Origin of the sequence: Schaalia sp. JY-X159 (genome assembly GCF_014525425.1) — a bacterium.
Classification (GTDB): Bacteria; Actinomycetota; Actinomycetes; order Actinomycetales; family Actinomycetaceae; genus Scrofimicrobium.
Genome location: NZ_JACEXI010000002.1, coordinates 230,687 through 346,029, shown reverse-complemented (window position 1 = coordinate 346,029; position 115,343 = coordinate 230,687). Strand labels below are relative to the sequence as shown.

The 115,343-nt window shown below is 58.8% G+C and carries 95 protein-coding genes, 5 tRNA genes and 1 riboswitch (2 of these 101 running past the window's edge); of the genes, 73 read left to right on the top strand and 27 right to left on the bottom strand.

Annotated features, from left to right (window positions below; translation table 11 throughout):
• The 4 genes in view from IDL90_RS04540 to IDL90_RS04525 are tightly spaced (at most 9 nt apart) and all read left to right on the top strand, a layout consistent with a single transcriptional unit that may run on beyond the window.
• On the top strand, positions 1 to 177 hold the 3' portion of the coding sequence (locus tag IDL90_RS04540; RefSeq protein WP_187994511.1) for an ATP-binding cassette domain-containing protein. 2,133 nt of this gene lie to the left of the window's left edge; the window shows 177 of its 2,310 coding nt (coding positions 2,134–2,310); its start codon lies beyond the left edge, outside the window; the stop codon is at positions 175 to 177.
• 4 nt (positions 178 to 181) lie between these two features.
• Complete coding sequence (locus tag IDL90_RS04535; protein ID WP_187994510.1) at positions 182 to 655, top strand: AAA family ATPase; 474 nt, start codon at positions 182 to 184, stop codon at positions 653 to 655.
• A gap of 9 nt (positions 656 to 664) precedes the next feature.
• On the top strand, positions 665 to 1,633 hold the full coding sequence (locus IDL90_RS04530; protein WP_187994509.1) for a TIGR01777 family oxidoreductase: 969 nt from the start codon (positions 665 to 667) through the stop codon (positions 1,631 to 1,633).
• Entirely contained in the window at positions 1,630 to 2,424 is a 795-nt protein-coding gene (locus tag IDL90_RS04525; protein WP_223175178.1) for a class I SAM-dependent methyltransferase, read from the top strand. Before IDL90_RS04530 ends, IDL90_RS04525 begins: the two co-directional genes overlap by 4 nt.
• Positions 2,425 to 2,770: 346 nt before the next feature.
• On the opposite strand, the gene IDL90_RS04520 is transcribed toward IDL90_RS04525, so the two are convergent.
• Genes IDL90_RS04520 through IDL90_RS04505 form a run of 4 tightly spaced genes read right to left on the bottom strand, consistent with a single transcriptional unit; the run spans position 2,771 to position 7,584 of the window.
• Positions 2,771 to 4,111 (bottom strand): ABC transporter substrate-binding protein, encoded by a 1,341-nt coding sequence (locus IDL90_RS04520; protein ID WP_187994508.1) that lies wholly within the window; start codon positions 4,109 to 4,111, stop codon positions 2,771 to 2,773.
• A 29-nt stretch (positions 4,112 to 4,140) separates the two neighbouring features.
• On the bottom strand, positions 4,141 to 5,907 hold the full coding sequence (locus IDL90_RS04515; RefSeq protein ID WP_187994507.1) for a glycoside hydrolase family 43 protein: 1,767 nt from the start codon (positions 5,905 to 5,907) through the stop codon (positions 4,141 to 4,143).
• Positions 5,907 to 6,704 carry a carbohydrate ABC transporter permease gene (locus IDL90_RS04510; RefSeq protein WP_187994506.1) on the bottom strand — a complete coding sequence of 266 codons (798 nt, stop codon included), beginning with the start codon at positions 6,702 to 6,704 and terminating at the stop codon, positions 5,907 to 5,909. Before IDL90_RS04510 ends, IDL90_RS04515 begins: the two co-directional genes overlap by 1 nt.
• 1 nt (position 6,705) lies before the next feature.
• On the bottom strand, positions 6,706 to 7,584 hold the full coding sequence (locus tag IDL90_RS04505) for a carbohydrate ABC transporter permease (protein ID WP_187994505.1): 879 nt from the start codon (positions 7,582 to 7,584) through the stop codon (positions 6,706 to 6,708).
• Positions 7,585 to 7,765: 181 nt separating this feature from the next.
• On the opposite strand from IDL90_RS04505, the gene IDL90_RS04500 reads away from it, so the two are divergent.
• Positions 7,766 to 8,821, top strand: a complete 1,056-nt coding sequence (locus IDL90_RS04500) for a LacI family DNA-binding transcriptional regulator (protein ID WP_187994504.1) — start codon at positions 7,766 to 7,768, stop codon at positions 8,819 to 8,821.
• 81 nt (positions 8,822 to 8,902) lie between these two features.
• On the opposite strand, the gene IDL90_RS04495 is transcribed toward IDL90_RS04500, so the two are convergent.
• A complete protein-coding gene (locus IDL90_RS04495; RefSeq protein WP_187994503.1) occupies positions 8,903 to 9,994 on the bottom strand; it encodes a Gfo/Idh/MocA family protein in 1,092 nt (363 codons plus the stop codon).
• A gap of 108 nt (positions 9,995 to 10,102) precedes the next feature.
• Here IDL90_RS04495 and IDL90_RS04490 point away from each other — a divergent pair, with 108 nt between their 5' ends.
• A complete protein-coding gene (locus IDL90_RS04490; RefSeq protein ID WP_187994502.1) occupies positions 10,103 to 11,800 on the top strand; it encodes an alpha/beta-hydrolase family protein in 1,698 nt (565 codons plus the stop codon).
• Between the two features lie 48 nt (positions 11,801 to 11,848).
• Here IDL90_RS04490 and IDL90_RS04485 read toward each other — a convergent pair whose 3' ends face one another.
• Positions 11,849 to 14,452, bottom strand: a complete 2,604-nt coding sequence (locus IDL90_RS04485) for a lysylphosphatidylglycerol synthase transmembrane domain-containing protein (protein ID WP_187994501.1) — start codon at positions 14,450 to 14,452, stop codon at positions 11,849 to 11,851.
• A 140-nt stretch (positions 14,453 to 14,592) separates the two neighbouring features.
• Here IDL90_RS04485 and IDL90_RS04480 point away from each other — a divergent pair, with 140 nt between their 5' ends.
• The 3 genes from IDL90_RS04480 to pheA are packed head-to-tail and all read left to right on the top strand — an operon-like array spanning position 14,593 to position 18,528.
• A complete protein-coding gene (locus IDL90_RS04480) occupies positions 14,593 to 15,417 on the top strand; it encodes a DedA family protein (RefSeq protein ID WP_187994500.1) in 825 nt (274 codons plus the stop codon).
• The gene (locus tag IDL90_RS04475) at positions 15,414 to 17,495 is read left to right on the top strand and encodes a DUF6541 family protein (RefSeq protein ID WP_187994499.1); all 2,082 of its coding nucleotides are present in this window, start codon (positions 15,414 to 15,416) and stop codon (positions 17,493 to 17,495) included. The genes IDL90_RS04480 and IDL90_RS04475 overlap by 4 nt, the downstream gene beginning before the upstream one ends.
• 37 nt (positions 17,496 to 17,532) lie before the next feature.
• Positions 17,533 to 18,528, top strand: a complete 996-nt coding sequence (gene pheA / locus IDL90_RS04470; protein ID WP_187994498.1) for a prephenate dehydratase — start codon at positions 17,533 to 17,535, stop codon at positions 18,526 to 18,528.
• A 2-nt stretch (positions 18,529 to 18,530) separates the two neighbouring features.
• On the opposite strand, the gene IDL90_RS04465 is transcribed toward pheA, so the two are convergent.
• Positions 18,531 to 19,886 (bottom strand): diacylglycerol kinase family protein, encoded by a 1,356-nt coding sequence (locus IDL90_RS04465; RefSeq protein ID WP_182141708.1) that lies wholly within the window; start codon positions 19,884 to 19,886, stop codon positions 18,531 to 18,533.
• 74 nt (positions 19,887 to 19,960) lie between these two features.
• Between IDL90_RS04465 and serS the strand changes: the two genes are divergently transcribed.
• The 13 genes from serS (at position 19,961) to IDL90_RS04400 (ending at position 33,771) form a co-directional block, all read left to right on the top strand.
• A complete protein-coding gene (gene serS, locus IDL90_RS04460; RefSeq protein WP_187994497.1) occupies positions 19,961 to 21,238 on the top strand; it encodes a serine--tRNA ligase in 1,278 nt (425 codons plus the stop codon).
• 7 nt (positions 21,239 to 21,245) lie between these two features.
• A complete protein-coding gene (locus IDL90_RS04455; RefSeq protein WP_187994496.1) occupies positions 21,246 to 22,154 on the top strand; it encodes an HAD family hydrolase in 909 nt (302 codons plus the stop codon).
• Positions 22,155 to 22,239: 85 nt separating this feature from the next.
• Positions 22,240 to 23,601 carry an AGE family epimerase/isomerase gene (locus IDL90_RS04450; RefSeq protein WP_187994495.1) on the top strand — a complete coding sequence of 454 codons (1,362 nt, stop codon included), beginning with the start codon at positions 22,240 to 22,242 and terminating at the stop codon, positions 23,599 to 23,601.
• Positions 23,602 to 23,687: 86 nt separating this feature from the next.
• Positions 23,688 to 23,777: transfer RNA gene (locus IDL90_RS04445), tRNA-Ser, on the top strand.
• Between the two features lie 647 nt (positions 23,778 to 24,424).
• Positions 24,425 to 25,936, top strand: coding sequence for a sugar ABC transporter ATP-binding protein (locus IDL90_RS04440; RefSeq protein ID WP_187994494.1), 1,512 nt, complete (start codon positions 24,425 to 24,427; stop codon positions 25,934 to 25,936).
• The gene (locus IDL90_RS04435; RefSeq protein WP_182141713.1) at positions 25,933 to 27,021 is read left to right on the top strand and encodes an ABC transporter permease; all 1,089 of its coding nucleotides are present in this window, start codon (positions 25,933 to 25,935) and stop codon (positions 27,019 to 27,021) included. The genes IDL90_RS04440 and IDL90_RS04435 overlap by 4 nt, the downstream gene beginning before the upstream one ends.
• The gene (locus tag IDL90_RS04430) at positions 27,018 to 28,052 is read left to right on the top strand and encodes an ABC transporter permease subunit (RefSeq protein WP_182141714.1); all 1,035 of its coding nucleotides are present in this window, start codon (positions 27,018 to 27,020) and stop codon (positions 28,050 to 28,052) included. The genes IDL90_RS04435 and IDL90_RS04430 overlap by 4 nt, the downstream gene beginning before the upstream one ends.
• A 50-nt stretch (positions 28,053 to 28,102) precedes the next feature.
• A complete protein-coding gene (gene lsrB, locus IDL90_RS04425) occupies positions 28,103 to 29,188 on the top strand; it encodes an autoinducer 2 ABC transporter substrate-binding protein LsrB (RefSeq protein ID WP_187994493.1) in 1,086 nt (361 codons plus the stop codon).
• Positions 29,189 to 29,285: 97 nt separating this feature from the next.
• The gene (locus tag IDL90_RS04420; RefSeq protein ID WP_187994492.1) at positions 29,286 to 30,278 is read left to right on the top strand and encodes a sugar-binding transcriptional regulator; all 993 of its coding nucleotides are present in this window, start codon (positions 29,286 to 29,288) and stop codon (positions 30,276 to 30,278) included.
• A 67-nt stretch (positions 30,279 to 30,345) separates the two neighbouring features.
• Positions 30,346 to 31,893, top strand: coding sequence for an autoinducer-2 kinase (gene lsrK, locus IDL90_RS04415; RefSeq protein ID WP_223175177.1), 1,548 nt, complete (start codon positions 30,346 to 30,348; stop codon positions 31,891 to 31,893).
• A 15-nt stretch (positions 31,894 to 31,908) separates the two neighbouring features.
• Positions 31,909 to 32,310 carry a cupin domain-containing protein gene (locus tag IDL90_RS04410; protein ID WP_182141718.1) on the top strand — a complete coding sequence of 134 codons (402 nt, stop codon included), beginning with the start codon at positions 31,909 to 31,911 and terminating at the stop codon, positions 32,308 to 32,310.
• Positions 32,311 to 32,318: 8 nt separating this feature from the next.
• Positions 32,319 to 33,203, top strand: coding sequence for a 3-hydroxy-5-phosphonooxypentane-2,4-dione thiolase (lsrF, locus tag IDL90_RS04405; protein ID WP_187994490.1), 885 nt, complete (start codon positions 32,319 to 32,321; stop codon positions 33,201 to 33,203).
• A gap of 19 nt (positions 33,204 to 33,222) precedes the next feature.
• Entirely contained in the window at positions 33,223 to 33,771 is a 549-nt protein-coding gene (locus IDL90_RS04400; protein ID WP_187994489.1) for a DJ-1/PfpI family protein, read from the top strand.
• Positions 33,772 to 33,838: 67 nt separating this feature from the next.
• Here IDL90_RS04400 and IDL90_RS04395 read toward each other — a convergent pair whose 3' ends face one another.
• Complete coding sequence (locus IDL90_RS04395; protein ID WP_187994488.1) at positions 33,839 to 34,849, bottom strand: hypothetical protein; 1,011 nt, start codon at positions 34,847 to 34,849, stop codon at positions 33,839 to 33,841.
• Between the two features lie 87 nt (positions 34,850 to 34,936).
• On the opposite strand from IDL90_RS04395, the gene IDL90_RS04390 reads away from it, so the two are divergent.
• Positions 34,937 to 35,028: transfer RNA gene (locus tag IDL90_RS04390), tRNA-Ser, on the top strand.
• 46 nt (positions 35,029 to 35,074) lie between these two features.
• Here the strand turns inward: IDL90_RS04390 and IDL90_RS04385 are convergent.
• Complete coding sequence (locus tag IDL90_RS04385) at positions 35,075 to 35,911, bottom strand: L-rhamnose isomerase (protein ID WP_187994487.1); 837 nt, start codon at positions 35,909 to 35,911, stop codon at positions 35,075 to 35,077.
• 166 nt (positions 35,912 to 36,077) lie between these two features.
• Here IDL90_RS04385 and IDL90_RS04380 point away from each other — a divergent pair.
• A tRNA-Arg gene (locus tag IDL90_RS04380) sits at positions 36,078 to 36,150 on the top strand.
• Positions 36,151 to 36,200: 50 nt separating this feature from the next.
• Here the strand turns inward: IDL90_RS04380 and IDL90_RS04375 are convergent.
• Positions 36,201 to 36,788, bottom strand: coding sequence for a TetR/AcrR family transcriptional regulator C-terminal domain-containing protein (locus tag IDL90_RS04375; protein ID WP_187994486.1), 588 nt, complete (start codon positions 36,786 to 36,788; stop codon positions 36,201 to 36,203).
• A gap of 224 nt (positions 36,789 to 37,012) precedes the next feature.
• On the opposite strand from IDL90_RS04375, the gene IDL90_RS04370 reads away from it, so the two are divergent.
• The 4 genes from IDL90_RS04370 to IDL90_RS04355 all read left to right on the top strand — a co-directional run bounded on the left by IDL90_RS04370 (position 37,013) and on the right by IDL90_RS04355 (position 41,688).
• Positions 37,013 to 37,996 carry a DUF5692 family protein gene (locus tag IDL90_RS04370; RefSeq protein ID WP_187994485.1) on the top strand — a complete coding sequence of 328 codons (984 nt, stop codon included), beginning with the start codon at positions 37,013 to 37,015 and terminating at the stop codon, positions 37,994 to 37,996.
• A gap of 292 nt (positions 37,997 to 38,288) precedes the next feature.
• On the top strand, positions 38,289 to 39,686 hold the full coding sequence (locus IDL90_RS04365; RefSeq protein ID WP_187994484.1) for an ABC transporter substrate-binding protein: 1,398 nt from the start codon (positions 38,289 to 38,291) through the stop codon (positions 39,684 to 39,686).
• Positions 39,687 to 39,790: 104 nt separating this feature from the next.
• A complete protein-coding gene (locus IDL90_RS04360; RefSeq protein ID WP_262509027.1) occupies positions 39,791 to 40,741 on the top strand; it encodes a carbohydrate ABC transporter permease in 951 nt (316 codons plus the stop codon).
• Positions 40,738 to 41,688, top strand: a complete 951-nt coding sequence (locus IDL90_RS04355; protein ID WP_187994483.1) for a carbohydrate ABC transporter permease — start codon at positions 40,738 to 40,740, stop codon at positions 41,686 to 41,688. Before IDL90_RS04360 ends, IDL90_RS04355 begins: the two co-directional genes overlap by 4 nt.
• 102 nt (positions 41,689 to 41,790) lie before the next feature.
• Here IDL90_RS04355 and IDL90_RS04350 read toward each other — a convergent pair whose 3' ends face one another.
• Both IDL90_RS04350 and gluQRS read right to left on the bottom strand, forming a co-directional pair.
• On the bottom strand, positions 41,791 to 42,465 hold the full coding sequence (locus tag IDL90_RS04350; RefSeq protein ID WP_187994482.1) for a TetR/AcrR family transcriptional regulator: 675 nt from the start codon (positions 42,463 to 42,465) through the stop codon (positions 41,791 to 41,793).
• Between the two features lie 216 nt (positions 42,466 to 42,681).
• A complete protein-coding gene (gene gluQRS / locus IDL90_RS04345; protein WP_187994481.1) occupies positions 42,682 to 43,608 on the bottom strand; it encodes a tRNA glutamyl-Q(34) synthetase GluQRS in 927 nt (308 codons plus the stop codon).
• A gap of 141 nt (positions 43,609 to 43,749) precedes the next feature.
• Positions 43,750 to 43,837: riboswitch (SAM riboswitch) on the top strand.
• A gap of 4 nt (positions 43,838 to 43,841) precedes the next feature.
• On the opposite strand from gluQRS, the gene IDL90_RS04340 reads away from it, so the two are divergent.
• The 3 genes from IDL90_RS04340 (at position 43,842) to IDL90_RS04330 (ending at position 46,554) form a co-directional block, all read left to right on the top strand.
• Complete coding sequence (locus IDL90_RS04340; protein ID WP_187994480.1) at positions 43,842 to 44,831, top strand: methionine ABC transporter ATP-binding protein; 990 nt, start codon at positions 43,842 to 43,844, stop codon at positions 44,829 to 44,831.
• Positions 44,832 to 44,833: 2 nt separating this feature from the next.
• Positions 44,834 to 45,568 (top strand): methionine ABC transporter permease, encoded by a 735-nt coding sequence (locus IDL90_RS04335; RefSeq protein ID WP_187994479.1) that lies wholly within the window; start codon positions 44,834 to 44,836, stop codon positions 45,566 to 45,568.
• 122 nt (positions 45,569 to 45,690) lie between these two features.
• Positions 45,691 to 46,554, top strand: coding sequence for a MetQ/NlpA family ABC transporter substrate-binding protein (locus IDL90_RS04330; RefSeq protein WP_187994478.1), 864 nt, complete (start codon positions 45,691 to 45,693; stop codon positions 46,552 to 46,554).
• 223 nt (positions 46,555 to 46,777) lie between these two features.
• On the opposite strand, the gene upp is transcribed toward IDL90_RS04330, so the two are convergent.
• Positions 46,778 to 47,416, bottom strand: coding sequence for a uracil phosphoribosyltransferase (gene upp / locus IDL90_RS04325; protein ID WP_187994477.1), 639 nt, complete (start codon positions 47,414 to 47,416; stop codon positions 46,778 to 46,780).
• 59 nt (positions 47,417 to 47,475) lie between these two features.
• On the opposite strand from upp, the gene tadA reads away from it, so the two are divergent.
• The 4 genes from tadA (at position 47,476) to IDL90_RS04305 (ending at position 50,821) form a co-directional block, all read left to right on the top strand.
• Positions 47,476 to 47,940 (top strand): tRNA adenosine(34) deaminase TadA, encoded by a 465-nt coding sequence (tadA, locus tag IDL90_RS04320; protein ID WP_223175176.1) that lies wholly within the window; start codon positions 47,476 to 47,478, stop codon positions 47,938 to 47,940.
• Between the two features lie 81 nt (positions 47,941 to 48,021).
• The gene (locus IDL90_RS04315; RefSeq protein ID WP_187994475.1) at positions 48,022 to 49,920 is read left to right on the top strand and encodes a potassium transporter Kup; all 1,899 of its coding nucleotides are present in this window, start codon (positions 48,022 to 48,024) and stop codon (positions 49,918 to 49,920) included.
• Positions 49,921 to 50,044: 124 nt separating this feature from the next.
• Positions 50,045 to 50,668: a superoxide dismutase gene (locus tag IDL90_RS04310; RefSeq protein WP_182141736.1), complete on the top strand. Its 624-nt coding sequence runs from the start codon at positions 50,045 to 50,047 to the stop codon at positions 50,666 to 50,668.
• A 64-nt stretch (positions 50,669 to 50,732) separates the two neighbouring features.
• A tRNA-Ser gene (locus IDL90_RS04305) sits at positions 50,733 to 50,821 on the top strand.
• Positions 50,822 to 50,904: 83 nt separating this feature from the next.
• On the opposite strand, the gene IDL90_RS04300 is transcribed toward IDL90_RS04305, so the two are convergent.
• From IDL90_RS04300 to IDL90_RS04290, 3 genes are read right to left on the bottom strand one after another with little or no spacing between them, the layout of a single operon-like run.
• Positions 50,905 to 53,205, bottom strand: a complete 2,301-nt coding sequence (locus IDL90_RS04300) for a hypothetical protein (RefSeq protein WP_187994474.1) — start codon at positions 53,203 to 53,205, stop codon at positions 50,905 to 50,907.
• Positions 53,206 to 53,210: 5 nt separating this feature from the next.
• Positions 53,211 to 54,356, bottom strand: coding sequence for a PLP-dependent aspartate aminotransferase family protein (locus IDL90_RS04295; protein WP_187994473.1), 1,146 nt, complete (start codon positions 54,354 to 54,356; stop codon positions 53,211 to 53,213).
• A 24-nt stretch (positions 54,357 to 54,380) separates the two neighbouring features.
• Complete coding sequence (locus IDL90_RS04290; RefSeq protein WP_187994472.1) at positions 54,381 to 54,740, bottom strand: DUF488 domain-containing protein; 360 nt, start codon at positions 54,738 to 54,740, stop codon at positions 54,381 to 54,383.
• 23 nt (positions 54,741 to 54,763) lie between these two features.
• Here IDL90_RS04290 and IDL90_RS04285 point away from each other — a divergent pair, with 23 nt between their 5' ends.
• From IDL90_RS04285 to IDL90_RS04230, 12 genes are all read left to right on the top strand, one after another.
• Positions 54,764 to 56,470 (top strand): class I SAM-dependent methyltransferase, encoded by a 1,707-nt coding sequence (locus IDL90_RS04285; RefSeq protein WP_262509026.1) that lies wholly within the window; start codon positions 54,764 to 54,766, stop codon positions 56,468 to 56,470.
• 131 nt (positions 56,471 to 56,601) lie between these two features.
• Positions 56,602 to 59,367 carry a type I DNA topoisomerase gene (gene topA, locus IDL90_RS04280; RefSeq protein ID WP_187994471.1) on the top strand — a complete coding sequence of 922 codons (2,766 nt, stop codon included), beginning with the start codon at positions 56,602 to 56,604 and terminating at the stop codon, positions 59,365 to 59,367.
• A gap of 2 nt (positions 59,368 to 59,369) precedes the next feature.
• Positions 59,370 to 60,035, top strand: a complete 666-nt coding sequence (gene tmk, locus IDL90_RS04275) for a dTMP kinase (RefSeq protein ID WP_182141741.1) — start codon at positions 59,370 to 59,372, stop codon at positions 60,033 to 60,035.
• Positions 60,032 to 61,228, top strand: coding sequence for a DNA polymerase III subunit delta' (locus IDL90_RS04270; RefSeq protein WP_182141742.1), 1,197 nt, complete (start codon positions 60,032 to 60,034; stop codon positions 61,226 to 61,228). Before tmk ends, IDL90_RS04270 begins: the two co-directional genes overlap by 4 nt.
• A gap of 120 nt (positions 61,229 to 61,348) precedes the next feature.
• The gene (locus tag IDL90_RS04265; protein WP_187994470.1) at positions 61,349 to 62,923 is read left to right on the top strand and encodes an alpha/beta hydrolase; all 1,575 of its coding nucleotides are present in this window, start codon (positions 61,349 to 61,351) and stop codon (positions 62,921 to 62,923) included.
• A gap of 16 nt (positions 62,924 to 62,939) precedes the next feature.
• Positions 62,940 to 63,887: a ribokinase gene (locus IDL90_RS04260; RefSeq protein ID WP_187994469.1), complete on the top strand. Its 948-nt coding sequence runs from the start codon at positions 62,940 to 62,942 to the stop codon at positions 63,885 to 63,887.
• Between the two features lie 157 nt (positions 63,888 to 64,044).
• Positions 64,045 to 64,120: transfer RNA gene (locus IDL90_RS04255), tRNA-Thr, on the top strand.
• Positions 64,121 to 64,459: 339 nt separating this feature from the next.
• On the top strand, positions 64,460 to 64,852 hold the full coding sequence (locus IDL90_RS04250) for an HsmA family protein (protein WP_187994468.1): 393 nt from the start codon (positions 64,460 to 64,462) through the stop codon (positions 64,850 to 64,852).
• Positions 64,853 to 64,963: 111 nt separating this feature from the next.
• On the top strand, positions 64,964 to 66,154 hold the full coding sequence (locus tag IDL90_RS04245) for a sensor histidine kinase (protein ID WP_187994467.1): 1,191 nt from the start codon (positions 64,964 to 64,966) through the stop codon (positions 66,152 to 66,154).
• Positions 66,151 to 66,786 carry a response regulator transcription factor gene (locus IDL90_RS04240; RefSeq protein WP_182141747.1) on the top strand — a complete coding sequence of 212 codons (636 nt, stop codon included), beginning with the start codon at positions 66,151 to 66,153 and terminating at the stop codon, positions 66,784 to 66,786. Before IDL90_RS04245 ends, IDL90_RS04240 begins: the two co-directional genes overlap by 4 nt.
• Positions 66,787 to 66,871: 85 nt before the next feature.
• Positions 66,872 to 67,306, top strand: a complete 435-nt coding sequence (locus tag IDL90_RS04235) for a DUF2871 domain-containing protein (protein ID WP_182141748.1) — start codon at positions 66,872 to 66,874, stop codon at positions 67,304 to 67,306.
• A gap of 112 nt (positions 67,307 to 67,418) precedes the next feature.
• A complete protein-coding gene (locus IDL90_RS04230; protein ID WP_187994466.1) occupies positions 67,419 to 68,060 on the top strand; it encodes a hypothetical protein in 642 nt (213 codons plus the stop codon).
• A 64-nt stretch (positions 68,061 to 68,124) separates the two neighbouring features.
• On the opposite strand, the gene IDL90_RS04225 is transcribed toward IDL90_RS04230, so the two are convergent.
• On the bottom strand, positions 68,125 to 69,816 hold the full coding sequence (locus IDL90_RS04225; RefSeq protein ID WP_182141750.1) for a phosphoenolpyruvate--protein phosphotransferase: 1,692 nt from the start codon (positions 69,814 to 69,816) through the stop codon (positions 68,125 to 68,127).
• A gap of 178 nt (positions 69,817 to 69,994) precedes the next feature.
• Between IDL90_RS04225 and IDL90_RS04220 the strand changes: the two genes are divergently transcribed.
• Entirely contained in the window at positions 69,995 to 70,252 is a 258-nt protein-coding gene (locus tag IDL90_RS04220; RefSeq protein ID WP_182141751.1) for an HPr family phosphocarrier protein, read from the top strand.
• 106 nt (positions 70,253 to 70,358) lie between these two features.
• Here the strand turns inward: IDL90_RS04220 and nagE are convergent, their stop codons facing one another.
• Both nagE and IDL90_RS04210 read right to left on the bottom strand, forming a co-directional pair.
• On the bottom strand, positions 70,359 to 72,296 hold the full coding sequence (gene nagE / locus IDL90_RS04215) for an N-acetylglucosamine-specific PTS transporter subunit IIBC (RefSeq protein WP_262509025.1): 1,938 nt from the start codon (positions 72,294 to 72,296) through the stop codon (positions 70,359 to 70,361).
• A gap of 420 nt (positions 72,297 to 72,716) precedes the next feature.
• Entirely contained in the window at positions 72,717 to 75,596 is a 2,880-nt protein-coding gene (locus IDL90_RS04210; RefSeq protein ID WP_187994465.1) for an FAD-binding and (Fe-S)-binding domain-containing protein, read from the bottom strand.
• A 94-nt stretch (positions 75,597 to 75,690) separates the two neighbouring features.
• Here IDL90_RS04210 and IDL90_RS04205 point away from each other — a divergent pair, with 94 nt between their 5' ends.
• Positions 75,691 to 76,644, top strand: coding sequence for an aldo/keto reductase (locus IDL90_RS04205; protein ID WP_187994464.1), 954 nt, complete (start codon positions 75,691 to 75,693; stop codon positions 76,642 to 76,644).
• 56 nt (positions 76,645 to 76,700) lie between these two features.
• On the opposite strand, the gene IDL90_RS04200 is transcribed toward IDL90_RS04205, so the two are convergent.
• On the bottom strand, positions 76,701 to 77,438 hold the full coding sequence (locus IDL90_RS04200) for a phosphoglyceromutase (protein ID WP_182141755.1): 738 nt from the start codon (positions 77,436 to 77,438) through the stop codon (positions 76,701 to 76,703).
• A 217-nt stretch (positions 77,439 to 77,655) separates the two neighbouring features.
• On the opposite strand from IDL90_RS04200, the gene IDL90_RS04195 reads away from it, so the two are divergent.
• The 3 genes from IDL90_RS04195 to IDL90_RS04185 are packed head-to-tail and all read left to right on the top strand — an operon-like array spanning position 77,656 to position 80,434.
• A complete protein-coding gene (locus IDL90_RS04195; protein WP_187994463.1) occupies positions 77,656 to 78,183 on the top strand; it encodes a CarD family transcriptional regulator in 528 nt (175 codons plus the stop codon).
• A 5-nt stretch (positions 78,184 to 78,188) separates the two neighbouring features.
• The gene (locus IDL90_RS04190) at positions 78,189 to 78,929 is read left to right on the top strand and encodes a 2-C-methyl-D-erythritol 4-phosphate cytidylyltransferase (protein WP_223175175.1); all 741 of its coding nucleotides are present in this window, start codon (positions 78,189 to 78,191) and stop codon (positions 78,927 to 78,929) included.
• Between the two features lie 53 nt (positions 78,930 to 78,982).
• Entirely contained in the window at positions 78,983 to 80,434 is a 1,452-nt protein-coding gene (locus IDL90_RS04185; protein WP_187994462.1) for an MFS transporter, read from the top strand.
• On the opposite strand, the gene ispF is transcribed toward IDL90_RS04185, so the two are convergent.
• Complete coding sequence (ispF, locus tag IDL90_RS04180; protein WP_187994461.1) at positions 80,431 to 80,916, bottom strand: 2-C-methyl-D-erythritol 2,4-cyclodiphosphate synthase; 486 nt, start codon at positions 80,914 to 80,916, stop codon at positions 80,431 to 80,433. The genes IDL90_RS04185 and ispF overlap by 4 nt on opposite strands.
• A gap of 36 nt (positions 80,917 to 80,952) precedes the next feature.
• Between ispF and cysS the strand changes: the two genes are divergently transcribed.
• The 14 genes from cysS (at position 80,953) to IDL90_RS04110 (ending at position 101,681) form a co-directional block, all read left to right on the top strand.
• Positions 80,953 to 82,383, top strand: coding sequence for a cysteine--tRNA ligase (gene cysS / locus IDL90_RS04175; protein WP_187994460.1), 1,431 nt, complete (start codon positions 80,953 to 80,955; stop codon positions 82,381 to 82,383).
• Between the two features lie 18 nt (positions 82,384 to 82,401).
• Complete coding sequence (gene rlmB / locus IDL90_RS04170) at positions 82,402 to 83,364, top strand: 23S rRNA (guanosine(2251)-2'-O)-methyltransferase RlmB (RefSeq protein WP_187994459.1); 963 nt, start codon at positions 82,402 to 82,404, stop codon at positions 83,362 to 83,364.
• A 59-nt stretch (positions 83,365 to 83,423) separates the two neighbouring features.
• The gene (locus tag IDL90_RS04165) at positions 83,424 to 87,005 is read left to right on the top strand and encodes a bifunctional proline dehydrogenase/L-glutamate gamma-semialdehyde dehydrogenase (protein WP_187994458.1); all 3,582 of its coding nucleotides are present in this window, start codon (positions 83,424 to 83,426) and stop codon (positions 87,003 to 87,005) included.
• Positions 87,006 to 87,100: 95 nt separating this feature from the next.
• Entirely contained in the window at positions 87,101 to 88,384 is a 1,284-nt protein-coding gene (locus IDL90_RS04160; RefSeq protein ID WP_187994457.1) for an adenylosuccinate synthase, read from the top strand.
• Between the two features lie 67 nt (positions 88,385 to 88,451).
• Positions 88,452 to 89,771: a dihydroorotase gene (locus IDL90_RS04155; RefSeq protein ID WP_187994456.1), complete on the top strand. Its 1,320-nt coding sequence runs from the start codon at positions 88,452 to 88,454 to the stop codon at positions 89,769 to 89,771.
• A 1-nt stretch (position 89,772) separates the two neighbouring features.
• Positions 89,773 to 90,513, top strand: coding sequence for a dihydroorotate dehydrogenase electron transfer subunit (locus IDL90_RS04150; RefSeq protein WP_187994455.1), 741 nt, complete (start codon positions 89,773 to 89,775; stop codon positions 90,511 to 90,513).
• Positions 90,507 to 91,427, top strand: coding sequence for a dihydroorotate dehydrogenase (locus IDL90_RS04145; protein WP_187994454.1), 921 nt, complete (start codon positions 90,507 to 90,509; stop codon positions 91,425 to 91,427). The genes IDL90_RS04150 and IDL90_RS04145 overlap by 7 nt, the downstream gene beginning before the upstream one ends.
• Positions 91,424 to 92,140 carry an orotidine-5'-phosphate decarboxylase gene (pyrF, locus tag IDL90_RS04140; RefSeq protein WP_187994453.1) on the top strand — a complete coding sequence of 239 codons (717 nt, stop codon included), beginning with the start codon at positions 91,424 to 91,426 and terminating at the stop codon, positions 92,138 to 92,140. Before IDL90_RS04145 ends, pyrF begins: the two co-directional genes overlap by 4 nt.
• Positions 92,133 to 92,792: an orotate phosphoribosyltransferase gene (pyrE, locus tag IDL90_RS04135; RefSeq protein WP_187994452.1), complete on the top strand. Its 660-nt coding sequence runs from the start codon at positions 92,133 to 92,135 to the stop codon at positions 92,790 to 92,792. The genes pyrF and pyrE overlap by 8 nt, the downstream gene beginning before the upstream one ends.
• Positions 92,793 to 92,794: 2 nt before the next feature.
• Positions 92,795 to 93,715, top strand: a complete 921-nt coding sequence (pyrB, locus tag IDL90_RS04130; RefSeq protein ID WP_187994451.1) for an aspartate carbamoyltransferase — start codon at positions 92,795 to 92,797, stop codon at positions 93,713 to 93,715.
• The gene (locus IDL90_RS04125; protein WP_182141769.1) at positions 93,715 to 94,140 is read left to right on the top strand and encodes an aspartate carbamoyltransferase regulatory subunit; all 426 of its coding nucleotides are present in this window, start codon (positions 93,715 to 93,717) and stop codon (positions 94,138 to 94,140) included. Before pyrB ends, IDL90_RS04125 begins: the two co-directional genes overlap by 1 nt.
• Before the next feature lie 83 nt (positions 94,141 to 94,223).
• A complete protein-coding gene (pulA, locus tag IDL90_RS04120) occupies positions 94,224 to 96,881 on the top strand; it encodes a pullulanase-type alpha-1,6-glucosidase (RefSeq protein WP_187994450.1) in 2,658 nt (885 codons plus the stop codon).
• 12 nt (positions 96,882 to 96,893) lie between these two features.
• Positions 96,894 to 100,085 (top strand): cell wall-binding repeat-containing protein, encoded by a 3,192-nt coding sequence (locus IDL90_RS04115; protein ID WP_187994449.1) that lies wholly within the window; start codon positions 96,894 to 96,896, stop codon positions 100,083 to 100,085.
• A gap of 600 nt (positions 100,086 to 100,685) precedes the next feature.
• Positions 100,686 to 101,681, top strand: a complete 996-nt coding sequence (locus IDL90_RS04110; protein ID WP_187994448.1) for a DNA cytosine methyltransferase — start codon at positions 100,686 to 100,688, stop codon at positions 101,679 to 101,681.
• On the opposite strand, the gene IDL90_RS04105 is transcribed toward IDL90_RS04110, so the two are convergent.
• Together IDL90_RS04105 and IDL90_RS04095 are read right to left on the bottom strand one after the other, a co-directional pair.
• A complete protein-coding gene (locus tag IDL90_RS04105; protein ID WP_223175174.1) occupies positions 101,678 to 103,114 on the bottom strand; it encodes a NaeI family type II restriction endonuclease in 1,437 nt (478 codons plus the stop codon). The two genes, IDL90_RS04110 and IDL90_RS04105, sit on opposite strands and share 4 nt — an antisense overlap.
• Positions 103,115 to 103,831: 717 nt before the next feature.
• Entirely contained in the window at positions 103,832 to 104,977 is a 1,146-nt protein-coding gene (locus IDL90_RS04095; protein WP_187994447.1) for an acyl-CoA dehydrogenase family protein, read from the bottom strand.
• Positions 104,978 to 105,085: 108 nt separating this feature from the next.
• Here IDL90_RS04095 and IDL90_RS04090 point away from each other — a divergent pair, with 108 nt between their 5' ends.
• The 5 genes from IDL90_RS04090 (at position 105,086) to galE (ending at position 110,121) form a co-directional block, all read left to right on the top strand.
• A complete protein-coding gene (locus IDL90_RS04090; protein WP_187994446.1) occupies positions 105,086 to 105,793 on the top strand; it encodes a heme-binding beta-barrel domain-containing protein in 708 nt (235 codons plus the stop codon).
• Positions 105,786 to 106,988, top strand: a complete 1,203-nt coding sequence (locus IDL90_RS04085; protein ID WP_187994445.1) for a folate-binding protein YgfZ — start codon at positions 105,786 to 105,788, stop codon at positions 106,986 to 106,988. The genes IDL90_RS04090 and IDL90_RS04085 overlap by 8 nt, the downstream gene beginning before the upstream one ends.
• 80 nt (positions 106,989 to 107,068) lie before the next feature.
• Positions 107,069 to 107,740, top strand: a complete 672-nt coding sequence (locus tag IDL90_RS04080; protein WP_187994444.1) for a response regulator transcription factor — start codon at positions 107,069 to 107,071, stop codon at positions 107,738 to 107,740.
• 46 nt (positions 107,741 to 107,786) lie between these two features.
• Positions 107,787 to 109,085: an ATP-binding protein gene (locus IDL90_RS04075; protein WP_316930278.1), complete on the top strand. Its 1,299-nt coding sequence runs from the start codon at positions 107,787 to 107,789 to the stop codon at positions 109,083 to 109,085.
• 43 nt (positions 109,086 to 109,128) lie between these two features.
• Positions 109,129 to 110,121 carry a UDP-glucose 4-epimerase GalE gene (gene galE / locus IDL90_RS04070; protein ID WP_187994442.1) on the top strand — a complete coding sequence of 331 codons (993 nt, stop codon included), beginning with the start codon at positions 109,129 to 109,131 and terminating at the stop codon, positions 110,119 to 110,121.
• A gap of 19 nt (positions 110,122 to 110,140) precedes the next feature.
• On the opposite strand, the gene IDL90_RS04065 is transcribed toward galE, so the two are convergent.
• The 4 genes from IDL90_RS04065 to IDL90_RS04050 all read right to left on the bottom strand — a co-directional run bounded on the left by IDL90_RS04065 (position 110,141) and on the right by IDL90_RS04050 (position 113,881).
• Positions 110,141 to 111,049, bottom strand: a complete 909-nt coding sequence (locus IDL90_RS04065; protein WP_262509058.1) for an LCP family protein — start codon at positions 111,047 to 111,049, stop codon at positions 110,141 to 110,143.
• A gap of 456 nt (positions 111,050 to 111,505) precedes the next feature.
• Positions 111,506 to 112,747, bottom strand: coding sequence for an LCP family protein (locus tag IDL90_RS04060; protein WP_187994440.1), 1,242 nt, complete (start codon positions 112,745 to 112,747; stop codon positions 111,506 to 111,508).
• 41 nt (positions 112,748 to 112,788) lie between these two features.
• Positions 112,789 to 113,190 (bottom strand): DUF2304 domain-containing protein, encoded by a 402-nt coding sequence (locus IDL90_RS04055; RefSeq protein ID WP_182141783.1) that lies wholly within the window; start codon positions 113,188 to 113,190, stop codon positions 112,789 to 112,791.
• 4 nt (positions 113,191 to 113,194) lie between these two features.
• Positions 113,195 to 113,881 carry a glycosyltransferase family 2 protein gene (locus tag IDL90_RS04050; RefSeq protein WP_182141784.1) on the bottom strand — a complete coding sequence of 229 codons (687 nt, stop codon included), beginning with the start codon at positions 113,879 to 113,881 and terminating at the stop codon, positions 113,195 to 113,197.
• A 194-nt stretch (positions 113,882 to 114,075) separates the two neighbouring features.
• Here IDL90_RS04050 and IDL90_RS04045 point away from each other — a divergent pair, with 194 nt between their 5' ends.
• Both IDL90_RS04045 and IDL90_RS04040 read left to right on the top strand, forming a co-directional pair.
• Positions 114,076 to 114,675, top strand: a complete 600-nt coding sequence (locus tag IDL90_RS04045) for an acyltransferase (RefSeq protein ID WP_182141785.1) — start codon at positions 114,076 to 114,078, stop codon at positions 114,673 to 114,675.
• Between the two features lie 72 nt (positions 114,676 to 114,747).
• On the top strand, positions 114,748 to 115,343 hold the 5' portion of the coding sequence (locus tag IDL90_RS04040; protein WP_187994439.1) for a DegT/DnrJ/EryC1/StrS aminotransferase family protein. It continues 520 nt past the right edge of the window; only the first 596 of its 1,116 coding nucleotides appear in the window; the start codon lies at positions 114,748 to 114,750; its stop codon lies beyond the right edge, outside the window.

Genomic DNA, 115,343 nt, shown 5'->3' with positions numbered 1-115,343 from the left:
CTGTCAGTGTCAATGGAAGCCCGGGGATTTGGGTCTGACATCCCACGCTCAAACGCCAGGGTGTCACGGTTGTCTAGGGCCGACGCGGTCATGGTTGCGGTCTGCGCCCTCGTTCCAGCCATCGCCCTCGGCGTCGCGGCAGCGGTGGGGACGTTCTCCCTCTTCGGGATCGGATGAGGCCATGGCAGATCAGCCCGCGCGGATCGTCATTGACGGACCTTCCGGAAGTGGCAAGACAACCCTCGCGAACAAGCTTGGCTCACTTCTGGATGTCAGGGTTCTCAGCGTCGAGGACTGGGTCCCCGGGTGGGACGGCCTCACCGAAGGAACGGCTGTGGCTGAGGAACTGCTGCGAGGTGAACGTGACAGTTACACGAGGTGGGACTGGGTTCGCGAAGGGTATGCCGAGGAGGTGGTGCTGGACCCGGCTGAGCCGTGGATCATCGAGGGGTGCGGCGCGCTCACCCCGACGACGGCTGCGAACGCAACCCTGAGTATTTGGGTCGAGGCCGACCCGCAGGAGGCTCGCGCTCGTGGACTGGCGCGAGACGGGGAACTCTACGCCCCGTTTTGGGAGCAGTGGAACCGCGCCGAACGTGAGCATTGGGTGCGCAACAGCCCGCGAACTCTAGCCGATTTGGTCATCAAAACCTAAGCTGTGGACATGAAGATTGCCATTGGTGGTGCCAGCGGGATGCTGGGGAGCCGCCTTGACGCCGCGCTAGTCGAGCGGGGGGACGAGGTCGTTCGCCTGGTCCGCAAGCCGGCCACCAGCGAGTCGGAAAGGCAGTGGGATCCGCAGGCCAACACAATTTCAGTGCCCGGACTCAGTGACGTGGACGCCGTGGTCAACCTGGCGGGCGCACCAATAGCGGGAAGCCGCTGGGCGGCAGAGTACAAGCGGGAAATCCTCTCCTCACGTGTGCTGTCGACGAGGACGGTCGTGCAAGCGCTTGCGGACGCGCGCGAAGAGGGATCGGACCGGTGCAAAACCTTCCTCTCTGCCAGCGCCGTGGGCATCTACGGTTTTGACTGTGGGGATCGTCTGCTTCCCGAGGACGCGCCGGTGGAAACCGGGTTCCTAGCTGATGTTTGTGAGAAGTGGGAAGATGCGGCGCTTCCTGCCGCAGACTTAGGGGTGCGGGTGGTGCGCCTGAGGACGGCCAACGTCCTCTCGCCTCGCGGAGGTTTCCTAGGTGCTCTGCGACCCCTGTTTAAGTTCGGTGTGGCGGGCCGAATTGGGGATGGTCGGCAGTGGCTGTCCTGGATCCACATCGACGATCATGTTGCCGCCATGGTCGCTCTGTTGGACGGCGAGGTGTCCGGGCCGGTGAACCTCACTGCGCCGAACCCTGTTCGTAATGCGTCCTTCACCAGGGAGTATGGCCGTGTCTTGAACAGGCCGACGTTCATTCCTTTCCCAAGTCCCGTGGCTCGGATCGCACTGACGCCAAACATGGTTGATGAGACGGTTGCTGCAGGGCAGAGGGCGGTGCCGGAGGCGTTGGCTCGCAGTGGATTCAAGTTTTCATATCCCGTGCTGGGGCAGGCGCTGCGAGACCTGGAGGGCCAGCGCAAGGAAACACCCCGTCGAAGCAAGAAGTCGAGGCGCGGAAAGCAGCCGAAAGTTTGACTGAGGGAAACTCTGGGTTCATCAACCCGTTCGCAGCCACGGTTGGGCGTGCGGAAGCCGTCGAGTATGAAGAGACTCGGCCCACCTATCCGGCAGGTGCCTACGACGCGGTGCTTGCGGCCTCGGCCCACGGGGTTGGGAGCGCCGTGGATGTGGGGGCGGGTACAGGCCAGTTCACGCGGGGTTTGGTTGAGCGTGGGGTGAGGACGGTCGCGGTTGAACCGTCCTCGGCAATGCGGGAGGTGCTGCAGGAAGGCTCTTGGGCTCAGGAGGCGAGGGCGGACTTGGTCGGAGGTGGCCCACTGCTGGAGGTTGTTGCGGGAACCGCCGAGGACACCGGGCTTGCGGCCGACTCATCTGACCTGGTGGTGTGGGCGCAGTGTTCCCACTGGCTTGACATTCCGCTTGCTGCTGCTGAGGCGGCGCGGATCTTGCGCCCCGGAGGCGCCCTCGCACTGGTCGCCAACCAGTTGGCGGTTGAGGTCCCCTGGGTGCACAGGCTGAGCCGCATCATGCGTTCCGGTGATGTGGTGCGGCGCGAACGCACCCCGGATTTGGGTCCGTTGTTTGAGCGTCCGCTGCTGACGGAGGTTGGCTGGGAGCAGAGCCTGACTGTGGAGCAGTGCTTGCGCCTTGCCCGCACCCGGTCGTCATACCTTGCGGCGAGCCCGGCTCGTCGCGCGAAGATGCAGGACAACCTGCGCTGGTATTTGTTGGAGCACCTGGGGTTTGACCCAATTGCCCCGTTCGCGTTGCCGTACACGACACTGGTGTGGACGGCGCGGGCCTAGCACAGCCGCCGCCCTCGGCCCGGCTCGGCCCGCCCTCGGCCCAGACCCCGGCCCCTCAGCCCAGGCCCCGCCCGCTCAGCCCAGGCCCCGCCCCCCGCTGAAATGTATATGTTGGGGCGAAATGTGCGCGTGGGGGGCCTACCCCCGGGCCACGTCGGTTCCCCACGTATACATTTCACGAAATGCCGCCGGGTGCGGGCTACAAGTGGAAACTCAGGAAGCGGCGTGGCCGGGATGTCAGAGCAAGATGCGGCTTGGAACGGAGAAGTGCCCTGGCCCCAACCTATGAGGTGGGAAACAGGGCACTTCTATTGGAGTTGCTGGGATACCTGTGGGTTTCTCAGCTCTACTTATTCAATGTTGCCAATGTGGCGGCGGGGTCAGCGCCACCAGCGATGTCTTGAAGTACGATGCCGAGGTCCTGCTCCAAGGAATCCCAGCCCGAGACGTTCAGTTTGCGAGGGAACCTGGATTCTGCCAGTGCGTCCTCAACCGTGCTCAGGCTCTCCTTGGCAATCTCTGGCTCGTCATCGGCAACCTCAACTTGGATGCCATCCGCAACGGGGAACCCCTGGAGGGTGTTAACCCACAGCTGCTGACCAGTTCCGACAGCCATGAACTCGACGAACTTTGCCGCAGCATCGAGCTTTGCCTCATCTATGTCTGAGGAAATTGCCAATGCAAAGTCGACTCCTGATGTGGCGCCCCCGTTATTGGGGCCAATCTGGGGGAATACTGCCATGCCAACTTCGTCGTCTTCGATGGCGCTACCGGGTTGCTCCTGATCTGGTCCGACTAGGGCCATTCCCACGTGCCAAGAGCCGGTCGGCAGGGCAAGTGCTCTACCAGCTAGGAAATAGTCGTCACGAGCAGCAGGGTAGGTGGTTGTAGTAAGAGCACCCTGTTGGAAGACGCCGTCTGTAAAGAGCTTCTGCCAGTCAGTAGCGGCTTGGACAAGAGATTCCGAGTCCCAGGGGATTTCTCCACCAGCAGCCTTATAAATGTCCCCGCCACTTCCATATTGATTGGAGAGCCATACGAAGAAGTCAGCGTCGTGCCACGCGTCTGCTGCGCCCATTGCAAAGGGGGTGTATCCGGCGCTGTTTGCGGCCTGAGACACTTTCACCAGCTCCTCATAGTTCGTCGGGAGATCAAGACCCAACTCGGTGAAGAGGTTCTGGTTGTATAGGTAGAATTGCATGCCTGCCGTCAAGATTGGGACTGCAGCCTCAACTCCATCCTGTGTTGTAGTTTCACTGCGAGGCTCTTCGCGTACGCCCTCGATCCAATCGGTCGCATACTCCTCAACGGGTAGGGCGTACTCGGCGTAGTCGTTGAACGATGCCCCAGCTTGGATACCAAATATGTCTGGAGTCTCCCCAGCGAGAATTTCATTGTCTAGGTTTGTGCGGAAAGCATCGTAGTCTTCGTCTCGCTGGAAGTCGATGCTGATGCCGGGGTTTTCGTCTTCAAACGCGGCGATAAGTTCAGGCCACTGAACCTGGGTCGGGAGCCAGGTACTGAAACTGAGTTCAACTTCTTCGCTGCCGGTGTCACTGTCTGCTCCACTGGTCGCTGTGTCGCCGCCTGTGCTTGAGGTGCCACCACTGGAGCAAGCAGTAAGGCTCAAGGCCATTGCTGCAATAATTCCAGCGGTTGCCACCCCAAATTTACGTGTGCTTCTCAAGGGTTTCTCCTTCTTTGGGTTTGTGTTTGTTACTGCGTTTTCTGAGTGCATTTGAGACCGCTCAGAGCGCTCCGTTTCAGATACATGACGATTTGATCCTGGTGGTTTGCCCTAAAGCGGACGGTTTGTCGTGCTCCTTCCTGGGCCATGATTTCAATCTGTCTCTCATCAGCAAATCCTGCGATCTGGACAATGGAGTCCTGGGCAGGGAGCCAGAAGTCCGCGACGATTGATAGGTCTTTTCCTCCCTCGTCCCGGAGTAGCGTTAGCTCTGCTGCCTCAGACCAGAGACCGTGCGCATTAGCCTGCGTGGGGGTGTCCGACTTGAGTACGGAGGCGATAGCGCCCCCTTGAGAGGCATCCCAGTCAAAGTGCTCGGTCAATCGAGAATGTCCGAGAGAAGTAGCCGTGTACTGGCTGATGACTGCGGCATTTGCTTTGGTTGTCCGCCAAGAGTGGTGCGCGCTAATGAGAATTTCGTTCCCTCGACGTAATGTCACATGGTCCAGTCCGCGTTCCAACTGCAGTGGCTGCCAAGACGAGAAGTCGAAGTCGCGAAGTTTCGCTTCGGCGATGTCGCTGCACACACCGTTGGTTGTTTGGCGCGCAGTCACTGTCTTAGTTCCCCGATCGAACCACAAGGCAAACTGGTTATCTGCTCCAAGGGTCATTGGGACAAGAGCAAACCGGGAACCAGAGTCGCCTGTCTGAGTGTGGACCCATACCTCTGAGATATGGGGACCAACAGACTGGGCAATGACGATTTCATCAGCCCTGCTACTACCTCTAGTGGTAATGGGGCCAGCGAGCTCGATCCCTGGCGGTGCTGGGGGCGCAATGCTAGAGGATGTAGGTCCGTCGGTCCATAAGACGTCGCCATCGAAATGGAGTCTGTCGAGCCGCATGACTCTTTGCTCGAGGTCGTGATCAAACTCCACGGCCGTACTACGGCCGTGGTAGACGATCCACAGGTCGACCAGGTTGGGGGCGACCACGACTGAATTGTGTCCGGTTCCTTCCACTTCTGCGCTACGGCACATCAGGGGGTCAAAGATGTGATCACTGGGCGCCTTGCTCCAAACGAGGTTCTCTAGTTTGGGTCCCAGCTGAGCCCTTGAGTATCCGATGAAGTAGTCGGGACGTACGTATGCGTTGCCTGAGTAAGTCATGAACGCAGTTCCGCGATGTGTGAAGAAGGTACTGCCCTCGATAGTGTGCCAGTCACGTCCATCCGTAAAACGGTCGTGTGCGAATACTTCTTGAGGCAACGTCGGAACGATCACAGGAACTGGTTCACCTTGCAGGGTCTCTAGGTCCTTCATGCGGTCAACGACCACGGAGGTTCCAGGCCTGTCAAGTGACAGACCTGTGAACTCGTTGCTTGCATAGAACATATACGGGGTGCCGTCCTCGTCGAACACAACGTCTGCGTCGATCGCAAAGCTCCCGTCGATCAGAGTATGTAGAGAGGTGAATGGACCGAGCGGAGACGGTGATGTCGCCACGCGGAGGCGCTGTTCGTGACTGTCTTCGGCTCTGCGTGGCCTGTCCGACACGTACATGTAGAACATGCCGTTTCGATAGATCACGCACGGGGCCCAGAAGGCTCTCCGCTTCGGGTCGGTGAAGGCAAAGCCGTGGTAGTTCCAGTTGATGAGGTCTAATGAAGAAGAGACTCTGACGCCTTCCTCATCCGTGGAATAGCAGAAGTAGGTGCCAAGATAACTCAAGATGAACGGGTCAGGATTGGTTAGCTCAGGGTCTTCAAACCTCGCTGGGTTCTCGAATTTCTGCATTAGCTCTTCACCGCTCCTGCCGTAACTCCGGCCTGTAGGTACTTCTGGCTAAATAGGTAGACCAGCAAAGTGGGGATGGTCATCAGGATTAGGCCTGCATAGAGGGTCGAAATGTCTTGCTGACTCATTCGATCGAACTGCAGAAGGGAGATAGCCCTTGTCACAGGGAACAGGTTTGGATCTCTTAGCAGCAGCAATGGAAGAAGATATTCATTCCAGGTGTAAACGAAGGAAAGCACGCCGACTGTTGCAACCGTTGGACCAGATAAGGGCATCAGGACACGCCAGTAAATTCGGAAGGATCCACACCCGTCCAACAGTGCCGCCTCGATCAGCTCGTCAGGTAGCGAATCGAAGTGCGTCTTCATGATCATCAGCATCATGAGGGAGTTGAATGCGACCATGGGAATGATCACGCCAATGTAGGTATCTCTCAGGTTCAGGCTGTTGATGGTCGAGAACAATGGAGTGACTACCGATGCAATGGAAACCGCGAGGCAGGCAAGGAGCATCGAATAGATCAATGAACGTCCGCGGAACTTCATCTTTGAGAAGGCGTATCCGCCAAGTGATGCGAAGACGATGATGATTAGGCTTGAACTGATAGCAAGCAGGAAGGAATTGCCAATGGCGGTCCAGTAGTTGAATGTGTCGTGGGTGAGCACGTCGCCGTAGTTGCTCCACCCACCGACCTCTACGGACTTCCAGATGGCGAGGGCAATGGGGTAAAGCCAGACGACGACAAGACCAATAAGAGCAATGTACTTAGCGACATTGGCAACCAGCCGACTATTCATTTCAGCTCCTCCTACTCTTGCGGTTCGACCACAGGGTTTGGGCAAGTGTTAGAACAAACGCAAGGATCAGGAGCACAGTGCCGATTGCACTTGCGTATCCGGCTTCGCGATTTGCGCGTTCCTGGTACAAGAAGGTGGTCAAGAACTGGGTGGATACTCCCGGCCCACCCCCGGTCGTGAGCCAGACGATGTCAAATGTCTTCAGCGATCCGACGATTCCAAGGATGATTAGGGTAGCTGTGACACCTCGCAGCGATGGGATAGTAACGCTGAACAGCCTTCTCCACCAGCCAGCACCATCTAGTTCAGCCGCTTCGTACAGGTCCTTTGGGATAGACATGATGCCGGCAAAGTAGATCATCATGGAGAAGCCCATCCACTGGAACACGTTGATAGCCACAATCGACCAAACGCCGAGGTCTGCGCCCAACCAGGTGATGACGTCGTTCTCCCCGAGGAGGCCAAGGGATCTCAGGCTTTCATTGAGCGTCCCGTAGTTGGCTTCGAGCATGTACTTGAATACCGTCGCAACGATGGCCGGAGCCATTGAAATGGGCAAGAAGAAGATCGCTTTGAAGATGTTTGAACCTGGGAGACGGTCAGCACAGAGGACCGCCACCAAGAGCCCAAGAACGGCTTGGATGAAGATTGTTGCAACCATGAAGACAAGGTTGTTACGTAGCGCAATCCAGAAGGTTCTGTCGTTCACCAGCTCCTTGTAGTTATCTAGGCCTATGAAGTTCATTCGATTGAGGCCGTTCCAGTCTGTGAGGCTGGCGAACACGGTGAAGCCAATGAAATAGTAGATCAGGAAGCCTGAAATGAGCACAACGGGTGCTATGTATAAGTACGGTTTGATGCCGCGTGCTAGCTGCTCCACCGCCGCCCCTCCTAACTTGCTGGGTCATGATTGGAATCCCAACATGCCACTTGTGGTTCAACGTTGAACTAACTTGCGAAACGCAAACCTGAGATATGTTGTCTGTTACGTTCAACGTTGAACTACGATGATGGCGAAACCCTAACATGAGAATCTGCGATACGGAAGGAGCTCTGCAAAAATGGTTAAAGTTCAGCGTTCACACAGAGTTACGCTACGTGATGTGGCTGCCAAAGTTGGCGTCAGCCCGAAGACCGTTTCCAATGTAGTTAACTCGCAGGGTTGGGTAAGCGAGCCTGTACGGAATGCAGTGCTTGCGGCGATTGAAGAGCTCGGCTATCACCCCAACTTTGCGGCTCGGCAATTGAGGAGCGGTACGTCGGGCATGATCGCCCTAGTCGTGCCAAACCTACGTGAACCGTACTTCGCGGAATTTGCGTCCAGCTTCGTGGCTGCTGCGCAATCTCGCGGGCTGACTGTCCTTGTCAGTCAGAGTGATGGGAATCGTGATCGCGAATGCGCGGCGATTGAAGGTCATTCACTTCCCGGTTTGGACGGCATTGTTTTATCGCCGCTTGAACTGACTGCAGCAGACCTCAGGGTACGCAGGTCGAACGCGCCTCTCGTCCTCATTGGCGAGTATGGTGAAGCGCTTCTGGGCGAAGGAGTGCCGCATGTTGGGATAGACAACGTTGCAGCAGCTAGGGCCGCAACTGCTCATCTCATCTCGAAAGGCTGCAGGCGTATCGCGGCCATCGGTTGCCAAATTGACCAGACGCAGGCGACCTCGAGGCTGCGACTCTCGGGCTACCGGGAAGCTCTAGATCAGGCTGGAATCGCTTTTGAACCGACGATGTTGGGGTTTGTGGAGCGTTTCAATCGGGCTGAAGGCTCACAGGCTGTCCGTAGACTGATCGACTCGGGAGTTCAGTTTGACGGCCTATTCTGCTTCAGCGACTCCATGGCCTTCGGCGCCATCCACACCCTTTCTACCTCGGGAATCTCTGTTCCGGATGACGTCTGTGTCATCGGCTTTGACAACATCGAAGAGGGGCAGTATTCGTATCCGGCATTTGACACCGTTGATCCGGCTGCAGATATTGCGTCGAACAAGATTCTCGACTTGCTTGCGAACGCCGGGTCACGAGGATCTCAGTCTCTTGAGACTTCGGATGGTAGTGGGAAGAGTTTGGAAGAAGGCCACATAGAGGTGCCGTACAGGGTCTTGGCTCGGTAGGCTCCCCGCCCACGCCAGCCTAGCCCGTACCGAAATATATACGTTGGGGCGGAATTGTGGCGACGGCACGGGCCTAGCCCGCTAGAACCGCGGGTACCGCACCCCAACCTGCGCCAGTGCGTCATCCATCATCTCTTGAACCTCGCGGGTCGCCGACCAGGGGACAACAGGGGACTCTAGATCTCCCGCCGTGATTCTGTGAGCAGCCTCTGCGGCCTCGTACTGAAATCCACCGGGAACGCATGCATCCCACTTCTGCTTGTGCACTGACACGGCTGCACCAGTGGCGGGGTCGAGGTCGAACACGGTCAACCTCACCTTCGTTGGCCCATAGAAGTTCTTGGCAAGTTCGATCGTCCCGGCCTCAAACGTGAGGATGGCGTGCATCGAGGTCGCGCCATCCATCTGGCATGTGGCCACAGACAGTCCGCCCTCGTGCTTCCCAATCACAACGTCACCCAGATCAACGCCCAGGTCAGAGAGGCGCCCCAGTGCGACCTGTTCGGTCGGCTTTCCCAGCGTCATCTGAACCAGTGAGATTGGGTAGACGCCGAGGTCTAACATGGCTCCACCTGCCAGGTTGGGGTCCGTCATCCGAGCGATGTGGGTTAGACGCTGCCCGTGGTCTGCAGAAACTCCAACCAGGCGTCCCAGACGCCCTGATGCAATTGCGGCGCGGATGAAGTGGTAGTGCGGCAGGTGTCGCGACCACATCCCCTCCATCGCAAAGAGGCCTTTGGCTTCGGAGGTATCAAACATTTCATTGACCTGGTCTATCGAAGTCGCAAATGCTTTTTCGACGAGGACGGGCTTGCCCGCATTCAACGCCAGGAGGGCATCGTCGCGGTGGCGCATGTGCGGCGTGGCGATGTAGATGACGTCGATGTCGTCTGCTTGCACCAGCTCTTCGTAGCGTCCGTAGGTGCCAACTTGCTGCAGTCCCATTTCGGTAGCGAACGCTTGGGCGCGTGAGAGCTCGCGGGAACCAATCGCGACGACCTGTTGGTTTGAGTATTTGGGGACATCCCGGGCAAAGGTGCGTGCAATACCACCGGCCCCAAGGATTCCCCACCGTAACGATGGTGCAGCAAACGGATCAGGAATGGCCAGGTTGGGCGCAACTTCCTGGAATAGTGGGGGCAGTGGGTCGGGGTGGGGCAGCCTGTTACTCATGTACTGATTTTGCCTCTAAATCACGCGGGGCGGTACCGTGATCTGGCAGGATCAGCGCGTTGTGTTCTGCACCGGGGTACACGACACGAACTGGGGGTGCTAGCAGACATGGCTGAGCCATCGCTTTTCGGCGTTCTGTTCACGATGGTCTTCTACGCAATCTCCGTGACCCCGTCCGTCCTGCCCCGCCGCTGGTGGTGGCATGCGTTTGTTTCCGGAATCCTCATGGGTTTGGGCTACGTTTTGGGATGGGCTCTCCAAGAGGGGGGCGCAGCTCTGCTGAGAGCACTGGATGTCTCTATTTCGGCGCCCGAAAGCGTCACCCAAACTGGAACCTATCTGCTGGTGGCCGCGGTGACGCTGTGGACAATGAGGTCGATTTGGCAGTCGTTCTGGGCCAGCAAGAAGGCGGCTGCGCTCCAGGAGATGAAGCAGGTCAACCTGGTGGAGTACCTGATTGGCCTGGCCGCGAGCTTCGTCATGTTTGCGGCGGTGCTGACCGTGGTCGGCCTGTTGCGGGGAATCTTCAACCTCATCGTCTCCTTCCTTGCCAACTGGATTTACCGCCCCTTTGCTCTTGCGATAGCGCTAGTGGCCGTGATTGCACTGGTCCTATTCATCTCCAACAGGGTTGTTTTCCGCTCCGTGATGGCGATCTTCGCACGCAAGGCGGCAGCGCTGAATACGACCAGTGCCGACGGATATGCCCGCCCCGAGGTCCCGGAAAGGTCAGGGTCTAAGCAATCCCTAGTCCCATGGGAGACAATCGGCGGCCAGGGGAGGAAGTTCATCGGCAAGGGCCCCAGTGCCGAAATGATCGAGGACGTCACAGGTCTTCCCGCGATGGAGCCGATCCGTATCTATGCGGGAATGCCTACCGCCGATACCAACCTAGATGAGCTTGCGGATCTTGCGGTAGCAGACCTTGAGCGTGCCGGTGGATTCAAACGCTCCCTAATCCTGGTCAACACGGCGACCGGATCCGGTTGGGTGGATGAGTGGCTGGTGCAGCCAATGGAGTACCTGACTCGCGGCAACTGCGCTGTGGTGACCATGCAGTACTCATACCTTTTCTCAGCTGCCCTGATGGTTTCAGACCTATCGGTGTGCGTGAAGGCCGGGACTTTGCTTTTTGAGAAGGTCGCGCAGCGGGTTGCGACACTACCGGAGGATGAGCGTCCACTGGTTATTGTCGGTGGAGAGTCCCTTGGCGCATACGGCTCACAAGACCTTTTCGCCGACGCCCATGACCTGACTGAGCGTGTTGACGGAGCGATCTGGACAGGTTCTCCCCAGGCCTCGAAACTATTGCGGCAGCTCACAAAATCCCGACACAAGGGGTCTCCGGAGGTTGCCCCGGTGTTTGAAAATGGATCTCATATTCGCTTCGTCAACAACCCGGAGCAGTTAACGCGGGACCGCTACGGTAGGGAGTTGGGGCCCTGGCTTTTCCCGAGAGCGGTGTTTGCGCAACACGCTTCAGACCCGGTTGTGTGGTTCTCTTCCGACCTGGTCTTCAAAGAGCCGGACTGGATTCGTGAGCGAGCGGGTTTGGATGTGCCAGACATGCACTTCACTCCGATTGCAACCTATCTTCAACTGGTTGCTGATCTTCCTGTTGCGGGTACGGCCCCTGCGGGTCACGGTCATACATACCATCGCGAGCTGGTTGACATTTGGATGAGCGTCCTCGGATTTGATGGTCCCGTCGCGCTGGGGCGGCTTGGGGAAACCGCGTGGGTCACAGAGCAGATGAAGATCGATATTGGCAATGCGATCGAGGTCGATGACCAGCGCGACCCGTGATGACAGGTTGGCGCGCCCCGTGTGTCGCCAACTACCCGCCTCAAACCTTCAGAGAAGCCCCTTCTTCTCCATATTGCGTAACGCGATCCAACCGAACGGAATACGCCCGTAGAAGGTAACCAGGCGGAAGAGGACTGCTGTTGACAGGGCGATAGCCGGTGGAATACCAGCAACTTGCAGTCCGGCGGTCAAAGCCATTTCGACCGGGCCGATACCACCGGGAGTTGGGATGACTGAACCGAGTGTGGACGACACCAGGTATGTCAGCGCCAGAGTTAGTGGGTCCAGATAGTATCCAAAGGCGGCCAGCGACAAGCCGAATGCACCGATGTATCCCAGGTTCATGAGGATGTTGCCGCCGATTGCAATCAGCAGTTGCCTTGGGTGACCCATAATCCACAGAAGCTGCGGGTAGACCTGGTCCCAAGACGGGCGCACCTTGTCCCAGATCCACTTCCTCACCTTCGGGAATGCAAGGACGGCTGCAAGTAATGTCCCAACGGCAGCGACCACCCAGACAATTGTCATGGTTGGAATGCTGAGGCTACTGACCGAACTGCCCGTGCTCACAACAACCAACAACAGCAGAATCACCGAGGTGACGAACTGTGAAATCTGCACCAGTGTCACGGTTGCAATAGCGACGGGGGTCGACAGTTTCTCGCGATTGAGGAAGCGCATGTTGAGCGCGGCCGGCCCTATGCCAGCAGGTGCGACCACGGTGACCATAGAGGCAGCCATTTGTGCGAGGGTCGCATTCCACAGCCGGATCTTCTTCGGTGCGAAAGCAACCAGGGGAATCGCAGCTCCCACCCAGGTCACTGAACCAACCACGAAGGCAATGAACAACCAAATGTAGTCGGCGTCACGCAGGGCTGTCTCAAGAGCCTCGAAGTTCAAACTACCCATGACGGCGACGAGGGCGACAACCAGAAGAAGCGCCATGATGACAGTGCGCGGGGAGAAACGCTGCAGCTTGATCGGCTCGGAAACCGGCGAGGCCGGGGTGATCTCTGAGAGGCGATCCCGCAGGCTGTCAATGATCTTGTCCTTGCGAGCTCTGGTTCGTAACCCGGCTGGCAGGACGACGGACTGAAGCACAAGCGCGGTGGCAAGTAACTCCGGGGTCCCAATCTCGCGTTGTGCGGATGCGATGGCGCGGTCTATTGAAGTTGCCAGAGCCAGGTGGACCAGCATTTGTGCGCAGTCAATCCGCTGAGAAATGTCATTGGAGCCCATGTCCGACTGGTTCCAGTTGAGCATCCACAGGTTGAAGTCCTGATCCAAGGTGAGCGCGTCAACATCCAGGTTGCGGTGGCAAATATCGCGGGCATGCGCCGCCTTGAGCTGGCTCCACGCTTGATCCAGAGTGTCGTCGCTGATGTCGTATCCCTCATCGCGCAGCCGTAACAGGGGGATGGTCGGGGGCAGTGGCTCCCAAAAAACCGCAACAGAGGTGCCCGCGTCGGACAGGGCGAGCGGCCTGGGCGTCCTCACCCCGGCATCCTTGACCATGCCGGCCGCCAGCATTTCCCTTTGAGCGTTGATCTTGATGGCGGGACTGATGAGACGTTCGGTGCCGCGCACACGAATGTTTGACCACAGGTCAGACGCTAGCGACAGAAGGCCCGCATCAGGGTCGAGGACGTGGACGTCCAGGATGCGTCCATCCTCGTCCCACATCTGGTATTGCCTGTCCGAATCGCGGGCGTACTGGGGGGTGACAATGAATTCGCCCTCGGACTCAGAGACCGGGGTTGTCACCAGTGGCGGATTGATCATGCCGAGGCGGTAGTCCGGGGTCTCATCACTTTCCGAAACTTCCCAAGTCTCCAGCGGTTGGTGGTCCGTGGGGACATCGATCCGCACGAATCTGGAGGGGTTGATCCCTACGGTGATTGCCGCATCCACCAGGTCGGCGGGCAGCGCGCGAGAGTCGTTGAATCCACCAATCCACCGGGTAAAACAACCGAAGGCTCGTCCAAGGAGAACGGTGACCAAAATGCCGGGAAGTGTTGCAGTTCCGCGAATCAGTGAGACAAGCAGTAGGACCCAGATGCCGATCCACGTGAAGCTGACGCTCTTGGACGCCGAGGTCGTTCCCGCAGTTGTCGCCATGGCAGTAATAACCATGAAAACAACGTTGACAGAATTGAGCGTACCGGTGGGTGTAGTGACGACCAGACTGGCGGTGATTGCTTCCGGCAGGTGGGGAAGGGCTAGGAGTATTCCCCACCCGCAGAGAGCGGATGCGATGCCGGTGAGGACGGTGTAGAGGATTGTCGTGTAGTCCCCGCGGCGCAGCAAATAAATGATGAGCGCGATGGGGACGGTAATGACAAAAATGCCTTCAAGCAGGCTGAGTGGAAGGAAGAGGATCTGGCGAATCACTTGGGCGAGGGCGGCGCGGACATCTTCTTCAACGCCCTGCGTTGTCGACTGTGCATAGACGCCCAGTAGTAGAACCAACCCAACTCCGGCCAGGGAGAGGATAGCTTCTAGTCCGTCCTCAAGGCGGCGTTGACGCCCGGGGATTGAGTCGGAGACAAAGACGGGATGGTCCAGCCGGGATTGGGCGATTCGTCCGTCGGAAACGTCTTGGACAGAGGTGGGCTCACCGCGAGCATCATCCACTTCCGATTCTTCCGACATGGGGTCAGTCTAACGAGGGGTCGCCGGAGGTTCGCGTAACCGTCCCGCAGAGAATTTGAGATTGGACGCACTTCATAGGTGGACTCCGCGACCTCCAATAGGATCGTTGTCTGTAGACCCCGTTCGAAAATGAGGTATTCATGGAGACCGCACTGGTCCAAGCTGTATCCACTGTCGATGCGCACGTTGTGCACGCGGCACTGCCGCTTCTCCCTTCCACAGGGGGCTCATGGCTCGACACTGTTGTGGGTTGGTTTAGCGATCCCACCTCCCTGCTGATTGCGATGGGGCCCTGGGTATTGCTGGGTGTCGCGGTGATCGTCTTCATTGAGTCGGGTGTGCTCTTTCCTGTGCTGCCCGGCGACTCTCTGATCTTCTCCGCAGGGCTCTTGCACTCCCAGTTGGGCATCAACATGTGGGTGATGATCGGGGTGATCCTTCTTGCGGCTTTCCTTGGCTCCCAGGTGGGCTACTTCCTTGGCAAGAAATTCGGTCGCGCCCTCTTTAAGGATGACGCACGCTTCCTGAAGACGGAGTATGTGGACCAGGCAGAGCATTTCTTCAACAAGTACGGGGGGCGCGCCCTCGTCATCGGACGTTTCGTTCCGTTCGTGCGGACGTTTGTGCCGCTGGTTGCGGGGATTGCCGAATACCCTTACCGCAAGTTCGTTGGCTACAACATGCTTGGCGCGCTCATTTGGGGTGTTGGCGTCACCTGGGCAGGTGCAGCACTGGGTGGCGTGCCGTTTGTGCATGAGAACCTTGAGGTCATTGTCATTCTGATCGTCCTCGTCTCAGTAATGCCGATGGTGGTTGAGATTGTCCTCAACAAACGTAAGGCCAAGATTGCTGCTGTAGCTAAAGCTGGCGAGGCCGTTGCCGACGCGGACGAGGACGAAGTAGTGGCCAGTGGCATTGTCGCAACCGAAGTTGTGACGACGCCGGGGGATGACACTTCCAAGTGACGCAGTTCCTTGCGTGGTTGCCGTGGATTGGTCTGGCGGCTGCAATGGTCGCGGTGTGGGTGGGGACCAGCTACTTCTGGTTGAGGCTTGCTCGCGTCCCTGCCGCTGCCGCATTTGCCGCGGCTCCGGCTGCTACTGCGGGGTTGATCCTCCCCATCTCGATCCTTTACGAGACTCTTGGCTGGTTCTGGTCTGGGGCAAGGGTCTTCCCGGTACTCGTGGTGATCGGGGCAGCGGGAGCCGGACTTTTCCTCACCAGAAGCAGAGTCATCAGCGTGGGACGTCCTCGCTACCGCATGCGGTTCTGGTCTGTCGGTTTTGTGGGTGCCGCAGCTGTGGGTTGGCTGCTAGCGGCCCTTCCCACAATGGTGGTGGCACCCCCGAGCAACCCGGTCCAGCAGTGGGATCCCTCATTTCACCTCAATGGTGTTTGGGGGATAACTAAGCTTGGTATTGGGGCGCCAGGTAACGGCTTGGCACACAACTACGGCGGGGAAACCAACTACGGCTATCCGATCGGGTGGCACGCCTTCACTTCGCTGTTTGCCACCCCTGAGACAACAGTTCAGACTGCCAACGCTTCAAGTCTTGCCTTGATGGCGGTGTGGGTTGTTGGTGCGGCCGTCTATACCTACACCCTCTATCCCAGTCGCCGCGCGGCACTGGCCGCCGCAGTTATTGCGGGCCTCCTCCCATCAATGCCTGCCGATGCTCTGACTGCCTACTCGCAGTGGCCTAACGCCATGTCGGTGGCACTCCTCCCAGGTGGGGCGACAGTTGTTGTCCTGTTGGGCAGATCGCTGATGGGTATCCTGCGCGTGCCGTCCTCCGCGGGGGACGTCCGGTCCGTTCTGCCCCTACGCAGCGAGTCCTGGTCCACATTTGGTTTACTCTTGGCCGTTTCTCTCCTGGCTATTCTTGGTGGCATCCAAGCCCACCAGGTCTACGCGTTCAACCTTCTGTTCCTGTTGCTTCCCGCACTTCTTGCTGGAGCTTGGCGCCTCATTGCGTGTGGGGTGCGGCAGCACCGTCCGGGCCTTATTCTGGGGAGCGTCGCTTCCGCAGTGTTAGGCGTGGTGGCCTTCGTGTGGGTGCAGTTGACGCCAGAGGTTGAGTCGATGCGCAACTACCCCCGCTATGGCGTCGATATTTCGAGAGGAATTTCCCAGGCGCTGGTTCCCAACCCACCGTTCAACCTGACATTTGGGTTGATGGCTTTCAACGTCGTCATCTCAGCACTGCTCGTTGCCGGGATACTCCGAGTCATGCTTGGACGCTACAGGCGGGCGGCCTGGGTGCCGTGGCCGGGAGGGTTGAAGCCGGTGGCATGGCCCGTCTGGTCCTACCTGCTTTTCGCCACTTTTGTTTTCTTTGCCTACGGTCCGGATTGGCCCATCCGTAAATGGATAGTCGGCCCCTGGTTTGTTGACGGTCGGCGCGTCATGGAGGCAATGTCTCTCGCCCTCGTCCCCCTGGTGGCGATAGGTTTCGGTTGGCTGGCCGTGTGGTGCGTCAACTGGTGGAATATGAGCATGGCGCGGGGGAGTGCCGCGCAAGAGCGGTGGATCTCGGTGGCTCTGGGCGGTGTGCTGGTCGTTGCCAGTGGGGTCGGGGCTATTGATGCGCGCATTGGCGCAGCACGCTCGGTGCTCGATGCGAGCAGCTTGGGTAGGTCGGGGATGGCCAATCAGGGCGTCCTCGACATGATGGCGGCACTTCCGGACTTACTACCCGAGGACGCGGTAGTTCTGGGTGACCCCCAGGCCGGCGCCATGTATTCGCAGGTGATAGGCCAGCGTTGGGCCTACTTCCCACAGTTGTCGCTGATGAACTCCGATGCTGAGACGCAAGAGATGATCACGGAGAACTTCGACAGAATAAACGAAGATCCCCAGGTGTGCGAGGCTGTGCGCGCCGCTGGAATTACCCACTTCATCTCTAACCCGGACGGTGCATACTACGGGACAATGCGGTCAGACCGCATGCCGGGACTGTACGGCGTGGACACTTCTGAGGGGTTTGAGTTGGTGGCCGAGGGCGGAGGCGCCCGGCTGTACAAGATCACGGCTTGCGACTGAGGGCGCGCAAGGCCGAACTAGGTAGTAAAGAGGACGTATGACTCAGCAGGCGACAACGGTGACGAACATTCCGGGTCCACCACCTCTTGGTGGACGCTTACGGATTGCCTTCCTGGGTCCTTTTGGCACATTCACCGAGCAGGCAGTGTGGCAGATAGCCCCGGCAGGAGCGGAGCTAATCCCAGCAGCTTCCGCCCCCCAGGCGCTTGAAGCGGTACGAAACGGGGTGGCGGACCGCGCGGTGGTCCCGATCGAAAACTCGATTGAAGGCGGCGTCAACGCAACAATCGACACCCTCTCTCGCGGCGAGGATCTGCACATTGTTGCCGAGATGATTGTCCCTGTTCGCTTTGTGCTTGCAGCGCTCCCAGGGACGCGGCTCGATGACGTTCGCAGTGTCGGCACCCACCCGCATGCGTGGGCTCAGTGCCGACGCTGGGCGGAAACAAACCTTCCCGAGGTCGTGCACGTTCCCACCACTTCCACTGCCGCGGCGGCTGAGCTGCTTGGGTCGTTCGCAAGCGAGGAAGCAGAACGCCCCTTTGATGCAGTCCTCTGCAATGCCCCGTCGGTAGAGAGGTACGGGCTGGTCCCACTTGTCAGCGATGTCGCGGACAACCCGGGCGCGGTAACCAGGTTCATCATGGCCGCCCGGTCTGGAAATGTCCCGCCCGCCACCGGCGCAGATAAGACAACGATCCAGGTCAGCCTTCCGTCAGACGAGGCCGGTGCGCTGCTGATGATGCTGGAACAGTTCAGTGTGCGCGGAGTCAACCTTTCCCGCATTGAGTCGCGTCCCGCTGGTGACGGCCTAGGTCACTACGCCTTTTCCATTGATATTGCTGGACATGTGCGTGAAGAGCGGGTCCAGGCAGCACTGGTTGGTTTGCACCGAACTTGCCCGAAGGTGCAGTTCCTTGGCTCCTATCCGCGGGTGGATGGTATTCGGGCAGAGATTCAGCGCGGAACCAAGGACTCGGACTTTGTGGAGGCTCGCAACTGGGTGGAGTCAATCGCGAGGCTGGGCGCTTAACCTCAGATCCGCCGATCCCACTCGGGGATCGCCCCCGGGGTACCCGAAGGGACGCGGACTAGCAGTGCATCCTTGTCGGAGCGGCTGGTAACCGTGCGGGCCGTCCCAACAGGATCACCATCCACCTGAACTGGGTACGGCTTGGAGATGTCAACACGCGCGGCAGGGGTTTGACGGAACTGAATCTTCGCAAGATCATTCTTGACGTTGATGGGGTGCAGCCCCGCCTGGTTGCCGAAGATCTTCACCGACAGGTACGCCCACCCCAGCAGGCCCACCTGGGTGTCAATGGCGATAACGTCCAGCTGTCCGTCATCGATCAGCGCCGATGGAGCCAACTGAGCGAATGGAAGCTCCCCGCAGTTGGCGAAGAGGACAGTTCTGGCACGGAGCGCCGTCATGTCAAACTCGCTCGTTGTGTCCGTGCCCGTTGAGGGCCCCGTGGGGGCTGCCAGAACGCTGGAAGCCCGCACAGCGTCCCGAACAGACTGGGGGATTGGAATCGCGTGGAACAGGTCCGGCGTGCCATTAATGGGGTCATCTTCTGTCCGCAGGACTGTGACTGTTGCCTTCATGCGTTCTATTCGCAGTGCAGACAAGGCAGTGAGAACGTATGCAGACCACCCCACCTTCTTCTTCAGCTCCGGGGTGGTATTGGCCATCGTCTCACCGTCAAACCCCACCCCTGCGATAACAAGGTAGGCGTATTCGGTTTCAGCTGGCTCGCGCACGCCCTCCGGAAGAGCGCGAACGTCCTCGGCCTGAGCCTGCTTCAACAGGCGACCTTCGGCTGGAAGTTCAGACTTCACCTGGACTCGGTCAACACTCAACCAAGCAAGATCAACGCGCCGACTGACCGGGGTCAGCGCAACACGGATTGCACCCTTGGGGGATAGTGGCAATCCCAGGTTCCGCGCCAGAAGGTTTCCCGTGCCGATCGGTAGCAGGGCCATCGGAACCCTAGAGTGAGCCATGCCCGCGGCGACCGCGCGTACCGTGCCGTCACCCCCCGCCGCGATCACAAGTGCGGGTTTGTGGCGCAATGCCTCAATGGTCTGCCCGGTTCCAGGGTCCTCAACCGTCGTTTCAATCCACCTGGCGGGCCTGCCTGTGGCCCGAACGACCTCGGCGTTAATTTGGATACGAAGTGCGTCATAGTCGGATGGTTTGGTCGGGTTCGCAACCACCCACACCTCACCCGTCGCGCCGGGATCAACCGGTAACAAACCGGTCTCGTCCTCGACCGTTATGTCACGTTGCTTACGGTGCGAAACCAGTACGAAGACAAGTGCGAGCACGGCGACAACAACAATTGCCCCAAGGGACAGTGAAGCCCACAAAATCTCGCTGCTCGACATGCATCCAAGAGTAGCCCAGGACGTGAACTTGGCCCGACAGTGGGCACTCGGCGTTGCACCGCTACGATGGGATCATGATTGATATGCGTTTGCTTCGTGAAGATCCAGACAGAGTCCGCGCATCCCAGGAAGCCCGTGGTGAAGACCCGGACCTGGTGGACGCGCTGATTGTCGCAGATGAGAAGCGCAGGGGTGCGCTCCAAGACCATGAGTCGCTGCGGGCTGAACACAAGACCGTATCTCGAAGTATTGGTAACGCGGCTCCCGAGGATCGGCAGGCGACCCTGGCAGCGGCGCGTGAGCTGTCGGCGAAAGTGGCGGAAGCCAAAGAGAAAGCAGACGAGGCCGATGCCGAGGTCACGCGGATCTCCATGCTCCTGTCAAACGTTGTGGAGCAAGAAGCACCCATTGGCGGTCCGGACGACTTTGTGGTTCTCCGTCACGAGGGTCCCACGCCAAGGGACTTTGAGAAGGATGGGTACGCCCCCAAAGACCACCTGGAACTTGGTGAGGGCCTTGGTGCGATTGACGTCAAGCGTGGCGCCAAAGTATCCGGGGCGCGCTTCTACTATCTCAGTGGTATCGGGGCTCGCCTTGAGTTGGCGCTCCTTTCAATGGCCGCAGACCAAGCAACCAAGGCCGGGTTCACCCTGCAGATAACACCCACCCTTGTGAAGCCCGAAATTATGCGTGGAACCGGGTTCCTCGGCGAGCATGCGGATGAGATCTACTATCTGCCTGCCGATGACCTCTACCTGGTGGGCACCTCCGAAGTTGCGCTTGCGGGCTACCACGAAGGGGAGATTCTTGACCTTAGCAACGGACCCCTGCGTTACGCCGGGTGGTCAACCTGCTACCGCAGAGAAGCAGGCGCAGCGGGACGTGACACCCGCGGCATCATTAGGGTCCACCAGTTTAACAAGGTTGAAATGTTCTCTTTCTGTGACCCGGCAGACGCTGCCGAGGAACACCAGAGGCTGCTCTCGATGGAAGAGGAGATGCTCGCAAAGGTAGAGCTTCCCTACAGGGTTATAGACACTGCCACGGGCGACCTCGGCTCATCTGCGGCTCGTAAGTTTGACTGTGAGGCGTGGCTTCCGACCCAGGAGCGGTGGATGGAAGTCACTTCGACCTCGAACTGCACCACCTTCCAGGCGCGCCGCCTCTCGGTGCGTCAGCGCACGGAGGACGGCATTGGCCCCGTTGCCACGCTGAATGGAACGCTTGCCACGACTCGTTGGCTGGTTGCAATGCTTGAGAATCACCAGAACGAGGACGGGTCGGTCAACGTACCCGCTGCCCTGCGTCCCTACCTGGGCGGCCTCGAAGTAATGACTCCCGGTCAAAGGTAAACGCCACTTGCAAACACTGATTACGCCGCCGCCTCACGATGCGCCCTCGCTTCCATATGAAGAACAGGTAGACCACGCGCGAGAGGCTCTGCCCGCGGACTTGCCCGATGACCCCTCCAAGGTGCTTGTGGCTCTTGACGTTGACGGGACGCTCGTGACGGCGAACGGCGCGTCTGAGAACGTGCGACGCACAGTTGCGAGCTCCATTGAGGCAGGCATCAACGTCGTCATCGCCACCGGACGCGGGGTTGCGGCAACACGCCCGGTCTTCCAGGAGCTGGAACTCCCCTCCGGTTTCTCCGTTTCTTCGAATGGTGCACAGATCGTCCGCTGGGAGAGGGCCCAGGACGGCCGCCACGTCTATGAGAAGTTGAGTGAGACGTACTTTGATCCCCGCGCTGCAGTTCAAGCGGTCCTCGGGGTGATTCCCGGGACCATCCTTGGCGCTGACGGTGGTGACGAGCGCATGCGTGTCAACCAGTACTTCCCGCCGGGGGAGTTAGCGTCGGTGGAAGACCTGCATGAGCTTGAGGAGCTGCTTTCCTTCCCCACATTGCGCATGGTGGTGCGCGCACCCTGGTTGACCAGGGTCGAGTTCGAGGACGCTCTCACTTCCGTTGATCTGTCCTCTGTTGAGTGTGCCATTGGGTGGACATCCTGGGCTGATCTCACAGCCCACGGAACAACAAAGGCGAAGGGGCTGGAAACGCTGGTTTCCGACCTCGGCATCGACCGGCGCGGAACAATCGCAATCGGGGATGGGACCAACGACATTGCAATGCTTGAGTGGGCTGCGCACGGTGTTGCCATGGGAACTGCAACTCCTGACATTATTGCCGCAGCGAACACAACCACCGGCGCAGTTGACCACGATGGTGCCGCCGCCGTCCTCGACGCCCTCCTAGAGAGGTATTAAGACTCAGGGGTAGACCGTCTGGGGCGATATGATGGGTCGGGCGCCTCAGGCGCTGCCTCGTTCTATGTAGCCAAAGGTGGAAAACATGGGTTGGTTAGAGTCGGTTGAGCACAATCGGTGGCTTTCCAGGCAACTTCAGGACCTCTTGGAAAGAGGGCGCGCAGCATGGGCGCCGACTGGATTTGGGTACTTCCGACCCGATGGGCACCTCGACCTCGACAAACCTATTGACCTTGCCATTACGGCGCGAATGACCTTCGCTTTTTCGCTGGGTGTCCTGATGGGAATCCCTGGGTGTCGTCGCTACGCTGACCACGGGGTACGCTGCCTGCAAACATACTTCCGCGACCGTGAGTATGGCGGGTGGTTTACCGCCATCGACCACGATCCGAACGAGGACGGACATGGTGTTCCCTGGTCTGACGCCGGTGACTCCAAGTGGCAGTATGCTCACGCGTTTCTGATTCTCGCGGCAGCAACAGCCACGAATGCCAACCGACCCGGGGCCCACGAGCTGCTGCAGGACGCCCTCGCCGACCAATTGCTCCACTGGTATGACGAAGAAAATGGGCTGGTAGCAGACCGTTACAGTCGGGATTGGTCAGTTTGTGAACCGTACCGGGGCATGAACTCTCTCATGCACACGGTGGAGGCGTACTTGGCTGCGTCCGAGGCCGTACAGGACATTGAGTGGATTCAACGCGCTGAGAGAATGTTGGGCTTCGCTTACCGGGAGGCCAGTCATTACTCGTGGCGCGTCCCGGAGCATCACGACGCCGACTGGCGGCCTCTCCTTGATTTCAACAAGGATGATCCAAATGTGCCGCACTACCCTTACGGATTTGTGATTGGTCACGGGATGGAGCTGGCGCGGCTCGGTGTGCAACTGCGCGGGGCGTTGCGAGAAGAGGGTCTGAAGGAGCCAGCCTACTTGGGTCAGGGCTCAATCGAACTGTTTGAGCGTGCGCGTAAGGACGGTTGGCGGCGTAATGGCAAACCGGGATTTGTGCACACGACAGACTTTGAAGGGAACCCGGTTCTTACCGAGCGTTTGCAGTGGGTCCTTTGTGAGGGGATATGCGCGACGGTGGCACTGCGGCGGGCAACCTTGGATGACGGGGGCCATGCGGGGCACGTTGAAGCCTATGAGCACTCCTACCACTCGTGGATTGACTACCTCAATGACTACATGATGTTGGAGCCGGGCGTGATCGCGCGTGCCCTCAATGAGGACAACGAGCCGATGGAGGGCACGATTTCAGCCCGCCCTGACATTTATCACACGATCCAGGCCTTCTTGATTGGCCGTGTTCCGATGTGGCCTCCGCTCGGGGCTGCGTTGTCGCGTGGGCTTTTGGATCATCCCGAGGGGGCGCCGCGGCGCCCGCAAAACAGGCGTGGCAAGGGCGGACGTGGGCAGAGGTCAATCTTCTCTTGGGGGGAGTAGGGTTCGAATCCCTTACTCTCCGCCAGTTCGACCCAGGCGGGCTCTCAGTTTTCACTTCTGGGCCCACCTAGTTACAATGAAGCGCTGGAGAGTTGACCGAGTGGCCGAAGGTGTTGGTCTTGAAAACCAATGTGTCAGCAATGGCACCAAGGGTTCGAATCCCTTACTCTCCGCCACTAGCGGTAAGGAGAACCCCGGAACTGTTGAAGTTCCGGGGTTTTTTGCTCCCGCCGCCCGCGATCCTGCTCTCCTGCCGCGCCCACGCCGCACATGGAGTCGTGTGCGGCGGCCAAATCCAAGAGCGCCGCAGGTGAGGGCGATCTAGGGCAAGACGGTAACGGTGCGAGTTATGCCGTACGGTGCGAGTTTGGTTCAGTTTCTCCTCGAATCACACCGTTATGCAAGCCAAACCCGCTCCGTAAGGCATAACCCGCACCGTTATGACACGGGGTAGCGCCGGCGCCAACCTCAACAGCAAGCAAACAACAACCCGTCGACGCCAAACAGTCGGTCAGCCAGCATCCGGGACTCTGCCGTGCTGCTGCCACGCTCTAGCCGTCGCCATTTCGCGAGATCGCTTAACTCCGCTAGATAACATCGTTATTGCGCCGAAACTGGCGGAGTTGAGCGATCTCGCGGGGCGTAGCGGGGCACCCCTGGATCGTCGAACACCGCAGGTGACACCTGTTGGTAACAAGACGGTAACGAAGCTGCGCCAAGCCGCCCCGGCCTTGACGAAGGAGCATCAGCTGTCCATACTGAACGTATGCGCAAAGCCTGCGCATACGTTCACGAAGCGGTGGATGGTGAAAGGAAAGCCTTCATGCTTGACAGTGTTGACCAACATGAAGAGACAGAATACTTGGCATCTGTCTCAGACGTTTGGAAGTCATATGGCGGAATACCCGTTCTCAAAGGTGTGTCACTAAACCTGCGCGCCGGCGAAATCCACGCCCTGGCCGGTGGCAACGGCGCCGGCAAATCGACTCTCATGAAGGTCCTAACCGGAGTGGTGACTCCAGACTCAGGTTCTGTTGTTATCAATGGAAAAGAGCTTAGGCGTCTCTCTCCACGGTCGGCTCACGAGAACGGCATCTACATGGTTCCCCAGGAACCGAAGCTGTTTCCGAGCCTCTCTGTCAAAGAGAACATTTCGCTATCGCTTACCGGCCTCAATGTGCCAACCAGTCGAATTCGTGAGGTTGTGAAGTCGCTTGCACCGCACATCAACCTCAATGCTCCCGCTGGTGACCTGTCTATTTCTGACCAGCAGCTAGTTGAGATTGTTCGTGGAATGCTCAGGGATGCCAGAGTGCTGATCGTTGATGAACCAACATCTTCCCTGACTGCTCGAGAGGTTGATTCGCTCTTCGAGCGTCTTCGCGCTCTCGCCGCTGACGGGGTTGGCATCTTCTACATCACGCACCGGATGAACGAGATCTTTGACCTATGTAACTGCGTCACCGTCTTGCGCGATGGGAACATGGTCTTCAACTCCCGGGTCTCAGATACTTCTGTGGCCGAAGTTGTGCAGGAAATGGTGCCTAATGCCGTACAGGTTGCTGCACGTACAAAGGGGGACAAGTCCTTTGAGGTCGAGGTCCCCACGCTGAAAGTAGACAAGCTAACCGGCCAGGGTTTCAACGACGTCTCATTTGAGGTTTACCCGGGTGAGATCGTCGGAATCGCGGGAGTTGTGGGTTCGGGAAGGACCGAGCTCGTCGAAACGGTCTACGGGATTCGCGATGGCAGCGGCAAGGTCCTGCTTGACGGTGTCGATTACTCGCACCGGTCTCCGGCGGCCTCAACAGGCATTGGAATCGCTTATGTTCCCGAGGACCGTCACGCCAACGGCGTGTTTCTTCTGGGGGACATCGTCCACAACACGACCTCGACTGTCTTGGGTAGCGTCAGCGCGAGCGGTTTCATCAAGTCCAAACTTGAACAGGACAAAGTCAAAGATCTCACGCAGCGCCTCGCCCTGCAGCAAGGATCCCTCTCCCGTGCGGTCGGCAAGCTGTCCGGTGGTAACCAGCAGAAGGTTTCTTTGGCCAAGGCACTGGCATCGGCGCCCAAGACCGTGATCCTTGATGAGCCGTCCCGCGGAGTCGATGTCGGAGCCCGCGCAGACCTTTACGTACTCATCAACGAACTGGCGTCCTCGGGCACCGCGGTACTCGTTATTTCCTCAGATTTCGAGGAAATCGTAGAGGTCGCGGACAGGATCCTTGTGATGCGCGACGGTGAACTTAAGGAAGAGCTAACCGGAGACAGAATCTGTCTTGAGACTGTCCGCGACTGCTGCTTCGACGTAACCAACGGAGGACAGAAATGAAAGAGCTTTTGAAGCGGCGTGAGATCCTCACAATTTCCGGGGTCCTACTTCTGCTGGTTGTCGTAGCCCTCTTTGACACTGCCTTTATCAGCCCACACAACCTCTCCCGCACGGCAAATTCCGCCGTCATCCTGATTCTCTTGGCCGCAGGTGTGACACCTGTGATCATCACCAAGAATATCGATGTCTCTGTTGGGGCAACCCTTGCCCTCTCGGGGATCCTCGGGGCCAAGCTCTTGGTTGCAGGTACCAACATGTGGCTCGTGATCCTCTTCATTGCAGTGTTGGGTGGTGTCCTCGGAGCGATCAACGGTGCAATTGTCACCTATGGCCATGTCCCATCCATCGTCGCGACCCTAGGAACGATGTCGGTGTACAGGGGCGTCTCCTTCCTAATCACAGGGGGATACTCGATTGAGAACATTCCTCGCTCGTTCTCGAGACTAGGTTCGCTGTCGCTCGCAGGAATTCCCGCCCTCGTAATTGCCGCAATACTGCTTGTCATCCTTCTTGCGGTTTTCTTGGGCCGAACTCGATGGGGACGGTACATCTACGCGACTGGCGGTAACGAAGAGGGCGCTCGACTAATCGGCATTCGCACAGACCTCATGACGGTTCTTGCCTTCTCAATCTCCGGTCTGTTTGCAGGTCTCGCAGCCGTTGTCTTCATCGCCCAGATCGGGTCTATCTCAAATCAGGCTGGGGTCGGCATGGAGATGAGTGCCATTGCTGCCGCGGTCATCGGCGGTGTGGCCCTGACCGGTGGTGTGGGAACCGTGATTGGGTCCCTGTTCGGTGGTCTGTTCATAACGGCTGCGACCTCGGCCATGCAGTTCATGGGTGTTCCTGGATTCTGGTCCAGCGCAGTCATTGGTGCGGTCCTTCTAATCGCACTGTTTGCGGATGCGATTGTTCGGCGCCGCATGGATCAACGCCGGATTGCTGAACGATACCGCCGAGACTTTGACCGCACGGATCAAGGTGGTCCCCCAGCGGTTGCGGATTTGGGACAGGGTTCTGAGGCGCTGAACCAACCCACCGATAAGCCAGAGATGTTGTCAGCAAGTGTTGGAGGAACCCGATGAGATTCTTGAAGTCGCTACCCAAATGGGAGACATCCCTAGCGTTGGTAATCATCGTTGAAATCCTCATCTTCGGGGCAATTAACCCGAGGTTCCTTGACCCGATTCGACTGCTCTCATCATCATCAGACTTTGTCGCGGCGGGCATGCTAGCTCTGCCGTTGGCGATGATCATGCTGTCGGGCGGCATCGATATTTCATTTGGATCGATTGTCTCGCTCGGAGCAATCACCACGGGTGTCGCGTACCTTCTCAGCGGTTCGATGGTCGTCGGAATGGTGGCTGGTCTCATTGCGGGTCTGGTTGCGGGCCTGATCAACGGGGGGCTGATCGTCTATACCGGGGCAGCGCCGATGGTGATCACACTGGGTACTCAATTTCTCTTTGCTGGACTTGCCCTCGGGGTTTCCGGTCTGGGTGGAGTCTCCGCATTTGAAGGGATCTCAAACCTCCCAGACTGGTTCAACGAAATCGGTATCGGGAAGTTGATCCCCGCGGTGCCCAACATGCTGGTGATCTTCTTGGTGTTGGCGGGGATTTTCTGGGTCCTCATCTCCAAGACCACGTTTGGTCGCCAGGTTCGCCTCTTGGGAATGAATCCCAACGCGGCTAAGTATGCAGGACTCAACATCACCAAGATCAACATGTTGATGTACTCAATCATGGGAGTCACCGCCGGCTTGGTGGGCATCCTGCTTACCTCCTACTTCGGCTCCTCACGACCGGACGTTGGAGTCACACTCCTCATGCCCGCCCTCACATTGGTGGTTATCGGTGGTGTGTCCATGTTCGGTGGGGAGGGAAGTGTCCTGGGCGTGGTGCTCGCAACCTTCGTAATCGGCTACCTGCAGCAGGGGCTCCGATTTGCTGGGTTGACGGAACATCAAGTCGGCGTCATCGTCGGCACCGTCCTTATTGTCGTCGCGTCGCTTCGCTGGTGGGCTGTCCGAGGGTCGGAGTCCTTTGCGAACCGTAAGGGACAACGGCGTGAACAGCGTGCTCAGAAAAAACTGGCCGCAAGTACTACCTCTTAGAAACAAAAACAGCGGGTCAGGATGTCTGATCCTCAACGAAAGGAAAGAGAATGAAACGTATCGCATTGGCGAGTTTCAGTGTCTTGGCTTCCCTAGCAGTTCTGGCTGGATGTTCATCCGGCGGTGGGGCCGAAACAGCACCCGAAAGCGGGACTGCAGGGGAATCTGGGGCAGCGGAAGGCTCTGGTGCCCAGGTCGCCTTCATCCCTAAACTGACAGGTGTTGGCTTCTTCGAGGCCGGTGGCGAAGGTGCCGTGGCCGAGGGCGAACGTCTGGGTCTTGACGTCAAGTACGTCGGATCTCCGGAAGCATCCGTCGCAGCGCAGACGGAAATCATCAACAACTACTTGGGCCAGGGCTTCCAGAGTCTGATCGTTTCATCAACGTCCCCCGATGGGCTCTGCACTCCACTCAAGCGAGCCATGGATGATGGCAATGTTGTTCTCACATGGGACTCGGACACCAATCCGGAGTGTCGCCAGTTCTACATCTCGCAGGGCACCCCGCAGCAGATGGGTGAACTGCTGGTCAGCATGGTTACCGACCAGATGCCTGCTGATGAGCCCGCAGAAGTAGCCTTCCACTACTCATCACCGACGGTTACCGACCAAAACCAGTGGACCGAAGTTGCCAAGTCAGTGATCGCAGAGGACACGAGCTGGGACATCGTAGACACCATCTACTCGGAGAACCAGACGGATCTTGCAGTGCAGCAGGCCGAAGCGCTGATCAACGCAAACCCGAACTTGAAGGCGATTCTTTGCCCTGATGCCAATGCTCTTCCGGGTACCGCTAAGGCCGTTGAAAACCTGGGGAAGACGGGTGAGATTATCGTTGTCGGGTTCTCGACCCCGAACGCAATGCGTGACTATGTTGACAGCGGTGTCGTCAACCAGTTCGCGCTGTGGGACGTGAAGATGCAGGGTGCCCTCTCCGTATTTGTTGCCAACGAACTGCTCAACGGTGCAGACCTGAAGGTAGGCGACAAGATCGACTACGAAGGCACGGAGCTGGAGATTCAGAACAACTCTGTCCAGGGCTACGACGAGTCCACCAACAACGAGAAGTCGGGCATCATCGTGCTCCCCGAGCGTGTTGTCTTCACAAAGGACAACATCGCCAACTACGACTTCTAAGCAAAGTTCATCGCGCGACAACGCGCTGAATAGGTGATCATCGAGTTGGGGGCCGACCCCGGCCCCCAACTCATTCAAAGAAAAGGCAGAAGGCGAAATGGGAACACCCGCTTCGAGTCGTAGGACCTCAGCAGTCAATGAGGACGACCTCTTGGACGTTTCTTGGTGGTACTACGTTGACGGGCTGACCCAGGACCAGATTGCCGAGAGACTCTCCGTTTCTCGGGCATCAGTTGCGAGGATGATCGACAAGGCACGCCTGGCTGGAATCGTCCAGTTCCGAATTGCTCCCAAGTTCCTTGCCAACTATGAGTCTGCACAGAACATCAAGCAAGCGTTCGGACTCAGAGACATCATGGTGGTTCCGGATATGGCATCCGAAGGCCAGTCGATGGTGGACGAAAATACCAGGTTGGGAACACTTGCTGCAAACGTCCTTCTGTCTGAGCTAAGAGAAGGTGGCACGCTTGGGCTTGGGTGGGGGCAGGCTGTCTCCACAGTTATGTCCATCCTTGACGATGAAGAACTTGAGGGCATTGATCTTGTTTCCTTGACGGGCGGGGTAAACGCCTATGCCAACGCGATTCGTCAGGTGCGCTCCAGGGGTGGAAACAACTCTCAATCAAACATTATTCCCACTCCCCTCTACGTATCCAACCCGGAACTTGCGTCGCAGCTGCGTAAGGAAGAAACGGTGAAGGGCGCGTTGGAGAATGCTCGCAAGGTTGATGTGGCACTGACTGGGATCGGTGGCATTGGGATGGAATCCTCACTGTGGCGTAGTGGCACCTCCTCGGAAGAGGACCTCCAGGAGGTACGGGAGTCCGGAGCTGTGGGTGACCTCCTCGCCGTCTTCTTCGACAAGGACGGCTCCCCGGTTCCACTGTCAAGGGATGCGTGTCGTATCGGTATCGGGATGGGCGCCCTCGAACAGATTCCAGTTGTTGTGGCAGTGGCAGCGGGACGCGCCAAGCATGAGGCGATACTGGCTGCTCTCAAGACCAAGTGCATCGACGTGTTGGTGACAGATACGGCAACGGTTGATTACCTCAGGGACGCGATTGGCCCACAGGTTTTGGCCGGATCCTAATCCAGCGCTCACTAAATGTAGAAATGCTCATTTTCAAACTATTCCTAGAGAGGTAAATATGTACTCGATGGCCATTGATGCCGGGACAGGCTCGGTTCGTGCGGTAATCTTCGACCTCGAAGGAAACGAGCTGGCGGCATATTCAAAGGACTGGGACCACGTTCCCGTCGAGGGCGTGCCGGGGTCAATGGACTTTGACACCGCGGGCGGATACCTAGCGATTCTTGAGGTTGCTGAAGGAGCGCTGGCTGAATCCGCCATCGACCGCAGCAAACTTGTGGGAGTTTCCGCAACGTCAATGCGTGAAGCGATTGTCTGTCTCGACTCAGCGGGTCGTGAAGTGTGGGCTTGCGCCAACGTTGACGCACGTGCCACGATAGAGGTGCGAGCCCTCCGCGAAGAGGAGGGGCTGGAAAGACGCATCTACGAAATCTCTGGACAGACCCTTGCGCTGGCTGCCCAACCGCGGTTGCTGTGGCTGAAACGAAACCTGCCCGCTGTTTACGCAGAGGTCACCACGGTCCTCATGCTTTCAGAATGGGTGCTCTACAAACTAAGTGGTGAATACGCTTGCGAGCCGTCGAATGCTTCCACTTCTGGGCTACTGAATCTCGCTACGCGTCAGCCGGATGACCTGCTTCTGACAATGTGCGACCTCAAGCCGAACCTGCTGCCAAAAGCAAGAGAGTCCGGAACTCGAATCGGTAGTGTTCGCCCGGAGATTGTGGAGAAGTTGGGTATCGAACCCGATGTGGCAGTTTCCCTTGGCGGCGGAGACACTCAGATGGCTGCTCTGGGAGCAGCCGTGGTTGATGCAGGTCAGGGCCTGATCGTCGGAGGGACGTTTTGGCAGGAGGCCGTGAACATTCCTGCCCCAACAACCGACCCGGAAATGCGCGTCCGCATCAACTGCGCTGCCGAACCCGGGATGTGGTGGGCAGAGGCAATCGCCTTCCACGTGGGGACTTCGCTGCGCTGGTTCCGTGACACTTTTGCTGGCCTGGAAGCGGTCGAGGCCGCACAGACCGGTGTGGATACGTTCCAACTGCTTGATGAGCGAGCCGCCCGAGTGCCGATCGGATCGTACGATATCGTTCCCATTTTCTCAGACACTATGAACTACAAGGCATGGAGACATGCAGCGCCCTCGTTCCTGAACCTTCCAATCCACCGCAGTGGAGATGAGGTGCGGGCCGGGATGTACCGGGCCCTTCTGGAGAACGCCGCAATAGTCTCTTCCCTCAACATGGAGATGGTTGCTGAGTTCTCGGGAGTAACTCTCGACTCGATCGTCCTTGCTGGCGGTGGCGCCAAGTCACCCGTGTGGGCGCAGATTGTTGCGGATGTCTCCGATCTGCGAGTGGATGTCCCAGTCGTGAAAGAGACGACTGCAGCCGGCGCAGCGCTGTGTGCGTTCGTGGGAGCAGGAGCCTTCACCTCGGTACGGGAGGCGGCGCGTGCTTGGAGTCGCATCGACTACCAAGCCCTGCCAAACAAAAGCAATCATGAGCAGTACAAAGACGTGACAGAGCGCTGGCAGAAGGCCTATGCGCCACAACTGGTCCTGGCTGACAACGGAACCACGGAGTCTCTGTGGCGCGCACCGGGCACATAAAACGAAAGGAACACAATGGAACACTGCACTTTTGATGAGGCGGAGTTTCGATTCGGGGAGTATGGCCCAGGCTATTTGATGCGTGGTCCTCGCACAGATGTGGGGATCGTCCGACTCACCCCGGGCACCGAGGCTGGCAATCACTACCACGCGCAGATCGAGGAGACGTTCTACGTCCTCAAAGGAACTGCAACGATGTGGCTGGATTGTAGGGAGAGCTTCGAACTCAAGCCCGGTGATGTCTACAGGGCAGACCCCGGGGAGATGCACTACTTCATCAATAACTCTGAAGAGGTATTTGAAGCCATCTTCATCAAGGCGCCTTACAGCCCCTCTGACGTAATCCCGGTCCCGTGGACCGTGGGTGAGGAGCTTCCGCCACTTATCAACCAAGACGGAATCAAGAAGAAGGATTAGAAAGAACAATGGCTGATCTCGAAGGCAACATCGACGCGAAGAACTTCAACACCGACGTTCCCGCATCGGAATTTGGATTCTATGTAAAAGGTGCAGGAAACCTGGATTACGGCATGAAGCGCCGTCTCTCCAGGATCTTCCGCCCGGACGGTCGCACCGTAATGCTCGCATTTGACCACGGGTACTTCCAGGGCCCGACGCGAGGTTTGGAGCGTCTAGACCTCAATATCGCCCCCCTGGCGAAGTATGCTGACGCTCTCATGGGAACACGCGGAGCTTTCCGCACCAGCTTCCCGGCAGACGGCACACAGTCACTGGTTGTCCGCGCTTCCGGCGGCCCCTCAATTCTCAAGGATCTTTCGGACGAGCGGATCGCCATGGACATGCAGGATGCAGCGCGCATCGATGCGTCCGCGGTGGCGATCCAGGTTTTCGTTGGAGGAGAGCAAGAGACGCAGTCGGTTCACAACATGACCCAGATGGTCGATGCTGGCCTGAACTACGGCATTCCCGTCCTCGGCGTCACGGCTGTTGGTCGTGACTTGGTGCGGAACTCGCGTTACCTTGGTCTTGCCACTCGCATCATTGCCGAGTTGGGTGCGCAGATGGTGAAGACGTACTACTGCGAAGAGGACTTCGAGGACGTCGTTTCCGGCTGCCCCGTGCCGATCATCGTTGCCGGAGGGAAGAAACTGGAGGCAAAGGACGCCCTCGACATGGCTTCCAAGTCAGTGGCGGCTGGAGCTGCCGGACTAGACATGGGCAGGAACATCTTCCAGAGGGTCAGTCCCGCCGCAATGATTCAGGCGGTTGGCGCAATCGTGCACGACGGCGCGACAACAGATTCCGCCTACGAGATGTACCTGGACCTGTCCGGTGGAGCAAACGACTGAGAATAAGGTACGGGTTGACGTGAAAAAGATTCTGTTGATCACGGGTGATGGTGGCGAGGAGCTGGAAGTCTACTATCCCTTAGAACGCATGCGCGAAGAGGGAATTCAGGTAGTCGTGGCATCGACACGACCGAAGAGACTGGCGCTCAAAGTCCATGAGGTCGTCAATGAGGAAGACACCTATTCGGAGAGCCCGGGGAGGAGCATCCAGGCCACGCTTGGGTTCGAGGACGTGGACGTCTCTGACTACGTTGGCGTCATCATTCCCGGGGGGCGTGCCCCCGAGTACTTACGGCGCAATCCTCAGGTCATAAGGATTGTTCAAGAGGCGCACGAGGATGGACTACCTATCGCAGCCGTGTGCCATGGGCCGATGATCCTGGCTGAGGCTGGTCTTCTAAAGAACCGCAGCTGCACCGCGGTGGAAGACATCATCCCCGAGGTCGAGGGCGCAGGTGGGCAGTGGGTCGCTGACAGAGTATCCAGTGATGGTCAGATCGTTACGGCCCAAACCTGGGAAGACTGTGGCCCCTGGATGGCAGAGTATGTTTCCCTGCTGAGAAAGTAGTAGGGGTAGAGACCAGTGGGGGCGAGTTTGAAGAAAGCTCGCTCCCACTGATTCAATTCAATAGGCCCTACGTTATGGGGCTGCGCCTTGACCCCCACAGGTACGTAATCAGCGCGACAACGAGAGTAAGAACCGAGACCATCAGCGCTATGCCAGCGACTTGTTGAAGGGACGCGATGAGGGGCGCGGTCAGCATTCCCCAAACTTGCTCGGATAGTGCTACCGCGTTCTCATCGGTAAGAACTCGAATGTGTTCGAGGCCGAATGCCGGTAGTTCCCACCACACGAACGCCGTGGTGACAAAGGCCATCAGCCCCGAGACCCCCACTATCAGTAGCCTCCGCGGTGCGAGCCCCACCGCGAGCACCAAAGAGGCGATTGCTACGGCCAGAATCCACGCGTCCGCATTTTCTGCCAGGGTGTAGTACCTCTGCAGGGTGGGCAAGTCGGTGAGCTCTACGATCGGTACTTCGGCCTCGATTTGAGGGATCAGTCTTGCCCACCATTGGCCCTGGTCTGTGAGTGTCTGCTTGAGGACTTCGGCGAGGGGGCCGATCTGAACTGTGAGGACAGCCTCGCCGGACTCCCCAAGGGCTGGTGGAACAGCCCCGGAAAGTGTGCCGACAAGTTCACTGTGGACTTCTCGTAGCCCCGTTTTCCACAGTGGTGGAAAGAGGTCAGACTGCAGGAACGTCCTCGTCTGTTCCTCCGTGATGGTGTAAACCTGCTGGTCCAGATTGGTGGTGAACTCTTCTACAGACTGGGAGAGGTTGGTGCCAAAAGGCAGCATGTCCAGGAAGCTCGCGGTCCCGCTGGCCAGCCCTTCCACTGTGGATACCGAGACGCTCTCACTAACCGCGGAAGAGACTTGGTCGGCAGCGCTCTGCGCAATCAGGGTGTGGAACTGCGGGCTTGCCGACAGGGGATGAAGAGTTTCCACAAACTCCGCAGTGTTGAGAACATCGTTCTTCATCCACGAAGCAGCAAGTAGGGCTGGCACACACATCGCAGCAATGGCCACGAAAAGAAGAGCTCCCACCCAACGAATGACACTGAGCCAAGTCCTTGTTTTCTCCATGCTGCTCCCTTGAAAGTTTGTGAACTACGCACAGATTGGGCCGCCAAGTGGTCCCAGTACAGTGTAAACAAGTATTATGGGATCGCTGGAGACGTCGCATAGCCAGGTCGAGTGCGCCTCCCTGCTAAGGAGGTAGGGGTTCACGCCCCTCGAGGGTTCAAATCCCTCCGTCTCCGCCAGCGTGAAGTCCCGGGTTATCGTTCAGTCGGTAGCCCGGGATCTTTGCTATCCGATCAAGCCCAGGGTACGGAAGGCCTTTGCCAGGCCGTCCTCGTCGATGTGGTCGGCAACAAGGTCTGCGTGGTCCTTGAGAACCTGCGCCCCATTTCCCATGGCAACCCCGGTCCCCACGTACTCGATAAGTTCGAGGTCGGGTTCCGCGTCCCCGAATGCAATCATCTGCTCCCTGCTGACCCCGCGATGCTGCGCGAGCGCATCGACGCCCACTGCCTTGTGGATTCCGATCTGACCGAACTCACCGAACTCCTGCTTCTTCCCGGAGGCAGTCCAAGTGGAGATCCGAGCATCTCCCTCAAACTGTTGGGCGAGGTCGTCGAGGTCGACTGGGTGAGACAGTGCAAAGCTGATCTTGTTGACGTCGTCGCGGCCCCGGCTGGTGCCATACACCGCGGCTGCCATGGCTTCCTCCCATAGCTCCCTCATGTTTGGGTTGTCGTCACCCACTGCGAGGACCGTCATGTCGGTGAGGTTGTCGGTGGCAAACAGTCCCGAGTTGCACTCAAGGTAGTACCCCAAGCCTTGCGCGTCCAACCACTCAATCGCGCGCTCAACCACTTCGGGGTCCATCACTTGACGGTGGATTACTTCGCCGTCGTCCTCGACGTAGGCACCATTGCCTAGAATCAAGCCATCAATGCCCAGGTCCCAGAGGAACTCGTAGATCTCTGCTTTCGCGCGTCCCGTACACAGGTAGATGCGGTGTCCGTTTGCCCGTGCCTGGGATATGGCGTCCGAGGCCGACTGGGGGATTTGCAGGTTGTAGTTGACGACAGTGCCATCAATATCCAGCAGAATTACGCTGGGTTCACGCAGTTCAGTCATGGGGTCTCTTTCAAGTGGGGTAGTGCCTCTTCGATCCTCTCACATTGACAGGCGGCCCTTGCGGACTGCCGAGAGGTGTGGAAAGTGTGATGTGAGAGGCGTCGTGACCAACAAAGTTGTGTTGGCGCGCCCTGTGTCCCTATACTTTCGGAGGTAACACAACCAAGCGCCTGTGGCTCAATGGATAGAGCATCTGACTACGGATCAGAAGGTTGGGGGTTCGAGTCCCTTCAGGCGCACAGTATCCCCGCCGGTGCGACCCACCGAGCGGGGATTCTTCTATGCCCACTCACTTTGGGACAACGTTGTGAGCCGTCGAGCCGCCCTCGGAAAATCTCTCCAGAGATTGCCGGACGGTTCCGTGGAGTATTTTCTCAATGTTTGCAACCAGGATTCTGGGATCCTCTTTCTGCCTCATCGAAACCCAGCGCAGAAAGTGTCCGAGGACGGTTGCGGCGTAGTGGTCGACAACGAACTGGCGGTCTTCAGGGGTGAGGACGAGGTCGCCCTCCAGCTCAGTGACGATGGCTTCCATCATGTTGCGGAACTGCTCCAGGAAGAATGCGTCCCTCTCCCGGTGTCCAAGGGAGTTCAGAACGGCTTTGGCCTGTTCGAAGTTGTCCTGCAGGTACTGAAGAAGTGTCCGGTAGCCTTTAGCCCACTCTGAGTAGGAGGCATGCTCCATGATGTGGTTGGCGACCTCTTGCTCAAACACCCACACTGCAAGGTCGTAGACATCCGCAAAGTGGTAATAGAACGTCTGCCGAGTTATACCTGCCTGAGCAGTGAGACTTGAGACAGTGACCTTGTCTAAAGGTGTGCTGCGCAGCTGGTCTTTGAGGGCTACGGAAAGTAGCTGCCTGGTCGTAGACGCCATTGCCACTCCCGTACTCCCGTTGCTTGCAACCTGTGGGACCCAAGTCCTCAACACTGCTGGCTGCTACCGGGCGGTTCCTGTCATTTCCTTGTAAACACGACACTTGTCGAGTTCTGTCTATACCTTCTGTGCTGGTACAGATTCTAGCCTGTTGAGAGTAAGCGACGGCGAGGCGGCCTGGCGGCAGATGCGCCGTGAACTTCTCAATTGGTAGGAGACCCAACGTGTTCTTGTATGAATCCATCCCTTGGTATTCGTGGGTGATGTGGTTTGTCGTCCTCGGAGCCCTTATTGGGCTCAATGAGGTGACCCGTCGCTGGAAGTGGGGCGGCATCTCATTCTTCATTATCCTTCCCATCATCCTCACCTTGTTTGTCTGGCCGACAACAGCGGGTGGAGATTCCTCAACCGGTACCTGGTTCCACTGGGTGAAGGTCTACTCGGCTCTAGCGGGATGCCTCGGTTTCATGGCGATCCGCTACTTCCCGAAGGTTGCCAAGATCAAGTGGGTGCTGATCTTTCCAGCCGCAATCCTGGCGATCAACATCTTGGAGGCTTGCATCCGTGACTTCCAGGTCGGAGCAATGGGTGCAGACGGCATTGTCGATGGCGTCTACATGCTTTCTGGTCCGTGGAACTGGATGAATGGTGTAGCGGGCCTTATCAACCTGATTACCATTTGTGGTTGGTTCGGCATCTTTGTTTCACGCGACAAGTCAAAGGACATGATTTGGCCAGACATGCTGTGGTTCTGGATCATCGCCTATGACCTGTGGAACTTCGCGTACGTTTACAACTGCGTTGGCGACCACTCGTTCTACGCCGGCGCTGCACTGCTGATTGGATGCACCATCCCTGCGTTCTTCATCAAGAAGGGTGCGTGGCTACAACACCGCGCTCACACCCTGGCGTTGTGGATGATGTTTACAATGGCGGTGCCGATGTTCGTTACGGACTCCATGTTCGCAGTGAACAGTTCACGCAGCGCAACGGCACTGTTCGCGGTTTCCGCCCTGGCGTTGGCGGCAAACGTGGCGGTTCTGGTGTTCCAGATCTACACGATCGCCAAGCGTCGCCTCAACCCGCTGACGGATCAGCTCTACACCTGGCTGCCGCAGTACAAGGCTGTCGTCGCTGCCAACATCAGCCCCGACGCTCAGGACAGCGACGTTCACGAGGAGGTAGTCGAGCTCAAAAAGCTCGCCTGACAGACATAAGTCTCGTCGCCGGTACAAACCCGGTCAACTCGCGAAATGCATACGTGGGGAGCAAGTGTGCTCCTGGGGTCCATACCCCAGGAAAACATCGGTTCCCCACGTATGCATTTCGTCACCATGATCAGTGGCCCCGTCGGCGGGTCTGGACGGCCCGTTGCCAAACCGCAACCTTAGGTTTTACGCAAATGGTTGCGCTCCCACGACAAGTTTGGTTTAGTGTTCCTCAGGTCACGCACAATTCTGAAGGCGATGGCTACCTGTACAACGAGGTAACGGAGGAACAATGAAAGTAACAAGTAAGCGCTTTGCAGGCGTTGCGGGAATCGCGGCAGCGTCAGCGCTGGTGCTCTCCGCGTGTAGTGGCGGCGGCGAAATCGGTGGTGACACCGGTGGAGACTCCGAGAGTGGGGATGCCGGTGGTGGGACAGCCGCAGAGGGTTGCGAAGATTTTGAGCAGTACGGAAGCTTCCCCGGAACAACCGTGAGCCTGTTCTCGTCAATTCGTGACTCTGAGGCTGACGACCTTCAGGCCACATTCGACAAGTTCACAGAATGCACGGGCATCACAGTTCAGCACAACGGTGTTGGCGAATTTGAGCAGCAGCTGGTGGTGCAGGTTGAAGGTAACAATGCCCCCGACCTCGCGATCATTCCGCAGCCTGGCCTCCTGAAGCGCATGGTTGCCACCGGCAAGGTGCAGCCCGCTGATGAAGCCACAACTGCCAAGGTTGACGAAGGTTGGTCGCCTGAATGGAAGACGTATGGCACCGTTGACGACACCTTCTACGCTGCTCCGATGCTCGCTTCCGTCAAGTCCTTCGTTTGGTACTCCCCGTCTGCATTTGAAGAGCACGGCTACGAGGTTCCTAAGACTCTCGATGAGATGATGGCGCTTACCGAAAAGATTGCTGCTGACACCGCTGGTGATGGCGCAACCAAGCCATGGTGCGCAGGTATTGAATCCGGTGGTGCTACGGGTTGGCCGGCAACTGACTGGATTGAGGACTTCGTCCTCCGCGTCGCAGGGCCGGATGCCTACGACCAGTGGGTTACCAATGAAATTCCATTCAATGCTCCCGAGATTCTCGAATCCACCAATGCTGTTGGTGACTACCTGCTCAACGACGCCTTCGTAAATGGCGGTATTGGTGACTCCCGCTCGATCGCTACGACCTCCTTCAACGATGGTGGCCTGCCGATCCTCGACAACCAGTGCTACATGTACCGCATGGCTTCCTTCTACGAAGCACAGTGGCCAGAAGGCACGACAGTTGCCCCTGACGGTGACGTGTTTGCCTTCTACCTACCTGCTGAGACCGCGGACGAAGCTCCTCTTCTGGTAGCCGGTGAGTTCGTCGCTCGCTTTGCTGACACCCCGGAAGCCGCAGCAGTTCAGGACTTCATGGCCTCTGGAACATTCGCTAACACCCGTGTTGAACTGGGTGGCGTGACTTCTGCAAACAAGTTCGTTGACCCGGCTTTGGCGTCCTCGGACATCCTGCGTCTTGCAATCGAACTGCTGCAGGATCCGAACTCAGTTGCACGTTTCGACGGTTCTGACATGATGCCTTCCGAGGTTGGCGCAGGTTCCTTCTGGACCGGCACCACCCAGTGGATTGACGGTCAGATCGATGCGGAAACGATGCTAACCAACATCCAGGATTCCTGGCCCAAGGGCTGATCTAGCGACAGTCTTGGTGAAGATAGCGCGGGGTCCGAAGCGGGCCCCGCGCTACAAATCTTAGGAATATGGTGAGCTGGTTACTACATACAAAGGTCGGCCAGATGGTTCTGGCCGTGATCGCGATCATCGCGATCGTTGCGATCCTGCTCCTGATGGCGTCCCTTGCGGATCGCCTCAAGGGTAAGAGCAGAAATGTCGCATCGGTTCTGGTGTTCGTGATCCCCGCATTTTTCCTCCTGGGGATGGGCCTCATTTGGCCCGCAGTCCTCACGACATACAACTCCTTCTTTGATAGAACTTCGACCACTTTCGTCGGCTTTGAAAACTACGGGTGGTTGTTCACAAACTCAGACTCTCAGCGCGCATTCATAAACACTGCGATCTGGGTCCTACTCGTTCCGGTCGTCTCGGTACTTGTCGGGCTGCTCTACGCGCTGCTGATCGATGGCAAGAAGTTTGAAAAGGTCATGAAGTCGCTGCTCTTCATGCCAATGGCAATATCTTTCGTGGGTGCTGGCATCATCTGGCGCTTCATGTACGACTATCGCAGTGCCGGGCAGAATCAGCGAGGACTACTCAATGCAATCATTGTTGCGTTTGGTGGGGAACCCGTGCGCTTCCTGCAGGACAGCCCCCTCAACACACTCTTCTTGATTGTCGTGCTGATTTGGGTCCAGGCTGGTTTCGCCATGGTGCTCCTATCAGCCGCTATCAAGGGCATCCCCATGGAGTTAATCGAAGCGGCGCGACTCGATGGCACGAATGCGTGGCAGATGTTGACCAAAATTACAGTCCCGACAATTCGGCCAACTCTGGTGGTTGTCTACACGACCATTACTATCGCGACACTGAAGGTCTTCGACATTACCCAGACCATGACCGGAGCAAAGTTCCAAACCCAAGTTCTTGCGAACCAAATGTATGACCAGTCATTCACCTTCGGAAATGCCGGTTTGGGCTCTTCGACAGCCGTGATCATCTTTGTCCTTGTTATCCCCATCGTGGTGTTTAACATCCGACAGATGCTGAAGAACAAGGAGGTTCGCGGATGAGCACCATCGCAGAAGTACTGCCGGATGACGATCAGGCACCAGCGAAGCGTCGCGGCAAGAAGACCGATACCGGACACGTAGGTGCCGTGACGTTGGCGAAGAAGTCGTTGAGTAATCGCTTTGCATCTTTGATTGCAGTTCTTATCGCGATCATGTGGACGGTTCCGACCTTAGGTTTGCTCATAACCTCGTTCCGCCCCGAAGCGGATATCAAGTCAACCGGCTGGTGGACATGGTTTGCCAATCCTTCGGTAACCTTGTCAAACTACGAGGCCGTCCTCTTTGGAACTTCGTCTCAGGGCAACCTGCTCAACTACTTGACCAACTCTTTGGTAATCACCATCCCGGCGACAATTGCGCCGCTGGCAATTGCTGTGATGGCTGCCTACGCCTTTTCCTTCATGAAATGGCGAGGGCGTGATTTGGTGTTTGTCATTGTATTTGCAATGCAGATTGTTCCACTCCAAATGGCACTGATTCCTTTGCTGCGGATCTTCAGTTCCACCTTTGGGAACTCCTTCCCGTTCATGTCGATTTGGGTTGCTCATACGGCCTTTGCGCTCCCTCTGGCGATCTTCCTATTGCATAACTTCATGCAGGAGATCCCACGGGAGCTTATTGAGGCCGCCGAGGTCGATGGGGCCGGACATGTGGCTACGTTTACCCGGGTGGTTCTTCCGCTCATGGTGCCAGCCATCGCGTCGTTTGCGATCTTCCAGTTCCTCTGGGTGTGGAATGACCTGCTCGTGGGTTTGACGTTCTCCGGTGGTCAGGAGCTAACGGCTCCGCTTACCGCTCGCCTCCAGTCTCTGGCCGGGTCGCGTGGCCAGGATTGGCATCTCCTTACAGCGGGCGCGTTCATCTCGATGATCATTCCACTCGGGGTGTTCTTCTCCTTGCAGAAGTACTTCGTACGCGGCCTGACTGCGGGGTCTGTCAAGGGCTGACTCTGCGAAGATAGCAGAAGGGCCGACACCTGGTGTAATCCCGGGTGTCGGCCTTTCTGTCCCACCGATCCTTCAGAGCGGCTGGCTAAATCTTGGTAGCTGCTAGTCGGCGCTTGGCTGTTCGTCCTCGCCTACCAGTTCTGGAGTGTCATCCGAAGGAACAACGGTGACCCAGCAAATGTAAAGGGCATGGATGCTCTGCTCGAAAGCCGCCTCAACTTCCTCTTCCGACAAGGGGAGAGCATGGGTGTTCTCTAGCGAAACGTACCCGTGGAGCAGTGCCCACAGTCCCGCCGCCATTTTCTGCGCGTCCATCTCCTTGTCGGGAACTTCGTCGACGATGCGTTGACATAGCGCCAAAAGTGGAGCATGGATGCGTGCCGCAATGTTCTTGGCTTCCGGGTTTATGCGGTCGGTAAGACTGCCGGGGCGCCGCGCCTCTTCCATTGCCTCGAAGGTTCCCGCAAAAGCGAGGGGGTCGGCAGTTGCATGCTTGCGATAGAAGGTAGCGAACTTGATGAGGTCATCCTCTGAGTTTTCGCTCGAGTTGGGATCGTACTGGTCGCCAAACAGTCGATCCAAGTCGCGGATGACAACTTCCGCCATTAGGGCCTCCTTGGACCCAAACAGCGTGTAAACGGCATTTGTTGAGGTCTCAACATTTCTTGTGAGAACTCGCAACGAAACACCGTGGTATCCGTCGACGGTGAGCATCTGGCGCGCTTCTGCAATCAAGCGCTCTCGTAGTGTCTCATCGTAGATTCGGGGACGACCCACGGTGACTCCTTAGGGGTTAGAGAGCAGCGCGTGCTGCTCAGACGGATTTCTGACTATGTAAGCTTCCCCTGTAGGCGCCTCTACCTGCAAGGTTGATCTCTTTGGACGGAATTCGTATGGATACCATCCACATGTCAGACTACGACCAGTTGCACCAAATAACACCCATAGAAAATGTCCCTGCACCTTTGAGCGAGGGTGACTGTACTGGTGGGGCTACTCTTGGGAAACTGTTGCGGGTCTGGTATTTGGGGGTGTGAACGTCCAGGGGTCACCGGTCAGGCGTGCCTGGGCAAAATTATCGAGGAAGTCTGCCGTGCTTCGCACCCCGCCGAGCCCAAGCGATTCCGCAAGCATTTGTACCACATCAGCCGTGCTGAGTTCGGCCTCGTGCAGTTCACTCAGAGTGACCGCACCGTCCCTCTTCGCTAGGCGTCTACCGGTGGGGCCGAGGACGAGGGGGACGTGAACGTAGACGGGTTCGACGCCTCCCAGTTCGTGGGTCAAGTAGGCCTGCAAAGGCGAGGACGCTAGTAGGTCGTCGGCGCGCACGACCTGGTCAATCCCCATCGCGATGTCATCGACAACCGCGGCCAGGTTGTATGCAAAAGCCCCGTCACCGCGTTGGAGGACGGCGCTGTCGGTGGGTCCGGTGAACCGCCCTCGACCCATGTCGGTGACCGTCCAGCTTTCAGAAGTGGGTCGCAACCGCAGGGCTGGCTGCAAGCCGCGGTCTGCCAGTTCGGCCCGGCGTCTACGGGCCTCTCCCTCTGGCAGGCGCAGACACGTTCCAGGGTAGTGTCCAGGCGGTGCGTGAGCCGCAGAGGCTGCCTCGCGGATGTCGCGCCTCGAGCAAAAACACTCAAACACCAGGTCATGTTCCTGCAAAGCATCGATTGCGCTTTGGTAACGGTCCAAGCGCTCACTCTGGACGACAATGTCCCCATCCCAGTCGATTCCGAGCTCCTCAAGGTCATCGATCTGGGACTGGGGGTCGCGGAAGCGCTGCCGGTCAAGGTCCTCAAGACGCAGGTAGAAGTCTCTCCCCGTGGATCTGGCGTAAGCCCACGCAATAAGGGCTGTTCTGAGATTTCCAAGGTGTAAATCACCCGTTGGGGATGGTGCGTAACGGCCCGCATTCATCGCACCCTCCTTCCTTCTACTGGCATTCCTTCACGAGTCTGCTTCAGTCGTTTTCCACAGCGGTGGCAGCCAGCGGTTGCTGTCCACACTCTGGAAGGCAATTTGCCATTGGTCTGTCTGACAACCTTATTATCATTGCAACAACCATCTAGAGCAGCTGAGAGACCTGGCTCGTTGACGCTGCAGCAACCAGCAACACGCGTGGTGCTACCGCCAGGACCGATGGAGGAACCTTGATTGAACTAGTCGATGTCCGAAAGGTCTATGACATCTCCGGTGCGACTTCTGTCGTCGCATTGGACAACGTCACCCTTTCGATTCCGGCCGGTGCAATCCACGGAATTGTTGGTCAGTCTGGTGCGGGCAAATCCACTCTGATTCGCTGCCTCACCGCCCTCGAACGCCCAACAACAGGACAGATTGTCGTCAACGGTATCGACATGACGGCCCTATCGGGACCGGAACTACGGGCAGCACGCCGCAACATTGGCATGGTGTTCCAGACCCCTAACCTTCTTGACTCGCGAACCGCTGCAGCCAATGTTGGGTTTCCTCTCAAGCTTGCCGGTGAGTCGAAAGATAAGGCGGCAACCAGGGTTCAGGAGCTGCTGACAGTCGTCGGCCTGGGGGATCGTGGCAAGTCATATCCCTCACAGTTGTCGGGTGGTCAGCAACAGCGGGTTGGGATCGCACGCGGTATGGCCACCAACCCACCCGTGTTGCTGTGTGACGAACCAACTTCCGCGCTGGATGCGTCCTCGACGAAACAGGTGATGGGACTGCTACAGAAACTCCGTGACGAGTCCGGAGTCACCGTCGTCATCATCACACACGAGATGGAAGTGGTTCGGGATTACTGCGACTCCGTGACACTCTTGGAACACGGACGCGTTGTTCAAAGCGGCCCAATAGCTAAAGTCTTGGAGAGCCCGGACTCTGCGCTGGCAGAAGACCTGGTGCCACGTCCCAATATTGACGGTGTGGAGATCCCCGATGGGAAAGCTCTTCTGGATATTTCTTTCACCTCCAGTCCCGGTGTACCAACCGGGGCCACGGTCCTCAACCTCGTTGCCTCCCTGGGTGCCGACGTCGCAGCGGGCCGATTTGAGTCGATTGGTGAAGTGCAAGTTGGCCGCCTAGCTATTACGGTGCCCGCCTACCACTCAAACGCAATCCGCGGCCAGCTTGAACGCAACGCTATTTTGGTCAGAGAGTGGGTCTGATCATGACGGTCTTCTCGCAACTCTTTGTCTCCACGAGTCAGCTCTCCCTAATCTTTGCGGCCCCCGGTGGGCCCCGCTGGGGAGATAACCCAGCTATTCAGCAGAAGTTCTGGCCAGCGGTTCTCGAAACGCTTCTGATGGTGGGTTGGGGAAGCCTAGTCACCGTCATCCTTGGTCTCCCGCTCGGCCTCCTCCTCGCGTCCAGTTCCCGTTCGGGTCTGAAGCCGAGGGCGGCGCTGAACCAGGGTGTTGGCGTCGTCGTCAACGTGGTGCGTTCATTCCCATTCATGATCCTTCTGATCGCGCTGATCCCTTTCACTCGCCTGCTTGTTGGGAGTTCACTGGGCTGGAAAGCAACTGTCGTCCCCCTGGTGGTAGGCGCTGTACCGTTCTTCGCCAGGTTGGTAGAGACCAACATCAACGCTGTTTCCCCCGGGAAGATCGAGGCCGCACAGATGATGGGTGCGTCCAACATGCGTATTGAGTGGGCGGTGCAGGTCCGTGAGGCTATGCCATCCCTGGTGCAGTCTGTGACTACCCTGTTCATCACTCTGATCGGATACTCCGCGATGGCTGGAGCCGTCGGAGGTGGCGGGCTTGGCGCCCTCGCGATGAACTACGGATACAACCAGTGGCAAGACGACGTCATGATCATCACCGTTGTGGCGATCATCGTCATCGTTCAACTGGTCCAAATGCTCGGCGATATGATCAGCCGGCTGGTGGACCACCGCTGAGGCGCCACCAGCCGGAGTGACCAGATGGTACGAAGCTCTCGGCAGAACCCAGACTAAACATCAGCAACAGACTTTATTGATTCTTCACAGCCCAATCGGGCACAACTAATGGAGGAAATACCATGCGTTCACTACGATACTTTGCAGCAACAGGTGCGGCCGCAGCCCTTGTCCTGGCAGGCTGCTCATCCGGCGGTGGCGACACCACACAATCGACTGAGGCTGAGCAGAACGACGCCGCCACAGAAGCAGCCGAGGGCGGAGACGTCGAGGTTCTGACGGTGGGTGCAAGCCCCAGCCCTCACGGCTCAATCCTCACATTCATCAATGACAACCTGGCGGCCGAGGCTGGACTGCAGTTGAAGATCGTTGAGTTCTCTGACTACATCCAACCCAATGAGGCTCTGAATGCCGGCGAGTTGGACGCCAACTTCTTCCAGACCGTCCCCTACCTTGAGGCGCAGACAGAAGAGCGCGGCTACGACTTTGTCGCGGGCTCCCCGGTTCACATTGAGCCCCTGGGCATCTACTCAGAAACCATCACTGACATCGCGGATGTTCCTGAAGGAGCCAAGGTAGGCATCATCACCGACCCATCAAACCAGGGTCGCGCACTTGAGCTTCTTGCAGCCAACGGCCTCGTCGAACTTCCAGCGGATGGCGCGATCAACGCGACTACGGTGACCCCCCTCAAGGGAATCAGCCTGATCGAGGTTGAGGGACCGTCCCTGGTTCGCAACCTGCAGGATGTTGACATCGCGGTAATCAACGGCAACTTCGCCCTCGAGGGTGGCCTGTCGCCAGCGGATGATGCCCTGGTGGTTGAGGACGGGACCGACAGTCCTTACGCCAACCTCCTTGTGTGGAAGAACGGTACCGAAAAGCTTGACGCCATTGAGAAGCTGAACACCCTGCTCCAGAGCGACGAGGTCGCAGAGTTCATCAAGAGCACCTGGACAGATGGCTCAGTAATCCCAGCCTTCTAGTCGATAGCACAAGTGGGGGAGCGGCTGCTTGCTGCTCCCCCACTTTTTGTCTCAACACGGTCGTTTGCGGGCTCCCACGCCGGCGCCCCGGCGGGGATCTGCGTCTTACGGTGCGGGTTTGGCCACGTTTGACCTTGAATTACACCGTTATCCGAGCCGAACTCGCTCGCTAAGCCGAACGCGCACGCTAAGGCGTAGTCGGCTCGCTAAGGCACAGTCCGGCTTAGTCGACGACCCCGTAAAGCCGGTCACCGGCGTCCCCAAGGCCCGGAACGATATAGGACTTCTCATTCAAACCCAGATCCATCGCACCAGTCACCACGGTGACATCAGCGCGGTCCCCGATCTGCACTTCGATCTCCGCAATCCCTTCAGGCGTTGCCAGAAGGCAGATACAAACGATGCGCTTCGCGTTGTGCTCAACCAGGTACTCGATGGTCGCCACAAGGGTGTGACCGGTCGCCAGCATGGGGTCGAGGACGTACACCTCGCGTCCAGACAGATCGTCGGGCAAGCGCCGAGCATACGTCTCGATTTCTAGCGTGTCCTCATCACGACGCATTCCCAAGAAGCCCACCTCAGCCGTGGGCATCATCGCCGTCATGCCGTCGAGCATGCCGAGTCCCGCGCGCAGAATAGGCACCACAAGAGGACGTGGCTCAGATAGACGAACACCCGTGGTTCGCGCCACGGGTGTCTCAATTTCAACCGGTTCAACAGCAACATCCCGTGTTGCCTCATACGTCAAGAGGGAGACAAGTTCGCCAACAAGGGAGCGGAATGTCGACGAGGGCGTGTTCTTGTCACGAAGAACGGTGAGCTTGTGGTCGACCAGAGGGTGATCAATGACTTGGAGTTCCATGGGTACAGAATATCGTGCTTGCTGACCATCTGGACGCGCGAGGGCGTTATTGTGGCTTCATGGAAACTCAGCGAAGGTGGGAACGGGCTATGAGCCGGGCTTTGCTGCTTGCCAACACTGCCCGCCAAGCAGGGGACGTGCCGGTAGGTGCGGTCGTCCTCGACCAAAACGGCACCACTGTGGGCCGAGGGTGGAACCGCAGAGAGGTGAATCATGACCCAACCGCGCATGCGGAGATCCTCGCCCTTCGCGAAGCTGGTGAGAACCTGGGCACCTGGAACTTGGCTGGCTGCACACTAGTGGTGACCTTAGAGCCGTGCACAATGTGCGCGGGAGCAATAGTCAACAGCCGACTTGACCGTTTGGTGTTTGCTGCTTGGGAACCGGCGACCGGCGCTTGCGGGTCCGTTCGGGACATTGTTCGGGACAACCGGTTGAACCACCGGGTTGAAGTGGTTTCCGGGGTCATGCAAGCCGAGGCCGAAGTGCAGCTACGTGCCTTCTTTGAGGGTCTGCGCCGCTGACTATCAACCGTGATGCACTGTACAAAAATCCATGCGTTTTGGGACTAGTCGCGGGGGCCGTGTGGTGACAGTATTCACCTCATGCTTCGCGATAATCGCGCGGGCGCATTAGCGCCGCTTGTAGTTGGGGCCATTGGCGTAGTCTTTGGCGACATTGGGACTTCCCCGCTCTATACACTTCGCGCCGTCCTCACCCACGATGGCGGCGACTTTGCCCCGTCTGCGGTTCTCGGGGTTATCTCAATGATCATTTGGTGCCTGATCATCATTGTCACCTTCACCTATGTGGGTTTGATTCTCAAGGCCAATAACCAGGGCGAGGGCGGAATCCTTGCGCTCGCAGCCCTGATAACCAGGAAGACCAAGAAGGTCGGCCGACTGGCGTTTGTTGTCACCACAATTGCGATCGTCGGCGCATCATTGTTCCTGGGTGATGCCATGATTACGCCTGCCATATCGGTTCTCAGTGCGGCCGAAGGCCTTTCGGTAATCAACCCGGATCTTGCGCACCTGGTGGTGCCGATCTCTCTGATTGTTTTGACCACACTATTTGCCTTCCAAAAGAAGGGCACGGCAGGCATTGGTAGCGCATTTGGTCCGGTAATGGTGACGTGGTTCCTAGTCCTTGCTGCACTCGGTCTGCCATGGATTCTCCGGGAGCCTGGAATTCTTGCCGCCTTGAGCCCAACTTATGCGGTTGCATTCGCTATGGAGAGGCCCGCGATCGCATTCTTTGCACTGGGGGCGTGCGTCCTCGCCATCACGGGAGCCGAGGCCCTCTATGCGGACCTTGGGCATTTCGGACGAAAACCCATAGCGCTGGCGTGGATCGCCTTGGCGTTACCGGCATTACTCCTCAACTACCTGGGGCAGGGGGCTCTGTTGCTCGTCAACCCTGCAGCAGTGAGAAGTCCACTCTATGAACTGGCCCCGAAATGGGCGCTTGTTCCCGTGGTCCTTCTTGCCACGTTAGCAACGGTAATTGCCTCTCAGGCGGTAATTACGGGAGCATTCTCGATCGTGCGGCAGGCGATTCATATGAACCTCTTGCCACGCATGAGGATCGTGCAGACCTCGCGTTCCAGTGGGGGACAGGTGTATCTTCCCGCGGTCAATGGAATCCTCTTTGTTGGTGTGTTCGCGCTAGTCGCGGCTTTTGGTTCGTCGGAGCGGCTCGCATCTGCCTACGGACTGGCTGTGACTGGAACGCTCCTGCTTGAACTATCCCTATTCCTCATCTTTGCGCGGACGGTGTGGAAGTGGTCCCTGGCTCGAGTCAGTACCATGGCCGTCCTCGTCGGTGGGTTGGAGTTGACCATATTCCTTGCCAACACCTCAAAAATCCTTTCCGGCGGCTGGATTCCCCTGGCTATTTCCGCCCTCGTCGCCCTCTTCACATTCACGTGGGCAAGGGGCGCCAAGATCATGTTTGGCAGGCGTCACGAAATGGAGGGCCCGTTGCGGCCCTACATCGCAAGTCTGCGCCGCAAGAACATCCAGCGCGTTCCAGGCGTAGCAGTCTATCCACACGCGAGCCTCACTACCGTCCCCCTGGCATTGCGTTCCAGTGTTGCCTTCTCTCATGTCCTCCACGAACACGTCATCATCATGGTGGTGAAGCGGCTGGGCGTGCCCACCGTTGAGGAGTGCGATCGTGTTGCAGTTGATGACCTGGGGAGCATTGATGATGGAATCGTCCGGGTTGAGTACCGTGTTGGGTTCAACGACTCACAGAATTTGCCGAGGGCGTTGGAGTTGGCTCTTCATAGGAGTCCTGAGCTGGAGTTTGATGCGGAACAGGCAACCTATGTTCTTTCGGTCTTCCGGATCGAGCCGGCGGACAAGGGGGACCGGCAGCAGTGGCCCAGGTGGCAGCGGCAGCTGTTTCGGAGGATGGAAAAGACTTCGCACAACAGGACGCGGGCATTCCACCTCCCGCCTGATAGGACAATCGTCATCGGGGCAGAGGTGAAGGCGTGAGTGGCGTTTCCCCCACAGCGTAGCCCTCAGACGTAGGACTACTGGCCCATGCCGGTGTGAGGCGATAGGTTTAAGGGAGCCGGGCCGCCGGCATCGACCGGCGCGGGATCTACTAGGAGGAAGCATGGCTGTTTACGTACTACCAGAACTTGACTACCCATATGACGCCCTCGAACCGCATATTTCTGCGGAAATCATGGAGCTGCACCACTCAAAGCATCACCAGGCTTACGTCGATGGTGCCAACGCTGCGCTAGCCTCGCTCGAAGCCGCACGTGAGGCCGGGGACATGGCTGCGGTGAACCTGTATGAGAAGAACTTGGCATTCCATCTCGGCGGGCACTCCAACCACTCCGTGTTCTGGAAGAACATGTCACCAAATGGCGGCGGGGAGCCCACAGGTGCACTTGCGAGCGCGATTGATGACAGCTTCGGGTCTCTGGAGAGCTTCAAGAAGCAGTTCACCGCTGCTGCTATGGGCCTGCAGGGTTCGGGATGGGCCGTTCTTGCCTACGACACCATTTCGGGTCGTTTGGTGACATTCCAGCTCTACGACCAGCAGGGCAATGTGCCCGTCGGCACGGTTCCGCTCCTGATGCTGGACATGTGGGAGCACGCCTTCTACCTGGATTACAAGAACGTCAAGGCGAAGTACGTTGATGCCTGGTGGAATGTTGTTAACTGGGACGACGTGGCGCGCCGCTTTGAGGCGGCCAAGGAGAACTACGGGAGTCTGCTTGTCGGCTAGCAGCTGAGGCGGTACTCCCCCAATTTCCCTGTCGCCCGTTAGCGTTGTAGACTTTCGATCGCCTGGAGACGTGTCCGAGCGGCCGAAGGTGCAACACTCGAAATGTTGTGTGGTTAATAGCCACCGTGGGTTCAAATCCCACCGTCTCCGCCAGTTGAAAGACGCTGGAACCCCGGTTAGAGAAATCTGACCGGGGTTTCTTGCTATCTGCTTCCGGGCCGGTGGAGGGGTTCCCGTTAGACGATCAGCCTGCTTCCTTGCGGACTGACGATGGTCCCTGCGGAGCCTGATGACGGGGGCAGCAGGCGGATAACGACACGTCCGCTGGTGGACTGGTCCAGCACTCGAACGGATTCGTCGATAAAGCTCGGCGGCGGCGCCGCCGGTACTGGGACATCGGAACTGTCATCAAGCAAGACAACGTCGACCCCGCGTCGGCGGGCATCACTTGCGGCAGAGAGAATCGGCGTACCGACAAAAGATAGTGCGCGAATCCCATCGCGGAGCTCTGCCTCAAGGAGTCGTGCTTCCTGGCGCACTTCGGTTGTGAGTTCACAACCAAGCGCCACAGGGTTGATAAGAGGAACCGCGCGCCGAGCAATAGATTCCAGTGAAGTGGCGACACGGGAGCGAATTTCTTCTTGAAGTAAGCGTTCCTGGGTAATACGGCTGGCCGCTTCATCTTCTGCTGTCAGGTCATAGACCACATCCGTGGTCCACCACACAATGAGAGACCAAAACAGCAGTGCCAGTGCGGGGACCAGTAGCATTGATCCAACTTTGAGCACAGGCATGCCTTCACCTAGGCCCCACACCAGAGTCGTTACGGCCAGGCTGCCAAGCATCAGCCAGGCAACGCCCATGCGGCCCCGAGAGATAAACCCACATGCCAGCAGAGCTCCAAGGACCAGCGTCCAGGCTTCAACTCCCGGCCAAAGCGGGTCGCTAAGAGAAAGAAGAACCGCAAGGTTCCCCATTGCAATAATGGCGATAACTCCGGCCACTACCCATGGCCTCGCCGCGCCCACGCCCGCTTGGTGACGAAGGAGAGCGAAGTTCACGCTTGCATAGGCCACCAGGGCAAGTGCCGATGGCAAGACCGAAGAAAACGAATCGCTCAAGAGCCAAATGTTGATGCAGTAGCTGATCAAAACTCCAGTTGACACGGCAAACCCCACCCGCGAGACCATGGCTCCGTCCAGTCCCGTCACCCAGTGCTTGCGCGACTCTTCTGAGAACGACTCGTTCGCAGGGGTTGTGGCACGTGGCCACATGAGCATCACGGTTGTTCCAACGCCGAGTTCCGTACGTACGTCAGCAGCTCCGCCGATCTCTTCAAGTCGGGTGCGGATTCCGTGTTCGAGGCCGAAGCGTCCTCGGCTTGTTACGTCGTCCCATTCGAAGCCGCCACCATTGTCGACAATGCGGACGTGCAGCGCACAATCAACAATCTTGAACGTGGCAACGACGGCCAGTTGGTGGCCCCGGGGTGGGTTCCCGTGACGCAGCGAATTACCAACCGCCTCGGATGCTGCCGAAAAAAGGGAGCTGGAGGCGCCATCAAGATGGAATGATCTCACGTCCTCGTCCCCACAGACAGACACCTCCGGGAAGGCGGACTGAATCGCTTGGATCAAATCCCCGACATCGTGAAGAGGCTTCTCAGAGACCCGGCCCGTCAGCACAGTTGACGCTTCTGCGGCCGCCTGCTGCAGGAGTGGCGAGTTCTCGGGGTGCCCTGCAATAGCAGACAGAACCGACAGGACGTGGTCGTGGACAAACTCATTGGCCCGTCGACGCGCGGTTGTCACCGCTCGTTCGGCGATCAACTCCTGTTCGTTGCGACGATGTTCGCCCTGAACTTCATCGAGGTCTTCAGCAAGAGAGATCAACCATGAGTTTCCGAGCAGCAGAAGGATGCTGAGGGAAGCCATGGCAATCGTCGCAGCCATGCCACTGCCTGTAAGTGGGGACCCAAAGCGCAAGGGAAGTGTCAGAAGGAGGATCAGGTACGCGGCCCAGAGGGCCACCTGAACCCGTAGTGAACGAAATATTGTCAGGCCCTGTGCGGTAGCAGCGATCGAGTAGGGGATAGTAAGCACCAGCAGGTTGAAAAGAGGGGCTTGCCCATCCCCGGTCGGCGTTGCACTTCCACTCTGAGGTGAGAAAATGAGGAGCGATGCATAGGTGATGATGGCGCCCAGAGAAGAGACTCTCCATAGAATCGCGCAAGCTCGTCTGATCACGGGAGTGCGTGCCCGTAACGTGGCGTTCTTCAGATCTTCCGCGTGGCAGCCGATCAGAAGCTCGATGGTTCCGCAGACACCACCGATGAGGGGCAAGATGAACATCATTAGTGTCACTAGGGGCCTTCCCCAAAGGTAACGCCACACGGCGTCAGTGCTCAGGGTGAGGCTGAGAAGCAGTGCGCCGACTACTGCTGCGGACCCGGCGATTGCTGTCAGAGTTAGGACGTAGCGTTCAAATCTGCCCTTTGCTCTGCGTGGGGCGAAGAAGTCTTTTGCTGTGTGCAACACACCCCCTAGCGGGCTTGGCTCGCTTCAAGCGCCTGGGTGACATCTTCCCAAATGTCGTCCACGTCCTCAATGCCGATACTGAGACGTACCAGGGACTCGGGAACCCTGTCGGGTTCGGAGGGGTGACGCCTGCGCCTCTCCGCAAGGGATTCGACGCCGCCCAGGCTGGTGGCAGGCACGATCAACTCTAGAGCTTCTACAAAGTGGTCTGCGCGTTGGGGTCCGCCCTCGAGCTCAATGGAGATGATGGCGCCGAATCCAGACAGCTGGTCTTTCGCGCGCTGATGGTTGGGATCAGATGGCAATCCCGGGTAACGAACCCGCGTGATGTCTTCATGATCTAAGAGGCGGCGTGCCAGAATCCCTGCCGACTCTTCAGATCTGTCCAGTCGAATTGCTAAGGTTCGTAGTCCTCGCAGGGTCAGCCACGCTTCAAACTGGCCCGGAATGCCACCGCGAAGGCTCCGTCGGGCGTGAAGGGTCTTCCTCAACTCGGGGTCTTTGGTGACAGTGAGTCCCAAGATTACGTCCGAGTGTCCAGCGATGAACTTGGTTGCGGAATGGACAACGATATCCGCGCCAACACGTAGTGGCTGCTGGCGTAGGGGAGTGCTGAACGTATTGTCAACTGCGACAAGCAGCCCCCGGTCGTGAGCCGCCGCAATCAAGGTGGGAAGTTCCGCTATCTCGAGGAGGGGGTTCGAGGGCGACTCAATCCAAAACAGGTAGGCGCCATCCATGGCTGCGATGGTTGCTTCTGTGTCGATCGGATCAACTTCACGCAGCTGTAGCTTTCCATCTGCGGAAAGGGCTCGGGCTAGGGCGATTGTTCCGTTGTAGGAGGCGGTGGGAATGACGAGGACGCCACCGCCTGGAACCAAATCGAAGACTGCGGATACTGCGGCGAGCCCCGATGCATAAGCCAGACCCGCTGTCGGCGAACCCTCCAACTGTCCGATAGCGTCCTCAAGCGGTTCCCACGCTGCATTTGAGAAACGTGCGTAGACCCGATTCTCCGCTGTCACGTACCCGCTTCCGACAAACGTGGAGGACATAGCGATGGGAGGATTCACGGCTGCGCCGTCCACGCGGGGAGGACGTCCTAGAGAAACGACTCTGGTTGCTGATTTGCTGGAGGAGAAGGTGCTCATGTCTCGAGGCTACCCGCCCTTGCGTCAGGAGGTGAGGACGTTCTGCAGTACGGCGGCCTCAGAGATATCGGCGGCCTTCGAGGCTGTGAGGAGGGTTAGTGGTCCCTTTTTTGCCAATTGCTTGAGTTGGGCGAGCTCGTCGGACTGGGGTGACTCTTTCAGCTCGCTCTTGTACTTGCTGGTGAACTCCTCGAACTTGGCCGGATCGTGGTCGTACCATTTCCGCAGCTCGGTCGAGGGCGCCACGTCCTTCGCCCACAGGGTCAGGTTGGCTCTCTCCTTGCTTATGCCGCGCGGCCACAGACGGTCAACCAGGACTCGCGCGCCGTCCGAAGGTGATGGCTCCTCATAGATACGCTTCACTTGAACGTGGACACCGCTCATGGCCGACCCCTAACTCACGCGATATGACACGCGTCATACCTAGCGTAACCCTCAGGTTCGCGATTGACGAGGTCGGAGTTGGCTCCAGAAATGTCGGAGGGCTGTGGCAGGGTGGACCCAAGGTAGAAATGGAGGAAGCGATGGGACAGTTGAACATGGAGCCGGTACTCATGGCCGCATTGCGCAGCGATCTCTTAGCGGCGGATTGGACCGTTGACGTTGTGGAAGGGCTGCTGTCCCCCATGGCGCTGGCAGCGATGGATAGGGACCAGCTTGTGCCGGCAGCCCTTGAGATGCGCAATCAGACCTCACCGGCAGCGGTGTTGACGATGGTTTTCGTCCTCGCGCAACCAGTGAGAGCAGGTTCTTTCGCCTACGCCATGCCCACTCTTGGAGTTGACGGCGCGGTATCCCTGGGGATTATCACAACCGAGGGTCGTGAAGGTGAGGTGTGGTGCAACGCGGTTTTGGACCTGCGACCCCATACCGCCGCGATCCCCGTCGGGGGTGTTACAGAACGCCACCAATGGTGGGTGGCATCAGACCTCTCACAGGCCCAAACGGGCCGCCCCCCACGGGAGGACTATGTGCTTGGGATAGCGTCGGCCTCAACGAACCTCTTGCGACTGACGATGCGGGACCCGGTGGCGTCTGCCCTTGATATGGGGTGTGGGTGCGGAATTCTTACCCTATACCTTTCCACTCATGCGCAGAAGGTTGTGGCCACGGACATCTCAGAGCGGGCGTGCAACTTCACGCGTTTCAATGCTGCATTGAATCAGGTGGATATTGATGTTCGGCAAGGGTCACTTTTTGATCCCGTTGTCGGCCAATCTTTCGATCTGATCACCTCAAATCCACCTTTCGTAATCACACCGGAAGCGGTGCGGACGCGGACAAATCTTGAGTACCGCGATGGGGGAATGGTTCGGGACAACTTGATTCCGCTCATCATTGAACAGGCAGTGGCTCACCTGGCACCTGGTGGGTGCTTACAAATGTTGGCCAACTGGGAGGTGGGCAGTGACACGAAGTGGTGGCAACGAAGACCAACCAGGTGGGTAGAGGATGCCACCGCAACCCTTGTAGCAGACGGTGTGGAGGTAGACGCCTGGGTGGTTCAACGCGATCTGGTTGATGTTGCCCAGTATGCGGAGTGGTGGATGCGTGACCAGTGGGGGGACAACGTAGAGAGGGGTGTGTGGAACGCAGAGTACGCGGAGTGGATCCGTGACTTTGCCAAGGCGGGTACCGAGTATGTTGGGCTCGGATTCATCGCCGTGCGGTTACGGAGAAGAAAAGATGACGTAGAGATGGTTAGCGGGGACCTTACGGTAGTGGCGGAATATCTACCAGAAGGTGAACCTGCGAATGGGAACGCCGTGAAGACTGCTCTCAACAATCTTCGTACCCCGCGGGACTGGAAGAATGCGACCTTTCTGCGCCGAAGTGACGTCAGGGAGGCGCGCTACTATGTTCCGGGCCAGCCCGATCCGGAGTTGGTGAGGATCACGCAGGGCTGTCCCGGCGGTCGGGATCGGTCCGTCAGTTCGGTCGTTGCAGCACTCGTTGGTGTCTCAGATGGGGAGCTAACCCCGGCCCAGGTCATTCCTGCGATCGCCGCACTCCTCGGACGGGAAGAGAGTGAAGTGTCGCTAGAACTTGAGGAAGCAGTGCCTGAACTCCTGCGCTCCGGCGTTCTGGAAGAGGCTCCGTCCCCAGAACACTGAGCTGGGAAGTATCCACATGTCGGTGGGCGCGCTTGACCTAGCTGGGTACCACCGTTATATGGTCAGCTCTGATAGCTATCAAAACCAAATGTGCCGGGCACTGCTCAGCAGGAAGTCTAGGGAAGCAAAAATTGAAGCTTGTAATCGTAGAGTCACCGGCTAAGGCCCAGACGATTCGCGGATACCTGGGGGACGACTACCAGGTGGAAGCATCGGTTGGTCATGTCCGTGACCTTCCCACGCCCTCGGCGCTCCCAAAGACCATGAAGAATGGCCCCTACTCGAAGTTCGCCGTTGATGTAGAGGGCGGGTTTAAGCCCTATTACCAGGTGCACACCGACAAGAAGAAGAGGGTGGCCGAGCTTCGCAAGGCCCTCAAAGATGCAGACGAACTCTATCTGGCGACTGATGAGGACCGCGAGGGTGAGGCCATCGCCTGGCACCTCTATGAAGTGCTCAAGCCCAAGGTTCCCGTGAAACGGATGGTGTTCCACGAAATCACCAAGGACGCGATCCAGGGGGCTCTGGCCAACACCCGTGACATTGACCGCGACCTAGTAGACGCCCAAGAGACCCGGCGTGTCCTTGACAGGCTCTTCGGATACGAGGTGTCGCCGGTCTTATGGCGTAAGGTTGCCCCTTCGCTGTCAGCCGGTCGCGTGCAATCGGTTGCCACCAGGCTGGTTGTCGATCGGGAACAAGAGCGAATGGCTCATGTCAGTGCCGAATACTGGTCGCTTGCCGCCACGGTGATTCCCACGGACGCCCAGGGCGATGCGGACCGGTCGTTTGCGGTCAAGGTCAACACGCTCGATGGTGCTCCCATTGCGGGCGGGGCGGATTTTGGCCCAGACGGGAAGCTGACCGACAAGGCCGCCACAGCGGGAACAATAGTTCTGGATTCTCCGGTCGCTCAGGGTGTCGCCGCCGCAATGAATGACGCGCGCGGAACTGTGTCAGCGGTGACGCAGAAGCCCTATCGCAGGCGCCCCGCAGCACCCTTCACGACCTCGACCCTCCAGCAGGACGCATCCAGGAAGCTGAAGTGGAATGCCTCAACCACCATGCGCGTCGCCCAAACGTTGTACGAGGGCGGGTATATCACGTACATGCGAACTGACTCCACGAACCTGTCGGGCCAGGCGCTCTCAGCCGCGCGCAAAGTTGCGGTAGACAGGTACGGAGCTGCCAGTGTCCCTGAAAAGCCACGTTTCTATGCGAAAAAGCAGAAGGGTGCTCAGGAGGCACATGAGGCAATCCGTCCATCAGGTGACCACTTCCGCTCCCCGGAATCCCTCACGGGAGCACTTTCCGCCCAGCAGGTTGCACTTTATCGGCTGATCTTCCAGCGCACTGTTGCCTCGCAGATGGTTGATGCAGTTGGTTTTACCGCCACGGTAAAGGTTGATATTGACCTGACCGACTCTGCCGCTGGGTTTAGCGTTGCGTCGGCCTCCACATCGGGCACCGTAATCACGGATCCGGGCTTCCAGCAGCTGTACCGGGAGAGCAAGGATAAGAGCGCCGCCAGTTCAAAATCTGGCGGGAAGGTTGAGGAACAGGATCTTCCCCAGGTTGCAGAAGGGGATGGCGTCACCGTTGCAGAAGTCGCTGCTGAAGACCATCACACGACTCCCCCCGGGCGCTACACGGAAGCGACCCTGGTCAAAGCCATGGAGGACTTGGGGATTGGCCGTCCCTCGACATATGCGGCAACAATCCAGACAATCGGCGACCGTGGGTACATAACCCACCGCGGCCAATACCTGGTCCCCACCTGGCTGGCCTTCTCGGTGACCAGGTTGCTTGTAGAGAACCTTGCGGAGCTTGTTGACTATCAGTTCACCGCCGCCATGGAGGCCGACCTCGACCGAATAGCTGCCGGCGAAGCAAAAGGTACAGAGTGGCTGCATGACTTCTACTTCGGCCTGGTTGAAGCGCAGGCAAGGGATGCAGAGGAACAGGCGGAGAAGTCGGAGAACCCGGTTGCCACCTACGGATTGAAGCACACTGTTGAGAACTTGGGAGAGATTGATGCTCGCCGCGTGAACTCCGTGGATGTCGCTCCCGGGGTGGTTTTGCGCAGTGGAAGGTACGGGCCCTACCTTCAGCACGAGGACGGGCGGCGCTGTTCAGTTCCCCCCACCGTCGCTCCGGATGAAATGACTCCGCAGCTGGCAGAAGAACTCTTGCTGGCCGCTGCCTCTGACGGGCGTGAGCTTGGCGTGCATCCGCAGACCGGTCACATGCTGGTCGTCAAGAATGGCCGGTTTGGACCCTACATCACCGAAGTGTTGCCCGAGGTCGAAGGCGAGACGGCAAAGGCAGCGAAATCCAAGACTGCTGTAAAGCCCAAGACAGCCAGCCTGTTCTCTTCAATGGACATCGCAACTGTGACACTCGAAGACGCCCTCAAGCTGATGTCACTTCCGCGTGAAGTCGGCAAAGATCCTGAGACAAGCGAGGTCATCACGGCCCAGAGCGGCCCCTATGGCCCCTACCTGAAGAGAGGACGCGATACGCGGCCACTTCCAAGTGAAGAGGCGCTGCTGACGGTCACCTTGGAAGAGGCGTTGCAGCTGTATGCACAGCCCAAGACCCGACGTGGGGCTGGTGCAGTAAAGACCGCGCTGCGTGAGTTCGGCGCAGATCCGGTGACAGGACGCCCCGTTGTGGTTAAGGACGGAAGATTCGGTCCGTATGTGACTGACGGACAAACAAACGCCACGGTGCCGCGCTCGGAGACGGTTGAGGGACTGACCGAAGAGCGCGCATACACGCTGCTTGCTGACCGCCGTGACAAGGCGCCAGCTCCGAAGAAAACACCCGCGCGGAAAACGACTGCACGTAAGGCTCCGGCTCGTAAGACCACGGCGCGCAAGTCATCAGGAAAGTAGTCGTGAATCTTGACGCGCTAGCCGAACTCCTCAAGAGCCGGGAGGGCACCGGCCTTTTCATCTCGTTTGAGGGCGGTGATGGATGTGGAAAGTCAACCCAGGTCCGGATGCTCGCTGAGGCGTTGGAGAAGCGCGGCGTTGATGTTCTTGCATCCCGGGAACCCGGTGGGACGACGCTTGGTCAACAACTGCGCAACCACATTCAGCACGGGCCAGATGATGTTGACCCACGTACTGAGGCGCTGTTGTATGCGGCAGATCGCGCCTACCATGCGGCGACTCTGCTCCGTCCCGCACTTGCCAGGGGTGCCACGATCCTGGAGGACCGCTACATAGACTCTTCTGTTGCCTACCAGGGTGCGGCGCGCGACCTAGGTGCTGAAGAGATTCGCTCGCTGTCACAATGGGCTACGGAAGGGCTTGAGCCCGATGTGACCCTGCTGTTTGATATTGATTCCACCCGGGGCTTGGCGCGTGTAGCAGCCACCGGTGAGAGCCTGGACCGCCTAGAGCGGGCGGGAAGCCAGTTTCACGCCCGGGTCCGCGAAGAGTATCTACGGATTGCAGCCCAGTTCCCGGAACGTTTCATTGTTATTGACGCTGCTGCGCCGATAGAAACGGTATTCGAGGACGTCGTGGACTCACTTTTGGGGAGGCTGGAACGGTGACTGTCTGGGAGACGATGATCGGACAGCTGGCAGCGGTGTCCACTTTGACCCGAGCCGCCGCCGAGGGACGAGGGGTGGTCAGTGGTGAAGTCTCCGTCCAGCGGGTTCTCTCCCACGCGTGGCTCATCACGGGTCCCCCGGGATCGGGACGCTCCATCGCAGCCAAATGCTTGGCGGCGAGCCTGCAGTGCACGGGTGAGCCGGTTGGGTGTGGTCAGTGCGAAGGGTGTCGCACAACCATGGCTGGAAACAATGCTGACGTGCGGGTCTACGCAACGGATGCGTCAAATTACGCCCTCCGTGTTGTCAAGGATGTGTGGTTGGAGCACGCCTATCGAGCCCCCGAGCATGGTCGCTGGCGGGTGACAATCATCGAGGATGCCGACCGTCTTCGGGAAGACAGCTCGAATGCGCTGCTTAAGGCGATAGAGGAGCCTCCGGAACGTGGCATCTGGATCCTCTGCGCGCCAACGCCCGGTGAAGTCCTGCGTACTATCCGCTCCCGGTGCCGCGAACTTGCCCTGCGCACCCCCGATGTGGCGGAGGTTGCCAAATATCTTGTGGAAACGGACGCAGTCTCACTTGAGGATGCCACTAGAGCCGCAACGATCGCCCAGTCTCATGTGGGCTTTGCAAGAGGCATCCTCAGAAACCCTGCTCTAAGAGATGACTTCCGCTCTGTTTTCTCCCTTCCCCTGCACGCAAAAACTTCGGGTCAGGCTGTTTTGATTGCCGGCCGCATGCATGATGCCCTGAAGGAAATAGCCAAGCAACGCACCGAGCAGGCTGATGCCCGGGCACGAAAAGAGTTGTTTGAGGTCTTGGGGCTCACCGAGGGGCGCCCGGTTCCCCCGGCCCTACGCAAGCAGGTCAAAGAACTGGAAGAAGATGAGACGCGTCGCGCCCGCCGCGCCCTCGCCGACGCCATTGACCGCGCGCTCACAGACTTGCTGGGTTTCTACAGGGATGTTCTGAACTTGCAGTTGGGGGCGGGAACAGGACTGGTCAACGTTGACATGGTCAGTCAGATTGAAGATGTTGCTGCATCCAGCACGGCTGAAACGACCATGGAGCGGGTGGGTGCTATCGAGTTGGCAAGGTCCCGCAACCAGAGCACGGCCGCACCGCTTTTGCTTTTGGAAGCCATGGTTATCACGCTTGCGAACCCCGTAGAGACCAGGCCTGAAGTGTGAGGGTTGTCTTGGCAATCGAGGGCGCGGCAGCGCCAATACACCTGCGACGATTGGATGATGTTGGACTCTGACCCTACTTCCCGTTCCCGGCCACTAACCCACAGATCGGGTCTGCGCCTCTTGGCTTCAGCCTCGGCATTTGCACTGCTACTCGCGGGGTGTGCGTCGCCGACTCCGACCGCAAATCGGGGTGAGCAGATGGTGGATCCAGAGCCGTTGACCAGTCAGGCGCCCGCAGGATTTGAGTCATACTATGGCCAGACGATTGACTGGAGTGAGTGCGAGGCCGGACAGGTCACCCCCGCATTGATGGCGGCACCTGAGGACTTGGACTATTACCAGTGTGGAACGCTTGATGCGCCGATGAACTGGGATGATCCGGACAGTGAACCCATTGAGTTGGCAGTGGCACGCTACCTCGGCGCCCCGGATGATGGGGAGCGTCCCCCACTGTTTTACAACCTGGGTGGTCCCGGTGGTGGAGCCGTGGAATCCCTCAGCGCAGTTGTCGCCAACATCGTCACCGATCAGGTTGCTCAGGCCTACAACATTGTTGCCCTCGACCCCCGCGGAGTGGGGGCGTCCTCGCCCATCTGGTGCATGACTGATGAGGAAAGGGACGCGGATAACGCGCGCGACGTCGATGTTGCGGACATGAGTCTTGATGAGCGGGTCGCGTGGAATGACGCTGAAATCGCAACGATTGGCAACCAGTGTTTGGAACGCAACGGAGAGATTCTCGGCTTCGTTGACTCTGACTCAGCAGCCCGGGACTTCGATATGACGCGGGCGGTACTGGGCGCTGAGACCATGGACTACCTGGGCTTCTCATACGGGACCTTGCTTGGCGCAATCTACGCGGACCTATTCCCGGACCATGTTGGCAGGTTCGTCCTTGATGGCGTCCTCGACCCTGCAATGAACCTCAATGAGGTGTCAGCCGCGCAGATAGCAGGCATGGAAGCGTCGCTCTACAACTGGATCGAAACCTGCGTTACAGGGAAGAACTGCCCGCTCGGCAGCACGCTTGAAGAAGGCAAAGAAACCATGGTGAAGTTTTTCGAGGACGTTGCCGCGTCACCACTTCCAACTGCCGATCCCCAGCGCCCTCTCACAGAAGGGCTGGCCAACACCGCCGTCATTGGGACACTGTATTCCACGGACAGCTACCAGCTACTCACGCAGGCAATGGCCCAGGCCCTAGAGGGTGACGGGTCAATGCTGTTGTTCCTGGCTGACTACTTCAACGACCGTGGTGAAGACGGGGTGTTCATGTCAAATCAGTCGGATGCCTTCCTGGCTGTCAATATGCTGGACTATGAGCCTGTCGGAACCCCGGAGCAGTGGGAGGCAGAAGCCCAGCAGATCGCGGCGGCTAACCCCATCCTTGGCGCAGACTATGGGTTTGCTTCCGCTGGGATCTCCCAGTGGCCCGTGGAGTCACGCGCGCCACGGCGGTCGATCCAAGCACAGGACGCACCGGAAATGCTGCTGATTGGCACCACCCACGATCCGGCAACACCGTTCGTGATGGCGGAGAACCTCCACAAGGAAATCCCCAATACCACGCTTCTGACCGTCGAAGGATGGAATCATACTGCTTACAGCGCTAGCGCGTCCTCGTGCGTCAGAGGTGCAGTTGACCGCTTCCTGCTTAACGGGGAGTTGCCAAAGGACGGGACCGTGTGCGAGTAATCCGTAAAGGGAGAAAATGCTAGATATACCCTCGAAGATCGCAGCGGTCACGCCGCTGGATGGTTCCGTGGTCGTCGTTGGTTCTGCAAATGCGGACTTGACGGTGCGTGTGGCTGCAATGCCGCAGCCGGGGCAGACGATTCACGGTGGCCCACTCACGACGCTTCCCGGTGGAAAATCAGCCAATCAGGCTGCCGCTGCGGCGCTTCTTGGTGCACCCACCGCTTTTGTCGGCGCTGTCGGCATGGATGACAACGGGGATTTCCTCGCGGCATCCCTGGATGCCTGTGGTGTGGATACCGGCAACTTGCACCGCGTCAAGGTGGCGACATCCTGCGCGATAATCACCGTGGACGCCCGCGCTGAGAACATGATTGTGGTTACCGAAGGTGCGAATAACCAGGTTGATGACGAGATCTTGGATGCGGCTCGCGATGCGTTGACTAGCGCGAAGGCAGTCGGCCTGGCACTGGAGATCCCCATTGAAACGGTCATCGCCGCCGCCCAGATGGCGCATGAGGCAGGGGCGGCCGTTGTTTTCAACCCTTCGCCGATGCCGAGTTCAGTTCCGGAAGAGCTTCTCACAAACACGGACGTCCTCGTCATAAACGAGGGCGAGATGAGAGCAATGATTGGCGACATCGCTGGGGACTGGAACCTCGCAGAAGAACGTCTCAAGGCGCTTGGTGTGGGAAGTGCGGTCGTGACAATCGGGCCGAGAGGAGCGATGGTGCTGGACCATGGGGTAACGCTGGTGCCGGTCGTTGAGGTGGAGGTGGTGGACACCACCGGATGCGGCGATTCCTTCACGGGCGCGCTGATGGCGGCCCTAGCGTCCGGGAGGGATCTCGTGGCGGCTGCAGAGTTCGCCTCGGTAGTCGCTTCGTATGCCTCGATGGGGTTCGGCGCGCAGGCTTCGTATGGCACGTTGGAACAGATACAGGCGGCATTCATCAATGGTTAGGTTCGTGGGTGACCAGCTGGTTTTGTGGACTGTGCCCCAAGACGGCCTAGTGGTGCGGACGTGGGGCCCGGTTTAGATATACTGATCCGCGGATCTCAAAGCCTGAAGCCACAAGCCGATGGCGTCAGAAATCTCTCGGGGCCACCGCCCCGGGAACGCCGCCTTAGCTCAGTCGGTAGAGCGTCTCACTCGTAATGAGAAGGTCAAGGGTTCGATTCCCTTAGGCGGCTCCAATAATGGTGACCGGGACTTAGCGAGCCGGATAGGCTTACATAACGGTGTGATTCTAAGTCTTGCTGAGCCTAGTCGGCTCCCCATCAGACTGCAGGGTGTCAGCATTTGACGGCGGGGTATCAGCCTGGATCCAACATGCGCATTTTACGAACCTGTGGCCAGCCAACCAGACGCATTGCGTCTGGCACGCACAATCCGCAATTCAAACTTTCGGTTGATGTGCGGTCTCGACTCCGTTGCAAGAGTTGATTCGTGGGGGGCGAGCCAGACTTCGCGGCTCAAGAACCTTACGCAATCGCGTTATGCGTGAAACCGCCTCGCAAACCGAAAGGACTTCCATGTTCATCCTGTCAATCGTTCTCATCACTCTGGCCCTGGTCTTCTACACCATTGGGGCGTGGAGCGAACGGATCCAGGGGGAGCTGAAATGGTGGCAGGTTGGAGCCTTTGCGCTTGGTTTCGCAGCCGACACCAGCGGCACGCTGCTGATGTCCGCTATCGCCAGGAGCGATGGTCCAAGCGGCCTTGAGGGAAGCCCAATCCTGGCACAACTGATGGCTGTGTCAGGTGCAGTCGCCCTCGTCCTAATGGGCCTTCATCTCGCCTGGGCTGTTGTGGTGATGATCCGCAACAAGCCTGCCGAAAAAGCCAGCTTCCATAAGTTCAGCCTGGTTGTCTGGGCGATTTGGCTAGTCCCATACTTCACCGGTGCCATCGCCGCGATGGCGTAGTGACGTCATCACGTAGCATGAGAGCTGACGTGGCAATAGCAGACGGCACGGGTAGCGGGAGGGCTGTCGGGGCGGCAACCGGAGGACCAGCATCGAGGCGAGAGGAACGGAATGGCCGTAGTTCCCAGGGCTCTAAGGTGGGCCGTCACCGCCCTGATGGTGCTACTGGTTGGCGTTGCGGTCGCCGGTTCAGCTGCGGTAAACCAAGTGATCATCGGGGCAACACTCGGGGCCATCTTTCTTACCATCTACCTGGGCGGCGCCGTCTATGCGGTCAATGTGCACGGATCCGCAGGCGTTCCGGTTGGGCAGCGCCGCGACCACCGGGCTGCCATCGCGTGGGTGTTGGCCCTCACTCTGCTCTGGGTAGGTCTCCTTATCGTCAGCGACAGTGCAATGTGGCTGGCGTTTCCCCTCATCCTTCTCCAAGTTGGGGTGCTGGGTGCCGCGTGGGGTGCGGTGGTTGCCATGTGCACCATGGTCCTTACGGCAGCCGTGTCCGTGTCTCGACTCTCTCCCGGGGACTCCTTCGTCGGCCCAGTCCTAGGGCCGATGCTCGGTGGCCTCATCGCCATTGTCTTCATGTGGGGGATCATGACGATTACCAGAGAGTCTCACGCTCGCAAGCAGGCTCTTGAGGAACTTCAGAGGACGCGTGTTGAACTTGCACATGCTGAGGAAGATCGCGTCCTCGTCCGCGAACGTCACCGCTTGGCCGGTGAACTACACGACACGGTGTCACAGGGGCTGTCTGCAACAGCCATGCTGCTTCGCGCTGCTCAGAGTTCCCCGGATCCCAACGTCAGCGGCGCGCTGGTGGCACAGGCGTTGGCGGCCACCGAAGCAAACCTCACTGAGGCTCGTCGCATCACGACTGCGTTGACACCCTCGGAGCTCTCCTATGCGCGGCTCCCTCTCGCACTGCGCGCCTTGGTGGAGCAACCCATTGACGACGATCTCGAAGTTGACGTACAGATTGGCGCAGGCAGGTTCGATCTTCCCCTCATGCAAGAAGCCGCCCTCCTGCGTGTCGCCCAATCAGCGCTGTGGAACGTGCGGGAGCACGCTGGAGCAAACCACGTTGTGATTCGCTTGGAAGAGAGTCCCGAAGTCATCACGCTCGAGGTGGCAGATGACGGACACGGGTTCCTCAACGAACAGTCGGCAGAGGTGGGTCGCGGACTTGGAATTCCGACCATGACTGCCCGGGTCGAAGCGGTCGGGGGTCGCCTCATCGCTACCAGTTCAGGAGAAGGAACCACAGTGACAGCGCGGATCCCAAAGGATGAGGTTTCCCAATGAAAGTAGTGATTGTTGACGATCACCCTGTGATGAGGGCGGGGCTGCGCGCAGTCTTGGGGACCTCGGGAGACATTGAAGTGGTCCGCGAGTTCGAGCGCCCCGAGGACGTCATTCCCTGGGTTCAAGCACACGAAGTCGACCTCGTCCTCATGGACCTGCGGTTTGGGAGAGCCACGCACGAATCAAAGGTCATGGACGGGACGGACGGCGTCCGGGCGATACGCCAGAACGACGGACCGCCGGTGCTGATCGTCACCACATACGGTTCGGACCCGGAGGTCCTGGGCGCTCTGGCAGCAGGGGCGGTTGGCTACGTGCTCAAGGACTCGAGTACAGATGAGCTGCTCACTGCCATCCGTGCTGGTGTCCATGGTGATCGTTTCCTTGGGACAGGGGTACGAGGGCGGATGGACAGCCATGATTCTGCGGGTTCCCTTGCCTTGACCTCCAGGGAACTCGACGTGCTGCGCCAAGTCGCCCTCGGTCAAACAAACGCAGAGATTGCCGAGGCCCTCTTTGTTTCTGAGGCCACGGTGAAGACACACTTGAACCGCACATTCGACAAATTAGGTGTGCGGTCGAGGACGGCTGCGGTTGCTCGGGCACGCACCGAAGGCATTCTGGAGGAGTGAGTTCAACCTTTCGGTTGATGTGCCACGCAGAGGATCGCGAGACGATCTGAGTAGAAGTTATGCACTGAGTAAAAAGGAGAAACAAATGCGAGCAACAGCGACACGACTATCTTTCTGGGCCGCCTCGGTTTACCTGGCGCTAGGCCTACTGTCAGGTCTGTTTACCCGCGAGTTCACGAGGGGTGGGGAGTTTGAGAGCTTCTCCTCCACACAACTCGGCACCACCCACACCCACATGCTGGTGCTGGGCTTCATCATGATGCTGATTGTCCTGCTGCTTGACCGAACCCTTGGATTGACCTCGAAGCTGTTTGTGTGGTTCTTCTGGATCTACAACCTGGGTGTAATGGTGACTTGGGGTGCCATGATGACACGTGGCATCTCAACCGTTCAGGGTGGCGACCTCGGTGCCGCCCTGTCAGGCATCGCCGGCCTGGGGCACATCCTGCTTTCCATCGCCCTCGTCATGCTGATGGTGTTGGTGGGCAAGCGAATCACTGCTTCAGACAAGGCGGCGTAGTTCTCTCTGCACGCCGTGTCACATTAGGGAAAGAGGGACTCACACAACAGCTATCATTGCCGCAGGTGAAGTGAATTTGCTTCCCGGGTTTGCAACAGATTGAAGGATCCCCATGGCATTCAAGTTCTCTCCCGAGACGAAGCGCAGTGTCTTGATCGTCGTTGCAGCGGGCCTAATCATCGCACTCGCGTCTGGAACCTGGGCCATGTTCGGGCAGATCTTCGGAGACAAGGACGCTTCTTCCACCACTGCCAGCGAGGTGGGACTTGCGACACCGGAGGGACCTGTCCCAGCGGAAGTCACAGAATGGTTCATGGATGACCTCGGTAATCTTGGCCAACCGTTCCCGGAGGGGGCAGGAACCCCGGAGGTTCCTGATCTCCTGCCGCAGGTGAAGGGGTCGAAGTTCATCAGCGGTGACAAGACGTCCATCACGATCGAGATCCCGGAAAACTATGTTGACCCAGAGGCCGAGGACGGTGTGATGACGTACGCGGTCTACCGCCGTGGTGACATTTCGGTTCTGGAGGCACTGTTGTGGCGCTGTGATTGGGCGGAGGCGTACATTGATGCTGAGACCGCTGACGACGCCGCGGGCGCCGCTACAGCTCGCGGGCACATCGAAGGGTTCTCAGAGCTACAGGCAGTCCAGGGACTGCCTGTTGCCAGGCAGAACGAGGAGGAGATGGCTCCCGTCCTCGACGGAGACATGGACTCCGCTCGCGGGTGGCTGAAGGAGAAGTGCGGCAGATAGCAAACTGCCTCCGCCTGGTTGCGCCGAGTTCGATCGGTACTTCCAGAGGGAGGCAGCTGACTGTCTACGCCATTCCCAGCGCCGACCTGGCAAGAGAGCGCGCTTCTCTTGAGTCCCGTGCACCACGCACAGCCTGCGCGGCTTCACGGCACTGAGCCATGGTGACGTGGGCTAGGGTCGCGCCAACCGAGGAGATCGCGTTGGTGGCCATCGACAGAGAAGTGATGCCCATACCGATGAGGACGCAAGCAAGCGTTGGGTCCGCAGCTGCTTCACCACAAACACCTGCTGGCTTTGACTGCTCCTGACCAGCTGCGGCTGTCCAAGCAATCAGTTCCAGTACCGCTGGCTGCCATGGGTCCGTGTACTCGGCAAGGTGGGGGGACATACGGTCCGCAGCCATTGTGTATTGGGTGAGGTCGTTTGTTCCAATAGAAACAAAATCTACGATGCTGAGGAACTTGGTGATGAGGATGACCGCGGCGGGAACCTCAATCATGATGCCCGGCTTCAGGCCGCGCTCACGGCATAGTGCCGCAAACCATTCTGCTTCGGGGATGGTGGAGATCATCGGAGCCATGACCCAAGCAGCTGTGCCCGGAGACTCCTTTGCCGCCTCGGCAATTGCGTCCAGCTGATGGAGCATCAGCTCTGGGTCTTGACCCGTGACGCGGATGCCACGGACCCCGAGGGCGGGGTTGAACTCTTCCGTTAGCGTGGCGAATGGGACGGGCTTGTCGGAGCCTGCATCGAGGGTGCGCACAACTACCTTCCCCTCGGGGAAAGCCTGGAAGACGGCAAGGTAGTCTTTCTTCTGCTCTTCAACAGTCGGTTCTTTTGGCGTGTCGAGGAACAGCAGCTCGGTACGGAAGAGGCCGATGCCCTCTGCTTCGCTTGCTGAAGCCTTGAGGGCGGTGGCACCGTCTTGGACATTTGCCAGCAATTGAACGGGCATCCCGTCCTTGGTTCTTGCGGGGCCGCGCCAAGCACGAATGCGCTCCAAACGGACTTGGTCTTCTGCAACGAGTTTGCGAGCCTCGTCAGCGTCTGCCCCAAGGGTGACGGTGCCTGCTGTAGCGTCGACAAGGACGTCTGCCCCATCGGGCACCTCAGCCAAGTGGCGGGCGGCGACGATACAGGGAATGCCCAGCTGGCGGGCAATGATGGAGGTGTGCGATGTGGGGCCACCGCCCTCCGTCACAATCGCCACGTAGTCTTTCGGATCCATTCCGGCGGTATCGGCAGGGGAGAGGTCATCCCCCATGACGACTACCGGGTAGGGAAGTCGGGGAATGCCAGGCTCGGGAAGTCCTTGCAGGCGCGCGACAATTCGGTCACGAACGTCACGAAGATCGGTCGTGCGTTCCGCCATGAGGGGCCCGGCCTTCTCGAACATCTCGACGAATGTAGCCGTGGCAGCCATGGTTGCCTGAACGGGTGGGGTGCCGGCGTTGATTCCCTTCTTCACCATGCGCAGGTAGCCGCGGTCAGTGGCAAGTCCGGCCGTCATGTCGAGCACTTCCTTGGCGCTTCCGGAGGCGCTTGCAGCCCTGGCTTTGAGACCTTCAGCCACGGCCTTGGATGCCGTCTCGAAGTCAGATATCGCAGCTTCCCTCTGATCCTCTGGCAGCTCAGGTGCTGTTGCCGGTGGCAGGGGAGGACGTCGGGTCCAGGCCGCTGGCGCGTAGGCTATGCCATCCACCACAGGCGTCCCGTGCAGGACAGTCTTCTCATCGTCAGTTTTTGTAGTGGCCACTGTGCCCCCTCTGTCTTACCGCTTAGCAATGCATGCGGGTGTTTATAACCAAACTTAGTTCATCGTCGAACCCTGTGAGCAAGAACATGGCTAGAATAGCAGAGCGGCTCCCCGGTAAGTCGGGGTACATCGAGGTGTGGAAGCACCGTTATTTTGAACACTTCTGAAGGAGAAACTAATGGCCAAGCGCGTTGTTATCGTCGGTTCCAAGGTTGGGCTCCACGCCCGTCCTGCTGCCCTTGTAGCTGAAGCTGCCGGCAAGTATGACGATGAAGTTCTTTTGAGCGTAGATGGTGAAGATCCCGTTGATGCTTCATCCTCAATGATGATTATGACTCTTGGTGCAGAGCACGGCGCGGAAGTCACTGTTGAATCCGACAATGAGGCAGCGGTGGAAGAGATCGCGAACCTTGTTGCTCAGGACCTAGACGCCTGAGATAAGACAGAGAAGGCCCCCGGATCGGTTGAGATCCGGGGGCCTTCTCTGTGCTGTTCGGTGTGGGGCCGGTTGGCCCCACACCCTAAGCCCGCAAACTTACGGCCTAGATGAACTCGATGACAGCATTCTTGTTGTTCGTGACAACGACCGGGGTGACGGTCGGGTGACCGGCAGCCTTGATCTTGGCAATGTCGAACTTCAAGAGCGGGGTGCCTGCGGTGACGCGGGCGCCCTTCTGCGTGAGGATCTGGAACCCTTCACCCTTCATCTCAACGGTGTCGAGGCCGACGTGAATCAGCAGCTCTTCGCCACCATCAAGAACCAGTGCCACAGCATGACCGGTCTTGAAGACCATCGCTACTGTGCCGTCGGCGGGAGCAACTACGGTACCCACCGAAGGTTCGATCGCTACGCCTGCACCCAGCATTCCTTCAGCGAAGGTCTTGTCTGGGACAGTGTCGAGGGCAACGACAGTTCCGGGAACCGGCTGACGAAGCTTCAGCGTGACAGCAGCGGGAGCAGCAACCATGAGATCGCCATCGACTAGGCGACCGTCAGCAGCTGCAGCCTGTGTCTGCGCCAGGTTGTCAGGAACCTCAAGGTTGGAATCGATGATGGTCTCCATCGCGTCCTTGACGAACTGGACGTTGAGGCCATAGATGACCTGAACGCTGTGTGCGCCAGCCTTGATGACACCAGAGGCGCCAGCCTGCTTCAGAGCGGCCTCGTTCACCTGAGAAGGATCAACGATTTCCATACGCAAGCGGGTTGCACAGTTATCCAACTCAGAGATGTTCTCCTTGCCACCAAGTGCCTGGATGAAACGGTGACCCGTCATAAGGTAGCCCTCATCCGTGTTAGGGGCGGATGCTGCACCTGAGGTGAACTCTTCAACATCATCATCTTCACGACCAGGGGTCTTCATGTTCCAGCGAGTGATCGCGAAGCGGAAGACCAGGAAATAGATCGCGAACCAGCCGAGGCCCATCAGTGGGAGAGCCCATGGGTTCAGAGCCATTGGGTTCGTCCAGTTGAGGACCAGGTCAATGAAGCCCGCGGAGAACCCGAAGCCCATACGTACAGGAAGCATCGCGGTGATCGCCAGCGAAATGCCGGTGAACAGAGCGTGGATGACGTACAGGGCCGGAGCGACGAACATGAAGGAGAACTCAAGAGGTTCGGTGACACCAACGAAGAATGCCGAAACCGAAGCGGCCAGCAGGATACCGTAAGCGGCCTGCTTGCGGCTGGGCTTAGCGGTCACGTACATCGCGAGCGCTGCACCCGGGAGGCCGAACATCATGATCGGGAAGAAGCCTGCCATGAATACGCCAGTCTCACCAAGTACACCGGTACCGGAAAGGAAGTTGTTGAGGTCGTTGATACCTGCAACGTCGAACCAGAACACGGAGTTCAGTGCGTGGTGTAGGCCCAGCGGAATCAGCAGACGGTTGAAGAAGCCGTAGATGCCGGCGCCAAGTGGGCCGAGGCCGACGATTGCTTCGCCGAAGGTCACGAGTCCGCCGTAAACGAACGGCCAAACGAAGAACAGAACGATCGCTACAACGATGGAAATGGCTGCAGCCATGATCGATACGGAGCGACGGCCGGAGAAGAATGACAGAGCGTCAGGCAGCTTCGTGCCCTTGAACCGGTCATAGCACCAGGCGCCAATAAGGCCGGCAATGATACCGACGAAGACGTTCTGGACCTTGCCGAATGCGGGGTTAACGGCATCAACTTCAATGCCTAGGTACCCTGCAACCGCGCCCGGTGCCAGAAGTGTGGTGATGGTCAGCCACGAAACTAAACCGGCAAGTGCGGAAGTACCGTCGGACTTGCTGGCCATACCAATAGAAATACCGATTGCGAACAGAATCGGCATGTTGTCAAGAAGTGCGCCACCCGCAGCGCCGAGGAAAACCCCGGCAATGTTGTCGCCACCTACCGCTGTCGCAATCCAGTAGGAAATACCCATGAGGATTGCCGCAATCGGCAGAACGGAGACTGGGAGCATCATCGACTTGCCCAGTCTTTGCATGAATTTCATTTTAAGGAGATCCCCCTCGCTAGTACTGTCTACTAGTTTTCACCAGGCAGTCAGCATTTTTGCGCGGCCAACGTCAACCACACGGCCGCAACAATACCGCACAGGTGCTTGCACGAAAGGTAGAACTCTCCAACAAGAGTTCTCACGATCCACGTCAAGAAACTGCACATTTGTGCAACGAGTTAAGAATCCGTGCAAATTTGCGCGATCGACGCTGCACAGAAGTTCTGCCTTCTCGGTGTGAAAAATCCACAAACCGCGTGTTTTCCTAGTTTGTCAGACAAATCTGCAAATGCGTCGCTCGTGCGGCTCGAGAATGCCTCTTCCTAAGGGTGCACCTTCTACCTCAGTCGAGCCGAATGCTCTCGGATGGGACGCGCGGCCGGTAAGGCGAATATCACGGTGTTTTCCTCAAGAAATATGCGCTTTCAACAGCAAACTTGGCAGCGCCACGCCCTCGACATCCGCCAGTTGTTGAACCTGCGTGCGACAAGAGTATCCGTCCGCGAGGTAGATGCTGCCCGGAGCCGCCTGTGCCAGTGTCGGCAGGAGTTCGTTGTTCGCCACCGCTACAGACACATCGTAGTGCCCCTTCTCCATACCAAAGTTGCCTGCAAGGCCGCAGCACCCGGAAACCGGAGTTACCTCGGCACCCAACCTGCGCAACAAGGTCAGGTCTCTTTCGTACCCCATCACTGCATGTTGGTGACAATGGGGCTGAGCGACAATCTTTGTCCCTTCTAAAGAGCGCTCTTCGAACCAAGAAGGCTCGGGGCCCAGGTCTGGGTCACCAAGCAACTCTGCCAACGTCATAGTCATTGACGAGACCGCCGCGCTTCGCGAATCGTCAGGCAGAAGCTGTTCAAGGTCCGACCTGAGGACAGCAGTGCATGAAGGTTCAACGCCGATGATGGGAACTCCCGCCTCAGCGGCCGGCCCCAATATGTCCAAGAGGCGTCGAAGGTGCTGCTTCGCCCCATCCAACTGCCCGGTCGAGATCCACGTCAGCCCACAGCATGCCTGCGACGAAGGGATGCGTACGGTGTATCCCGCACCCTGCAAGACCTCTACCATCGCCTCCGCCGCAGTTGGGTCCAGGTACTCACTGAAAGAATCTGCCCAGAGGATGACATTCTTTACGGGTGCGGGCGATACTGGCGCCCGCCGCGAAGGCTCGTTTTTCTTGAACCATCTGGAGAAACGCCGATTCGTGAAAGCGGTCATCTGTCGACGCGTGTCCAGGCCAGCCACCGCAAACACGGCTTTGCGTAGTGGCGCGATCTTGAGGGCGGAGTTAGCCAGTGTGGCCGCCACCGGAATCGTCGTAACAAGTCGTGCCCACCTGGGCAGCCATCCGAGGACGTAATGGTTCATGGGACGCAACCGCCCCTTGTACTTACGGTACGTTGCCTCGGATTTGTACATCGACATATCGACACCGGCGGGACAATCCCGTCCGCAAGCTTTGCAGGAGAGGCACAGGTCCAGCGAATCCTCTACGGCAGCAGAGTCCCAGTCCAGCGCCCCGCGCGTCAGATCTTGCAGGACTCTAGCCCGCCCTCGGGTAACGTCTTTCTCATCCTTAGTGGCCTGGTAGGACGGGCACATGAAACCACCGGTCGCGAAATTGTTGGCGCGACACTTACCAACGCCGACACAACGGTGTACGGCTGCCGTAAAATCTCCGCCGTCCTCGCGGAACGAAAACCCCCGGCCCGGAATCGACTTGGCGTGGGGCCTGCGAAGGGCCGAGGTGATCGGCGCGGGGTCAACCAACACGCCGGGGTTCAGTAGATTATCAGGGTCAAACAGCCCCTTGAACTGCTCAAACAGCTCAATGGCTTCCGAGGAGTACATGTGCGGTAGCAGTGCGCCGCGTGCGCGTCCGTCGCCGTGCTCCCCGGAGATTGATCCCCCGTACCGGCCCACAAGCGCCGCCGCTTCTTCCATAAAGGCCTTGAAGACCGGGATGTCACCTTCTTCGCTGAGTGGCACATCCATCCGCACATGCACACATCCGTCGCCGAAATGCCCGTAGGGGAGCCCCTCGATCCCGTACTTTGCCATGAGCGCTTCAAAATCGGTTAGGTAAGGGCCCAGATTGGCGGGTGGAACCGCGGCGTCTTCCCAGCCGGGCCAAGCCTGATTTCCCGCCGGTGTGCGTCCCGCCAGCCCCACGCCGTCCGCACGAATACGCCACAGCGCTGCGGCTTCAGAAGCGTCCTCAACGACGCGGTGGTCAACGCAGGCGGATGCCGCTACCAGGTCGGCGGCCCGCTCGACCGCTGACCGTGGATCGCCCTCGTCCTCGCCAACCTCGCAGAACAACCATCCGTCACCGCCGGGCAACTCCGGTACGGTGCCGACTGCGCGGCGCACCACGTCGACCAGACGCGAATCCATGCCCTCCAACGCCAGTGGCTCCACTGGAAGCAGGTTCACAACGTCACTGGCCGCCGCCACCATCGTGGGGTAGCCGAGGACGACGAGGACGGGACGGGTGGGAAGTGGCTTGAGGGTCACGGTGGCCTCAACAACCGTTACACAAGTTCCCTCGCTTCCCACCAGGGCCTTTGCTAGATCGCTACCCTTCTCGGGAAGAAGATGCTCCAGGGAGTAGCCCGACTCCTGACGTGTGAAACGTCCAAGTTCAGTGCGCAGTAGAGACAGGTGCGTGGAGACGAGATCGGTAAGGCCCGGCACCTGGTCTAGGCCACGCCCAGCTATGAAACGACGTCCGCGCCCGTCAATAACGTCGAGGCTGACCGTGTTATCGGAGGTGCGTCCGTACGTCAGGGCGTGAGGACCACAAGCGTTGTTGCCGATCATGCCGCCCAGTGTGGCGCGGTTCTTGGTGGAGGGGTCGGGCCCGAACCAAAGACCAAACGGGGCGCAGGCCACCTGAAGGTCGGACATGATTACGCCCGGCTGGACCCGCGCGGTGCATGCCTCGGGGTTGATGTCGAGGATCTTGTTCATGTGGCGGGAAAAATCGATAACAAGACCGGGCCCGATGGCGTTACCGGCCACCGAGGTGCCTGCCCCGCGAGAGGTCACGGGGATTCCGGCTTTGCGCGCAATGGCGAGGACGTCCTCAACCTCGGACGCATTGCGGGGGAAGACCACCGCTGCGGGTTGCACGCGATAGTTGGAGGCGTCGGAAGAGTACTCAACGCGGCGCCGCAAGGTGTCATCGACCTCAATAACCTGGCGAAGAGCCTCGAGCGTTTCGGGGGGAAGAGCCGCAGACTCGCCCTCGGTCACAGAGTCAAGAACTGGCGCACCATCCATGGAGGTGATTGTCCCACAGTCGACGGCCCGGGTCGGGAGCTATCCCAGGCCTGACACAATGGGGGGGCGAAGCCAACTGGAAATGGGGGAAATTATGACCACAATCGGGACCTCCTCCCTAGATGTCTATCCGCTGTGCCTGGGGACGAACTCATTTGGGTGGACGGCGGATATGGATGCCGCTAGGGGGGTGCTGGATGAGTACGTCGGCAACGGCGGCAACTTCATCGACACCGCAGACGTGTACGGCCGCCACAAGGAAGGCAACGTCGGTGGCGAGTCCGAGACGATGATTGGCGCATGGATGGTCGGCCGCAATCGTGAGGAACTGGTCGTGGCGACCAAGGTGGGGTTCATGAATCCCGCCGGAGAGCTCTCTGCGACTCGCGTGCGGGACGCTCTCACCGGTTCACTGCGCAACCTGGGAACTGACTATGTCGACCTCTACTATGCGCACCGCTTCGACGAAGAGACCCCAATTGCCGAGTCGGTCGCGGCGTTCGCGAGAGAGCAGCAAACCGGACGCATCCGCGAAGTGGGCCTGTCGAACATGACCCCAGAGCAGATTCGTCAGTGGATCGAAGCCGCCGACGAACAGGGCGTACCACGTCCTGTTGCAATACAACCCCCCTACAACCTTGTGCGTCGCGTGCCTTATGAGTCAACGTGGCAGCCGGTTGTTGAAGAGTTTGCTCTGGGGGTCATGACCTACTGGTCGCTTGCGGGTGGATTGCTGACCGGCAAGTATCGTGCGGGTCATGCGATCGAGGGCGATCGGGCCGCCACTGTTGGCCGCCACGCGAATGAGCGGGCGTTCGAGGTCGTGGAGGCAGTGCGGGATATAGCGGCCGACCACAATGTTGACCCTGCGGCGGTTGCCATTGCATGGCTCTTGGAGAACCCGACGGTTACCGCCCCGGTTGCTTCGGCGCGTAACGCACAGCAGGTCGGCCCGCTCATGGAGGGCGTCACAATACAGCTAACCGGTGAGGATATGACGACCCTGAACCGCCTCTCAGACGGCCTCGGAGGGGAAGAGGCAGAGTAGTAGATGGCAAAAAGGGGCGACGACCGATTTCTCGACCGCCGCCCCTTACTGCTTGGCTACTTGCCCTGGTTCGCCACTGCGTCAATCTTGGCCTGAGCGTCGGGATCCAGGTAGGTCCCGCCCTTCTTGATCGGCTTCAACGTCTCTTCATCCAGCTCATACACCAGCGGAATTCCGGTGGGAATGTTGACGCCCGCAATGTCCGCATCCGAGATGTCGTCGAGGTACTTGACGATCGAGCGCAACGAGTTGCCGTGCGCCGCAATCAGAACGGTCTTACCGGTCTGCAGTGCAGGAACGATGTTGCTATCCCAGTAGGGCAACATGCGCTCGAGGACGTCCTTGAGGCATTCGGTGTGCGGAATCGGATCGCCGGCGTAGCGGGGATCCCCGTCCTGCGCGAATTCCGAGCCGGGGTCGATGGCTGGGGGTGGGGTGTCGTAGGAACGACGCCACAGCATGAACTGCTCATCACCGTACTTGTCGCGGGTGGCGGCTTTGTCGAGGCCCTGCAGAGCTCCGTAGTGACGCTCGTTGAGCCGCCAGCTGCGCTGAACCGGGATCCAGGAGCGATCCGCGGTATCAAGGGCCAGGTTTGCGGTCTTGATAGCGCGTTTCTGCATGGAGGTGAACAGCAGGTCGGGCAGTACACCCGCTTCCTTGAGCATGACACCGCCAGCTTTGGCTTCTTCAACGCCCTTCTCTGACAGTGGGACATCAACCCAGCCTGTAAATAGGTTCTTCTTGTTCCACTCGCTTTCGCCGTGGCGCATGAGCACAAGTGTGTAGGTCATTTCGACGCTCTTCCTTTTCTTCCGGTTCGACAAGACGCGATCCAACAACTCCAATTTAGTACGAGGACGCCCCGTCCGGTCCAATACCCGCAAAACACCGCGCGTTGTGGGCTCCGATCGCAGGATCGACCTCAACAGAGGTTTCAGATCCCTGGTAGAATGGGCCTTTCGGGCTGCGTGGACGGCTCTAAGAAACTTTCTAGCAGGAGCACATTGAATGACTTTCAAAGTCGGCGAAACCGTTGTTTACCCCCACCACGGTGCAGCAACGATCGAAGAGATCGTCAACCGCAAGATCAAGGGCGTTGACACTGAGTATCTGGTGCTCAAGGTGAACCAGGGTGATTTGGTCATCCAGGTTCCCGCCGCCAACGTCGAATCCGTGGGCGTGCGTGATGTTGTCGATGACATCGGCGTTGCGGAAGTACTGGATGTTCTGCGCCAGGCTGAAGTAGAGGAACCTTCGAACTGGTCGCGCCGTTTCAAGGCGAACCAAGAGAAGATCTCCAATGGTGACATTGTCCGGGTTTCTGAGGTGGTTCGTGACCTCTCCCGTCGTGATGCCAACAAGGGCCTGTCCGCGGGTGAGAAGCGCATGCTGATGAAGGCCCGCCAGATCCTCACCTCGGAACTGGCCTTGGCGCGCAGCATTGATGAGGGCGAAGCAGGCGTTCTGCTTGATGAAGTGCTGGTAGAGGGCATGGATGCGGTCGCTGCCCTAGAGGAATCCTCCAAGAAGAAGTAGTCCTGTTGTCAACGTGGGTGGTGATCACGGCGGCCGGATCTGGCACGCGGCTGGGCGCGAATGCGCCAAAAGCCCTGGTTGAGGTTTCAGGCAGGACGTTGCTGGGGCTCGCCCTCGAACGAACCCTGGACCTTGCCGATCTTTCCGGAGTGGTCGTGACTTGCCCGGCGGGCAGCGAAGACATGTTCGCGAATGTTGTGGACAAAGAGCTTCCACGGATGGGTGTGCCCCGCCAGGTAGGGCTCCATTTTGTTGCGGGTGGGGCAAGCCGGCAAGCTTCGGTGAAGGCCGGTCTCGACAAGGTGGTGTCCGAGGGCGGAGAACCCGCAGACGTAGTCCTGATTCATGATGCCGCCCGCGCCCTCGCCCCAACCGACCTGATGGATCGTTTGGTTGAAGCAGTCGTGGAGGGTGCGCTGGCTGTGATTCCGGGCCTAGCCGTCACTGACACCATCAAGCAGGTAGCCGTCGACGAGCACGGGGTTGAAACAGTCGTTGCGACACCTGATCGCCGGTTCTTGCGTGTTGCTCAAACCCCGCAGGCATTCTTGTTGGGGCCCCTGTGGGATGCGCATGCTGCAGCGGCCGACAGGGGGTCGACCGAGGAGACGGCCGCCACCGACGATGCGAGCCTTTTCGAGGGTGTAGCAGTCATTCCAGGCTCGCCGCTGGCATTCAAGGTGACCACACCTGAGGATTTGACGAACCTGACCACCGCCCTGGCTCAGGTGAGCGACCCGGCTTGACCTTTGTTAGTCTTCGTAAGGATGTCCACAGAGGATTCGATTAGCGAGGCCTAATGACAAGCACCCCATCCCCCAGCGGGGACAAACACGGTCTAGACGGAAGCATCTTGGCAAAGAATGCGCTTTCGGGGCCTCCCAGACTTGAGGACATTGAGTCAGCCATCGAAGAGGAACCGCCAGCGTCGCGCTCCAAGATCGTTTCATGGGCATCGTGGGATTGGGGTTCGGCGGCTTTCAACGCGGTTGCCACCTCTTTCGTTTTCACCGTCTACCTGACTTCCGACGGCATGTTTACCGATAAGACCACCGCCAACCAGTACCTCTCCTGGGGCATGGTTGCAGCGGGTATCCTCATCGCCCTCCTCGCACCAATCACCGGTCAGCGGGCGGACCGTGCGGGCAAGGGTGTGCGGATGCTTGGTGCATTCTCATTCCTAGTCTTTGTCTGCTTGGCCCTGATGTTCTTTGTTGCGCCGGACTCCCCACTGGGACCGATCGGAGCCCTGTGGCTCGGCATCGGCCTACTTGGGGCAGGCAATGTCTTCTTTGAGTTCGGCTCAGTCAACTACAACGCCATGCTCAACGACATCTCTACCCCTAAGAACCGCGGAGCGATCTCCGGCTTCGGTTGGGGAGCGGGCTACATTGGCGGCATCGTCCTCCTCCTCTTCCTCTACTTCGGCTTCATCAACCCGGAGGTGGGCCTGTTCGGCGTTACAGGTGAGAATGGGTTGGACGTCAGAGTGTCAATGCTGATCGCCGCCGGGTGGTTCGGGCTGTTTGCGATTCCGGTGTTGGTTAATCCGCCGAAGAAGCGCGTGGTTCGCCACGACATTCCCCACGAGTCAATCGTTGATTCCTACAAGAAGCTGTTCGCCACGGTGGCGTCACTGTGGCGCGAGTCGCGCAACACCCTGAAGTTCCTCATTGCCTCAGCAGTATTCCGCGACGGTTTGGCCGGGGTCTTCACCTTCGGCGGCGTTATCGCTGGTTCAGTATTTGGGTTCAGCGCTGGCGAAGTCATAATTTTCGCCGTCGCAGCCAACGTGGTTGCGGGTATCGCGACCATGGCGTTTGGCCCCCTCGATGACAGGTGGGGCTCGCGCCGCATCATCATGATTTCGCTGTGCCTGATGATTGCTGCCGGCCTCGGCGTCTTCTTCCTCTATAGGTACGGAGCCACCACATTCTGGGTTCTCGGCCTCGCCCTAACGATTTTTGTCGGTCCGGTTCAGTCAGCATCACGAACCTTCCTCGCTAACGTCATTCCTAAGGGGCGCGAGGGCGAAGTGTTCGGGCTGTACGCAACCACAGGACGTGCGGTGTCGTTCCTAGCGCCGATGATGTATGGACTTGCGATCGCGCTTGGTGCCCGGATCCTTGGGGATGGCGTGGACGCCACTCACTGGGGCATCCTGGGGATTGTTGTGGTGATCGCCCTCGGCCTCGTCCTGATGATTCCGGTGAAGTCGCAGAAGGCACTAATCGGCGAATCCGCTTCCTAGTCGCGAAGGACGAGGGCGGTGGCGATAGCAGCCAACCCCTCTTTGCGACCGAGGAACCCCAGCTTGTCGGTGGTGGTTGCCCCGAGTGACACGGGCGCTCCGCCGAGGGCGCGCGACAGGGCAGCCGCCCCTTCGTCGCGCCGTGGTGACATGCGGGGGCGCTCGCCAATCACCTGCACCGAGACATTACCGATGCGCCACCCGTTCTCGGTAAGGAGGCGCAGCGTTTCCTGGAGGAGTGCCGCACCTGAAGCACCTTTCCAGCGTGGATCCGCCGTGCCGAACACGGTCCCTAGTTCGCCGAGGCCGGCTGCAGAAAGCAGTGCATCGCAGATGGCGTGGGCGGCTACATCAGCGTCAGAATGCCCCTCGAGGGGTACTTCGCCGGGCCACTCCAAGCAGGCTAGGTGCAGGACGCGGTCCGCGTCGTCCTCGAACGCATGCACATCAATGCCCTGGCCAACACGGATATCTGTCGTCATGCACTAGAGGATACCGGGCCAAGTACGATAGACCCCATGGATCTGCGTCTTTACGATACGAAAACTTCCTCGCTCCAAAACCTGGTCCCAATCCGGGATGGCAAGGTCGGTATCTACCTGTGTGGCCCGACGGTGCAGGGAATGCCCCACATCGGTCACCTTCGTGCTGCAACCAGTTTTGACGTGCTGATTCGGTGGCTGCGCCGCTACGGCCTCGACATCACCTACGTTCGCAACGTCACCGATATTGATGACAAGATCCTCGCAAAATCGGCAGAGTCGGGCGAGCAGTGGTGGGCGCTCGCGCAACGGTTTGAACGCGAGTTTCAGAAGGCGTACGCAACCCTGGGTCTGATTGAACCAACCATTGAGCCGCGCGCCACAGGCCACATTACCGACCAGATCGCCCTGGTGGAGCGCCTCATTGAGCGCGGGCACGCATACGCGGACCAGCGCGGAAACGTCTACTTTGACGTCCATTCGCAGGCGGACTACGGCTCCCTCACCCACCAGTCCCTCAACCAGATGCGGACGACCGAGGGCGAGGACGAGACGGAGGCAATTAGTGCGGGCAAGCGCGACCCCCGCGACTTCGCGCTGTGGAAGTCGACCAAGGAGGGGGAACCGGAGACGGCCTCGTGGGATTCACCTTGGGGACGAGGGCGGCCCGGTTGGCATCTGGAATGCTCCGCAATGGCGCACCGCTACCTGGGGGAAGCCTTCGACATTCACGGCGGCGGCATCGATTTGCGGTTCCCCCACCATGAGAATGAGCAGGCCCAGTCACATGCCGCGGGATACGATTTCGCGAACCTGTGGGTTCACAATGCCTGGGTGACAATCGCGGGCGAAAAGATGGCCAAGTCGGTTGGCAACACGCTGGACCTTGCCTCACTTCTGAGCCAGGCACCCGCCGCGGTGATCCGCTTTGCTCTCTCATCAGTGCATCACCGCTCCATGATTGAGTGGTCGGAGACAACCTTGGAGTTGGCGGGCAAGTCATGGGACAAACTCGCCGGGTTTGTCGAGGACGCGACCGCGCAGGTTGGGGAGCCCGAAGTTGTGTTCATGACTCCCGATGAACTGCCCGCAGATTTTACGGATGCCCTCAATGATGATCTCAATGTCGCGGCTGGCTTGGCTGTTGTATACGAGCACGTCAAACGGGGGCGGCGCGCCCTCGTCGAAGGGGACCGTGAGGGAATCCAGGCCGCACTCAAGGTGGTACGGTCAATGCTTGACGTGCTCGGCGTTGACCCTGGCTCGCCGCAGTGGCGCACGACTGGTGGCGATACGCTTCAGGGTGCCCTCGACGTCATGATTAACGAAGTACTTGCGGAGCGCGCCCTCGCCCGTAAAGAGAAGGACTGGGCAAGGGCCGATCAGTTGCGCGACAGATTGGCCGCGGCCGGGATCCAGGTCGAAGATGGCCCGCAGGGCGTGCAGTGGCAGGTCACTGCAAGATGAAATGCTGAGGAGGCGCGAATGGCTAAGGGTAATCAGTCTCGGCGTGGAGCCGTAGCGAAGAAGAACCAGCCACCCAAGATGGGGTCGGGTGGGAAGCATCGCCGCGCCCTCGAAGGCCGCGGTCCCACCCCTAAGGCTGAGGACCGCACGTGGCATCCCGCCTACAAGCAGAAGGTAGCCAAGGAACGCCAGGCTGAGCGTGAGGCGGCACGAGCCAAGTCGATGACCGCCAGCGCGGTGAAGGTGCGTCCCGGATACGAACTGGTGATGGGGCGCAACCCGGTTGTTGAGGTCGTAAAGGCGGGTAACAAGGTTTCACGGATCTACCTTGCATCGGATCCCAGCCAGGGCAAGATGCGTGAGGTCTTTGAGCTTCTTGCTGAGACGGGTGCGCCGTTTATTGAGGTCACAAAGCGGGACCTCGACCGTGTCAGTGATGGTGCAGCACACCAGGGCATCGCCGTTGAGGTTGCAGAGTACGAGTACACGGATCTTGAGGACCTGATCATCGACTCCCTGCAACAGTACAAGCCGGGCCTGCTGGTCGCCCTCGACCACATCACTGACCCTCACAATGTCGGCGCGATCTTACGGTCGGGTGCCGCATTCGGAGCGGATGGATTGATCCTGCCTGAGCGTCGTAGCGCTGGCGTTGGGGTCACCGCATGGAAGGTGTCGGCAGGTGCGGCAGCCCGGGTACCGGCGGCTCGCGTAACAAATCTGGTGCAGGCGCTACGCAAGTGCAAAGAGGCCGGCTTTTTCATTGTTGGCCTCGATGGCAATGCGGACACAACGGTGCGCAACATGGATCTGGGTGACAGTCCCATCGTCCTCGTCACCGGTGCCGAAGGTAGCGGCCTATCGAGATTGGTTCGCGACACGTGTGATCTGATTGTTTCGATTCCAATGACTTCCAATGTCGAATCACTCAACGCTTCGGTGGCGACAGCAATCGCACTCTACGAGATTGCGGGAGAGTAATCCCAGCGTGTCCTCCCCTAGTGCGAGTATCGTGGATCACGTACTAGGAGAGGGCGGGCATGCATCCTTCAAGCGACATCGAAAGAGCGGCTGACCGGGCGCTTCACACCACGAAGCGCTGGACGCAGTTAGCAACGAAGTATCCGAGCTCCAGTGCGGCCAGGCTGTTGGCCGGCGTCCTTGAAGATCCCGATGGCCTACCCTTCACTGTCGAGTTTGTTGATGGGGTGGTCCGGCCCGAAGACCCCAAGGTTGCGGCGCGCAACCTTAGCGAACTGGTGCGCCGGTCACCGCGGTTCTTGCCATCATGGCTACGTTTGCCTGCCAGGTTGGGTGGCAAGGCAGCCTTGGTTGCCCCCGATCTTGTGGTCACGGCCGCCCGGCGCGTGTTCATGGAGTTGGTCCGCGGGTTGGTTCTTGACGCTCGAGATGAGAAGTTGGGCGCTGAGATCGCGAAGCTGCGCGCCGATGGGTCACGGCTCAACCTCAACCTTTTGGGCGAGGCCGTGTTGGGTGAGGCTGAAGCCACCAAGCGTCTGTCTGAGACGGCGCGGCTCTTGGCACGTGACGATGTTGACTATGTTTCTCTCAAGGTTTCCTCCGTGATTGGCCCGCATAGCCCCTGGGATCATGAGCAGGCTGTCGAAACTGCGGTTGAGAAGCTGTTGCCGATCTTCCAGTACGCCGCTGCCGCACCGACTGAGAAGTTCATCAACCTGGACATGGAGGAATACAAGGATCTTGACCTGACCCTGGACGTGTTTGAGTCTTTGCTGGACAGGGAAGATCTGCTCGAGCTTGAGGCGGGCATTGTCATTCAGGCGTATCTTCCGGACGGCCTCGAAGCAATGCAACGCCTGCAGGAATGGGCCGCAAAACGCCGCGCCCGCGGGGGAGTCCCAATCAAGGTGCGACTGGTGAAGGGTGCAAACCTGGCCATGGAGCAGGTTGACGCGGACCTGCACGGCTGGCCGATGACAACCTGGGAGTCGAAGCGCGCGACGGATGCGAACTACCTGCGAATTCTCGACTGGGCACTCACCCCTGAGCACACCGAGAACATCACGCTGGGCATTGCGGGCCACAATCTTTTCAGCCTTGCTACGGCGTGGGAATTGGCGAACATTCGCGGTGTTGCCGACGCCATTGACTTCGAGATGCTTGTGGGGATGGCGGATGCTCAGGCCCAAGCGATTCGGGACGAGGTTGGGGACGTCCTCCTCTACGTTCCCGTGGTTGACCCAGCCGAGTTCGACGTGGCGATTGCCTACCTGGTGCGGCGTTTGGAAGAGGGCGCTTCGGACCAGAACTTCATGGCCTCAATCTTTGATATCGCAACCGATCCCAAAGCCTTCGCGAAAGAGCGGGACCGCTATGAAGCATCCCTGAAGCAAATGATTGGTGAAGGCACAAAGCGCTGTCATCCGGCCCGGACGCAGAACCGTCAGAAGGAGACGGCCCGTTCACTTGAAGCATCCGTGCGTGCTCCCGGTGGTGGGTGGCGTTTTCACAACACCCCGGATACTGACCCGGCCCTCGCTGCTAACCGGGAATGGGCAGCCCAGATCGCCTCGCGCATGGAAGGCTCCGAACTGGGAGTTACCTCCAAGCACACGGTTAACTCGGTTGACGAGCTGAACAGAGTGCTTGCAAAGGCGGTGAAGGCGCAGGCGAAGTGGGCGAAGAAGACTCCGGCTGAGCGCGCCGAGGTTCTTCACCGGGCGGGTGTCGAACTTGCGTTGCGACGCGCGGACCTCATCGAGGTTGCGGGCTCAGAAGTTGGCAAGGCCGTTGGGGAAGCCGATGTTGAGGTCTCCGAGGCCGTTGATTTCGCGCATTACTATGCCGAGGCCGGAGAACAGCTACCCGCAGCCACCTTCACGCCGGTCAGAGTGACGACCATTGTGCCGCCGTGGAACTTTCCTCTAGCAATCCCTTTCGGTGGTGTGGCTGCTGCGCTTGCTGCAGGTTCGGCAGCGATCCTCAAGCCCTCGTCCTCGGCGACTCGCTGTGGCACCCTCCTCATGGAGTGCCTGTGGAAGGCCGGCGTTCCTAAGGATCTGGCGCCATTGGTGATCCCGGGTAATCGCGAGGTGGCACGAGCTGTAGTTGAGGCGGACCAGGTTGAACGGGTGGTACTGACGGGGTCATCCGAGACAGCGCAGATGTTCCTTGATTGGAAGCCATCGATGGGCCTGATGGGGGAGACGTCGGGTAAGAATTCAATCATCGTCACACCATCTGCTGACTTTGACCTTGCGGTTCGCGATGTTGTGAAGTCTGCATATGGCCATGCTGGCCAGAAGTGTTCGGCGGCGTCACTTCTGATCCTGGTGGGTTCAGCCGGAGTCTCCCAACGTATCTATAACCAGTTGGTTGATGCGACGGCCGCCCTCGTCGTTGATTGGCCGCAGAATTTGGCAACGGATATGGATGCGCTCACCACGGTGCCCGGAGAGAAGTTGCGTCGCGGGCTAACCGAACTGGAGCCGGGCCAGAACTGGGTCCTCAAACCGTTCCCACTCGATGAGACTGACCGCCTGTGGGCGCCCGGGATCAGGGCAGGAGTTGAGCCGGGTAGCGAGTTCCATAAGGTGGAGTACTTCGGTCCCGTCCTCGGCGTCATCAGGGTGAAAACACTTGAGGAAGCAGTCGAGGTGCAGAACGGAACTGACTACGGCCTCACTGCTGGCTTACATTCGCTGAATGCAGGCGAAATCAAGTACTGGCTGGACCGGGTCCAGGCTGGGAATCTCTACGTTAATCGCGGTATCACGGGTGCGATTGTGCAGCGTCAGCCTTTTGGGGGGTGGAAGCTCTCCAGTGTCGGTGCGTCGGCTAAGGCGGGCGGCCCCAACTATCTGTACGGATTTGGCAGTCTGACTTCGGACGAGGGCGCTGCGCCAACTGTTGAGCCCTTGGCCGGCAGTCGCGCTGACATGGATCCACACGTCACGAAGCCGCAGCTTCTAGCGTTGATTGAAGCAGCGAAGCAGGTGTTGGGACGCGAAGAGCTTGAGGTGGTTGTACGGGCCGCATATAACGCGGAGCGAGCAGCGTCCAAGCACTTTGACAGGCTCAATGACCCCAGTGCGCTAGCAGTGGAGCGCAATGTGCTGCGCTACCTTCCTGCCGCTTCGACACTGCGCGTTGAGGGCGATGCAAGGTTGGTGGACGTCCTGGTTTTGGCGGCTGCGGCTGTGGCGGTTGGCGGGTTCGAGCCGGACCCCGGTGGGGCACCACGCTTGGTGCGGGTCGCGCCGGGCCAGTCGCCGGACTACGCGGTGAACACCCCGCTGGTGACCTTGTCTTCGGACCGGGTATTGCCTGCAGAGATCGCGGAGTGGGCAGAAACGTACGGTTTCGAGATTCGCATCGAGTCGAGGGATGAGTTCATCACTCGACTCTCCTTGGATGAACCAGATGCTACGGAGATCCGCATCCGCGCGCTCGGCACGACGAGGGCGAAGATCCAGCAGGATTTGGGTGGTGACATCCGGGTGGCGGTGTGGGATGGTCCGGCAACGGTGGCGGCACGCGTTGAGGCGCTGCCGTTCCTCCATGAGCAGGCGGTGTCGATCACCAACCATCGCTACGGAAACCCAACGTCGATCACGGAGGAAATCCTCGTCGAGAACTGAGCCGGGCGCACAGTATTCTGGATAAGCTCGCCACCCCGCCCGCATAACCCGTACACTTCGTTGGTAACTAGTCCCCAAGAAAAGGACCAGGGCTTATGTCGGGCATCATCGTTGTCGGAACCCAGTGGGGCGACGAAGGTAAAGGTAAAGCGACAGACCAGTTGGGCGGCGACGTCGCCATGGTCGTCAAGTTCAACGGCGGTAACAACGCAGGCCACACAGTCGTCGTGGACGGTGAATCGTATGCACTACACCTACTACCCGCCGGTATTCTCTCGCCAAACGCCATTCCCGTGATCGGCGCGGGCGTTGTCGTCGACCCGGATGCACTCTTCGGTGAAATAGAGGCAATGGAAGCGCGCGGAGTGGACTGCTCGCGACTGGTTGTTTCCGCGGACGCCCACGTCATCGCGCCCTACAACCGCTCGTTCGACAAGTTGAACGAGGTCGCCCTAGGCGCAGGTCTGATTGGGACAACTGGGCGGGGGATTGGTCCCACCTACGCGGACAAAATGAACCGCACCGGCCTACGTATCCAAGACCTGCTGGACGAAGACGTGGTCCGAGCCCGCGTCATTCAGAACATTCAGTCTAAGCTGCGCGGTTTTGACCCCGAGGAGATCCCCGCAGAGTTCAAGGCTGACTTCGACATAGATGCCACGGTTGCCGCACTGGTCGCCTACGGTGAGCGCCTGCGCCCCCTGATTGTTGATTCGTCCCTGATTGTGAACCGCGCACTCGACGCTGGGCAGAAGGTCTTGTTCGAGGCCGGTCAGGCCGCGATGCTGGACATCGACCACGGAACCTACCCCTTCGTCACCTCCTCCACGGCCATTGCCGCGGGAGCGCTGGCAGGCGTTGGCGTCGGGCCAACCAAGATCGACCGAGTCATCGGGGTTGCCAAGGCCTACACGACCCGAGTCGGTTCGGGACCTTTCCCGACCGAGCTCCACGGCGAAGCGGGCGATCACCTGCGTGAACTGGGTGGAGAATACGGTGTAACAACGGGCCGCGCGCGCCGCGTGGGGTGGCTGGACCTCGTTGTTCTTCGCTATGCGAACCGCATCAATGGCCTCACCGACATCGCGCTGACTAAGTTGGACGTCCTCGACAGTTTTGAGACCATCCCGGTCGCGATTGGCTACGAGGTCGATGGCGTCTTCACCCCCGAGATTCCCGTCTTCCAGTCTGAGTTTTCGAGGGCGGTCCCCGTCTACAAGGAGATGGCGGGTTGGAATGAAGACATCACGGGCGTGCGCCGCTTCGAAGACCTTCCCCAGGCTGCCCGCGACTACGTGACATTCATTGAGGACGAGGTCGGAACCCGCATCTCCACGATCGGGGTCGGCCAAGCCCGCGACGCGGCGATTGTGCGCTAGAATTTTCGCGCGCGGCAAACAGGTGCAATAATCACTGCGAGCCACTCACAAAATGAGGGAGCCTGACATGAAAGTCTTGCTGCACGGGGCCCAGGTTTTTCTAGACGGGGAACTGCGTGCGGCAGATCTTTCCCTTGAACAGGATCAGGCGACGGGAAACTGGCAGGTCGAGGAAGTTCGCGATCCCCAGCAAGCTGGCCTTTTCAAGGACCGCATCGTTGACCTTACGGGCAAACTGATCCTTCCCGGCCTCGCCGATATTCATGTTCACCTGCGCGAACCCGGCTTCTCTTATAAGGAGACAATCCCAACGGGAACTGCGGCGGCCGCTCGCGGCGGTTTTACCACGGTTTGCGCCATGCCGAATCTTGACCCAGCCCCCGACAACTTGGCTGAGCTCCAAGCTCAGGACGCGGTCTACGATCAGCGCGCGGTGGTGGAGGTTCGCCCGTACGCCTGCCTCACAAAAGGCGGGACCGGTCGCGGTGAACTCCTTGACTACGCCGCACTGTCTCCGGTTGCCGTTGGGTTCTCAGACGATGGTTTCGGGGTGCAGGACGAGGACGCCATGGCGGAAATCATGCGCCAAATCGCCGCGGTGGGAGGCCTCGTTGCCCAGCACATGGAGGACCTTGAGCTTTCCGGTGACGGCTACATCAACGATGGCGAGTACGCCGCGACCCACGGACACATCGGCAAGCCTGGGGTCAGTGAGTGGTCTCAGTTAGAACGCGATCTGCGCCTTGTTGAACAGACGGGCTGCAACTATCATGCCTGCCACCTCTCAACGAAACGAAGCGTGGAGCTGGTGCGCGCCGCCAAAGCCAAGGGCCTGCCGGTTACCGCGGAGGCCGCCCCTCACTACCTGGCCCTCTCTGACGACATGCTTCGCGATGAGGGCAGGTTCCGCATGAACCCGCCCATCCGCTCGCACTCCGACATGGAGGCCGTGGCAGCCGCCCTCGTCGACGGAACCATCGACATGGTTGCAACGGATCACGCTCCGCATTCCGCTGAGGAGAAGGACGGCCCACTGGCGTCCAGCCTCAACGGGGTGGTCGGCCTCGAAATCTCTGTTCCTGTTGTCTACACACACTTTGTCCGCAACGGTCGCATGTCCGTGGCCGACTTTGTGAGGGTGATGTGCACGGCCCCCCGGGAGCGTTTCAAACTGGGCGGCGGCCAGATATTGGCGGAGGAAGCGGCGGATCTCGTGGTTCTCGATCCCGAGGCCGAGGTCGCGGTTGATTCAGCAGACTTCCTCTCCATGGGCCACGCCACACCGTTCGAGGGCGACCAACTGTTCGGACGGATCGACCTCACCGTCTGCCAGGGCACTCCAGTTTGGGACCCCGACCGACTACTCGATACCGAGGTGGGTGACTAGCATGCGTTCCATTCAGCTCTTCCAAGTAACGGAGAACCGGCAAATTGCCAGGGATACTTATTTGTTGGAGCTGGAGGGAGATACGGCGGGCCTGTCCCACCCCGGCCAGTTCGTCAACGTTGATATTCCAGGGTTCTATCTGCGCAGGCCACTCTCCGTTTGCGCGTGGAGGCCCGGCCACCTGACCCTGATGTACAAGATCCTCGGTCAAGGTACCGATGCTCTTAGCCATGTCGTCCCCGGCGAGACGCTAGATGTCCTCTCCGGACTGGGCAACGGCTTCTCCATTCCCGAGGACGTCAGCAATCCACTGGTCGTCGGCGGGGGAATCGGGGTGGCACCGCTCTTGGCGCTTACTGAGGCACTGGTCAAGGCAGGCCCCAAACCCGGCGTCATCTTTGGTTTCGGGTCCGAGGACGAGGTCGCCCTCGTTGAAGAGATCGAAGCGCTTGGCGTGCCGGTATCGATCACGACTGTTGACGGCACTGCGGGAACGCCCGGCTTTGTCACCACGGCAATGATGCAGGCCGACACAACCTGGGACTACGTGTACGCGTGCGGCCCAACTCCCATGCTCAAGGCGGTGTTTGCGGCGGCGGGGACGCCCGGCCAGTACTCGATGGAAGAGCGCATGGCCTGCGGGTTTGGGGCCTGCATGGGATGCGTCCTCGAAAACAAAGAGGGCCTCCAGAGAGTCTGCAAAGAGGGGCCAGTCTTCTACAGTGAGGATCTGCCATGGTGACTGCTAACCCACGTCTTGCCGTGGATCTTGCCGGTGTGGCGCTACAGAATCCGCTGATTCCGGCCTCAGGATGTTTTGGGTTTGGGGAGGAGTTTTTGGACTTCTACGACCCCAATATCCTGGGGGCAGCGGCTCTGAAGGGGACGACACGCGAGGCGAGGGATGGCAACCCGACAGCGCGAATCGCAGAGACACCCTCGGGCATGATCAACTCGATCGGCTTGCAGAATCCGGGTATCGACGCGGTTCTCGCCCAGAAACTGCCGGCGTTGGCGCAGTTCTACCACCAGCCCGTCATCATGAACATCTCCGGGTTCTCCATTGATGAGTATGTGCACTGTTGCGCTGCCACAGATGGGACCTGCGAGGTTATTGAACTCAATGTTTCTTGCCCCAATGTTCACGGTGGTGGCATGAGTTTTGGCGCGTCCGCAGAGGCTGCCGCCCAGGTCACGGCAGCGGTGCGCGAAGTTGTCAAGGAGTCGGTGCTCTTCATCAAGTTGAGCCCCAACGTCACCAATATCGTGGCGATTGCGGGGGCGTGTGCTGACGAGGGCGCCGACGGACTCACCTTGATCAACACACTGCAGGGTATGCGCATCGATGTCGCAACCCGTCGCCCGGTGATTGCGGAGCGCATGGGTGGCCTGTCGGGGCCCGCGATTTTCCCGATCGCGGTGCGAATGATCGCGCAGGTTAGGTCCGCCCTCGACATCCCCGTCATGGGCAGCGGAGGAGTTGCATCGGCGCGGGATGTCCTCGAAATGATGATGGCCGGGGCAGCGGGGATCCAGATTGGTGCGGAATCACTACGCAACCCGCTGGTCATCCCACAAATCTTGGAGGAGCTGCCAGCCCTGATGGATGAGCTCGGAATCGAACGTCTCGAAGAGATTATTGGAGCAGCCTTATGACAGATCGCAATGATGTTATTGTCGCGGCGGACTTCCCGACGGCGGACGCCCTCGACCACTTCCTGGGGCGACTGGGAGACCAGCGGCCCTACCTGAAGGTGGGGATGGAGCTGTTCTACGGCGCCGGTCCCGACCTGGTGCGACGGCTGAAAGGGGAGGGTTACAGTGTCTTCCTTGACCTGAAGCTGCACGATATTCCCAACACGGTCGGCTCCGCCATGGCGGTCTTGCGCGACTTGGGAGCGGACATGGTGAACCTCCATGCCGCTGGTGGAAGCGTCATGATGGAAGCCGCCAAAGAGGGGTTGACCCGGCCGGATGGGACCCGGCCGTTGCTGATAGCGGTCACCCAGTTAACCTCGACCTCGAAGGACATGCTCAACCAAGAGTTGCTGATTCCTGGCGAGGTCGACGAGGCCGTGGCGCACTACGCCAAGGTCACCCAGGCTGCGGGGCTGGACGGGGTTGTGTGTTCGGCTCGTGAAACCGCGCTGGTCAAGGCAACTTGTGGCACTGGCTTCCTCACCGTCACCCCGGGGATTAGGTTTGCCGAGGGCGATGTACAGGACCAGGTGAGAGTCATGACGCCGCAGGCGGCGCGGGAAGCGGGCAGCGACTTCATCGTTGTGGGTCGCCCCATCACGTCGGCCCGGGATCCGCGCGCCGCATACCTACGGTGTCGCAACGAGTTCTTAGGAGAGAACAATGCCTAGTTTCAATCACCGCCAGGTTGCGCGGCAGGTGGCGGCGGATTTGCTGGATATCGAGGCCGTGTTCCTGCGCCCTGAAGAACCATTTACTTGGGCCAGCGGGATCCGGAGTCCCATCTACTGCGACAATCGCCTGATCCTCTCGCACCCGCAGGTGCGAACCAGGGTGGAACGCGGCTTGGCGGACCTTGTCGAGGCCGCCTACCCGGAAACAGAGATGCTGATGGGGACCGCCACAGCGGGGATTGCCCACGCGGCGCTCGCCGCCGACCTTCTGGAGCTGCCGATGGGTTATGTGCGGGGCGGCTCGAAGGGCCACGGTCGGGGCAACCAGATCGAAGGTGGCTTCACCCCGGGTCAGCACGTTGTGGTCATTGAAGACTTGATCTCCACCGGCGGATCCAGCGTGGAGGCGGCAAAGGTACTGCTTGACGCCGGTTTGGTGGTGTCTGGGGTCGCGGCAATCTTCACCTACAACATGGAGCGGGCCTCAGTGACGTTTGCCGAGGCCGGACTCACGTATACCGCTCTCACCGACCTCGACACCCTGGTGGATGTCGCGGTGGCCAAGGGCTACCTGAGCGGGCAACAGGCACCGGAGGTGCTGCGGTTCCGAGACAACCCTGCCGCCTGGTGGCAGGGAGAGAGTGAATAGAAATGCGTCATCTGATTGATATCCGCGATTTCACCCAAGAGGAAGTGGCAGACCTGCTGGCCGTTGCGGAACGCATCATCGCGGACCCGATCGCCTATCAGGACGTCTGCGCTCACAAGCGTTTGGCCACCTTGTTTTTTGAGCCGTCAACCCGCACACGACTCTCGTTCGAGGCCGCCATGCAGGCACTAGGTGGCAGTGTCTTGGGTTTCTCCTCGGCGGACTCGTCCTCGGCCGCCAAGGGTGAGACCGTTAGCGACACGGTGCAGACGGTTGGTTGTTATGTCGACATTATTGCCATGCGGCATCCGCGGGAAGGTGCGCCCCACCTGGCGTCGTTGAGGTCGCCCGTCCCGGTGATCAACGCGGGGGACGGTGGGCACAACCACCCGACCCAAACCCTTACGGACCTGCTCACCATTCAGCGGGAGAAGGGCCGTCTGGACAACCTTGTGATCGGTATGGCCGGTGACCTCAAGTTTGGTCGCACCGTTCACTCGCTGATCAGCGCAATGGCGCCGTACCCGGGGATCTCCTTCGTGCTCATGTCGCCGCCGGAGTTGCAGATTCCCGACTACATTCGCGAGGACGTCCTCGACAAATACAACGTCCCCTACGTAGAGACGGATGATATGGAAGGGGCGCTCGGGGATCTTGATGTTCTCTACATGACGCGCGTGCAGAAGGAGAGGTTCTTCAACGAGGCCGACTACATCCGTCTGAAGGACCGCTTCATTCTGGATCAGGACAGGCTGCGTTTCGCGCGTGGCGACCTGTCGATTCTCCATCCGCTGCCCCGGGTAAACGAGATCTCCGTGAAGATTGATGACGATCCGCGTGCAGCCTACTTCCGCCAGGTCAAAAACGGCATGATTATGCGGATGGCGCTGATTTTGAAACTACTGGATCTTGAGGTTGCATAGTGAATATTGACGGTGTTGAGAACGGAATTGTCATCGACCACATTCGTCCCGGCGACTCCATGCGGCTCTACTATCTTCTCGGGCTTGACGACCTGGACTGCTCCGTCGCGATCATCAAGAATGTCGATTCGCGTAAGTACGGACGCAAGGACATCATCAAAATTGACCAGCATATCGACCTTGACCTGGACGCCCTCGGATACATCGATCCGAAGATCACGGTGAACCTGGTGCGTGGAAGCAAGTTGCAAGAGAAGAAGCACCTCTCCTTGCCTGACTCTCTGGTCAATATCGTTGAGTGCAAGAATCCCCGGTGTATTACGACTGTCGAGGACGAGGTCGATCAGGTGTTTACCCTGGTGGATCCGCAGCGGAGTCTGTATCGCTGTCTGTACTGTGAGGCTGCGGCGCCCGACCATAGGTAGCCTTTCGTGGGCTGAAACCCATTATGTCGGAGGGGCGTGAGAGGATCTTTTCCTGAGCCAAAGGGCGCAGGGAAGGGACCGCGATGACGGACGTAAGGGACAACTGTGGGTGTGGTGGCAGTGGCGCGTGGGCTCTGTGGCTGGATCGAACAACGATTGCCTTCCCGGTCATGATGGACCGAGCAGGGGCGTCCTATCGGCTGGTGTCGGCGCCCCATGTCTCTCTTACGGTTGGTGATTTGAGCGACCTTCAAGAAGAGGCTGATCGGCGAACAAAGCATGCGCACTATCAGGCACTTGTACTCTCCGGGCCGTCGGGTCAGCCGCTGTCTGCAGGGGAGGTCAAGGATCTGCTGCGCGGACCACTGCTCCTAGAGACCGTTCGTGACGAGGCAGTTATCGATCGGTGTGGGGTGCAGATTGCCGGGGTGCTTGACGACATATATGCGGGGGCCCGCGCTCAGAAACTTGGGGTGAACTGGGAAAGTGGTGCCCCAACATTGAAGCTATGGGCTCCTACCGCCTCAAGTGTGAAGCTGCAGCTGTGGCTCAAAGATGGCCCGAAGGCCGACGGTGGATTCCTTTGTGAAGCGGACAGGGATGATGATGGGATCTGGACCGTCGTTGGGGCGCCGGAATGGGAGGACGCGGAGTACCTCTGGGAGGTACGGGTCTATGTGCCCTCCGTTGGATCGCTGGTAACGAACCGGGTCACAGATCCCTACTCGGTGGGGCTCACCGTGGATTCAATGCGTTCGGTGATTGTCAATCGGGACAGGGAACGCTGGAAGCCGCGCGCCTGGGGGGCCGGAGTCCTTCCACCGCTACGAAACGCCGCGAGCCAGGCAGTTTATGAGTTGCATGTGCGTGACTTTTCCGCTTGGGATCAGACGGTTCCTGCAGAGCTAAGGGGGACGTACGCGGCCTTTCTTCAGGACGGCAGTGCTGGGCGAACAGCGCTTGAAGGGTTGGTTGCTGCCGGAATCACAACCCTGCATCTGCTCCCAACGTATGACATTGCAAGTGGGGCTATCCCAGAAGCGCGATCAGAATGGCAGCAACCAGAAGTTGAGGGGATCGCCCTCGTGCCTGAAAATCAGGGGCTACTAGAGGTGGTTGCGGGATGGTCTCGCTCTTCGGTGCTTCCGCAGCAGGCGGTAGGCGAGGTTGCGAACCAAGATGCCTTCAACTGGGGGTATGACCCTAACCATTGGATGACCCCAGAGGGTTCGTATGCATCTGTGGGCAACCAGGTTGGCGGTGGGCGAACGCTGGAGTATCGGGAGATGGTGCAGGCGCTTCACGACCTGGGGCTGCGTGTGGTGCAGGACGTGGTTTTCAACCACACTTTCCAGTGTGGGCAGGGTAGAGACTCCGTCCTCGACAAGGTGGTGCCCGGCTACTATCACCGGCTGTCTCCACGGGGTGAAGTTGAGACGTCGACGTGCTGCGCCAACGTAGCCACCGAACATGTGATGGCTGAGAAGATTATGGTGGATGCCGTGGTGGATGCCGCGGTGGCCTACCGGATTGATGGCTTCAGGTTTGATCTGATGGGGCACCACTCCCTGAGCAACATGGAAGCAGTGCGGGCGGAGCTGGATAACTTGACTATCGAGCGTGACGGGGTTGATGGGAAGAGCATCTATCTTTATGGCGAAGGTTGGAATTTCGGTGAAGTTGCTGATGACGCACTGTTTACCCAGGCGACGCAGGCGAACATTGGGGGCAGCGGGATCGGGGTTTTCAATGACCGCCTGAGGGACGCGGTGCGCGGCGGGAGCCCGATGGACGGGGATCACAGGTCGCGCCAGGGATTCGCTACCGGTCTGGCGGTTGACCCGAATGAGGTACAGACGTGGCAGGGATCCTGGTTGGGTGGTGCGGTGGACGCCTCAGAGGCTGGCAATGAAGCGGTAGCGGAGCTGTACCGGCAGATGGATCTGGTGAAGATCAGTCTGATTGGCGCCATTCGCGACTATCCCCTCGCGCTGTCTGATGGCTCTGGGACGGTAATGTCCCAGAGCATTGACTACTTTGGGAAGGGTGCTGCGTTCGCTCATGAGCCTCAGGAGTGCGTCAACTATGTTGAGGCCCATGATGATGAGACGCTGTTTGATTCGGCTATCTGGAAGCTGCCTTTGACCACGTCGATGGAAGACCGGGTGAAGTCCCAGGTCCTTGCGAACGCGACGGTGGCCCTTGGGCAAGGGGTAGCCTTCTGGGCCTCGGGAACCGAGCTGCTTCGGTCGAAGTCTCTCGATCGGGACTCGTATAACTCCGGAGATTGGTTCAATGCGATTGATTGGACGGGTCAGTGGAACCAGTTCGGTCGGGGCTTGCCTAGTGCTGCTCGAAACAGAGCCCACTGGGACGCGATGGCACCTCTCCTTGAGGACAAGTCGCTGCGTCCGGATGCCAGCGCGATGGCCCTGTGTCGGGAAAAATCGATGGAACTGTTGAGAATCAGGGCCAGCCATCCGTTGCTCACGTTGGGTTCAGCGGAGCAGATTCGTCGCAGGGTGCGGTTTCTGCCCACGGGTGTGAACGGCGCGGACCAACCCGGTGTAATCGCGATGCATATTGATGGGCGAGGACAAGGGGAGAGTGAAGATGCTGGACTCTTCGTTCTATTTAACGCGACTCCTGAAGAATGGGCTGGGACTCTGCAAGTGTGTGGCAAGAGTAGAGACTTCGAAGTGGCACCGCGATCCGCCGCAGTGCATGCGGACAGAAACTGAGGTGGTGGCGGAATGCGTGAGATGCAGAGGGTAGTCGCGGGGTTTCTTGCTGTGGCGCTGCTGATCCTGCCGACGACGGCAGTTGCCGCGGTGAATGGAGAAGGGCTTCAGTCTGGGGGTGGTGAGGGCTCAGGAACCTCCAGTTCCCTTGAAGATGGATATGGCCGCGACACCCCTCTAGGGGAGACTGCGGTCCCCACGACTGACGGAGAGTCGCCTGAGCCTGAGGTAGTGGGGGAGCAGAGCGATCTTGATGCTCCGGCTTTCGGATCGACAATCACCGAGCAGATTATCGTCATCGCACAAGAGAACCCGGGGATCACGGCTGATGAGATAGCTGAAGCGTTGGGGTTTGGTGCAGACGGTGGTCTCACACTCGTGCAAGAAGATGGCTTACTCTCTGCGACGGTCGTGTTTCAAAGTGCGCCAACGCCTGACCAGGTCGGTGCGCTTGAAACAATTGCTCGTGTTCGCAGGGTTCTTACAATCGAACCGATCGTGATGGTTCTGGTTGCTCCGTTGCAGTTGGATACTCTTCGGACCATGCCGGGGGTTGCTTCAGTAGACGTCAATCTAGCTCCGCAGTCTGCGTATATGGAGCGTGAACTCAGTGAGGCGGAAGCAGAGGAGCTGCTCCAGGAAGTGGGGCAGCTTCAGGCAGAGGCGTCCTCCATGGTGGGCCGAGTGGGCGGGTCGCAGACACCAGCTCACTGTCGCACAGTGCCTGCTGTCGCGAACGCTCCCCTCAGAGTTAGTCAAGCGCGTCAGAGCTGGGGGGTGGATGGGACAGGGATTAAGGTCGGGATTCTCTCTATATCCTATGACTCTGATTATGATGCGGCGACTAGCGCCGCTGATGATGTGAGTGCCGGTCTGCTGCCCGGAGCTGGTAATCCCTGCGGGTACCGAGAACCGGTCAGGGTCCTCAGAGATGGTACTTCTCCGTGGTTCAATGATGAGGGTCGCGCAATGGCCCAGATCGTTCATGGTATTGCTCCCGGTGCCAGTCTCTTGTTTACAGACGTTGGGCAATCTCCAGAGGAGACTGCGCAGAACATTGTGGATCTTGCCAATGCTGGCGCAGACATTATCGTTGACGACATCTATTGGTCCAATGAACTGAACTTTCAGCAAGGACCGGTTTCCCAGGCAATTGAGAGCGTCAAAGCGCGGGGAGTGACCTACTTTTCGAGCTCCGGCAACAATAACGGGGTGAAGCGGTCACCCACATCCCAGCCAGGCATTACCGGCTATCCGATTGGGCGACACCAGAGCAACGCATTTGTTGGGACTTCCTGTCCGGAGTGGGTGGTTCTGCCTCAGGGAACAAGTCGCGGTGGTGTCGACTGTCTAGATTTCTCTCCCAATGGGATGGGCCAGCCACTCGGTAAATACACCATGGGGGCGCAGCTGCCATCCTCAATCGCGCAGGTGATGCACTGGGCTGAGCCAGCAAATGGTCTGAAGACCAACCTACAACTGCAAATGTATGGGACCAGGTCTGTCACAGGATCCGGTGGTGTAGTGAGCCAAGAGAGGTGCTTAGGGGCCGCAAGCAGTTCTGATGGCGTTGGGCTTCCAGTGCACTACGCCCAATGGGACTGGGGTCGGGACGCCACTTGCAATCCTTCACGGTCGGTTGATTTTGTGGTGGTTCGCGATATCTCACGACCCGGTTACGGGTCTCCAACCGTGCAGATAACCCCGTTTGCAGCCGATACCAATACGCTTGCATGGGACAGAGAGTTCTACCGAACCGAGGGCAACAACACGATTCAGGGCAGTCAGTACGGTCACAATGGCGACGGAAGCGCGGCGTCGGTTGCGGCGGCGCCGTGGACGGCGCCAACGGTGGTGCAGTCTTACTCGTCTTTGGGGGCCAACCAGACCCGGTTTGGACCGTCCTCGCGAAATGGCGTTGCTCCGACTCTTTCGGCACCCGTCAACCCAGAGGTCCCTACAATCATGGGACTTGACGGGATAGTGAACAGTTTCTTTGGCAGCCCAATCCAAACTGGGGCGAACACGGGACTCTACGCTTTCTACGGTACGTCCGCTGCCTCTCCAACCGCGGCTGCAGTGGCAGCACTTGGCCTGGAGAAGAACCCAACTATGAGACACGATCAGGTTGTGTCCCTAATGCGTCGAAGCGCCAATGCGCAGGTTGCGAACCCATACTCGGTTGTTCCCATCCCGCATAGCAGCACCGTAGGGGCAGGATTGATCAATGCGGAGGCGTTTCTGAACGAGGTGCCGCAGGCCGTGGTCAGTCCGATTGTGGAAAGGCTTGGCGGTCCAACCCGCTACGCAACCAACCTGAAGGTCAATGAATCCCAGGCACTACACGGGATGCCTGTCTTTATTGCCACTGGGCAGGTCTTCGCCGATGCGCTTTCTATTGGACCCGCCGTGGCAAGTGTGGATGGCTCCTTGTTCTTGGCTCACTCAGCGGGTCTCGGCCAAGAGACACTGGCGAAGATTGTCTCCTTAGCGCCGTCACGCGCTTACATCGTTGGTGGTACGGGGGCCGTGAGCCCAAAGGTGGAGCAGCAATTGAGATCTGCCTTGAAGGGGACTCAGATTCAGAGGATTAGTGGATCGGACCGCTATGGAACTTCAACTGCAATCCTCAAAGAGTTCTTTTCAGATCGGAAGGTCCGTAGGGCGTTTGTAGCCACAGGTATTGACTACCCGGATGCGCTCAGTGCCGCCTCGGCCGGAGGGGCATTGGGGGCTCCAGTGTTGTTGGTCAATGGCAAATCAGCGGCGGCCCTACCGGGTGGGATGCCACCTTTGTTGCGACAGATGGAGACGACGGAACTACTGATTGCGGGTGGAACCGGTGCTGTGAATTTGGACCTTGAGAGAAACCTGCGGACCAACTTTACCGTCAGTCGCCTTGCAGGTGCAGACAGGTATGGAACCAACCTGGCGGTCAATGACTTCCTAAACACCCAGATGGACTCCAGAAGCACCAGCCAGATTTGGATCGCAACGGGTAAGGATTTCCCAGATGCTCTTTCTGCGGCGGTGCCTGCCGGATCGTTGACTAAGCGCCTAGTTCTTTCCAACGGCGAATGCATTCCAAAGCCGGTCGTGTCGTCTTGGATCAAGGGGACGGGAGCCAGAGTGTCCAATGTCTATTTGGTTGGGGGGCCCGCTGTGTTGGGGCAGTCGGTCCAGAGCCTGACGCAATGCAGTTGACGGGGTGCCTCTGATGGTGCGGCACTAATGGGCACAGTTGCCGCGGCGAGCCAAACCGTGCCAATCGGCATCACGTGGACTCCGTAACCCTCCAGTTAGCGACGCGGGGCCCCGTAACCCTGCACTTTGCGTCACAGGGCGCCGCACCCCCTGCATGTTCGTGAAATGTATATGCGGGGAACAAGAGTGAGCCTGGGGTATGTACCCCAGGCGATCATTTCGCCCCCACGTAAACATTTCGCTATGCCGCGGTCGCAGAGGTGGCCCGGGTGTCCGCACAGGTAGCAGGGGTTGCTGCGCTGGTGCGGGCGGCCGCAAAGGCGGTTGCGGTGGTGATTTAGTGACGCCGGACCTATGCGCCTGTCGGCGCTATGCCGCTCGAGGCGGCTGAAATTGGAGCCCGGGGCATTGGGCCCGACGTCAATGTCCATTGTAGTGCACGCCACCAATCATGTGAAACGGAATCGAGGCTTCACTCATCCTGAGTGTTGCTATGGACGGGGCGGGTTGCAACAATCCTAAATGTCGGAAGCCAATGAGACACTTTGCACTACCGGACGCTTGTGCCAAACCTGGACAGCGTAATGAGAGGATTGGCGTATGACCCAGAAGGAAGAACTCAGAGTATTGGAGCTTTGCGCCGGTGCCGGTGGTCAATCATCTGGACTTGAACAGGCGGGATTTCAGCACGAGCTAGCTATTGAGATCGACAAGGATGCCGCAGCGACTCTCCGCCTTAACCGGCCAGCATGGAATGTCCTTGAGGGGGATATCCGTGAATTTGACGGTAGCCCCTACAGGGGAATCGACCTAGTGGCAGGCGGAGTTCCCTGTCCCCCCTTCAGTGTCGCCGGAAAGCAGCTGGGGGCTGACGATGAACGCGACCTATTCCCCGAGGCGCTTCGCATTGTTCGGGAAGCGCAGCCCAGTGCAGTGATGCTTGAGAATGTGAAGGGGTTGGCGACAGCCCGATTCGCGACCTATCGAGCCTCGATCCTCGAGCAGTTGGAAGAAGCGGGATACCACGCAGAATGGCAGCTGCTGTACTCAAGCGAGTATGGGGTTCCGCAGTTGCGCCCGCGATTCATCCTTGTAGCCATGAAGAGAAGTCACTTTAGGAGCTTCAATTGGCCCCAACCAGTGGGGACGCCACCTTCTGTAGGCGCAGTTCTGTTCGACCTCATGGCCGCCAAAGGGTGGGAAGGTGCGGAAAGATGGGCGCGCGGGGCAAGCAGCATCGCACCGACACTAGTTGGTGGATCCAAGAAACATGGAGGTGCTGACTTGGGGCCAACCCGGGCCAAAGAGGCGTGGTTGAAACTCGGCGTCGATGGCAAGGGGATTGCAGATGAGGCACCCGGTCCGGAGCTGCCAAAAGAACACATCCCAAGGCTCACCAATCAGATGGCCGCAAGAATCCAGGGTTTCGCCCCCGACTGGATGTTCTCGGGGCGCAAGACTTCGGTGTACAGACAGATTGGCAATGCTTTCCCTGCTCCAACGGCAAAAGCCGTGGGTGTGAGTATTGCTCGCGCACTCGGCGTGGAGCAGACTTCGGAGATTTCTCGGGTCCCAATTCTGAGAGCAGCTAGTTAGCGGAGCATCGGCGCATCGACCGTGGTCGTTTCCCCAGGAAGGCAGATACGCCATCTCCTGCCATCCGCACTTGGATATGCCAGGTCTTCTGTCGGTTTAACGCGGACACTGACAATCTCGCCGCGCTCCGGTACTGCGGTACCCAAAGCCGCGGCAAACTGGGTTTGGTCCTTGTAGTCGCCACTCAGAACAAGTATTCCTTCCTTCCGGAGTGTGCTCCGAGATCCACCATTTTCGCGGATTCGTTTCATATAGTCCTTCTGCTGAGCGACTGTTGCGATGACTGTCCGTGAAATGCGTCTTCCAGTGGCGGATTTTAGTAACTCATCCACTCTCTTCTGGCCGCTAGGACGGGACATAATCCACTCGACTTCAGGTTCCGGCAGGGTGAGCAAAATGTTTGGTTGCATCGGCGCATTCTGGTGTAGCCACCGGACCCGTTTCTTGCCCTCCGCGTTCAGGCCCGTCTTCTGATCTCGATTTCTGCTTGCTCTCCGATTCTCTTCGGATACGCGGACCAACCCCATGCTCCATTGGGATTTCATATCGTCGGCAACAGTTACAAGAACGATCTGGTCAAAGCTCTCTGTTGGGAGCATCCACTGGCTAGTGTGTGAGAACTTGCAGTCAACCTCATGTGTCGCGATTGAGTAATCCAGAACGGATCCGTCGTTGAACTGAAACTCGCGCTGCAGATTAATCTCGATGATGGATCCGAAATGTGCCTTCTCAGTCTTAGAGAGATGATCCAGGCGATAACGACCGGTGTGTTGTCCATCGTAAAGCTGGTCAAAGGTGTCCCGAAACACGCGTGCGGCTCGAGTCCCATTAGGATCGAGAAAGCTAAGCACTTCGAATACCTCGTCGAGCGCCGCATCTCGCGAGGCTGGGTCATCATGATCTGATTCTGAATCGACGTAGCGTTCCAGGGAATCCGTCTGCCGGCTCAGTAAGTCAACCGAGAGCTCTAGGGGCATTTCAGGTTCGGCTGTCGTTTTGCTGTTCGCACCGGGTTCGCGGCAAAGCGACTGCAAGCGTGCAACCGCTGGCCTGTCCGCCGGTGCCCACTCTACCGATCCGAGGTCGGAAGCTGACATCCACCGGATCTCAGAGTGCTCGGTGAGCAGCGGCTCCCCATTCAAGAGCTGACAGAAGAATGTCGTCAGCGTGACGATGTTGAAGTCGTACTCATGTGTCGTAACTTCAAGCTGGTCGTTCACCTGAGCATCACACTGGAGTTCTTCCTGCAGTTCACGCCTTAGTGCCTCCTGAGGGGTTTCGCCGACCTCAATCTTGCCGCCGGGGAACTCCCACATGCCTGGGAGGGACATACGATTTGATCGCTTGGCGCAGAGGATCAGGCCATCACGGATAATGACCGCCCCAACCACGTTGATGCGTCGTTTCTCTATCTGTTGCCCTTGCTCACTCATCAAACAAAGACTAATCGCGCGGGCCGGCAACTGCAGCACCAACACCATGTTGGCCGCAGCCCCTGGCTTTGATGCTGCTTGTGATCCTGCTAGGCACGGTGACTTTGCCGCCCAGCGCAGAGACCCGCGTGCGTCAAACTGCCTGTGAGTCTGGGTTGGAAGATGGGGACCTATGACTGTTAGGGAACAGGGCTGCAGTGCTGGTGCTGGCAACGAGCGCTTGGGTGCTAGCGACGGGGACTTGGGTGCTGCCGCCGGGCTCTTGCGCCCGACCTCCCAGGTCACCCAAGCATTACGGTGCGGGTTACGCCTTACGGAGCGAGTTTGGCCCCATTTGGCCTTGAATTACACTGTTATTCAAGCCAAACCCGCTCCGTAAGGCGTAACCCGCTCCGTAAGGCGTAACCCGCTCCGTTATGACACGGGGTAGCGCCGGTACCAACCTCAACAACAAGCGAGCAACAACCCACTGTCTCCAAAACAGCCTGGAAACCCGCGAACCGTCTCAAATGTATACGGCGGGGCTCGATATGAGCTTGGGGTACGTACCCCCGACGCACATCTGGCCCCCACATATACATTTCGCGCTGGGGGCGGTGGGTGCCACCTAAGGTTGCCGGTATCGCTCATGGTTGCCTGTTTTTCGGCCAAATTTCGGGCAACCTTAGGTGATACCGGCAACCTTAGCGGTGGCCGCGAGGACGGGCGGCTTCGCCGCTAGTCGGCGACCGGCCCCAGCACCATATTCGCCCAAGCCCCGTGCAGCGACTCTTGGTCTGAGGGCTGAAAAAGGCCAGCCAAGACATCACGGTACAAGCGGGACAGCTCATTCTTGTCGTAATACGACGAACCCCCACACGCACGAACGCACTGCTCAACCACCCGAAGGGACGCCTCAGACGCAGCATTCTTCACGGCCGACAGGCGCGGCAGCCACCCCAGGTTCGGTTCCGCATCCGATTCCACCAGCGCCGCCATCTCGCGGATCTGCGGACCGACCGCGTTCATGAGAAGCGCGGCCTCTGCCAGACGCCAGCGGATCGCAGGGTCATTGGCATACACGGTCTGGTTCATGACTGAACGGCGCTTCTTGACATGCTCAACCGCCACCTCTATTGCGCGTTCACCAACCCCCGCATACGTCGCGGCCAACAAGATCTCAAAGTTAGCGAAGATACCAAGCACGACAGGGTCAAGGTTCGGTCCGGGATCGACTCGGCCCAGCACCTGCTCGGCCTTGACCCTCGCCCCTTCCAGCAGCGTGGTGTTCGACTGGGTTCCGCGCATTCCAAGCACATACCAGTCATCCTTGATGGTCACTCCTCCATCTTCCCGCCGCAGGATTGCGAACACCGACTTGGGAGCATCACTGCTTTCGCTGTCTGCCCCAAAAGTCAGCAACCGCGTCCACGCCGGTGACAACGAAGTGAACACTTTCGTTCCGGTAAATGCGTAGCCCCCATCCTCGGTGGGCTCCGCATCGGTGATTGACCCGAAGAGGACGAGGTCGTTCCCCGGCTCCGAAATCCCAAAGCCAAAAAGGTGCCCATCCGCCGCATCCCGCAGAATCTGCTCCCCTTCGCTACGTCCAGCATCAACCAGCATGCGCCCTAGCCCGACGATAATCTGGTGCATATTGATGCCGAGGGCGGTGCCGGGCGCCGCCTTCGCAAGCCTGGTCTGCTCGGCTGCGATTTCGCTGAGAGTGAGGCCGCTCCCACCGAATTCCTCTGGGACAAACGCCGCATAGTATCCCGCTTTGCGCAACTGGTCGTAGTCCTCTTCAGGGAAGGTGTTTTCGGCGTCATAGCGGGCCGCACGCGAATGGATTTCGCCCAGTAGTTCGTCGGAAAGGAAGGCCATGTTTCCTCCTGTTGAGCAGGTTCGAGTTGGACTGTCTCTTCAAGACTAGCGACTATTGGGTTCCAGACGGTTCGTGACCATGGTCGTGGAAGTCGGTAGTCTGGGGGAATGTTCGAGATCCCATCAGATTTGCCCCTGAAACTCAGTTCGCTGGCCTGGCTGCTTGGCCATTGGCAAGGGTGGGGCACGGTCGCCGCCCCCGGTACGATGCCGCCCGCCGAGACCGACACCAAAGACAACAGTGCCACTCAACCGGCAGAGGAGGAGACGGACTCCAGGTTTGACGCGGTGCTGCAAGACCTTGAAGCCGCAGTTGTTGGCGAACAGATGCGCATGACCATTCGTACGTACGAGGGCGAGCTGGCGGACGAGTTCGATCCCCTATGGACAGAGGCAGAGGGGCTTGACAACATACAACCCGGAGCCCTGATTTCGGAGGAAACGACCTACTGGTCAGTGGACACACCGCTTGCGGTTGTTCCTGCGGGACCGGATGAGGGACGCGAACTACGGGTCGTCGGCTCAGGGACACGCGGTTTCGCAGTGCTCTGGGCAGGTGTGGTGATGGGCCCACGCATCCAGTTGGCTTCAGACGCAGTGGTGCGAGCCCCTCGCGCGGACGCCCTCGACCACTTCAGCCGTATGTTCGGACTGGTGGGTGGTGAGTTGATGTGGGCGTCGGAAGCAATGCCTGCGGGCGGCGACTACGAGGTTGAGATCACGGGTCGACTTCAGCGCACGGCTTCGGCTGATGAGGTGGCTGCCAAGACGTCCCGCGCGTCGCGCCATGAGGACGGAGACCCTTCCGATGGCTGATCCGAGGGCGCTTCCCGGGCCACTGTCATCCGCGGGCGCAATTGTGGCCGACAGTGGGCCCTCGCTTGGCCTTCCACTGCACTACGGCTGGCCCGCCGATGAGCAGGACCGCTTTGAACGGGGACTGGGGTTTACCTATCTGGGCGAGATCGGCGTGGTGACTGTTGCGGGACCTGACAGGCTCTCATGGTTGACGACCCTGTCGTCGCAGATTCTCTCGGACCTGCAGCCGGGCCAGTCGCGGGAAGTTCTGCTCCTTGACCCCCAGGGTCGGGTCACCTTCCAATTTGGCGCCCTCGACGACGGCACAACGACGTGGTTGCTGACTGAACGCCAGTTCTCTGAAGACCTGGCCCAGTTCTTGAAGTCGATGCAGTTTATGCTCCGTGTTGAGGTCGAGGACGAAAGCACGGGTTTCCGCGGCGTCCTCACCAGTAGCCAGTCTGAGGAGGCCGCACGGGTCGCCTCATCGGCGCTGGCAGACTTGGGGGGCAGAATGTGGACTGATCCGTGGCCAGCGGTCACCCCGGGCGGAGCGCGTTACTTCACCGGCACGCATCCCGGAGAGCAGGCGCAGTTCCGTGTCTATGTGTGCCCCGCAAGCACAGCGGACGAATTTGTTGGCCTACTGCTCAGCGGGGCAGTCTCGGACGAGGGCGGAACATTGCCGCCCCTGAGCCCCGTCGGATACCTGGCCGCCGAGGCAACCAGGGTTGCCGCTTGGAGGCCACTTCGGAGCAGTGAGGTTGATGAGCGGACGATGCCTTCAGAGCTGGACTGGTTGCGCACCGCGGTTCACCTTGAGAAGGGGTGCTACTGCGGGCAGGAATCGGTTGCGCGGATCGTCAACCTTGGCAAGCCACCGCGTCGGCTAGTTTTCCTGCACCTTGATGGTTCTGGGGAGGCGCTCCCCGAACCCGGCGCAGCTGTTGAGTACGGCGGTCGCCAGGTTGGCGTCATCACATCGGTTGCCAGGCATTGGGAGATGGGGCCGATCGCCCTCGCCCTCGTGAAACGCAACCTAGATCCCTCAGCAGCCGTGATGGTGGGTGGCGTTGATGCCGTCCAAGAGTTGATTGTTCCGGTGGAAGGACGCTCGGACCATTCTCCTGCTGAACGGCCGGGGGCCGGGCTAAAGAAGCTCGATGCAGGGAAACGAGATATCAGGACCCGCGGGCCCGGAGCCGGTGGGTGAGAGTTCCCTACCGTTACCATTTTGAGACCGAATGGTAAAGGGAAGTGCAAGAGATGCTAAAAGAGGGTTAGACTTACTCTATGACTACAGTACTTCTGATTGAAGACGATCCGGCCATTGCAGAGCCCCTCGCACGTGCGTTTGGGAGAGAGAACTACGACGTTCGTTCACACGGAACCGCTCGTGGCGGGCTCTCGGAAGTTGAAGAGGCGGACCTGATAGTCCTGGACCTCGGCCTTCCTGACATGGATGGTCTGGATGTCGCTCGGGAGATTCGCAGCCGGGGTCTGGATACTCCAATCTTGATTCTCACGGCGAGGACGGATGAGGCCGACATGGTCATCGGCCTTGATGCCGGAGCTGACGACTACGTAACCAAGCCGTTTCGACTGGCTGAGCTGCTGGCGCGTGTTCGTGCGCTACTGCGACGCGGGGCAGGGGAAGGTGCAGAGACTGAGCTGGTTGCCCAGGACGTGCGAATCGACATTCCAGCCCACCGTGCCTACGTCGGTGAAAGGGAACTCTCACTGACTGCAAGGGAATTTGAGCTCTTGCGGGTCCTTGTCAAGGAGGCCGGCAACATGGTTCCGCGTGAAGACTTGATGCGGGATGTCTGGGCTCAGGACCCTCAGGGGTCAACAAAAACACTGGACATGCATATCTCTTGGCTGCGCCGGAAACTGGGCGACAACGTCACTGAGCCGCACTACATCACGACGGTGCGCGGCCTAGGATTCCGCTTCGAACAGTAAGCACTGAGGTAGGTCTGCTATGCGACGCAGGGCCACAAGAATGATCATGACGGCGGTTGTCGCCGTCATTTTCGTGCTGGGCGTTCCCGCTGGAATCATGGCGGGTGTGATGATGTGGAACAGCAATCAGACGGCTTTGGACGTTCGCGCCCAGACCGTAGCGCGCGCTGTTGACCGTCGTTTGGCTGATGACAACTTTGTTCCGCAAAGCATCGTTGCAGCCTGGTCTCGCCCCGTTGATGGGCAGGGAGGCCCCACGTACACGGTGGTAACGCTACCCGGCAGGTACAAGATCGTCTCAGGTGAACCCCGAGGTGGTCCGACGCTAGATACTTACTACACCAGTTCCCAGGGTGTTCGTGTTGAGATGCAAATCAGCGCAGTCAAGGCCGTTCGGGATGTCGTGATTGTTGAGGCGTTCGTTTTGCTGGGTGTCTTAGCTTCTCTTGGTTTGGCCTGGTATTTGGCAAATGTCATGGCGCGGCGACTTTCTGCCCCCCTGATTTACCTTGCTGCGCATGCCGAGCAAATTGGTTCAGGTCAGGTGCGTGCCCAGGTGCGGCCGTCGGGAATTGAGGAGATCGACCTCGTCCAAGAAGAGCTGGTCCGTACAGGTGAGAAAATGGCGCGGCGTCTCGCTGCCGAACGTCAACGATCAGCGGACGCATCCCATCAACTTCGCACCCCTCTCACTGCCTTGTCGATGAGATTGGAAGAGATCCAAATGATCTCTGCGGAGGAAGAAGTGCGAGATGAGGCCGAGGCCGGTCTAGCACAGGTTGAACGCCTCACCAGCGTGGTCAATGAGTTGCTTGATAGTAGCCGCCGGGTTGCAAGCAACACGGAAGTGGTGCAGCTGCTCGAAGTTTTCAATACTGAACGTGAAGAGTGGGAACCCCGATTTGTGGCGCAGGGGCGCAACTTGGTGTTTGTGGATGAGGCCGCCCAGCTGGCACTGGCAGAAGAGGGGAAGCTAAGTCAGATTTTGGCGATCCTCATCGAAAATTCCCTCAACTACGGGGCTGGAACCACAACGGTGAAGACCCGCAAGGCCAGTTCGTCGCGGGCGGTGCTGGTTGATGTTTCTGACGAGGGCGAGGGGATTTCAGATGCGGATGCATCTGAGATTTTCGACATGGGCTTTTCAGGTCATGGGTCTTCGGGGATTGGCTTGGCGCTTGCGAAAGACTTGGCGCAGTCAATGGGTGCACGCCTCGAGTTGTCTGGCAGACGCCCCCCGGTATTCACACTCTCACTTTCCGCAATCCCCACTAACTTCGACCCCAACCTTGTCATGCCTGTGGCACCAATCGTTTCAGTGAGCCGTCGTACTCGAAAGTTCTAGCAACCCGGATAGATTCGCCAACACGGAGGGATAGGATAAAACCATGAGCGTATTGGTTACGGGAGGCGCTGGCTATATCGGCGCGCACGTTGTCCGACTACTACAAGAACGCGGCGAAGAAGTCATCGTTGTTGATGATTTTTCAACCGGCTCGGCTTCCCGAATCGGGGATGCAGAACTGGTTGAGGTCGACTTGGCAACGGATGAGGCCTACCGCATCCTTACAGACACAATGATCGACAAGGACGTTGACGCGGTCATCCACTTTGCCGCCAAGAAGCAGGTTGGCGAATCTGTGCAGCGTCCGGCCACCTACTACCACCAGAACGTTGGCGGCCTCGCAAACCTGTTGCGTGCCATGTATGACGCGGGCGTCAAAGAGATGATCTTCTCCTCATCCGCTGCGGTCTACGGACTGCCGGACGTGGACATGGTTCCCGAGGACGTGGAGAAGCACCCCATCAACCCCTACGGTGAAACCAAGTTGATCGGCGAGTGGATGATGCGTGACTGTGGCGTGGCTTGGGGTCTGAAGAGTGTCGCTCTTCGCTACTTCAATGCCGCTGGAACAGGTTGGACGGATCTTGAGGATCCAGCTGCGCTGAACCTGGTGCCGATCATTCTCAATCGCCTACACGCGGGCAAAACCCCCGTTGTTTTCGGTGATGACTACGACACTGCCGATGGCACGTGCGTCCGTGACTACATCCATGTCATGGACTTGGCGAACGCTCACCTGCTTGCACTCGATGCGCTTCGCAACGGCAACGCCAAGCATGGCGCTTACAACGTGGGCACCGGCACCGGTAGCTCAGTGTTTGAGGTCGTTGACGGCATCCGGGAGATTTCTGGCTGGGACTTCCCAATCGAAGTTTCTGCCCGCCGTGAGGGCGACCCCGGCTACCTCGTTGCGGACTCTTCACGAATCAAGGAAGACATGGGCTTTGAAGCCCAGTTTGGACTCGCGGATATTCTGCAGTCCGCGTGGGATGCCAACCAGATTGGACCGAAGAAGGTTCAGGTTCCCACCGATTAGATTCGAAGGCGTCCTCCTCCTACTGGGGGAGGACGAAATCTTCCTGCGTCAACGTCCCATTCTTCATGTTTTCGAAGAACCCTGGGACTGCGGCCTCATCCCACAGCATCACTGCTCCGGCCTCGTTCATTGCGTTGACTGACGAAATCGGAGGCATCCCGACGAGGCCGTCCGCAGTTGCTTTCCTCATTGCCATCATCAGTGTGGCGACGTTGAAGATGTTGGTGTTCTGCCCGACCGTCAGCGCGTTGGCGGCGGCCTCGGACAGCCGGTACTGCTTGAGCGGGTTGATCAGCACTGCGGGGCTGAGCGCCTCAGAGACGACCGCATTCATGACCTGACGCTGCCGCTGCTGACGACCAACATCCCCGGTTGGGTCCGAGTAACGCATGCGGCTGAACGCAAGCGCTTCCTCGCCGTTCGCGCGGTGGCATCCGGCTGTCCACTGCATCCCTGAGAATTCGTCGGAGACATCCGCGTCCCAACACAGCTCCACGCTTCCGAGGGCGTCAATCGTGTCGGTCACCCCAACCATCCCGATTTGTACGTAGTGGTCGACGTGGAGGCCAGTTGCCTCTTCCACGGTCTCTATCAGAAGGGGTGGCCCTCCATAGGCGAAGGCGGCATTGAGTTTGCTCATCCCGTAGCCGGGAATGTTCACGTAGGAGTCGCGCGGCAGGGACACCATTGACGCCTGCCCGTTGGGTGCGCGGTGCACCAGGATTGTGGAGTCAGAACGTTGACCCTCGGTTGGATCATCTGGGTTCCACCCGTCACGGGAGTCCGAACCCGCGAACAGGTATGTGGTACCGCGTGTGTTCGGAGCAGTGGAGGTGGCATCGACTCTGTGCATACTTGCGTTGGTGTGCCAAATCAGCCATGTTGGCCACGCAATGATGACGACGAGGACGAGGGTGAGCACCCCCATCACTTTGCGACGCCTAGATCCCCGGCGCCGTCTCTTAGGCGCCTTGCCCCGGGGGGCCGTCTGCGGCTGGGACGCCCTCGTCCCGGCAGGTGCGTGCCCTGAGGGGACGTGACTGGAAGGCTGCCCGTATGGAGAAGCTGCAGGTTGCTCGGTGAAGGGGCTTTTCTTGCGTGCCGGGGGAATCGCTGCCGGCATGGGCGCGGCAACCAAAGTTGGCTCGATGGGAGGGGGAGGCGGCGCACTTTGGCTGACCGGGGGAAAGACAGATTGTCTCTGAGGTGGGCGGTGTTGGCGGGGCGCACCTTTGGGAGCTATTGAAGGTGGTGGAAGCGGAGCCGGAGCTTCTGGCGGCGCAGCTGCTGGCGCGTCGGGGGCCGATTCCGCTCTAGGTCGCGCGCGACCTTGCCCGGGTGTGAATGAAGGAGGATTTCCCGTCATAGGTTCGGCACCTCGGCTTTAGTAGCCGTCATCACCGTAAGTCAAGCTCCCGATTTCATCGTCTGTTCTTGGGTTGCCACCCTCGATGACTTCACCATTCTCCCCAACGGTGAAGTAGTTGCCGTTGAGGTCGGAGTAGACGGTTCCGGCCGGCAACTGTGTCCCATCCTTGATGGCTTGCCAGAACTCTGCGTTCTGCGGTTCCTTGGGCAGAAGGCGGTTGGCGTCAAAATCAGCTGTAACAACGGGCATCGCGAGGAAGCGGAAGTTCTCGGGTGGTGTGTTGGTCAGAGAGGTCGCCAACCCGGCATCTGTGCGTAGGTTGGACAGCGACGGTGAGAGGCGCAGGGCGTCCAGAGCTGTACTTAGGAATGCATAAAGCTTCGGTGTGTCCGTGAGGATGTTCTGGCCCATGGCTTCTTGAACCATCGCGCCAAGTAACAGGTGTTGGCGTTGGATACGCCCCATGTCAGATCCATCGCCCGTGTGGCGGACACGCGCCAACTGGGTTGCTGTGGTTGGGTCCAACCGTTGACATCCTGCAGGAATGACAAGGTCGAGGTATTCGGGGTCATTGATTTCATCCGGAAGGCAGATGTCAACGCCACCGAGCGCCTCAATCATCCGGCTGAAACCCGTGAAGTCAATGACTGCGAAGCCGTCCGATGAGATACCGGTTATTTCCTCTGTGAGTGCCTCTGTACAGTTCACGCCGCCTGCGAGGTCGGATCCGAGCGAACCGTATGAGAAGGCCCAGTTGAACTGCCCCCACTGTGCGTAGCTGACCGAACCGTCGGTGCGCTGGCATTCTGGCAGGTAGACCCACATATCACGTGGAATTGAAATGATGTTGACGTGTTGACGGTCAGCAGAGAGATTCAGCATCAGAGTGGTGTCTGAGCGGATGGTGTCGTCGTTGTCTTCCGGGTTGATTATTGAGGCGTCTTGATCTTGCCGCGAATCAATGCCCATGAGGAGGATGTTGACCTCACGCCCGGCGAAGCTGTCAGTCAGTTGTTCAGGTTCTTCGTCGGCAGACTGGGCCGATTGAGGTTGAGCACGAAGGTGCGATGTGTCCAGTACCGAGTCTGCGGCCTGATGGTTCAAGCTGTTGTAGAGAATCGCTCCTGCTGTTCCCACAAACAGGACTACACCCAAGACTGCGGCAAGCAGAACGGACAGCCACATCCAGGATCGACGCCTAGTCGCGGAGTGTGCGGGGGTCGCAGACATTGGCTGCTCCGTATCTTTCGTACTCATCGAAAAAGAGTCTAAACCTTGAATCCCAGGGATTTACTCAACTAGTGGTGCAAATCGCCAGCGTGAGGGGGTTGCGGCCCCGATGACGAGTCAATTTCGGGCCTTTCGTCGTCTCGACGAGCAAGGGCGACTTCACGTGCCAAGGTCGTGAGCTTCTCATTGAGCATCCTGTCGCGGCGATATGAGGAGGCCATCTGTGCAAAGAGTGTAATTGTCAGCAGGTACACCAGAAGGTTGATGCCGCTCGCGACACCGATGTATCTAGCGAAGGTGTTGAACACCGATGGGAAGAGGATTGCGAAGACGGCACTGACGATGACCAGGAGCATCCCGATTCTGCGCACCGCCAGTGAGTTCGCTGTTTTCGTCGGTCGCACCAGAAAGTAGGTGATCCCGATCATTGCGACTATGAGAAGGGTTTTGATTAGCCAATAGCTGGACATTTCACTACCTCATTACCAGGTCGACCAGGATGTTCACGGAGTTAAGTAGAGACTGCCCCTTCGCCTTTGAGTAGTCCGTATATGCGATGTGTACGGGCATCTCAGCCCAAGGAAGTCCGGTGTCTGCTAACTGACTGACAATTTCTGAGGCGTGGGCCATCCCATCTTGGCGCAGTTCAACCTGTTGTAGGGCATCGCGGCGAAGTAGGCGTAGACCATTGTGTGCGTCAGTTAGGTTCAGTCCCGTTCGCTGCTTGGTGACCGCTGCCGCTGTCTTCAGAACAAGCTTCTTTGACCAACCGACCTGGGTTGCGTCGTCAAGGAACCGCGAGCCGAAAATAATTGCTAGATCATCCGTCCTCGCCCGGTCAACCATGGCCGCCGCATCGGCGACAGAATGCTGCCCATCGGCGTCGAAGGTGACGATATATCGAGCATTGGTTTGTCGGCGCACAAACTCCATACCGGTTTGTAGTGCGGCGCCCTGCCCGAGGTTGAAGGGGTGCTCGATAACGCGCGCCCCATGCTGGCGGGCGATTGCAGCGGAACCATCGGAGGATCCATCGTCGACACAAACGATGTTGGTGAATGTCCCCTTGGCATCCTCAATAACCTGGCCTATTACGGTGGCCTCATTGTAAAGAGGCACCACAAGCCAGCTGTCGTCATACCTCGGGCCAGCTTCATTCATGCCCCCATTGTGTCATTAGGCGGCATTTTCAGACATACCGCCGTATCGCTAGGATGACCTTGTTCATCACAGTCGGTCCCTTAAATGGCTTAGTTCCCAGTTGTTAGGGTTTTGTGGGCGATACGATGGACACAGCGTGGTGCTCACGTCCTGCCTAACGAAGACTGAGTGCGGCACATAGATCAAGGAGAAGTATGGTTCGCATCGTTGAATCAGCTGACGTTTCGCCCTCAGCCGTGATTGGTGAGGGATCCAGCGTTTGGCATTTGGCCCAGGTTCGTGAGGACGCCGTACTCGGTGAAAACTGCGTGATTGGTCGTGGAGCTTACATCGGCACGGGCGTTTATCTAGGGGACAACTGCAAAGTACAGAACTACGCCCTCGTGTATGAACCCGCGCAGCTTGGCCACGGGGTCTTCATCGGTCCAGCAGCGGTTCTCACCAATGATCACAACCCACGCGCCATCAACCCTGATGGTTCGATAAAGGACGCATCCGACTGGGAGCCTGTTGGGGTCACCATCGAAGAGGGTGCTGCGATTGGTGCTCGGGCAGTTTGTGTTGCCCCCGTAACGATTGGGAAGTGGGCGACTGTCGCGGCCGGGGCTGTGGTCACCAAAGATGTCAAGCCGTACGCGTTGGTCATGGGTGTTCCTGCCCGCCAGTACGGCTGGGTTGGTCGCGCGGGTGAGGTTCTGGAACCCGTCGAGGGCGCGGTGGGCCAGTTCCGCTGCCCCCAGTCCGGCACTCTATATGTCGAGGACGAGGCCGGTAGTCTTTCCGAACTCGCTTGAGTTTGATTCCCACTATGCAACCGCTCGCAACGCGAGCAACCACCTAGAAGTGTCCGCGAGAGAGGATTCGCAATGAGTAATGAGCCTAGTGTCCTAGATTTTATTCCACCTGCTAAGCCGATTATTGGTGAGGACGAGGTTGCTGCTGTTTCGGCTGTTTTGCGCTCGGGGATGGTGGCGCAGGGTCCGCAGGTGGCTGCTTTTGAGGAGGAATTCTCGGAGGCGCTGGTTGATGGGGCGTTTGCTGTTGCGGTGAATTCGGGTACTTCTGCCTTGCATTTGGCGCTTCTTGCGTCTGGTGTTGGTCCGGGTGATGAGGTGATTGTTCCGTCGTTTACGTTTGCGGCGACGGCGAACTCGGTGGCGATCACTGGTGCGACTCCGGTGTTTGTTGATATTGAGGCTGACTATTTCTGCATGGATCCCTCGGCTGCTGAGGCGGCGATTACGGAGCGTACTAAGGCGATTATGCCGGTGCATTTGTATGGGCATCCAGCGGCGATGGGTGAGTTTGAGGCGATTGCTGATAAGCATGGGATTGCTTTGTTTGAGGATGCCGCCCAGGCGCATAATGCGTCTTTGCATGGTCGTAAGGTGGGCACGTTTGGTTTAGCGGCAGCGTTTTCCTTGTATCCGACGAAGAATATGACTTCGGGTGAGGGTGGGAT

Coding starts and splice junctions, on each gene's coding strand:
- IDL90_RS04535 (WP_187994510.1), top strand. CDS start 182: ATGGCAGATCAGCCCGCGCGGATCGTCATTGACGGACCTTCCGGAAGT.
- IDL90_RS04530 (WP_187994509.1), top strand. CDS start 665: ATGAAGATTGCCATTGGTGGTGCCAGCGGGATGCTGGGGAGCCGCCTT.
- IDL90_RS04515 (WP_187994507.1), bottom strand. CDS start 5,907: ATGCAGAAATTCGAGAACCCAGCGAGGTTTGAAGACCCTGAGCTAACC.
- IDL90_RS04510 (WP_187994506.1), bottom strand. CDS start 6,704: ATGAATAGTCGGCTGGTTGCCAATGTCGCTAAGTACATTGCTCTTATT.
- IDL90_RS04500 (WP_187994504.1), top strand. CDS start 7,766: ATGGTTAAAGTTCAGCGTTCACACAGAGTTACGCTACGTGATGTGGCT.
- IDL90_RS04495 (WP_187994503.1), bottom strand. CDS start 9,994: ATGAGTAACAGGCTGCCCCACCCCGACCCACTGCCCCCACTATTCCAG.
- IDL90_RS04490 (WP_187994502.1), top strand. CDS start 10,103: ATGGCTGAGCCATCGCTTTTCGGCGTTCTGTTCACGATGGTCTTCTAC.
- IDL90_RS04485 (WP_187994501.1), bottom strand. CDS start 14,452: ATGTCGGAAGAATCGGAAGTGGATGATGCTCGCGGTGAGCCCACCTCT.
- IDL90_RS04480 (WP_187994500.1), top strand. CDS start 14,593: ATGGAGACCGCACTGGTCCAAGCTGTATCCACTGTCGATGCGCACGTT.
- pheA (WP_187994498.1), top strand. CDS start 17,533: ATGACTCAGCAGGCGACAACGGTGACGAACATTCCGGGTCCACCACCT.
- IDL90_RS04465 (WP_182141708.1), bottom strand. CDS start 19,886: ATGTCGAGCAGCGAGATTTTGTGGGCTTCACTGTCCCTTGGGGCAATT.
- serS (WP_187994497.1), top strand. CDS start 19,961: ATGATTGATATGCGTTTGCTTCGTGAAGATCCAGACAGAGTCCGCGCA.
- IDL90_RS04450 (WP_187994495.1), top strand. CDS start 22,240: ATGGGTTGGTTAGAGTCGGTTGAGCACAATCGGTGGCTTTCCAGGCAA.
- IDL90_RS04440 (WP_187994494.1), top strand. CDS start 24,425: ATGCTTGACAGTGTTGACCAACATGAAGAGACAGAATACTTGGCATCT.
- IDL90_RS04435 (WP_182141713.1), top strand. CDS start 25,933: ATGAAAGAGCTTTTGAAGCGGCGTGAGATCCTCACAATTTCCGGGGTC.
- IDL90_RS04430 (WP_182141714.1), top strand. CDS start 27,018: ATGAGATTCTTGAAGTCGCTACCCAAATGGGAGACATCCCTAGCGTTG.
- lsrB (WP_187994493.1), top strand. CDS start 28,103: ATGAAACGTATCGCATTGGCGAGTTTCAGTGTCTTGGCTTCCCTAGCA.
- IDL90_RS04420 (WP_187994492.1), top strand. CDS start 29,286: ATGGGAACACCCGCTTCGAGTCGTAGGACCTCAGCAGTCAATGAGGAC.
- lsrK (WP_223175177.1), top strand. CDS start 30,346: ATGGCCATTGATGCCGGGACAGGCTCGGTTCGTGCGGTAATCTTCGAC.
- IDL90_RS04410 (WP_182141718.1), top strand. CDS start 31,909: ATGGAACACTGCACTTTTGATGAGGCGGAGTTTCGATTCGGGGAGTAT.
- lsrF (WP_187994490.1), top strand. CDS start 32,319: ATGGCTGATCTCGAAGGCAACATCGACGCGAAGAACTTCAACACCGAC.
- IDL90_RS04395 (WP_187994488.1), bottom strand. CDS start 34,849: ATGGAGAAAACAAGGACTTGGCTCAGTGTCATTCGTTGGGTGGGAGCT.
- IDL90_RS04385 (WP_187994487.1), bottom strand. CDS start 35,911: ATGACTGAACTGCGTGAACCCAGCGTAATTCTGCTGGATATTGATGGC.
- IDL90_RS04375 (WP_187994486.1), bottom strand. CDS start 36,788: ATGGCGTCTACGACCAGGCAGCTACTTTCCGTAGCCCTCAAAGACCAG.
- IDL90_RS04365 (WP_187994484.1), top strand. CDS start 38,289: ATGAAAGTAACAAGTAAGCGCTTTGCAGGCGTTGCGGGAATCGCGGCA.
- IDL90_RS04360 (WP_262509027.1), top strand. CDS start 39,791: ATGGTTCTGGCCGTGATCGCGATCATCGCGATCGTTGCGATCCTGCTC.
- IDL90_RS04355 (WP_187994483.1), top strand. CDS start 40,738: ATGAGCACCATCGCAGAAGTACTGCCGGATGACGATCAGGCACCAGCG.
- gluQRS (WP_187994481.1), bottom strand. CDS start 43,608: ATGAATGCGGGCCGTTACGCACCATCCCCAACGGGTGATTTACACCTT.
- IDL90_RS04335 (WP_187994479.1), top strand. CDS start 44,834: ATGACGGTCTTCTCGCAACTCTTTGTCTCCACGAGTCAGCTCTCCCTA.
- IDL90_RS04330 (WP_187994478.1), top strand. CDS start 45,691: ATGCGTTCACTACGATACTTTGCAGCAACAGGTGCGGCCGCAGCCCTT.
- upp (WP_187994477.1), bottom strand. CDS start 47,416: ATGGAACTCCAAGTCATTGATCACCCTCTGGTCGACCACAAGCTCACC.
- tadA (WP_223175176.1), top strand. CDS start 47,476: ATGGAAACTCAGCGAAGGTGGGAACGGGCTATGAGCCGGGCTTTGCTG.
- IDL90_RS04315 (WP_187994475.1), top strand. CDS start 48,022: ATGCTTCGCGATAATCGCGCGGGCGCATTAGCGCCGCTTGTAGTTGGG.
- IDL90_RS04310 (WP_182141736.1), top strand. CDS start 50,045: ATGGCTGTTTACGTACTACCAGAACTTGACTACCCATATGACGCCCTC.
- IDL90_RS04295 (WP_187994473.1), bottom strand. CDS start 54,356: ATGAGCACCTTCTCCTCCAGCAAATCAGCAACCAGAGTCGTTTCTCTA.
- IDL90_RS04290 (WP_187994472.1), bottom strand. CDS start 54,740: ATGAGCGGTGTCCACGTTCAAGTGAAGCGTATCTATGAGGAGCCATCA.
- IDL90_RS04285 (WP_262509026.1), top strand. CDS start 54,764: ATGACACGCGTCATACCTAGCGTAACCCTCAGGTTCGCGATTGACGAG.
- IDL90_RS04260 (WP_187994469.1), top strand. CDS start 62,940: ATGCTAGATATACCCTCGAAGATCGCAGCGGTCACGCCGCTGGATGGT.
- IDL90_RS04250 (WP_187994468.1), top strand. CDS start 64,460: ATGTTCATCCTGTCAATCGTTCTCATCACTCTGGCCCTGGTCTTCTAC.
- IDL90_RS04245 (WP_187994467.1), top strand. CDS start 64,964: ATGGCCGTAGTTCCCAGGGCTCTAAGGTGGGCCGTCACCGCCCTGATG.
- IDL90_RS04240 (WP_182141747.1), top strand. CDS start 66,151: ATGAAAGTAGTGATTGTTGACGATCACCCTGTGATGAGGGCGGGGCTG.
- IDL90_RS04235 (WP_182141748.1), top strand. CDS start 66,872: ATGCGAGCAACAGCGACACGACTATCTTTCTGGGCCGCCTCGGTTTAC.
- IDL90_RS04230 (WP_187994466.1), top strand. CDS start 67,419: ATGGCATTCAAGTTCTCTCCCGAGACGAAGCGCAGTGTCTTGATCGTC.
- IDL90_RS04220 (WP_182141751.1), top strand. CDS start 69,995: ATGGCCAAGCGCGTTGTTATCGTCGGTTCCAAGGTTGGGCTCCACGCC.
- nagE (WP_262509025.1), bottom strand. CDS start 72,296: ATGCAAAGACTGGGCAAGTCGATGATGCTCCCAGTCTCCGTTCTGCCG.
- IDL90_RS04210 (WP_187994465.1), bottom strand. CDS start 75,596: ATGGATGGTGCGCCAGTTCTTGACTCTGTGACCGAGGGCGAGTCTGCG.
- IDL90_RS04205 (WP_187994464.1), top strand. CDS start 75,691: ATGACCACAATCGGGACCTCCTCCCTAGATGTCTATCCGCTGTGCCTG.
- IDL90_RS04200 (WP_182141755.1), bottom strand. CDS start 77,438: ATGACCTACACACTTGTGCTCATGCGCCACGGCGAAAGCGAGTGGAAC.
- IDL90_RS04195 (WP_187994463.1), top strand. CDS start 77,656: ATGACTTTCAAAGTCGGCGAAACCGTTGTTTACCCCCACCACGGTGCA.
- IDL90_RS04185 (WP_187994462.1), top strand. CDS start 78,983: ATGACAAGCACCCCATCCCCCAGCGGGGACAAACACGGTCTAGACGGA.
- ispF (WP_187994461.1), bottom strand. CDS start 80,916: ATGACGACAGATATCCGTGTTGGCCAGGGCATTGATGTGCATGCGTTC.
- cysS (WP_187994460.1), top strand. CDS start 80,953: ATGGATCTGCGTCTTTACGATACGAAAACTTCCTCGCTCCAAAACCTG.
- rlmB (WP_187994459.1), top strand. CDS start 82,402: ATGGCTAAGGGTAATCAGTCTCGGCGTGGAGCCGTAGCGAAGAAGAAC.
- IDL90_RS04165 (WP_187994458.1), top strand. CDS start 83,424: ATGCATCCTTCAAGCGACATCGAAAGAGCGGCTGACCGGGCGCTTCAC.
- IDL90_RS04160 (WP_187994457.1), top strand. CDS start 87,101: ATGTCGGGCATCATCGTTGTCGGAACCCAGTGGGGCGACGAAGGTAAA.
- IDL90_RS04155 (WP_187994456.1), top strand. CDS start 88,452: ATGAAAGTCTTGCTGCACGGGGCCCAGGTTTTTCTAGACGGGGAACTG.
- IDL90_RS04150 (WP_187994455.1), top strand. CDS start 89,773: ATGCGTTCCATTCAGCTCTTCCAAGTAACGGAGAACCGGCAAATTGCC.
- IDL90_RS04145 (WP_187994454.1), top strand. CDS start 90,507: ATGGTGACTGCTAACCCACGTCTTGCCGTGGATCTTGCCGGTGTGGCG.
- pyrF (WP_187994453.1), top strand. CDS start 91,424: ATGACAGATCGCAATGATGTTATTGTCGCGGCGGACTTCCCGACGGCG.
- pyrE (WP_187994452.1), top strand. CDS start 92,133: ATGCCTAGTTTCAATCACCGCCAGGTTGCGCGGCAGGTGGCGGCGGAT.
- pyrB (WP_187994451.1), top strand. CDS start 92,795: ATGCGTCATCTGATTGATATCCGCGATTTCACCCAAGAGGAAGTGGCA.
- pulA (WP_187994450.1), top strand. CDS start 94,224: ATGACGGACGTAAGGGACAACTGTGGGTGTGGTGGCAGTGGCGCGTGG.
- IDL90_RS04115 (WP_187994449.1), top strand. CDS start 96,894: ATGCGTGAGATGCAGAGGGTAGTCGCGGGGTTTCTTGCTGTGGCGCTG.
- IDL90_RS04110 (WP_187994448.1), top strand. CDS start 100,686: ATGACCCAGAAGGAAGAACTCAGAGTATTGGAGCTTTGCGCCGGTGCC.
- IDL90_RS04105 (WP_223175174.1), bottom strand. CDS start 103,114: ATGAGTGAGCAAGGGCAACAGATAGAGAAACGACGCATCAACGTGGTT.
- IDL90_RS04095 (WP_187994447.1), bottom strand. CDS start 104,977: ATGGCCTTCCTTTCCGACGAACTACTGGGCGAAATCCATTCGCGTGCG.
- IDL90_RS04090 (WP_187994446.1), top strand. CDS start 105,086: ATGTTCGAGATCCCATCAGATTTGCCCCTGAAACTCAGTTCGCTGGCC.
- IDL90_RS04085 (WP_187994445.1), top strand. CDS start 105,786: ATGGCTGATCCGAGGGCGCTTCCCGGGCCACTGTCATCCGCGGGCGCA.
- IDL90_RS04080 (WP_187994444.1), top strand. CDS start 107,069: ATGACTACAGTACTTCTGATTGAAGACGATCCGGCCATTGCAGAGCCC.
- IDL90_RS04075 (WP_316930278.1), top strand. CDS start 107,787: ATGACGGCGGTTGTCGCCGTCATTTTCGTGCTGGGCGTTCCCGCTGGA.
- galE (WP_187994442.1), top strand. CDS start 109,129: ATGAGCGTATTGGTTACGGGAGGCGCTGGCTATATCGGCGCGCACGTT.
- IDL90_RS04065 (WP_262509058.1), bottom strand. CDS start 111,049: ATGGGGGTGCTCACCCTCGTCCTCGTCGTCATCATTGCGTGGCCAACA.
- IDL90_RS04060 (WP_187994440.1), bottom strand. CDS start 112,747: ATGAGTACGAAAGATACGGAGCAGCCAATGTCTGCGACCCCCGCACAC.
- IDL90_RS04055 (WP_182141783.1), bottom strand. CDS start 113,190: ATGTCCAGCTATTGGCTAATCAAAACCCTTCTCATAGTCGCAATGATC.
- IDL90_RS04050 (WP_182141784.1), bottom strand. CDS start 113,881: ATGAATGAAGCTGGCCCGAGGTATGACGACAGCTGGCTTGTGGTGCCT.
- IDL90_RS04045 (WP_182141785.1), top strand. CDS start 114,076: ATGGTTCGCATCGTTGAATCAGCTGACGTTTCGCCCTCAGCCGTGATT.